Genomic DNA, 115343 nt, shown 5'->3' with positions numbered 1-115343 from the left:
AGTTATCCACAGATTAATTTAACTTTTTCTTGATACTTTGAATTTCGAGTCGTAGATTATCATCTGTGTCGACCATACTTTTAATTTTTTCATAGGCATGAATGACAGTCGTGTGGTCTTTTCCACCGAATTCTTTTCCGATTCGAGGAAGTGAGTTGTCCGTCATCTCTCTTGAAAGATACATGGCCACTTGTCGTGCTAGGACAATATTCTGAACTCTTCGAGAACCTCTGATTTCTTTTACACTGACTCCATAAAAGGCTCCAACTGCTTCCTGAATTTTTTCAATGGGGATGACAATCGTCTTGCTATTATCGTTTTTACGAGCTCGAATAGCTTCAGCTGCAACATCGATCGTAATTTCTTTTAGTTTTTTCACCTTCGCCATTAAAGAAATATCATTTAAGGCACCTTCTAAGTCTCGGACATTTGAATCAAACTGACCAGCTAGATATTCTAGTGTGTCATTAGGAAAAATATAATCTAGATCTTCAATTTTATTTCGTAAGATGGCAATCCGAGTTTCAAAATCAGGTGGTGTTATATTTTGCGTTAGTCCCCATTTGAAACGAGTAACCAGCCGCTCTTCAAGACTATCTAAATGATCCGGACTTCGGTCGCTTGTTAGAACAATCTGTTTGTTGTCGCTATGGAGGGCATTAAAAGTATTAAAGAATTCCTCTTGAGTCGTGACTTTTTTCCCACCGAGTGACTGGATATCATCAATCAGTAAGAGATCAAGACTTCGATAGGTATTCTTGAACGTCTTCATTTCTCCTAATCGAAGGTGTTCTAAAAATTCATTAATAAAGGTTTCTGCTGGAACATACTTAACTCGTGCATTTGGAATATTTTCTAGGATTTGATTTCCAATTGCATTCAGTAGGTGAGTTTTTCCAAGCCCTGGTCCACCATAGATAAAGAGAGGGTTGTAAGTTGTTGCAAGATTTTCAGAAACTGCAAGCGCTGCTGCTTTCGCCCAAATATTTCCATCCCCTTGCACAAAATTATCAAAGGTGTATTTTGATTTCAGACCTGTATCAATTTTAGGCAACGGTTCGGTTGTTAAGCTACCTGAAGATAATCTCCTATTCTCACCGCTATGACTACTAGGAATTTCTTCGGTATCTTCAAAAACGAAATGAAACTTCAAATCTGTATTGTAGACTTCAAAGCTGGCTGTGATCAAAGCATTTTTTAGATTTGTTTCCCAAAATAATTCTTTATAATTTCCATCAAGATAAATGGTAGCCGTCTCTCCATCGATTTTGACTAATTTTGAATCGGCGACAAAAAAATCATAGGCACTATCTTTTAGTTGTAATTGGGCTAATTCTAAAAAACGAGACCAAAATTGCTCTTCTTGTGACACTATCAGACTTCCCTCCTTTTCTTGAATTGTATCAAATCATACGTACTCCTATTCTACCACAAACAAAAATAGTTTTCCACAGGCTAAATTTCATGAAATTAAATTATAGTTTTAAACTTTTCCACAAGTTGTGGATTTTAATTCACATTGTTTTTAAAAGTTATCCACAAAGTGGGGATAACTAGAGAATATCCTTATTTTTCTGGTATTTATAAAAGATTTTTATGGTGGAAAAGCTTGTCAATACAAAAAATAAAAATAACAGCCTTATTTAAGGCTGTTGATAATTCGTTGGTATTCATCAAGACTGGAAAAAGAAATTTGGATAGTTCCTTTATTTTGAGAAGAGGAGTGTATCGTCACATCTGTTCCTAATATTTTTTTCAATCGTTGTTCCTCTTCTAATAGGAAGCTCTCTTTTGCTTTTTGTTTTTTCTGTTTTCTTTTTGAACTGATCTTGCTTTCTAATGTTCGAACATTTAAATGATCCTGTTTGATTCGCTCCAACCAAAAGCGCTGCTCTTCTTCATCAAGAGGAACAAGAACACGCGCGTGAGCCGAAGAAATATCATTTTGAATGACTGCTTCTTGAACAGAGGGAGCTAGATGTAACAAGCGAAGCATATTGCTGATATAGGGTCTAGATTTTCCCATAAATTGAGCGATTTGGTCGTGCTTATAGCCATGATCAACGAGCTTCTGGTAGGAGATAGCTTCTTCAATTGGATTGAGATCTTCTCGTTGAAGATTTTCAATAATGGCTTGTTGCATCATTTCTTGATCTGTTAACTCTTTAATAATCGCAGGAACAAGCTCTAACCCAGCAATTTTTGAAGCTCTAAAACGTCTTTCACCTGCAAGCAATTCAAAACCAATTATTGGAGATTTTCTGACAATAATGGGTTGAATTAAGCCATTTTCTTTGATTGACTGAGCCAGTTCTTCTAATTTTTCTTGATCAAATACTTTTCTTGGTTGGAAAGGATTGGTTCGAATGTCCTTTACCGCTATTTTTTCTAATTTTTCCATCTTACGAATAGAATAACACACCTTTACAAATTCGTAAAGGTGTGTTTACAAGTATGTCAAGAAAGTGAAAGTTAATCGCTCAGATCCTCAGTTGATTTTGTCAACTTGATAGAAGTTGTTTGTTGTTTTCCATCACGATAGAATGTGACCTTTATCGTATCATTGATTTGGTGAGAATAGAGGGCAGATTGTAAATCTGCAGTTGACTCAATATCTGTATCATCGATCTTTGTGATGACATCATAGCGTTGCAATTTATCTGAAGCAGGCATATTTTCAAGTGTTGAACGAACCAGTACCCCTCCAGAGATTTTTTCAGGAAGTTTTAATTGGCTTAAATCAGAAGTTGAAAGGTTGGATAAATCCATCATTTGGATTCCAAGAGCTGGTCGAACTACTTTTCCTTTTTCTTCTAGTTGCTTGATAATATTGACAACATCATTTGCAGGAATTGCAAATCCCATTCCTTCTACTGAAGTTTGTCCGTTATTTGAAATTTTACTTGAGGTAATCCCGATGACTTGTCCTTGAATATTGATTAATGGACCTCCAGAGTTTCCTGGGTTGATGGCTGCGTCTGTTTGTAGGGCGCGTGTAGAGATATTTTGTCCATTATCAGCTTTCAAATTCACATTGCGACCTTGGCTGGAAATGATCCCTTGAGTAACAGAATTCGCATAATCAGTTCCAAGAGGGCTACCAATTGCAATTGCAGTCTCACCGACTGTTAATTGGTTTGAATCTCCGAATTCAGCTACTGTCTTTGCTTTATCCGCACTAATGCGAACGACTGCAATATCAGAATAGACATCTGATCCAACTACTTCTCCAGGGACTTTATTCCCATCTGCTAAAAGAATATCTACTTTTTTAGCACCATTAATCACATGGGTGTTGGTAACAAGGTAGGCATATTTTCCTTCTTTTTTATAAATAACCCCAGAACCTTCACTAGAAATTTGTGAGTCAGAATTATCTTCTTTTTCAAACACTCCTTGATTCGAAGAATCAGAATAAGTAATCACAGAAACTACAGCATTTTTCACCTTATCTACGGCCTCACTAGTTGAGGTTGTATTTTTATAGGCTGTTTTAACAGTGGTTGAATGGACCTGCTTACTTTCAGTATTTGAAGTAGAAGAATGAGAGGTTTGTAAGGTTAAAAAAGTTCCAAGAATCCCACCTAGAAAACCTACAACAAAAATGAGGGCTATGTTTCCAATTTTTTTCAGTAAATTAGATGAAGATTTCATATTTTCCTCCTAAGGATATCAAATTGTCTAGAGTATAGACAAACTTTCTTAATTATATCTTAAATAACTAAAGTTATCCACAATTTGTGGATAACTTATAGAATTTAGTTGAGAAATGGCTTTAAAAAGGACTTTATAGAATAGATTTCCTTTCTATAGCTGTGGATTATTTGTGGAATTGAAGAATTATGCTACAATAAGGGAATGAAAATTAAATTGATAACCGTTGGAAAATTAAAAGAAAAATACTTAAAAGATGGGATCGCGGAGTATATTAAAAGGCTTGGTCGATTTGCAAAAGTGGAACAGGTTGAGTTAGTTGATGAAAAAACTCCAGATCGTGCCAGTCAACTCGAAAATCAACAAATCCTTGAAAAAGAGGGGGAACGAATTCTCTCTAAGATTTCAGATAAGGAATATGTGATTGTATTGGCCATTGAAGGAAAACAATTTCCTTCAGAGAAATTTAGTCAAACGATTGACCAGATTATGACATCTGGTTATTCAAACCTTACTTTTGTTATTGGAGGCAGTCTTGGTCTGTCTCCTGAAGTGAAAAAAAGAGGAAATCTATTAATGAGCTTTGGTCAATTAACTCTTCCTCATCAGTTGATGAAATTAGTGTTGGTGGAACAAATCTATCGTGCTTTCATGATTCAACAGGGGAGTCCTTACCATAAATAACCTTGACGCTCCTTCCTTTTTCTGCTAAAATGAAGTAAGTTCGGTCTCATAGCTCAGCTGGATAGAGCATTCGCCTTCTAAGCGAACGGTCGCAGGTTCGAATCCTGCTGGGATCAAATGAGAGATGTAGCTTTTGCTGCATCTTTTCTTTTATGTAAAAATGTATAAATTTTCATTATCTATTAATTTTTGTATACTTCACTATAGATAAATAGTAATGGAATGATTTATTAGGAGTATTTAAAAAAAGAACTAACAATCCCTATATAGTGCAAAATGTAGATGATATAAATTGTGTAAAATAGTTTTCATTCATGTAACAAAAACATTACAATTTTACCGATTCCCTTTAATTTTAGGCTATTTTATATTATAATTTTTTGTATATAAAATTTTATTTTTTTATAATAATACTAGAGTATAATAAAATAGAAAAAAACAAAGTGGGAGAGTTTGTGTGATTCAGTCATTAATCTTGTCTTTTCTCTTGGGAGGGATCATTGTTCTGACGTTTGCATTAGTGGACGAAAAAATCTATCAGGAACATCAATTTGCATTTATCTTTCTGCTGAGCACCTTTGTTCTTCTTTTTGAAAGTCTCTTAGTATTTTTAGATGTGACTTTATTTTCAAATATTCGACTCTCTGATTTAAATATGCTCTTATGGCCGGTTTATTTATATCCTTATTATCATTATGCCAATCGGACGAATCGCTTGTGCGCCATTTTTTATTCTTTTTTTACTTATTTAGCGGTTGAAGGAACAGCAACTTTTCTGACGATAATTGTCTCTTCAGTGTTGGGAGATGCTTTAGTAGCAGCTTACTCGATTGTCTACAATATATGCATTCGTTTGGTCTCTTTAGGAATCATTTTGAAGTTAATTGACTTATTTGAATTTGATTTCACTCCTTTTTATGAGAAAGAATTTGAAAAATATTTAAAGAGACTCATCTGTGTTTATTTTGCTATATTTGTAGTGATTAATTTTGCTTTATGGATTAGTGAACAACCGCAATTTAAAAATTTTGGGAGTATGTTGGCAACGATTTGTTTTTTCTCTTTTGTAGTCAGCTTATTCCATATGAAAATCGAGCGAGATCAGTATCGTAAAAATTTAGAATTGGAGTATAAAGAATTTTCTGAGCAACAAATGAGTCGGTATATGGCTGAAATTCAAAGTCTCTATTCTATTGTTAGGGGATTTCGTCACGATTTGGGAAATTTAGTTATTTCTATGTCATTAGCCATTGAGGAAGAAAATATTCCAGAAATACAGAGAATACATAGAGAAGTATTGGAAAAAGGTTATAAAGAGATCAATACAGAAGCATTATCAGGATTCAACTTGGTCAATATCAAAGATTCTGCTTTACGAAGTATTTTGATTCGAGGCTGGTTGGATGCAAGAGATGCTGGGGTGGAAATGACCTTTGAAACGAGTGAACCAATCGAGCAACTACCAGTTGATTTATTAGATATCGTGAGAATCGTTGGGATTCTAGTGACAAACGCTTTGGAAGCTTCAAAAGAAGCAGAAGAAAAAAAGGTTCATATTGCTATTTTCTCTATTTCAAAAATTGTTTACTTAGTGATTCATAATACAACAAATGAAATCACTTTCGATATTAGAAAAATATATGAAGAAGGCTATTCGACAAAAGGAGAAAATAGAGGACTAGGATTAAATAATGTGAGAAAAATCTTAGCAAATTATGGAACGATGTTTTTGGAAACGGAATTGCAAGAAAATCGTTTTTTACAAGTTTTGAAGATCGGAGGATACGAACAAGAATGAAGATTTTTTTATTAGAAGATGAGCTCTCTCAACAGATACGGGTAGAAAAACACATTGCAGAAATTGCTAAGGAATTAGAAATTAAACTTGAAGTGATTTCTACTGGTAAAATTTCGGAATTTGAAAATTATATCCAGAATTCGGATATCCACCAATTATATTTTCTAGATATTCATATTCAAGACAATGAGTATTGTGGGCTGGAAATTGCTCAAAAAATACGAGAAGCAAATCCTTATGCTATTATTGTGTTTATTACTACAAAATCAGAATTCGCTTCGATTACCTATCGTTACAAAGTATCTGCCTTAGATTTTATTGATAAAAATTTGAATGAAGATTTATTTAGATTAAAAATCAAGGAGTGTATTGAGTACCTAACGACTATTCAAATTGGAAATGATGATTTGACAGATTATTTTGAGTATGACTTTAAGGATAAAAAGATAAAAATTCCATTTAAGGATATTCTTTATATCGAAACGGTTGGTTCGGCTTATAAATTAAACTTAGTTGGGAAAAATTTTCAAAAAGAAATTGCGGGAAGTTTATCAGATGTCTTGGAGAAAGATGTGGAGGAGAGATATTTCAGTCCCCATCAATCTTTTATCGTGAATAGAAGTATGATCATTGGAATGGATAAGAAAAAGAAACAGCTGCTGTTGAAAGAAGGGTATTCTTGTCCAATCTCAAGAAGCAATATCAAACGTGCCAAAAAATTAATTGAAGAGCAAAATTTAGAATTTAGTGCTTGACAATTAGTTAAATTTTGATATAATGGGATATGTTCTGTTAATGAATATATGGTCCGTTGGTCAAGGGGTTAAGACACCGCCTTTTCACGGCGGTAACACGGGTTCGAATCCCGTACGGACTATATCTCATTCCGCCATAGCTCAGTTGGTAGTAGCGCATGACTGTTAATCATGATGTCGTAGGTTCGAGTCCTACTGGCGGAGCTAGTATAGCACCCATTTGGGTGTTTTTTTGTTTTGAAAAAGCTAGGATAATGACTATCCTAGCCTTTTATTTATAAGTGAACGATAGTTAGATTCCTTAACTTTTTCGTCTTTTTATTTGTCTCCATTCGTAGAGGAAGAAGAGAATGATTCCAACGAAAAAGGCAATGAGTCCTTCAATGAAGCCTTGGGGAACAAATGTTAAGGTGACTGTTCCGGATCCTTTTGAAACACGAACTCCCATCAATCCTTTCTGGATGCGATGAATTTGGATAGGCTTTCCATTTTGTTTAGCTGACCAGCCTTTATCATAAGGGAGTGTAAAAATAAGAGTAGTGTCTCTATTTGCGTTATAGGCTGCTACCAATTTGTTTTTCTTTTTGTGAATAGCAACTTCTTGCTGACGAATGCTAGCGATAGCTTGTGTGTATTGGTCAAGATCCAGAGCAAAAAATTCTGGTGTATCAAAGGAGACTGTCGAATTTTCTGGAAAACTCAAACGAATAGTAACTGTTTTCTCTGTGTCAAAATGGCCAATCGAAAAGAATGGAAAGGCATTATCAATGGTATAGCGTTGGGTCTGTCCATTGTAGCTGATTTCAATATCTTTCCGATCATCGTTTGAAAATTTTAAATTTGGAACATTGACATATAGTTGGCTATGGGCAGGAACCGTTACTTCATATTGAATACTTGCGTAGGATAGATGACTATCTTCTTCAATTTTTGCAGTTTGCAACGAAGATGTAGTATTTTGTGAAGTAGGCGAGAGAATATTTAATTTCTTATAAAATTTATATTTTTCATCTGTGATTTGATGGATGAATCGTGTCTGATTATCCAGTGTCAAATTCGTAAAGGAAGTATTTTTATAAGGTTTTGCTGACAGAAAGGCGATTGGTAAGGCATATTCGTTTTCTGAAAGTGAGACTCCATTTTTGATTGCAATCTCTTTAAATCCAAATTTTTGAACAGGTTGTTGGCTTAAATTATAGCGAACACCAAATAGACTATCCATTAAAATAGAATTGTTTTGGTATCGAAGATTGAGGTTGGTTCCTTCAGATTTAAATCCAAGTTTGTCCAATGTCGAGCTAGCATCCGTATTTCGTACAGATGAAAATTGAGAAATTCCATTATAACCATACTTCATGCTATCATTGCCCGTTTGTGGCTGTAGAATCTCAGTCCGATAATTAGAGTCTGTCTTCTCTCTTACTAAGGATTGGATGGCTTTTAAGTCTCGTTCGTAGGATGATCGAGAAGCAAATACCCATTCATTCGCAATTCCTTCCATTTGATAATAACTATTTACCGATAATTCAAAGATGGAGAAAAACAGGATCGAAAGATAGAAAAGTCTAGGCGGTATCTTTTTTAGGATAAATCCTAAACAGACCAAATAGAAAGCAATTAAAAATTCAAAAGTAACAATGAAATTGACAGCATCTAAAAATTTATAGTGACTGCTGTAAAGGACAGTTGCTCCAAATCCTAGAATAAGGAGGAAATTAGCAAGACTAAAACGAATCCAAGTGATCTCCTCTATTCTATTTAGTAATTCCCCTGCCATCAGAATAATCGTCAAAGAAAAGATCCAAGAGTATCGATGAAGAAACATATTTGGCGCGTGCATACCTTGCCAAAGGAGATCTAAAAATTGAAAACGAAAACTCAAAATAAGAATGGTCAAGAGTATAAAGTAAGAAAGTTTCACGTGAAACTTGATCGACTTGACAAAGAAAAAGGTAATCGCTAAAAGAAGTGGAAATAATCCCACGTAGATCATTGGAATTGATCCATATTTAGTAGTGTCAAAACTTCCAATGAAATTTTTTGCAAATACGTCAAGATACCAACTTTTTTCTGTAAAGATACTGTCAACCTTTGAAAAACTTTCTCCATGAGTGCGTAAATCTAAGAAGGTTGGATATAACATTACAAGACTTGTTATAACTGATAAAAGTGATACAATTACAAAACGGAAGAAGCGTTTTCCAATTCCTTTGATGTCCCATGACAGTTGTGTCAAGTACCATAAAATGAGAAAAATAGACATCATAAAACCAAAATAATAATTTTGGATAAACAAGCTGGTTAAGCTGATAAAGTAGAGAACCTCTCCCTCATTGTAAATGAGTTTCTTGAATCCATAAAGAATTAATGGTGCCAAGATAAAAACGTCTAGCCAAGTTTTGATTTCAATTTGACTGATAGCAAAGCTCATAAGAGCAAATGAGGTTGAAAGGGTAAGAACCAGGGATCTAGGAATTTTAGAAAACATTCCATGTAAACTAATATAAGTGCTTAACCCAATAGCTCCAAATTTAAGAAGAGTGATGAGGTAAACAGCATCTGGCATGGATTGTGCATTAAAGAAGTAGACAAGAGGAGAAAAGAAACTTCCTAGATAATAACTACTGAGTGCATAGAAATTAATGCCTAATCCACTTTGAAAACTGTAAAATAGGCTATCTGTCCCGTGTAAAATATTTCGAAGTGTGGTATCAAAAATGACATACTGATGATAACCATCTCCTAATAAGGGGGATGTATCACTGTTCCAGTAGATTCCTTGTGAGAGGTAAATAAAGAACATCATGATAGCTGGAATCAGGAAAGAAGATACTATAAAAAGGGATGTTTTTAGCTTTATTTTATTCATATATTTCTACTGAAAGAGCCTGAAATAATGATTTCAGGGCTCTTTATTTTTATGATTGACTCCAAAGTTCTTTCACTTTTGCTTGAACTTCTTCATTTTCAAGAAACTCATCATAGGTTTCATCAATACGATCGATTACGCCGTTTTTTGAAAGAACGATAATATGGTTGGCGAGTGTTTGAATGAATTCGTGGTCATGGCTAGCAAAGATAATCGATTCTTTAAAATTCTTCAATCCATCATTCAAACTTGAGATAGACTCCAAATCTAAGTGATTGGTTGGATCATCTAGTACAAGAACATTTGACTTGAGAAGCATCAATTTAGACAACATGACACGAACTTTTTCTCCCCCTGACAATACGTTGACAGACTTGTTAACTTCGTCACCCGAAAAGAGCATACGTCCTAAGAAACCACGAAGGAAAGTATTGTCATCTTCTTCTTTACTTGCAAATTGACGAAGCCAATCAAGAATACTTTCACCACCTGCAAAATCCCGACTGTTGTCTTTTGGTAGATATGATCGACTAGTTGTAACTCCCCACTTGACAGTTCCTTCATATTCAATATCATCCATCAATGCACGGATTAAAGCGGTTGTTTGAATATCGTTCTGTCCGATAAGCGCGGTTTTGTCACCAGGACGTAAGATGAAGCTGATATTGTCAAGGATGGTTTCTCCATCAATCTTGACAGAAAGATTTTCAACTGTCAAGAGATCGTTACCAATTTCTCGTTCTGCCTTAAAGTTGATAAATGGGTACTTCCGACTAGATGGAACAATTTCTTCAAGTTCAATCTTGTCAAGCATTTTTTTACGCGAAGTTGCTTGTTTTGATTTTGAAGCGTTGGCTGAGAAACGTGCGACAAACTCTTGTAATTGTTTAATTTTTTCTTCAGCTTTTGCGTTTCTATCTGCTTGTAATTTTGCTGCAAGTTCAGAAGATTCTTTCCAGAAATCATAGTTTCCGACGTAAAGTTTAATTTTTCCAAAGTCAAGATCCGCCATATGGGTGCAGACTTTGTTCAAAAAGTGGCGGTCGTGGGATACAACGATAACCGTATTTTCAAAATCAATCAGAAAATCTTCTAACCAGGTAATGGATTGAATATCCAATCCATTGGTCGGCTCGTCCAAAAGAAGGACATCTGGTTTACCAAAAAGGGCTTTAGCTAAGAGAACTTTCACTTTATCCCCATTGGCTAACTCGCTCATAGTTTGATAATGAAGGTCTTCTGAAATATTTAGATTTTGAAGTAATTGAGATGCTTCACTCTCTGCTTCCCATCCACCGAGTTCGGCAAATTCACCTTCAAGTTCAGCTGCACGGACGCCGTCTTCATCAGAGAAATCTTCTTTCATGTAGATAGCATCTTTTTCTTTCATAATGTTGTAGAGCTTTTCATTTCCCATAATGACAACATCGATGACCCGCTCGTCTTCGTAGTCAAAGTGATTTTGACGCAAAACAGACAAACGTTCATCAGGGCCAAGAGAAATATGACCAGTTGTTGGTTCAATATCTCCAGCTAAAATTTTTAAAAAGGTTGATTTTCCAGCACCGTTGGCACCGATGAGACCGTATGTATTTCCTTCTGTAAAGTTGATATTGACATCGTCAAACAATTTTCGATCACTAAAACGTAGTGAGACGTCTGATACTGTAAGCAATGATTTTCTCCTCTTTCTATAATGTCTTCATTTTACTAGAAAATAGGGGAAAATTCAACTTTTTTACTGTCAATTTGTTTTTACAATGATGTAAATGAAATTGACAGTTTAGTAAAGTGTTAATTCCTTACAAACATAGAGGATAGACTAACATTTTCAACTAGAAAGTGCTATAATGATAGGGATAACGATTAAGGAGAAGAGTATGACAAAACCCATCATTCTGACAGGAGATAGACCGACAGGAAAACTCCATATCGGCCACTATGTTGGTTCTTTAAAAAATCGCGTCTTGTTGCAAAATAAAGACGAGTATAATATGTTTGTTTTCCTAGCAGACCAGCAAGCTTTGACAGACCATGCAAAAGATCCAAAAACGATTGTAGAATCTATTGGTAATGTTGCTTTGGATTATCTGGCAGCTGGACTAGATCCTGAAAAAGTTACGATTTTCATTCAAAGTCAGATTCCTGAATTAGCGGAATTGACCATGTATTACATGAATCTTGTATCTTTGGCGCGACTTGAAAGAAACCCAACTGTAAAAACCGAGATTTCTCAAAAAGGTTTTGGTGAGAGTATTCCAACAGGATTTTTGGTATACCCTATTTCACAGGCAGCCGATATCACAGCATTTAAAGCGAATTTTGTTCCAGTAGGAAATGATCAAAAGCCAATGATTGAGCAAACTCGTGAGATTGTGCGTTCCTTTAATCATGCTTACAACACAGATACTTTGGTGGAACCGGAAGGGATTTATCCTGAAAATGAAGCAGCAGGGCGCTTACCTGGTTTAGACGGAAATGCTAAAATGTCTAAATCGTTGAATAATGGCATTTACCTAGCTGATGATGCGGATACTTTAAAGAAAAAAGTGATGAGTATGTATACTGATCCTGATCATATTAAAGTAGAGGATCCAGGAAAAATCGAAGGCAATATGGTATTTCATTACCTGGATGTATTTGGCCGTCCAGAAGATGTAGCTGAAATTGCAGAAATGAAAGAACATTATCAACGTGGTGGACTTGGTGATGTAAAGACCAAACGATATCTTTTAGAAATTTTAGATCGTGAATTAAGACCAATTCGTGAAAGACGACTTGAGTTTGCAAAGGATATGGGTGAGGTCTACTCTATTCTTGAAAAAGGAAGTGAGCGCGCTCGAAATGTAGCAGCTCAAACACTGGATGAAGTAAAATCTGCGATGGGAATTACCTATTTTAAAAAATAAAACGACTTCATTAAAAGCGAACATTTCTTACTGTTCATTGATAATTTACCAATAAATGATTGACAAATTGCCATAGAATGGTATGATATTAACAATAAAAATTCGAGCCTTGCTCAAATAAAAAGAAAAGAGGATCCAGCTAATGTCTAATTGGGACACAAAGTTTTTAAAAAAAGGGTTTACATTCGATGACGTGCTTTTGATTCCAGCAGAAAGTCACGTATTGCCTAATGATGCAGATTTAAGTACACAATTAGCAAGTAATTTACGCTTGAATATCCCAATCATTACTGCTGCTATGGATACGGTGACTGAAAGTCAAATGGCAATTGCTATGGCACGTGCTGGTGGACTTGGTGTGATCCATAAAAACATGTCAATTGAGCAACAGGCAGATGAAGTACGCAAAGTAAAACGCTCTGAAAATGGGGTTATCATTGATCCGTTCTATTTGACTCCGTCTCATACAATTGCAGAAGCAGATGAGTTGATGGGACGATACCGAATCAGTGGTGTTCCTGTTGTTGAAACACTTGAAAATCGTAAATTAGTTGGTATCCTTACAAACCGGGATTTGCGTTTTATTTCTGATTACAATCAACCCATTTCAAATCATATGACGAGTGAAAATTTGGTGACTGCACCGGTTGGAACTGATTTGGAAACAGCTGAACGCATTTTACAAGAGCACCGTATTGAAAAATTACCATTGGTAGATGAAAATGGTCGTCTTTCTGGCTTGATTACAATCAAAGATATTGAAAAAGTTATTGAGTTCCCAAATGCGGCTAAGGATGAATTTGGTCGTTTGCTTGTGGCTGGTGCCGTAGGGGTTACTTCAGATACTTTTGAACGTGCAGAAGCTCTTTTTGAAGCTGGTGCAGACGCAATTGTCATCGATACTGCTCATGGACATTCTGCGGGTGTTCTTCGTAAGATTGCAGAAATTCGTGCCCACTTCCCAGATCGTACCTTGATTGCAGGAAATATTGCAACCGCTGAAGGTGCTCGTGCATTATTTGATGCAGGGGTAGACGTAGTTAAGGTCGGAATTGGTCCAGGATCAATCTGTACAACTCGTGTTGTTGCAGGGGTTGGTGTTCCTCAAGTGACTGCTATTTATGACGCAGCCGCTGTAGCTCGTGAATATGGAAAAACGATCATTGCTGATGGTGGTATCAAGTATTCAGGAGATATTGTCAAAGCACTAGCAGCTGGTGGAAACGCGGTTATGCTTGGCTCAATGCTTGCAGGTACAGATGAAGCACCAGGTGAAACAGAAATCTTCCAAGGTCGTAAATTTAAAACATACCGTGGTATGGGATCTATTGCAGCAATGAAGAAAGGTTCTAGCGACCGTTACTTCCAAGGATCTGTCAATGAAGCCAATAAATTGGTCCCTGAAGGAATTGAAGGACGCGTTGCTTATAAAGGTTCTGTAGCAGATATGGTCTTCCAAATGATCGGTGGTATTCGTTCAGGTATGGGTTATGTTGGTGCAGCAACCATTCAAGATTTACATGATCATGCACAATTTGTCGAAATGAGCGGTGCCGGATTGAAAGAAAGCCATCCTCATGATGTGCAAATTACAAACGAGGCTCCTAACTACTCGGCACAATAAATTTACACATTTGTAAACAAAAATAACAGCATCTTGACAGTATTGTCAAGATGCTGTTTTGATATGACCGGCTTGAACAGTGAAAATTTTCAACTCTTCAGGTAGTTCTTTTAAATGATCGAGAGTGGTCGTTGTAATAAATGTTTGAATATTATTAGAGATGGTTTCAAGTAGTTGAAGTTGACGATAATTGTCAAGTTCGCTCATGACATCGTCAAGTAATAAAATAGGCTTTTCTCTTGTGATTTCTTCCATTAATTCAATTTCTGCTAATTTTAGAGAGAGAACAACACTTCGATGCTGGCCTTGACTACCAAAGGTAGCATTCATATTATTGATAAAAAATGCCAAATCATCCCTGTGAGGCCCAATACTTGTTGTTTTCCTAAAAATATCCTTCTGACGGTTTTTTTCCAACATAGAGAGAAACTGCTCTTCTATATCATTTCCTTCTTCAGAAAAAACAGTTGACTGATATTGAATAGATAGGTCTTCTTTGTTGTCAGAAAGTCGAGTGTGTTTTTCTTTTGCTTTAGCTTCTAATTTTTTAATAAACTCAAGCCGATGATGGATGACGCGACTTCCAAAACTAGCTAGTTGTGAATCTAAGACCTCCAAAAATGTAGCATCAATTTTTTCTGAATTTTTTAGATAACTATTTCTTTGTTTCAGTACATGGTTGTATTGAGATAAGTCGGATAAATAGAGAGGTTTCATCTGACCTAATTCAATGTCAATAAACTTTCGACGTCCTGCAGGTGATCCTTTGATCAGTTGCAAATCTTCGGGTGCGAAAAGGACAACATTCATATGGCCAATATAGTTCGATAATTTGGCTTGTTTCAAATGATTTACCTTAGTTATCCGACCTTTTGGTGTCAAGGAAATTTCTAATGGAAGGGGACCAGTTTCTCTTTGTAATTGACCAGACACTTTAAAATCGGTGGATTCAAAATAGATGAGATCTCTATCATTTCGTGTTCGATGACTTCTGGTTAAAGCTAGAAAATAAATTGATTCGAGAATATTGGTCTTTCCCTGAGCATTTTGACCTAGGAAAATATTTAATCCAGGATGAAACTCGACTTCTAGTTCTTGATAATTACGAAAATGTTGAATGGATAAGTGTTTTAACCACATTACGAGATACCAGGAAAGCGAATCGCTTTTTCTTTTTTGTTAGACTTTTTCGGTTGTTTCTTTTGTTGTTGATTGAGTTGCTTGACAAGTTTAGCAACACGTTCCTTTTCTTCCTTGTCTTTAAGATGCTCTTCTATTTCTTCTTGAGAAGGTTCAAGAATGGTGATAGTAACGCTCAGTTCAGGAATGTCAATTTGATCATTGACACGAAGTTTACGGCCTCTCCGTTGTTCTAATTCACCATTAACAAAGACTTCTTTTTCTTGAAGAAAGGCTTTGATTGCACCACCACTCTGTATAATACCGAGTTCTTTTAAGATTGCTTGTAATGTAATAAAGTCATCAAATAATTTGTAATTCATAGTTCACCTCTTTGCGTGTTATTATACCATATTTTTAGTTTTTCTAGGGTAGAGAATGTTGAGTGATTTGAGGAGCTTTTTCACAGTTTGAATTAGGATTTTAGTGTGATTTCGTGTTATAATGAAAGTTACTATTGAGTAGAACGAGGATGAAAATGGAATTAGTAAAGGGCGTGAATCTTCACTTTCTTCAATCAAAAAAATTTAAAACCAATAAAATTAAAGTCCGTTTTTCATCGCCATTAGATGAAAATACCGTGGCTGCGCGTGTTTTAGTAGCCTGTATGATGGAAACTGCAAATCAAAAATATCCAACTTCACAATTATTCCGTGAAAAATTAGCGAGTCTATACGGGGTAGAATTGTCCACCTCAGTCTCTAAGAGGGGTCGTGTTCATTATGTTGATTTGAATATTTCCTTTGTGCGCGATGACTTTTTGAGCAAGAAAAATGTTCTTACTGATGAGGTTTTGGACATTATAGAAGCTATCTTCTTTTCACCTTTGGTAGTAGAAGATCACTTTGACAGTGATACATTTGACGTTGAAAAGAAAAATACGATTTCCGATTTGGAGTCAGAAATTGAAGAGCCTTATTATTATGCACATGGGCAATTGAATCAACTTTTTTTTGAAGACGAAACAATCGGGATGTCAAGATTGGGGAAAGTTGATTTAGTGAGACAAGAGACAGCTCAAAGTTCTCTTGAACAGTTTCATCAGATGCTCCAATTAGATAACATTGACTTCTTTTTCATAGGCGATTTTAATGAGGTCGCTATTGTGGATCGAGTGAACCAGTTTGAATTCAAGCCACGTGATAACAATTTGTCTGTCACCTATCAACAACCTTTTACAAATGTTGTAAGAGAAAAGTTAGAGCAAAAACAAAACCAACAATCTATTTTAGAATTAGGTTACCATTTTTCTACCCAGTATGGAGAATCTCTCCATATCCCCCTAGTTGTATTAAATGGGATGCTGGGAGCTTTCTCGCATTCAAGACTTTTTCAAGTAATTCGTGAGAAAGATGGCCTTGCTTATACCATCTCTAGCCATTTTGATATTTTTACAGGCTTTATGAGAGTTTTTGCAGGCATTGATAAGGAATCTCGCACGAAAGTAATGACCTTGATTATGCGACAGTTGAATGATTTAAAACGAGGCAAGTTTACAGAGTCAGAGCTTCAATTGACAAAAGAAATGTTGGTGAATACGACCTTATTAGCACAGGATCGGCAAAATACCTTGATTGAAAGGGAATATCTGAAAACGATCCTAGGAAAGAAAGTCCTTTCTTTAGAAGAGTGGTTAGAGTCCATCGATAAGGTTAGTAGAGAAGAAATTATTGAAGTAGCAAAAACAATTAATTTACAGTCTGTTTATTTTATGGAAGGAAAGTAGTGTAAAGATTGAAAATTAAAGAAAAATATTATGAATCAGTTGGTGAGCAAGTTTACTTTACACGCTTGTCAAATGGGTTGACTATTCATTTAATTCCCAAAGAAGATTATTATGAAACCTATGGAATCATCACAACTAAGTTTGGCTCAGTGGATACACGAATTCTGGTGAATGGTGATGAACGGCAATATCCTGCAGGAATTGCTCATTTCCTAGAACACAAAGTATTTGAAGATGAAAATGGTCAAGATTATTTAAAAAAATTCGTTCATTTAGGATCGGAAAGTAATGCCTTTACAAGCTTTACAAAGACAAGTTATCTTTTCTCAACAACTTCAAAAGTCCCTGAGAATATTCAATTGTTATTAGAGATGGTTTCAAAGGCTTCCTTTACAGAAAAATCTATATCTAAGGAAAGAGAAATCATTCAACAAGAAATTGGAATGTACCAAGATAGTCCAGACTATCGATTATTTTTTGGTGCTTTAGAAAATTTATATCCTGGAACGCCGTTAGCAGATGATATTGCTGGGACTAGGGAGTCTATCTCTGACATTACAATAGATAATCTCCGTGAAAACTTTGATCTATTCTATCATCCCTCTCAAATGCATTTATTAGTGATCGGAAACTTTGATGTTGATGAAGTATTGCAAGTAGTAAAGAAATATGATCTGACTTCTCCTCGTCCTTCTGTGGAGTTAGAACGTTTTCCTGTAGAAAAAAATGAAGTAAGATTGAATCAATCTTGTAGAATGGAAGTTGCTACTCCGAAGTTGGCAATTGGAATTCGAGGAAATGATATCATTAAGGAAGAGGAAAAATTTCGTTATAAATTGATGTTGAAATTACTATTTTCGATGATGTTTGGTTGGACTTCGCAACGGTTTCAAAGTTTATATGAAGCTGGGAAAATTGACAACTCATTGACACTTGAAGTCGAGGTTGAGGAATTATTTCATTTCGTTATTTTGACAATGGATACTCAAGAACCGGTGTCCTTATCTCATCAATTTAGGTCAGCCATCAAACAATTTGAGAAGGATCCAGATGTGAATCAAGAACATTTGGATACGATTAAAAGCGAAATGTTTGGTGATTTCTTACAAGGTTTAAATTCGCTTGAGTATAGTGCCACTCAGTTTGAATATTTTTCAGACGGTAGCACTTCTTATGATCTTCCAAAGATTTTACAAGGTATTAGTTTACAAGATATCATCAAATTAGGGCGTCAGTTCATCGACCAGACTGAGATGGTTGATTATATGATTTTTCAAAAGTAGTAAACAATGTATCAAGAAGGGAAAACATGAAGAAGAGAACAATTGGTCAAGTGTTAAGACTGTCAAGAGTAAATTTACACTTGAGTTTACAAGATGTGTCAAGTAAGACAGCCATTGAAATTCCTTATATAGAAGCGTTGGAAAATGATGAGTTTGATCTATTACCGAGTCCCTTTTACGCTCAGATCTATCTTAAAAAGTTAGCATGGGCTTTGGGATTAGATGAGTCCATCCTATTGACAGCTTTTCGTGAAGGGAAAGAATTGTTATTTGATGAAGAGATACTTGTAGATGACGAAGAGCTTCATTCAAGAAAATTAAGACAGAAAGCGAGCTGGTTACCAATCCTGTATTATCTACTAGTTAGTTTTGCCATTCTTGGCTTTGTGATTTATATCGTATATTTTTATGAGTTTACAGCATCTGTAAAATAGATGTAAGGATAGTTTGTTTTTTGGAGGAAGTATGAAAAAAGAAAATATTCCTAATGCATTGACATTAATTCGGGTTGTGATGATTCCTATTTTTATTGCCATTTTAAGTTTAAGTCACTCTTACTTAGGACATATTGTAGCGGCAGTTATTTTTGCAATTGCTAGTATTACAGATTATTTAGATGGCTTTCTTGCACGAAAATGGAATGTAGTTAGTAATTTTGGTAAATTTGCCGATCCAATGGCAGATAAATTATTGGTCATGTCAGCCTTTATCATGATGATTGAATTAAAAATGGTTCCTGCTTGGATTGCAGCCGTTATCATTTGTCGTGAGTTAGCTGTTACTGGTTTGCGTCTTCTACTTGTTGAGACAGGTGGTACAGTTCTTGCTGCAGCCATGCCAGGAAAAATTAAAACCTTTAGCCAAATGTTTGCCATTATCTTTTTGCTTTGCCATTGGACACTTCCGGGGCAAGTGTTGCTTTATATTGCATTGATTTTCACAATTTATTCTGGTTACGACTACTTTAAGGGAAGTAGCTATCTCTTTAAAGACACATTTAAATAAATGAAACAGATGATTGAGCTAAAAAATGTATCCTTTCGATACGATAAAACAGTAGAAGAGTATCAAATTGACACGGTTTCGTTTCACGTGAAACAAGGAGAGTGGCTTTCGATTGTTGGACACAATGGTAGTGGGAAATCTACAGTTGTACGCCTGATTGATGGCCTTTTGGAAGCTGAGTCTGGTGAGATTTACGTTGATGGAAAACAACTGACTCGTGAAACCATATGGGAAATCCGTAGTAAAATTGGGATTGTATTTCAGAATCCTGACAACCAATTTGTTGGTGCGACAGTAGAAGATGATGTTGCCTTTGGTTTAGAAAATCAAGGAATTCCACGGGAAGAAATGCTTCAACGTGTGGAGAAGGCTATTGAGCAAGTCGGTATGCTGGAGTTTAAAGATCGCGAACCATCTCGTTTGTCAGGTGGTCAAAAGCAACGGGTGGCCATAGCAGGTATTATCGCCTTGAGACCAACTATTATTATCCTTGATGAAGCAACTAGTATGTTAGATCCAGAAGGTAGAGAGGATCTAATGGCGGTAATGAGAGAACTTCAGAAAAAGTTTCAATTAACAATTATTTCTATTACCCATGATTTAACCGAAATTGCCTTAAGTGATCGAACACTCGTCTTTCAAAAAGGAAAACTAGAGTCTTCTATGACACCGCGGGAATTGTTTTCAAGAAATGATCTGAATGAGATTGGATTAGATAAGCCTTTTAGTAAGCAGGTTCAAGAATCTCTCAGCTCACATTTTCCGCTAAAACAGGATTATCTAACAGAAAGTGAGTTATTAGACCAACTATGGGAATCTCTTTAAAGAATGTCTATTATACTTATCAAGAGGGAAGTCCTTTTGAAGGGCAGGCGCTTTCTGATATTAGTTTGGAAATAAAAAATGGATCTTATACAGCCATCATCGGGCATACTGGTAGTGGCAAGTCTACTTTGTTGCAATTACTAAATGGTTTACTGCGTCCGACTACAGGAACGATTCAATTTGAAGATTTTGTTTTAGATAATCATTCTGAGCCAAAAGAAATGAAGTACCTGAGAAAAAAAGTCGGTTTGGTTTTTCAATTTCCAGAAAGTCAGCTATTTGCGGAAACCGTTCTAGCTGATGTAGCCTTTGGACCACAGAATTTTGGGGTACCTAAGGACAAAGCGGAGGAAATAGCCAAAGAAAAATTAGCGATCGTTGGTTTAGAAGAGTCTATCTATGATAAAAGTCCATTTGAACTATCTGGTGGACAAATGAGGCGAGTTGCGATCGCGGGTATTTTAGCTATCGAACCAGAGATTTTAGTATTGGACGAGCCGACAGCAGGGCTAGATCCTGCTGGAAGAAAGGAATTGATGGCACTGTTTGAGACATTACATAAAAATGGGATGACCCTAGTCCTGGTAACTCATACGATGGATGATGTAGCAAATTTTGCTGATACCGTATTTGCTTTAGAAGCGGGAAAACTTGTCCTAAACGGATCCCCCAGGGAAGTATTTCAACAGGTTGAGTATTTACAAAAACTTCAATTAGGAGTCCCACAAATTACGAATTTTGCTCTTCAATTGAAACGAAGAGGACTTTCCCTGGACAGACTACCAATCAAAATTGAGGAACTAAAGGAGCTGTTACTTCATGAATAATATGATTTTGGGAAGATATATTCCTGGAAACTCCATTATCCACCAACTAGATCCTCGTGGGAAGTTGCTCTCAATGTTTTTATTCATATTTCTTCTGTTTTGGGCAAATAATATCCAGACAAATGTTCTTCTCTTTGCTTTTATTTTTGTTTTAATGTATCTAACGAGGATTTCGGTTAGTTTTTATATTAAAGGCTTAAAATCAATGATTTTTATCATTGCCTTTACAACTATTTTTCAATTATTTGCGACCTCTCAAGGAACTATTTTATATCAATGGTGGTTTTTTAAATTAACCGACCAAGGATTGATGCAAGCCGCCATCATATTTTGTAGATTTATTTTAATCATTTTTTATTCGACGATTTTAACCGTGACGACGACACCATTGAGTTTAGCAGATGCTGTTGAAAAGCTCCTTACACCACTAAAAATTATTAAGGTTCCGGCTCATGAGATTGGGTTAATGCTATCTATGAGTTTGCGCTTTGTTCCAACCTTAGTAGATGATACGAATCGAATCATGAATGCGCAAAGGGCACGTGGTGTTGATTTTGGTGAGGGAAATCTATTAAAAAGGATCCGTTCCTTTATTCCGATCCTCATTCCTCTATTTGCTTCTAGTTTTAAACGCGCAGATGCATTAGCAATTGCGATGGAAGCGAGAGGGTACAAAGGCGGTGAGGGACGAACACGCTATCGGACTCTGCAGTGGAGAGTAAAAGATACCCTAGCATTGCTCGTTATTCTGTGCCTCATGTTGATAGTTTTTTATCTAAAAAATGGATAGAGCTAGTTGTATTGGTTCAAAAATAAGGAAAAAGCGCTATACAAAGCGCTTTTTACATTAAATTCACATATTCTTGTAACATTTGTAATATATTCTACAATAAACTGTAACATTTTGTGTGTATGATAGAATTATGTTCGAAAGGAGAATAGAATTCATGAACAGTAAAAAGTTCCAATGGACAGTCACTTCCCTACTTTCAGCAGCATCACTTTTCATTTCTGGTATTGCTACAGTGAATGCTGAAACTTACGAAGTGAAGTCTGGAGATACTCTATCAAAAATTGCACTAGAAAATAACACTTCAGTAGAAAATATTATTGCATCTAACAATCTGACCAATGAAGATTTGATCTATGCAGGACAAATTATTGAGTTAGGTGAGCGTTCAAAATCTATGATTGATAAAGTTGCTCCACAAGAGCAAGCAAAACCTGCTGAAAGTGCACCTACAGCAACTGCAACAGCACAAACTGCTCAAAAACAAACAACTTATGCAGCAAATGCTGCAGTGACTTCTGCACAATCAACAAATGGTGGAATTGTTCTACCAAATGGGAATACTGCTGGAGAACAAGGATCTTATGCAGCTGCTCGTATGGCTGAAATGACTGGCGTACCTGCTTCTACTTGGGAAGCAATTATTGCCCGTGAATCAAATGGTCAAGTAAATGCAGCAAATGCTTCTGGTGCCAGTGGTTTGTTCCAAACAATGCCAGGTTGGGGTTCAACTGCAACAGTTGATGATCAAATCCAGTCTGCATACAATGCATATAGCTCACAAGGTTTATCAGCTTGGGGTTATTAAAAAATAGGTTTACAATTTGTAAACCTATTTTTTTAATGTCTCAAGAATATCAAGTGGAGAGTGACAAATAAAATCTGGTGAGTAAAGAAGTAGCTCTTCAAGATCTCCAAATCCCCAAGTGACTGCCATGGTTTTTATACCAACTGCTTGACCTCCAATGAGGTCAAATTTTGTGTCCCCAATAATCACTGTCTCCTCTTTTGGAAGGTCATTGCTTGACAAGGCGTATCGAATGACATCGGCTTTGTTGATACGATCTGAATTTGATCCATAAATTCCTTTAAAGTATTTAGCGATACCTAAATCTTGACACATCTGTAAAGCAACCGGTTCATGTTTTGAAGTAGTTACATAAAGAGGAATGTTTTCGTCTTGTAATGCTTTCAAAGCTTCTACTATCTGAGGAAACAGAGTTGATTTGTATTGACCTTTTTCATGATAATACTGGCGATAGATAGTTACGGCTTGATCTACCAAAGTTTCAGGAAGGGTAGCTTCAAAACTAGAAATCAAAGGTGGTCCCATAAAACTACGGATGGTTTTGAGATCGGGTTGAGGAACCTTCAAAGTATCGAATGTATGTTGAAAGCTCTCTGTAATTCCCTTGGAACTGTCAACTAATGTTCCATCTAAATCAAAAAATAAGGCTTGCATGTTATTCTCCAAATATCTCTTTTTGTAATCTACGTCCGGTTGGTGTTGCTGCCAATCCTCCTTCAGCTGTTTCTCTAAAGGCAGTCGGAAGACTAGAACCAACTTGGTACATGGCGTCAATAACTTCATCAACAGGTATTTTTGATTCAATACCTGCTAAGGCCATATCAGCAGCAATGAAGGCATAGCTGGCTCCCATTGCGTTTCGTTTGACACATGGAACTTCCACGAGTCCTGCTACTGGATCACAAATGAGCCCAAGCATGTTTTTGATGACAAAACAGACTGCTTGACTCGCTTGATAAGGAGTTCCTCCAGCAGCAAGTGTCAATGCAGCCGCACTCATAGCTGAAGCAGAACCAACTTCTGCTTGACAACCACCTTCTGCACCTGAAATAGAAGCATTATTGGCGATGACTAAACCAAAAGCTCCAGCTGTCAGTAGAAAATCTAGTTGTTGCTGACGGTTTAACCCTAATTTTTGAGTTGCTGCAGTGAGAACTGCGGGAAGGCAGCCAGCAGATCCTGCAGTGGGTGTTGCGCAGACCAGTCCCATCTTAGCATTGTGTTCGTTGACAGCAATAGCATTCTTCGCTGCGGTTAGGACGGTCAAGTCAGATAACGTTTTTCCTGATTTGATATAGCGATCTAATTTTGCGGCATCCCCACCGGTTAACCCACTACGAGAGTGGTTTTCATTTAACCCTAACCTTACAGAATCAATCATCACTTCTAAATTACGGGTCATTAATCGTAGGACTTCTTCTCGTTCACGACCAGTTAGTTCAAATTCAGTCGCAATCATTAACTCTGCGACGTTTCCTTCGTATTGCGCGCTTGCTTGTTCTACGAGGTCTACAATTGAATAAAACATATGAACTCCTTATTTGAAAAAGTTGACATTATGAAGATGAGGAATTTTACGGATATCGTCGATAGCTGCTTCACAACTCCTTGAGTCAACTTCTATAATCATAATCGCTTTTTCTCCAGCTTTTTCCCGTGTTACATTCATTTGTGCAATGTTAATATCATAGCGAGAAAGAGCTTCTGTCACATGGGCGATCATTCCAGGGACGTCCTGGTGAACAATGATAATGGTTGGAGTATTCATATTTAGCGAGATAGCAAAGCCATTTAACTCAGTAACCTGTATGTTCCCACCACCAATTGAGATTCCAGTGACAGAAATCGTTTTATGATCATTTTTAACAGTAATAGTCGTTGTGTTTGGGTGAGGAGCATTGCTTTCTTTTTGAATAGACCAAACAATCCTAATGCCTCGTTCATGTGCAATTTTTAGACTATCTGGGATTCTAGGATCATCTGTGTCCATTCCTAAGATGCCCGCTACTAAGGCTAAATCTGTTCCATGACCACGATAGGTTTTGGCGAAGGAATTAAATAATTGGAACTCAACTTCTTTTGGCTCCTCTCCAAAGATAGAAGAAACAATTTTACCAATTCGAACAGCACCTGCAGTGTGACTACTGGATGGGCCGATCATCACAGGTCCAATAATATCAAAAACTGATTGGAATTTTAAAGAGTTCATGCTCTGCTCCTTTGTGATCACTTTACTTCATTATATCAGATATGGCTGATGATTTCTTCTATTTTTCCCGAAATATCTGAGAAATCTTAAAGGGGGCTTAAAGCATTTATATTATCCTGGAATTTTAGTATTTCTAACATCTGACTGAAATATTTGACACATTATTTCAATAAATATGAAATATTTCTTGTGTAGTATAGAGGTATACCAATAAAGGAGTACATAATAATGAATAAAAAACAAATGATGAAACGAATTATTGGACTTAGTTTACTTGCAGGACTTTTCCTTCCAATTGTAGCGAATGCAGATTCTTATACTGTAAAATCAGGTGATACTTTATCAGCTATTGCTAAAGAGAAGAACACAACGGTTGATGCAATTGCTAAGAAAAATAAGATTAGTAACGTGAATCTTATCTCAGTTGGTCAAGTTCTTGAGATTGAAGATGCAAATACAACGCAGAAAACTACGGAGCAAGCTCCTGCTAGTAAAACTGATACTACACAAGCAACAACTACTGTCTCTGCTTCAGATGGTTTGAATGCGGAAGATGCAGCTGCTAAGGAATGGATTGCCCAAAAAGAGTCAAGTGGTAGTTATACAGCACAAAATGGCCAATATTATGGTCGTTACCAATTGACTATCACTTATTTGAATGGTGATTTATCACCTGCAAACCAAGAAAAAGTGGCCAATCAATATGTTGTCAACCGTTATGGATCATGGTCAGCAGCTAAAAATTTCTGGTTGGCAAATGGCTGGTATTAAATTCGTATGAAAAGAGTTCTTGAATAGGACTCTTTTTTAATTTACAGACCTGTAAACCCATCGATCCTGATCAACAAAAAGAATAGTAAGATGCTTGTTTTCTACTATAAAGCGTGTTAAAATGGTAACTGCTCAAAACGACCTTCAATCGTTGAAGCAAACCACGACCTTCAATCGTGAGAAACGAAAAGATGGGAGAAATCTATGAGTGATAACTCGAAAACACGTGTTGTTGTTGGTATGAGTGGTGGAGTGGATTCATCTGTAACAGCTTTATTATTAAAGCAACAAGGTTACGATGTCATCGGCATCTTCATGAAAAACTGGGACGACACAGACGAAAATGGCGTCTGTACAGCTACAGAAGATTACAAAGATGTAGCAGCGGTTGCAGACCAAATTGGCATTCCTTACTATTCTGTCAACTTTGAGAAAGAATACTGGTATCGTGTCTTTGAATATTTCCTTGCCGAATACCGAGCTGGTCGAACACCAAATCCGGATGTCATGTGTAATAAGGAAATCAAATTTAAGGCCTTTTTAGATTATGCTATGACACTCGGTGCAAATTATGTAGCGACAGGGCACTATGCGCGTGTGGCGCGTGATGAAGATGGCATTGTTCATATGTTACGCGGCGTTGACAACGGGAAGGACCAAACTTATTTCTTAAGCCAGCTGTCACAAGAACAACTTCAAAAAACCATGTTCCCATTGGGACATTTGGAAAAGCCAGAGGTTCGTCGTCTAGCTGAAGAAGCTGGATTAGCAACAGCTAAAAAGAAAGACTCAACTGGGATTTGCTTTATCGGAGAAAAGAATTTCAAAGAATTTCTAGGGAACTATCTTCCTGCCCAACCAGGTCGAATGATGACCATCGATGGACGAGATATGGGTGAACATGCAGGTTTGATGTATTACACAATCGGTCAACGGGGTGGGCTTGGAATTGGTGGCCAACAAGGTGGAGACAATGCGCCATGGTTTGTAGTTGGGAAAGACCTCAGTCAAAATATTCTTTATGTCGGTCAAGGCTTCTACCATGAAGCATTGATGTCAACAAGTTTACAGGCTAGTCAAGTTCACTTTACACGAAATATGCCAGAAGAGTTTACATTAGAGTGTACAGCTAAGTTCCGCTATCGTCAGCCTGACTCCAAGGTGACTGTACACGTTAAAGGTGACAAGGCAGAAGTGATTTTCGCAGAACCTCAACGAGCCATTACACCAGGACAAGCTGTTGTTTTTTACGACGGTGAAGAGTGTCTAGGCGGTGGCTTGATTGACAATGCTTATCGGGATGGAAAAGTTTGTCAGTATATTTAGAATTTTCTAGGAGGAACGAAAGTGTTTCAGTTCTTTAAGAAAAAAATAGAGAATACAAAGACTATCTCTGATTATAAGAAACAGTATTTGAGGGAAAAAACGACGGAGTCAATTGAAGCTTTGTTCAAGGAATTGAAGCAATCTAAAGTTTGGGTTCCCTTTAATGCTTCTTTAATGGATGGGAGTGATGAACAAGAAGGTGTTCGTCTAAAACCGGATATTCTACGAAAGGGAGACGACTACTTTTATCCTTGTTTCTTGACGGAACAGGATATTCCTAAAGATTATTACGATCGTTTTTCTTGGCTGCAAATACCTTTTACGGACTGTTTATTTACTGCAGAAAGGATAGGAAAGTTTCCAGTGAGAGGGATTGTTCTAGATGCATTCTCTGATCCAGTTGAGATTGACAAAGGAGTTTTTGAAGCAATCCGTCAGTCTTAGCATATTTAAATTGACAAATTTTCTCAATTTGCTACAATAATAAAAGCAATAGAAATGATGGTCAAAGCTCATGGATGTTGCAGGCTTTTTTGTCCTGCACTTCTCAGAGTTTTGACTATTTTTGTGTGATTTCGAAAGGAAGTAAAATGAGGCAACAGGATTTTCGAATGAAAATAGGTTCTACTGTTTTTGGTGTGAGGGCGACTGCTTTGATTGTAAAAGATAATCGCTTGTTCGTCATAGAAGATGAGGACGGCTGTTATACAATCGGAGGTGCTATTCAAGTCAATGAAACTACAGAGGATGCTGTAGTTCGGGAAGTCAAAGAGGAACTTGGTGTCACATCTACAGCAGGTCCGTTAGCTTTCGTGGTTGAAAATCACTTTGAACAAGCTGGAATCCACTACCATAACATTGAATTTCATTATTTGGTGGACTTGCTAGAAGATGCACCTTTGCTCATGCAGGAAGATACCAAGCAATTACCTTGCCGTTGGATTGCTTTAGATGATTTACACACTGTTGACCTGAAACCAGCCTTTTTAAAATCAGCCCTACCAGAATGGGACGGAAAATTACGACACATCCATCTTGAGAAATAGGAGAAAAAATGACTTATAATTTTATTGAAGAATACGATATCATTGTAATCGGTGCGGGGCATGCGGGAGTAGAAGCCTCTCTAGCTGCTAGCCGTATGGGTTGTAAGGTCTTACTTGCGACTATTAACATTGAAATGCTGGCTTTTATGCCTTGTAATCCCTCTATTGGTGGTTCTGCTAAGGGGATTGTCGTGCGTGAAGTCGATGCCCTCGGTGGAGAAATGGCGAAGAACATCGACAAGACCTACATCCAAATGAAAATGCTCAATACTGGTAAAGGTCCTGCGGTTCGTGCACTTCGGGCTCAAGCAGACAAAGAACTTTACTCAAAAGAAATGCGGAAAACGGTTGAAAATCAAGAAAATTTAACTCTTCGCCAAACTATGATTGATGAGATTTTGGTGGAGAATGGTAAGGTTGTTGGTGTAAGGACTGCAACTCACCAAGAATATGGAGCAAAGGCTGTTATTGTCACTACTGGGACAGCTTTACGCGGAGAAATTATCATTGGAGATCTCAAGTATTCGTCAGGACCTAATCATAGTCTAGCTTCTATCAATTTGGCCGATAATCTCAAACAGCTAGGATTAGAAATTGGACGTTTCAAAACAGGGACGCCACCTCGTGTAAAGGCGTCGTCAATTAATTATGACGAAACGGAAATTCAACCCGGAGATGAAGCTCCTAATCATTTTTCTTATACATCGCGTGATGAAGATTATGTAAAGGATCAGGTTCCTTGTTGGTTAACTTATACGAATGGGCATAGCCATGAGATTATCCAAAATAATTTACACCGGGCACCTATGTTTACAGGGGTTGTAAAGGGAGTAGGTCCTCGCTATTGTCCGTCCATTGAGGATAAAATTGTCCGTTTTGCTGACAAAGAGCGTCATCAACTATTCTTAGAACCTGAGGGACGAAACACAGAAGAAGTCTATGTTCAAGGGCTGTCAACGAGTTTACCGGAGGATGTTCAGCGGGATCTCGTCCATTCTATTAAGGGACTTGAGAAGGCAGAAATGATGCGAACGGGTTATGCGATTGAGTATGATATGGTTTTGCCTCATCAATTGCGCGCAACTTTGGAAACTAAGAAAATTTCAGGTCTCTTTACAGCTGGCCAAACCAATGGAACGTCTGGCTATGAGGAGGCTGCTGGTCAAGGGATTATTGCAGGGATCAATGCGGCTCTAAAAATCCAAGGAAAACCAGAACTCATTTTGAAACGCAGTGATGGTTATATTGGGGTCATGATCGATGACTTGGTAACAAAGGGAACGATCGAACCGTATCGTTTGTTAACAAGCCGTGCAGAATACCGTCTGATTTTGCGTCATGATAATGCCGATATGCGCTTGACAGAAATGGGACGAGCAATTGGATTGGTAGATGATGAACGTTGGCAACGTTTCGAAACCAAGAAGTATCAGTTTGAAAACGAGATGAAGCGTTTGGATAGCATTAAGTTAAAGCCTGTAAAGGAAACCAATGAGAAGGTTGCTGCAATGGGCTTTAAACCATTGACAGATGCTGTCACTGCTAAAGAATTCTTGCGAAGACCAGAAGTCTCTTACCAAGATGTGGTAGAATTTATCGGTCCTGCAGCTGAAGAACTGGATGATAAAATCATTGAATTGATTGAAACTGAAATTAAATACGAAGGATATATCTCAAAAGCAATGGACCAAGTCGAAAAAATGAAGCGTATGGAAGAAAAACGAATTCCTGCGAATATTGACTGGGATGATATTGACTCTATTGCAACCGAAGCGCGTCAAAAATTTAAATTAATTAATCCAGAAACGATTGGTCAAGCAAGTCGTATCTCAGGTGTCAATCCAGCGGATATCTCTATTTTAATGGTTTACTTAGAAGGTAAATCTCGGAGTATCTCCAAAAACAAAGCAAACCACTAATAAAATGGGGCTGAGATGATGTTTCAGCCTCAATTTTATGGATTGAAATCTGTTGTTACTATTTACACAGTTGTAAACCTTGTTTACAAAGTAGTGAAGCGGAGGAAGAGCCTTTTAGTGGTCTTTCTTCTCTGTAATATAGAGAGAAACCTCGCTTTTTACCTCTATTTATGGTATAATTCCGAGAAGAGGTTTATGATGAAAAAATTTCGTTTATCGTTCATCCATTATGTGTTAATTGGTTTTATTTCATTTGCAATTTTAGCAATTTTTTTAAGAATCTTTGGCAAAGGCTATGTAACTCTCATTGCAATTTTTTTAGTCTTAGCTGGATTGATTGCTTTATTTGAATACCAGTTACAAATTTCAGAGTTAGATGAATTAGAACAAATACAATACGTTAACCATCAGGCAGAAAGCGGATTAGCATCCCTCCTTGATAAAATGCCTGTTGGAGTTATCAAAATTAATGAAGAGACAAATGAAGTAGAGTGGTTCAACCCTTATGCTGAATTGATTTTTTCAACAGATGATGGGGACTTTGATGTTGAATCATTGAAAAAGTTACTCAATACTCTGTTTGAGGATAAAGGTCATTATGTCACTGTAGCCGATAAGAAATATTCTGTTTACTTTGATCAGACGTCTAGTGTTGTTTACTTTTTTGATGTTTCAAGTGAGTATGAAGCAACTGTAGGATTGGTGACAACTCGTCCCGTTATCGGTATTATTTCTGTTGATAACTATGATGATCTAGAAGATGTCATTTCAGACTCTGATATTAGCAATATCAATAGTTTTATTGCCAACTTTGTAGAAGAGTTTACAGCTCGTTACCATATGTTTTACAGACGTGTGGGGATGGATCGTTTCTATTTGTTTACAGACTACACGGTCTTAGAACAGTTGATGGAATCAAAATTTTCTGTCATCGATCAATTCCGTGAAGAAGCTAAAAATCGTGAGCTACCTATTACCTTAAGTATGGGATTCTCGTATGGTGACGGGGAGCATGATGAGATTGGTAAAGTGGCTCTCTTGAACCTAAACCTTGCGGAAGTTCGTGGTGGGGATCAAGCGGTTGTCAAAGAAAATGATGAACAGAAAAACCCTATTTTCTTTGGTGGTGGAACAGCTTCGGCTGTGAAGCGGACTCGGACTCGCACACGCGCTATGATGACAGCTATTTCGGATAAGATTAAATCCGTTGATCAAGTTTTCATTGTTGGGCATAGAAACTTGGATATGGACGCTTTAGGAGCGTCTGTGGGAATGCAGTTTTTCTCTAGCAATATTTTGGCTTCCTCTTATGTGGTCTATGACCCACATGCAATGGCTAGTGATATTTCAAGAGCAATTGCGAAACTAGAAGAAGAGCAGGTGACGAAAATCCTTCCCCTAGAGGAAGCCATGCAAATGGTGACGGATCGCTCTTTGTTAATTATGGTTGACCATTCTAAGACAGCCTTGACTCTTTCAAAAGAGTTTTATCAGGAATTTCAACAGATTATTGTCATTGACCATCACCGTCGGGATGATGATTTCCCTGAAAATGTTCTGATCACCTATATTGAAAGTGGAGCAAGTAGCGCGAGCGAATTGGTTAGTGAGCTGATTCAGTTCCAGAAGTCGAAGAAAAATCGGTTGACGAAGATTCAAGCTAGTGTCTTGATGGCTGGGATCATGCTGGATACTAAGAACTTCTCCGCACGTGTTACAAGTAGGACCTTTGATGTGGCGAGTTACCTTCGCTCAAGAGGTAGTGATAGTGTAGCCATCCAGGAGATCTCTGCGATTCAGTTTGATGAGTATCGTGAAGTGAACGAACTGATCTTGACTGGTGAAAAGATTTTGCCACATATCATCGTAGCTTGTGCCAATACGACTAAAGCCTATGATTCAGTAACCATTAGTAAAGCTGCTGATAGTATGCTAGCCATGTCTGAGGTGGAAGCAACCTTTGTCATTGCTTGTAATCAAAGTGGAACTGTCTCGATTTCTGCACGAAGTCGAAGTAAAGTTAATGTACAGCGTATCATGGAACAGCTTGGCGGAGGAGGTCATTTCAATTCGGCAGCCTCTCAAATTGAGGGTCAAGATTTGATGAGTATTCGTCAACAACTGATTGAGACTATTGAAAACGAAGTAACTATTGAAAAGGAGAATGTAGAATGAAAGTTATTTTCTTAGCGGATGTAAAAGGTAAAGGTAAAAAAGGCGAAATTAAAGAAGTGCCTACTGGTTATGCACAAAACTTTTTGATCAAGAAAAATCTTGCGAAAGAAGCCAATGCCCAAGCAATCGGTGAACTTCGTGGAAAGCAAAAGTCAGAAGAAAAAGCGCATGCTGAATTGTTAGCAGAAGCGCAAAAGATTAAAGCGAAATTAGAAGAAGAAGCAACTGTTGTTCAATTCACTGAAAAAATTGGGCCAGATGGCCGTACTTTCGGCTCTATTACCAATAAAAAGATTGCAGAAGAGCTTGAGAAACAATTTGGCATTAAAATTGATAAACGTCATATCCAAGTTTCCTCTCCAATTCGTTCAACAGGATTGATTGACGTCCCTGTAAAAATTTATCAAGATGTTACAGGTTTGATTAATATTCGTGTAAACGAAGGGTAAACACGATCGATAGAAAGGTTTTTTTATGGCTGAGATAGAGGAATTACGAACACAACCTCAGGATATCCAAGCGGAGCAATCAGTGTTGGGAGCCATCTTTATTGATGAGGGGAAATTGGTCTTTGTTCGTGAATATATCGAGCCTGGCGATTTCTTTAAGTACTCGCACCGTTTGATTTTTAAAGCCATGATCGATCTAGCTGACCGCGGGGATGCGATTGATGCGACGACTGTTCGAAATATTTTAGATAGTCAGGGGGATCTCCAAAATATTGGCGGTCTCTCCTATTTGGTAGAAGTCATTAATTCGGTACCAACTTCAGCTAACGCAGAGTATTACGCGAAGATTGTTGCCGAAAAAGCTGTCTTACGTCGATTGATCTCTCGATTAACGGAAAGTATTAATCAAGCTTATGATGGTGCAAGTCCTTCAGATGAAATCATTGCGGGTGCTGAAAAAGCTCTGATTGATGTTAGTGAAAACGCAAATCGTAGTGGATTTAAAAATATTCGAGACATCTTGAATATAAATTTTGGTAGCTTGGAAGCCCGCTCGCTTCAAACCTCTGATATTACGGGTATTGCGACAGGCTATCGCGATTTGGACCATATGACGACGGGGCTACATGAGGAAGAGTTGATTATTTTAGCGGCTCGTCCTGCAGTAGGGAAAACAGCCTTTGCTCTAAATATTGCTCAAAATATCGGGACAAAGTTGGATAAGACAGTGGCTATTTTCTCATTAGAAATGGGTGCTGAAAGTTTGGTTGACCGGATGTTAGCAGCTGAAGGTTTGATTGAATCCCATTCGATTCGTACAGGTCAATTGACGGATGAAGAGTGGCGGAAATATGCCATTGCTCAAGGAAATTTGGCCAATGCGAGTATTTACATCGATGATACTCCGGGAATTCGGATCACTGAGATTCGTTCGAGAGCAAGAAAATTAGCGCAGGAAACAGGGAATCTCGGTCTTATTCTGATTGACTACCTGCAGCTGATTACAGGGACTGGAAGAGAAAACCGTCAACAGGAAGTTTCAGAAATTTCTCGTCAGTTAAAGATTTTGGCTAAGGAACTAAAAGTTCCCGTTATTGCTTTGAGTCAGCTATCACGTGGTGTGGAACAGCGCCAAGACAAACGTCCTGTTCTTTCTGATATTCGTGAATCTGGATCGATTGAACAGGATGCGGATATTGTTGCTTTCTTGTACCGTGATGATTATTATGATCGAGCTGGTGAAGAGGAAGAAGATGGAATGCCTAATAATACGGTTGAAGTGATTATCGAGAAAAACCGTTCAGGTGCGCGTGGGACAGTCGAATTAATATTCCAAAAGGAATACAATAAATTCTCAAGTATTTCAAAGAGAGAGGATCAATAAGATGAGTGATGCATTTACAGATGTTGCAAAAATGAAAAAAATTAAAGAAGAAATCAAGGCCCATGAAGGACAAGTGGTTGAAATGACGCTTGAAAATGGACGGAAACGTCAAAAAAATAAATTTGGACGCTTGATTGAGGTCTATCCTTCTTTATTTATTATCGAGTATACGAACGACAATAGCTTGCCAGGTGAACCAGCTAATACATACGTGGAGTCTTACACCTATTCAGATATTTTAACAGAGAAGAATTTAATTCGTTATTTGGATTAATTTCTTGATTTTATCGTCTAAATCAGTTATTATAATAAATACATATGGGAGTCTGTGTACAGTCTGAGAGGAAGTGTAAGCTTCGACCGCACCTGATCTGGGTAATGCCAGCGTAGGAAACAAATGAAATGTATTTTTCGTTATGAGTGACCTTGTGCAATCCGTCTCCTATTTTGGAGGCGTTTTTTATTTGTGAGAAAGGAGGTTCCGATGTCTCTTGTAAAAAGATATTCAAAACAATTGATAGGATTTGCAGGTTTTAGCAGTCTTCTTGTCTTATGGCAGTTAGCAGGATTTTTAAATATCCTCCCCAAATTTGTATTACCAACGCCACTTGAAATTGGGAATGCCTTTGTACGAGATCGATCTCTCCTGATTCATCACAGTTTGTCTACCCTTCAAGTGGCCTTGATCGGACTTGTTATAGGCGTTCTTCTTGCTGCTGGCTTTGCGATTCTCATGGATAGTTTTCAATGGGTGAATGATCTGGTCTATCCTTTTATGGTTGTTATTCAAACCATTCCGACGATTGCCTTGGCCCCTATCCTGGTTCTTTGGTTTGGTTATGGTATGCTTCCAAAACTGGTTTTGATCATTATTACGGTGGTATTTCCCATCGTAGTCAGTCTGTTAGATGGTTTTCGGCATTGCGATCAAGACATTCTGAGATTGTTTCAGATTATGCAAGCCAATCGCTTTCAGACTTTAGTCCATTATAAAATTCCTGCAGCGCTTCCTTATTTTTTCGCAGGTTTACGTGTGAGTGTTTCCTATGCTTTTATCAGTACGGTCGTTTCAGAATGGTTAGGAGGTTTTGATGGATTGGGGGTCTATATGATCCAATCGAAGAAGTTATTTCAGTATGATACGATGTTTGCGATCATTGTATTGATTTCTGCTATTAGTTTACTCGGTATGTTTCTCGTTGACCAATTAGAACGAACCATTCTAAAATGGAAAAAGGATTGACAAACTTGTAAATGGTGTAAAAATTAAATTGACAAAAATGTAAAAGAGGTATAGCTAATGAAAAAGTCAATAGGTTTATTTTTCTCAATAATATTGGGATTTGTTTTCTTGAGTGCTTGTCAAAATTCTGTCAAGCAATCGTCAAGTGGTTTGAAAAAGATTGATTTTATTCTAGATTGGACCCCGAATACTAATCACACGGGTCTCTATGTAGCAAAGGAAAAAGGGTACTTTAAAGAAGCAGGACTGGATGTAGATATAAAACTTCCTCCGGAAGACAGTAGTTCTGATTTGATTATCAATGGGAAAGCTCCATTTGGTATTTATTTCCAAGATTCTATGGCTAAGAAATTAGATAAAGGTGCGGGTATTACCGCTGTTGCAGCTATCGTCGAACACAATACGTCAGGGATTATTTCAAGAAAAGATGCAGCGATCACAAGTCCAAAAGATTTGGTGGGTAAGAAGTATGGTACCTGGAATGATCCGATTGAGTTGGAAATGATCAAATCGATGATGAAAAAAGAAGGAGCTGATTTTAATCAAGTAAAATTGGTTCCAAATAGTGATTCAAATTCCATTACTCCGATTGAAAATAAGGTCTTTGATGCTGCTTGGATTTATCACGGTTGGGATGGAATTTTGGCTGAGCAAAAGGGAATGAAGACCAATTTCTTCTATATGAAAGATTTTGTTCCTGCATTTGACTACTATTCGCCTGTTATTATTGCTAACAATGACTATTTGAAGTCTCATAAAGAGGAAGCAAAAAAATTCATTCAAGCGGTGAAAAAAGGCTACCAATATGCTATAGAGCATCCAGAAGAAGCTGCGGATATCTTGATCAAACAGGCCCCTGCCTTAGCTAACCAGCGTGATTTTGTACTAGCTTCTCAAAAATATCTTTCCAGTCAATATGCTTCAGACAAGGATAAATGGGGGCAGTTTGACTCCAAGCGTTGGAATGCTTTTTATGCTTGGGCAAAAGAGCAAGGATTGGTTTCAAATGACTTAGAAGACAAAGGTTTTACAAATGAATTGGTAGGTGACTGATATTTTAACCGTAAAAGATGTAAGTTTCTCTTTTGGAGATAAAGCAGTTTTAAACAATGTATCACTAGAAGTGCAAAAAGGAGAAATCGTCTCTATTCTAGGTCCAAGTGGGGTAGGGAAATCAACCTTGTTTAATTTAATTGCTGGGATCTTTCCCTTACAAAAGGGCGCTATAGAAGTAGATGATGCCCCGATCTCCTTTGGAAAAGTCAGCTATATGCTACAAAAGGATCTTTTGTTAGAACATAAGACAGTATTGGGAAATATTATTCTTCCCCTTCAATTAAAAAAGATTCCTAAGGAAGAGGCAACATCTACAGCTCTAAAATTGTTAGATGAATTTAAATTGGGAAGTATTGCCAACCTTTATCCCAATGCCCTGAGTGGGGGGATGCGGCAACGGGTGGCGCTATTGAGAACCTATCTTCTGGGTCATTCTGTCTTCCTATTAGATGAAGCTTTTAGTGCCTTAGATGAATTGACAAGGCAGGATCTTTATCACTGGTATCTAGACAGTAAGGAACGTCTTGGTCTCACCACTCTAGTGATCACTCATAGTATCGAAGAAGCTTTGACATTGAGTGACCGGATCTATATCTTAAATCATAATCCCGGTGAAATTATTGCAGATCTTCCTTTAAAATGGGATCCAGCAACGGATAGAGACTGGCAACAATTGCAATATAAAAAACGAATCATAGAATTATTGTCTGAATTTCATTGAAATTGTTTTGAAGGACTTTACAAAGTTTCTATTCCGTGATAGAATAGAATTTGTGCGAAATGACAGCAGGACAAAATGAAGCTCGTCAACAGGAAGTCAGCTAGAAAAGTAACCTTTGCTGTTTGGGCGAAGGCTTTCTGAACGAATCAGGTTTGTCTAAAACGTTATTTCCTACAAAAATTATTTTTATAGGAGGACATTTTAAATGTCACGTTATACAGGACCATCTTGGAAACAATCTCGCCGTCTTGGCTTGTCACTTACAGGTACAGGTAAAGAATTGGCACGTCGTAACTACGTACCAGGTCAACACGGACCAAACAACCGTTCAAAATTGTCAGAATACGGTTTGCAATTAGCTGAAAAACAAAAACTTCGTTTCTCTTACGGACTTGGTGAAAAACAATTCCGTAACTTGTTCGTACAAGCTACTAAAGTTAAAGAAGGAACTGTCGGTTTCAACTTCATGCTTCTTTTAGAACGTCGTTTGGATAACGTTGTTTACCGTCTTGGACTTGCGACTACTCGTCGTCAAGCTCGTCAATTCGTTAACCACGGTCACATCCTTGTTGACGGAAAACGCGTTGATATCCCTTCATACCGCGTAACTCCAGGTCAAGTGATCTCAGTTCGCGAAAAATCAGCTAAGGTTCCAGCTATCCTTGAAGCTGTTGAAGCTACAGTTGGACGTCCAGCATTCGTATCATTCGATGCTGACAAACTTGAAGGTTCATTGACTCGCCTTCCAGAACGCGATGAAATCAACCCAGAAATCAACGAAGCACTTGTCGTTGAATTCTACAACAAAATGCTTTAATTTTAAGATATACTTTGCAGAAAGCCTACTACAGTGGGCTTTTTATTTTGTCTTAAAGGGTTGATTTCTGGCTTTGCTCCCCTTTTTGTTTTCTTAAAACCTAAACCTGCTAATAAAAAAACTCCTGATCTAGATCGATCAGGAGAGACTGTTACCGTAACATTTTCATTAAAAATTCAGCCATTTGTTGAGGACTTTCTTTTTTTCCGCGCGAAACCCACATCTGACAGACTCCGAAGAAGGCATTGGTCAGATAGACAGAACTGTAGACTCTTTCAATATCTGTTAATGATTTATGACTATAGCGCTCTTGCAAACTATCAACCAGAAGAATCTGTAATTTATGTCGTAAGAAGGTTTGGATCTCTTTGGTTCCATTCTCTGTCAGAAGAACTGCAAAGAGTGGCTCCTTGGTTAGGAATTCGAACACTTCTGTAATCGCTTGGCGCTTGTCGTCTTGGTGTTTGTCAAAGATATATTCAAGCTTGTGAAAGAGTGCTTGTTGGTAGCGCTCGATCATATCGTACTTGTCTCGATAGTGGGTATAAAAGCTAGAGCGACTAATGCCGGATTCTTGTGCTAACTCAACCGTTGTGATTTGGTCGAATGATTCCTTTTCTAGTAGTCGAACCATCGCCTCCTCGATATTTCGTTTTGTTTTTAATCGTTTATTGCTCTCAGTCATCTGTTAATCCTTTTTGCACAAAATTATACACAGTGTCTAAAAATAAAGATTTCCTACTTGTGAAAATTTCTAGAAACTGTATAATCTATTATATCAGAAATTTAGACAATGTGTATAAAAAGGAGACAAAAAATATGATGAAAGAATGGAAGGCTATTCTTAAAAAGCCAACATTTATCATTGTCATGATTGGAGTTGCTTTGATTCCAGCTCTTTATAATATTATTTTTCTATCTTCCATGTGGGATCCATATGGCCAAGTTTCGGATCTTCCTGTAGCGGTTGTCAATAAGGATCAATCTGCTACATATAATGGACAAAAGATGGAAATAGGAAAAGACATGGTGTCCAATTTGAAGGACAATGACTCACTTGATTTTCATTTTGTAGATGAGAAAGCTGCGAAAGATGGTCTTAAAAATGGCGATTATTATATGATTGTAACCCTGCCTGAGGATCTTTCAAAGAAAGCTAGCTCCATCTTAACCAATCATCCGGAACAGATGACCATTGATTACCAAACATCCAGTGGTCATAGTTTTATCGCAGGGAAAATGAGCGACACTGCGATGACAAAGATGAAGCAGTCAGTGGCCGAAAAAGTGACCAATACGTATACAACAGCTTTATTTTCCAAAATGGGATCGCTTAAATCTGGTATGGGGACAGCGGCAGATGGAAGTGCTAAATTAGCAGATGGTGCAAGTAAATTGGAAGATGGTGGTCAAACACTGTCTACTAATTTGAATACATTGGCTCGTTCAAGCTTAGCATTTTCAGATGGTGCGACTACTCTTCGTACGGGTCTAGCAGCCTATACAGATGGTGTTGGTCAATTAGGAAATGGTCTCAATCAAATGGCTGGTCAACTTCCAAACTTGGTATCTGGCGTCAATCAATTAAATAATGGGTTTGGTACTTTTAATACAGGCTTGATGGCTTACGCTACCGGAGTGGATCGATTAGGAAATGGTCTCAATCAAATGGCGAGTCAAACCCCTCAGTTGGCCTCAGGAGTTGGTCAGTTAACCAGCGGTATGGGGACCCTCAATGATGGTCTTGGGAATTATACCAATGGTGTGCGTCAATTGAATTCAGGCCTGTCAAACTTTTCAAATGGTTTAGCAACCTATACAAATGGAGTCGCTACTTTATCAGAGGGAGCGGGTCAATTAAGTAGTCAATCTGCTACCCTTCGAAATGGGGTTTCACAATTAGAATCAGGTATTCAAACATTATCAAGCCAGCTACAAGCTTCTACAAGTCAATCCGCTCAGATTGATCAATTGGCAGCAGGTTTAAACCAATTAAATGCAGCGATTCAAAATGCTTCAGTAGATACCAGTCAACTGTCAGCTGGATTGACCAGTATAGCGAATTCAGCTCAATCAATCCTTGCTTCAGCCCAAGCGGATCGTGCAAATGCCCTTGCAAGTGTACAAGGGACAGCAGCCTATCAAGCAATGACAGCTGACCAACAAGCGGAAATCAATGCGGCGATCTCATCGAGTCCAAGCTCGAGTGAAACGGCGGCTCAAGGAATCTTGACTACGATTCAAACGATCCAAGGTAGTTTGAATACAGGAAATAGCTTGACACAACTGCAAACGGCAGCCAATCAAGTTTTACCGACAGCTTCTTCTACCTTGACAGACTTGTCAAGTGGCTTGTCTAAGATCCAATCCGCAGTTAGTGGACAATTGTTGCCAGCTAGCCAAACCATCAGTCAAGGGATCGGCGCTTATACAGCTGGTGTCGATAAAATCGCTAATGGAGCAACCCAACTTCAGACGAATAGCAGTACTTTAACAAATGGGGCTAGTCAGTTAGCAGCAGGAGTTGGTCAACTAGATAGTAAATCATCAGAATTACTTGCAGGAAGCAATCAATTAGCTTCTGGTCTAGGTGAGTTAAATGGAAAGATGCCTGCCTTGACATCAGGCATGAATCAACTGGCTTCAGGAGCGACACAATTAACAGGGAAGTCTAGTGAGTTGGTTGCTGGAGCTGGAAAATTAGCTGACGGTGTAGGACAATTGAACAGTAAAACTCCAGAATTGGCAGGTGGTGTCAATAAACTTGTCACGGGTGTCAACCAGTTGACAGAAAAATCAAGTCAATTGGTGACTGGGGCTGATAAACTAGCCGACGGTGCAAATCAAATCTCAGATGGGTCTAGCAAATTAGCAGCGGGTGGCCAAACATTGACAAATGGTTTGGGTGAATTAGCAACAGGAAGCCAAACCTTGAGTCAAGGATTAAATGATGCTAAGGGACAATTGAATGCTGCGACAACTGAAAAAGAAAACGCTAAAACCTTAGCAGATCCTGTCACTTTGTCTAAAACAGACCATGACAATACCCCTGTGAATGGTGTTGGAATGGCTCCTTATATGATCTCGGTAGCTCTCTTTGTTTGTGCCTTGTCAACCAACATGATCTTTGCAAAATTACCATCCGGTCGTCATCCTGAAAGTCGCTGGGCATGGTTTAAATCTCGCTTTGAGGTCAACGGAACGATTGCGGTGATTGCAGGAGTCTTGGTCTATGGTGCCGTTCACTTGATTGGTTTATCAGCTAATCATGAGATGGCTACTCTCTTCCTTTGTGTGATTGGTAGTGTAGCCTTCATGTCTATCGTAACAGCTTTAACGACATGGCAAAGAAAAGTCGGTGCTTTCCTTTCCTTGATCCTCTTGCTCTTGCAATTGGCTTCTAGTGCAGGAACTTATCCTCTTGCTTTGACAAATGGATTTTTCCAAGCTGTTCATCCATTCTTGCCAATGAGTTATACCGTTTCTGGTCTTCGTCAAACGATTTCGATGACAGGAGAAATTGGAAATCAAGTGGCCTTCCTTCTGATGACTATTGTTCTTTTTGCAGGCCTCGGAATGTGGTTCTATAATCCAAAAAAATATGAAGAGGACTAATCCTAAAAAACTTCCAACAATGAGAGTGTTGGAAGTTTTTTGTTTCATGTGAAACGAAAATTCTCGCTTGTTTAAGCGAGACTCAGATTGAAGATAAAGTCATATTAAAAACTTTCCTTAGGTGAGTACGGACGTCAGCGAACTTCTTCGAAGTTCCATGACTAATTATTGAGCCTAAGGTCTCAATAATTCCGAGTGCCTGAAACAACATTTCAGGCACTTTTCTCACAGTGGAAAGTTTCGGTATTCTCTTGAATTGATTTAAAAATTGGAACTCATTTTTATTTTTTTGGAGAATCATTTAACTTATTTTACTTTAAAATAGTTTGTTTAGATTCTAATTCTCGCTTGTCTATGCGAGAATGTAAATTATTTAAAGAAGACGACATCAGGATTTGGAGTAATATAGAGAAGTTGATCGTTTTCAAAGACCAGTTGGATGGTGTTGTTTTTATAGGTGTAAATGGTGTAGTTTACTCCGAATTTAGACGCTTGTTTGAGATCAACAGCTCCCATCAAAAAGGCATGAGCTTGTTCCTCTGTGATTTTCCCCTCGTGGTAGAGCCCTTTAATATTTTCTAATTCGGTATTTTCAAAAGATTCGGCAATATAAGCAGGGTCTGTTAGTTGTTTCTCTGGATTTCCAAGAATTGTTTGGACAAGAGCGGTGGTATATCCTTCATAATCCGGCGTCTGTGCAAAAATTTTATCGTCATTTCTAGAGTAGGCTACTTTTAAGTTCCCTGTCGCATAAATTTTATCTTTGGGTGCTTCTTGAGCATTTCTAGGGAGTCCTTCGGTTGTGACGATATCAGAAGTGGTTTCCGTAGTAGTTGAGGGAGAGCTAGAGGAGTTGCTTGAGCTATTTGAACTGGTTGAGCGACTCGGGAGGCTAGAACGACTCGAGCTACTTTTTTTAAAGGTTTTCTTTTTTGAGCTGGTAGTTGTTGGTTCTTTTTTAAAGTTGATCTTAAGATCCGGCACACAGGCTGATAGCAAAAGAAGAGACAGCAAGAGTGTGAAGAAAAGAGGGAGCGTTTGTTTTTTCATCATGTTCCTTTCGATAAGCTGATTGATTTTCTATTCTATCATAAAAAGGGTAACAAAAAAAGGTCAGGAAGAAATCCTGCCTTTATTTGTTATTATGGATGCCCACCTCCAGGTCCACCGCCTTGAGGTCCGCCACCGCCTGGAGCCCCACCGCCTCCAGGCATGGAGTTGACAATTTCTGTTTGTTTTTCACCGTTGATATAGATGTCTCCGCCAGTGTAGGTAGCAGTACCATCAAAGTCGAATCCAGATTGTCCCGTTAATTTAATGGTTCCTCCGGTAACAGTGATATTTCCATTCGAATCAATTGGATCGGTATCGCCTTGGCCAACTTCAACGTTAAGTGTTCCGCCATTCATGGTGAAGAAAATTTCATCTTGGTTGGCATTAGCATTGGCTGCATTGACACCATCATCGGTTGCGTAGATGGTGATATCACCACCGTTGATGGTGATCGATTTTCCTTCGAGACCTTCGACAGACTCTGTTACCTTGTAGGTTCCGCTATCGATGACCAGATCACCAGAAGCATGGATGCCGTCGTCTCCTGCGGTGATGGTCATTTTGTTATCTGAAAGGTACATGGTTCCGACCGAAGTATCGTCATCATTATCCACCTTGACGGCATCTTCATCTGCATCGATGGTCATGGTCGTGCCAGTGATATTGAGTTCGTCATTGACGTTGAAGGCATCTCCTACAGCCGTGATCTTATAGGTTCCACCTGTGATATGGAGAGTGTCATTGGCCTTGATCCCGTTGTTCTTCTTGGCGTCAATGTTGAGCGTACCTGAACCATTGATGGTGAGGTCGCCCTTAGAGAAGATCACTGCGTCGGCATCTTCATCATTGTTTGAACTTGAATCAGACAAGGTATTGGTCGTGCCATCCGCTAGAGTCAGGTAGACATGCCCTGCTTTCGTAGCAGAAATTGGGGCGTTGGTGTTGGTCATGGTAACGCCTTTCAAGACGATGTGAACATCATCTGAGTCACCTGCTTCGACCTTGATTTGAACCCCATCGGATTCACCAGAGATGACATAGGTTCCAGCCTTTGAGATGGTCACAGTTGATCCAGATACAGCTACGCCGTCACCTGATACACTTGCAGAAGATCCAGACAGTTTTACAGTAGAGGCTTTGCTTTCATCATAAGAGCTGTCCTTGTCCTTATCTGTAAAATAGTTGGAATTGTTTGTTTTATTTTTTGAAGTAGAAGTAGCGGTTGTTTGTGCAGTATTGCTTTTTGTAGCTGATTGTGATGACGCCTGGGTGCAAGCTGTCAGTAAGGTGAGGGTTGCGGCCCCCGTTAATAAAAATTTCCATTTGTTTGATTGCATGAGCTTTTCCTCTCGTTCCATTGATATGCTTCTAGTCTAAAGTTGCTAGCTGAAAGTTTCCTAAAGTTTTTCTGAAAGGAACCTTAACTTTAGTTTTCTTTAAGTTTGGCTTAATGACCAGTTAAGAAAGTCCCATTAAACTAGAAAGCACGTAAGTCGTATTCATACTTACTGAAGGTTAGAAACAATAGATCCCCCTTAAAGGAGAAGAAACATGAAAAAAACAATTGAGACAAGTTTCAAACGAATCGAAACAAAATATATCGTCGCAAAAGATGACGTGAAGGACTTGATCAAAGACTTAAAAGAATACGTCGTAGAAGATGATTACCCAACCTCAACCATTTCAAACATTTATTTTGATACGGAAAATTTTGATGTCATTCAAGATGCTCTTGCCAAACAACACCGCCGTGAAAAAATTCGGATGCGGACTTATATAGAAACACCTCAAGCAGACAGTCCAGTGTTTCTAGAGGTGAAGTCAAAAGATGAAGAAGGAATTGGCCATAAATTCCGTCTAGTCGCCACTTCGCAAGCCATTATCAACTTGATGACAGATGGGAAAGTAGATCATCAGATACAAGATCCAGACTTAGTGCAGGAGATTCAGAGATTGCGCAAACGTTATGGTCATCGATTGGAACCACGGATGTTTATTTACTATGATCGCTTGTCTCTCAAAGAAAAGAAATCCATTCAGGGTTATCCTTATCAGAAGATTCGCGTGACAATCGATCAAAACCTAGTCTTTCGAGATCAGGCTGTTAGCCTTTTTGATGGGAAGAAAGGAGAACCTCTACTAGAGGATGACTTCGTAATCATGGAAATTAAGGCTCCTGGGCAAGAACCTCAATGGCTAAAGGATATTTTAGAGAAGTATGGTTTGGTGAAGCAGAAATTTTCAAAATATAGCTGTGCTTATCATAAATCACAAGGCTTGGATTATGCCCCAAGACCAGTTCAAGAAACGGTAGGTGCTGCCTATGTCTAATCTATTTGATTCTATTTTTAATAATGCCACAGCAACAGTGGATCCGGTGCGCTTACTGCTGGCCCTTTTGGTCAGCCTCTTTCTAGGGCTGGCCCTATCTTGGACCTATAAATACCGAACACTTTACACTCGAGAGTTTGTCATTAGTTTGACCTTGCTTCCTTCTATGATGACCTTAGTGATCTTTTTGGTCAATGGAAGTTTGGGAACCTCGATTGCAGTGGCAGGGACCTTTAGTTTGATCCGTTTTCGTTCGGCTACGAGTGGTTCGAGAGAGTTGATTGCCATTTTCTTAGCCATGATTATAGGACTGGCAGCAGGTTCGGGCTATCTTTTATTGGCAATTTTATCAACCCTTTCTTTACTAGGGGTGTGGCTGGTATTAGAGAACAAACAGAGTAAGGCAGACCATCAACGGCGCCGTCATTTGACCATTACCGTCTTAAAACAAGATTCTGTTGCAGAACAAATCAGCCAGTTGTTAGACCAAAGTTGTTCAGAAATTGACTTTATTTCTGTCACAACGGCCCAAGCTGGAGAACAACTGACCTTGAACTACGAGGTAAATATGAAATCGAACATCGATGATTTTGGCCTTGCCAATCTATTGATTAGCAAGATTGAAAATTGTGATGTCGCTCTGACAAAGAAAGCGAAGAAAAGAAAGAATCTATAACGGCTATCCTACTTTAGGATAGTTTTTTAGGGTTTTAAGAACTTTTTAAGAAAAAGTGGTATACTGTTTCTAAAAAATGGAAGGAATCCTTTATGAAAAAGACTGCTATTTTTGAAGATGTCGTCTCTATTATGACCCATGATTCATCTACCAGCAAGGATCGAAAAGGATGCGATCCAGAGCCTTTTCGAGAAAACATTACAGATGATATGACAGATGATGCCTTTCTCTATCAAGTTAAGGCTTACCTAGCTAGTTTTGGGGTGATCGGGCATGTTTCTTTTCGAGATAAAAAGGCCAGTCAAAAAGGGTTCCTTTTGAGAATAAATGGACAGAAACTGTATGTTGAGGAAGCTAATGAAGATACGGGTCTTCAAGTAGGAGATCAGATCCTAGCTCTGGATGGAAGTGACTTGGATCAGATAGCTTCTCTTCATAAAGCCTATTTTATCAGCAAGACCCCAGAAAGACATTATAGAGAATGGGCAGATTTGGTCTCTCAGTCAACGAGTGTCACCCTGCTTCGAGAAGGGATAGAAAAGACCATTAAAGTAGTACCCAGTCGAGAACCGATCCAGGATCAGATTTTTTGGAAACGATTAGACGATGAGATTCTTTATCTTCGTCTGGATAACTTTATGGATGAAGGATCTTTGGGTCGTTTATACCAAGAGTGTTTACCGATGATGACGGAAGTCAAGTTTCTTATCATTGATGTCCGACGCAACAGTGGAGGGACGGATTCTCTATATCTTCCTCTGTTACATCTAGGCTTAGAGAAGGATCAGGGCTATGATTCGCTTGACTGGGATGATGATGGCATGGAAATTCTCTACACAGAGCGCAATGTTGACCTGCGCTTGAAAGACTTTGAGGACTGGATGCAACAGGAAGAAATTAGTCCCGAAACAGTTAAGCTACTTGAAGATATGAAAGAGAATTTGATACACTATCGGGGAAAAGGCTATGTAGCATATAAGGAAGAAAGCGAGGAATTCTTCCCAGAGGTCAGAGGGGGCCACTATCCTGAACAGATCTTTATCTTGTCGGATATCTACTGCGCTTCTTCTGGGGATAATTTTGTTCAGATGATGAGGCAGTTTAAGAAGGTAACGGTGGTGGGTCGACCAACTCTCGGGATTCTAGACTACTCTAATTGTTGTACAGTTGATTATGGCGATTTTTGTTTAATGTTTCCCACTTCTCGCTGTTTAAGCGTGGATCAAGGGAAAGGGATGACGGATCAGGGTGTTCTACCCGATATAGAGATTCCTTGGACACCTAGCCATTTCGAGAGAGATGTGGATCTGGACAAGTGTCTGGAGTTGATTTATCAGGGGACTGTGAAATAGAATAGGATTTCAACCAGAAAACTGATTAAAGAAAAATGCTATCGTTAAACGGCTTGAATGATCTGAAATGATAACGTTTTCTACGACATTCTCACTATGTTTAAAATTGCTTACTTGGTATAAAAAATGGTAAAATAGTGAGTAACAATCAAAATGAAGAGTGAAACTTATGAAACATAAAACACTTTATAAATTTATCGGGCAGACGGTCTTGTATTTCGCCATTTTCCTAGCCCTACTTTATTTCTTTAGTTACCTTGGTCAAGGTCAGGGTGGCTTTATCTACAACGAATTTTAGAAAAGGAGACTCCTAGCCGTGTCAAACCAACCAATTACTGATATGATCGAGACAATTGAACGTTATGCGCAACTACAACCAGACTATCCGGTTTACAATGTCCTTGGTGAGGAGCATACCTATGGCCAATTGAAGGCTGATTCAGATAGCTTGGCTGCCCACATCGACCAAATGGGACTTCCTGAAAAGTCACCTGTAGTGGTCTTTGGTGGTCAAGAATATGAAATGTTAGCAACCTTTGTGGCCTTGACAAAATCTGGCCATGCCTATATCCCAATTGATAGCCACTCTGCCTTGGAGCGCGTGTCTGCCATTGTTGAAGTAGCAGAGCCAAGCTTGATTATTGCCATCAATGAATTTCCATTGGAAAACCCAGCTGCTCCAATCATGTCCTTGGAGCAAGTGCGTGAAGCTTATGCGGCTCAGCATGCCTATGACTTGAAACATCCGGTCAAAGGGGATGATAACTACTACATCATCTTTACCTCAGGGACAACTGGGAAACCAAAAGGGGTGCAAATTTCGCACGATAACTTGCTCAGTTTTACCAACTGGATGATTACGGACAAGGAATTTGCAACGCCAGAGCGTCCGCAAATGTTGGCACAACCGCCTTATTCCTTTGACTTGTCTGTCATGTACTGGGCACCGACCTTGGCTCTTGGAGGAACCCTTTTTGCTCTTCCATCAGCCATCACTCAAGACTTCAAACAACTCTTTGCGACCATCTTTTCTCTTCCGATTGCTATCTGGACTTCGACACCATCTTTTGCAGATATGGCCATGTTGTCTGAAGATTTCAATGCTGAAAAGATGCCAGGAATCACCCATTTCTACTTTGATGGGGAAGAGTTGACCGTTAAAACTGCCCAGAAATTGCGTGAGCGTTTCCCAAATGCACGCATCATCAATGCCTACGGCCCAACGGAAGCAACTGTTGCTTTGTCGGCTGTAGCCGTAACAGATGAGATGTTGGCTACTTTGAAACGTCTGCCAATTGGCTACACCAAAGAAGATTCTCCAACCTTCATCATTGATGAGGCAGGAAACAAATTGCCAAATGGTGAGCAAGGGGAAATCATCGTGTCTGGACCAGCCGTTTCAAAAGGTTATATGAATAATCCAGAGAAAACAGCAGAAGCCTTCTTCGAATTTGAAGGCCTTCCAGCCTACCATACGGGAGATGTCGGAACCATGACGGATGAAGGTCTCCTTCTCTATGGTGGACGGATGGACTTCCAAATCAAGTTTAACGGTTATCGTATCGAGCTAGAGGATGTCTCTCAAAACTTGAACAAATCGAAGTATATTGACTCAGCAGTCGCAGTACCGCGTTATAATAAAGATCACAAGGTCCAAAATCTCTTGGCCTATGTCATCTTAAAAGAGGGTGTCAAAGAACAATTTGAACGCGAAATTGATATCACGAAAGCCATTAAGGAAGATTTAGAAAACATCATGATGTCTTATATGATGCCTTCAAAATTCCTTTACCGTGACAGCCTGCCATTAACACCAAACGGGAAAATCGACATCAAAGGGTTGATTAGCGAGGTTAACAACCGATGATCGAGTTTTTGAAACAGCTCCCTCATTTAGAACACTATGGAACACCGATCTATTTTATCTACCTCATTCTAGCTTTTTTGCCGATCTTTGTGGGTCTCTTTTTCAAAAAGAGATTTCCGGTCTATGAAGGACTGGTGAGTCTGATCTTTATCATTTTGATGCTGACAGGTTCGAATCTCAAGCAAATTTATGCCCTGCTCTTTTACGTTGTCTGGCAAATCTTGATTGTGTATTCCTACAAGATTTATCGTCAAAAAGCGGACAACAAGTGGATTTTCTATCTTCATTCCTTCTTGTCTGTCTTGCCCCTGATCTTTGTTAAGGTAGAGCCAGCGATCAAGAATGGGCACCAATCCTTGTTTGGATTTTTAGGGATTTCGTATTTAACCTTCCGGGCTGTCGGAATGATCATCGAAATGCGAGATGGTGTCTTGAAAGAATTCACACTCTGGGAATTCTTACGCTTTATGCTCTTTATGCCGACCTTCTCAAGTGGGCCGATTGATCGTTTCAAGCGTTTTAATGAGGATTATAACGCTATTCCTGAGCGTGAAGAATTATTGGATATGTTGGAGCAAGCTGTTAAGTATATCATGTATGGCTTCCTTTATAAATTTATCCTAGCTCATATTTTTGGCCACTTATTGTTAGGTCATGTGCAGACCTATGCTTTGTCTCAAGGTGGATTCTTCAATATCGGAACGCTGGGAGTCATGTATGTTTATGGTTTTGATCTCTTCTTTGACTTCGCGGGCTATTCGATGTTTGCTTTAGCAGCTTCCAATCTGATGGGGATTAAAAGTCCAATCAACTTTGATCGTCCCTTTAAATCACGTGACTTAAAGGAATTCTGGAATCGTTGGCATATGAGTTTATCTTTCTGGTTCCGTGATTTTGTCTTTATGCGTCTCGTGATGGTATTGATGCGCAATAAAGTATTCAAGAGCCGGATTACCACCTCAAATGTTGCCTATATTATCAATATGTTGGTCATGGGCTTCTGGCACGGGGTGACCTGGTACTACATCGCTTATGGGCTCTTCCATGGGCTTGGACTGGTTATCAATGATGCTTGGATTCGTAAGAAAAAGACCATCAATAAAGAAAGAAAAGCAAAAGGATTGGATCCTATACCGGACAATCGTTGGACCAAAGCTTTGGGGATCTTTATCACCTTTAACACAGTGATGCTGTCCTTCCTGATTTTCTCAGGATTCTTGGATCAACAATGGTTTCCAAAATTGAAATAAAAGGAGAATAGAAAAATGGATGTAAAATCACAAGTAATTGAAATTATTGACGAATTGTTTATGGAAGATGTCTCAGACATGATGGATGAGGATCTCTTTGATGCGGGTGTCCTTGATAGTATGGGAACAGTCGAATTGATTGTGGAATTGGAAAATCGCTTTGGCATCCGTGTTCCTGTATCTGAATTTGGACGCGATGATTGGAATACTGCTAACAAGATCGTAGAAGGTGTAACGGAGCTTCAGAATGCTTAAGCGTTTGTGGCTGATTTTAGGGCCCGTATTTTGCGCGCTCCTCATGGTAACAGCTTTATTATTCTTTTATCCAATCAATCATAAGCACAACTATACCGAAGAGAAAAAAGCTGCGGTTAGTCTGAATGCAGAAGGATTCAAGAGTCGTACAAAGAAACAAGAAGCACTTTCTGATCCACAGCATCGCTTTGTCCCTTATTTCGGTTCAAGTGAATGGTTGCGCTTTGATGTGGTGCATCCAGCAGTTTTGGCTGAAAAATATGACCGCAATTACAGACCCTACTTTTTAGGAGAACGTGGTGCGGCTTCTTTGAACCAGTATTTTGGGATGCAACAGATTTTGCCAGAACTCAAGGACAATACAGCTGTTTATGTAGTTTCTCCGCAATGGTTTACCAAAAAGGGCTATGATTCCTCTGCCTTTCAACAATTCTTTAATAGCGATCAGTTGAATAGCTTTATTACCAATCACAAACAGGATGTTGCATCCCAGTATGCTGCAAAGCGCCTGTTACAACAGTATCCAAATGTCGCCTTTCAAAGTGTTGTAACGAAAATTTCTCAAGGAAAGAAAATTTCCGGATTTGATCAGTCTTTGAACCAGTTTGTTTCCCACCTTGTCCAACGCGAAGATGCTTTGTTTAGTAATCTTGCAACGCGTACAAACGGGAATTACGATAAGAAGGTCAAAAAACGTCTACAAGATTTACCAGATCAATTCTCATATGAGAAATTGGAAGAAATTGCAACGGCTGAAGCAAAAGTCAAAACCAATAACAACGACCTTGGAATCAGCAATCATTTTTACAATACTCGTTTAAAAATGAAGTTGAAGAAACTAAAAGGTTTCCAAAAAAACGAATCCTATGTTCAATCTCCTGAGTACAATGACTTGCAATTGGTTCTAGACCAGTTTGCTAAATCTCGGACCAATGTTATCTTTGTCATTCCTCCAGTTAATGCCAAATGGATGAAATACACAGGCTTGAGCCAAGAAAAGTATGAACAGGCTGTTCAAAAGATTCGTTACCAATTGGAAAGTCAAGGATTCACCAATATTGCAGACTTTTCTAAAGATGGTGATCAGCCCTACTTTATGGAAGATACGATTCATATGGGATGGAATGGTTGGCTAGCCTTTGATAAAGCGGTCAATCCCTTTGTCACAAAGGCTGAAAAAGCACCAACTTACCATCTAAATGATCGCTTCTTCAGTAAAGACTGGGCCCAATATAAAGGGACACCAGACGAATTTAAATAATGCTTGATCAAAGGGGGCAGGATCGAATCCTGGCTCCTTGATTTGTGAGGAAAGTGACGAGAAAGTCACAAATAAGCAAGAGAGTTATCCACAGGTTGTGGGAAACTTGCTTGTAAATGGATGAAAACAAGTCCTGATGCTGATGACACTTCCTCTTTTGAGGGGGTAAAAGGTGAAAGTTATCCACATTTTTGTGGATAAGTGATAAAAAACAGTGGATAAGTCAGCTGGTTTGTGAAAAGGAGAATAGTGTGAAAAAAATTTGGTTTTACGCAATCGTTCAGGGAATTGTGATCTTTTTTATTGTGGGTGGCATGACCTATGTGCTTAGGGGAGATTTCTTTTTCCGCTACCTATCCCCTATTTTTGGACTAGCAGCAGCTGTCTTGCGATTTGGGACGGCGACTTTAATGAAGGTGCTAGCACCCACTCTCTACGATGATCCCAAAAAGAAAGAAGAGAGCCACGATAACTAAAGAAGTTGGTGACTGAAAAAGTTGAGCTAAAGGCCACTTTCTGCTGGTCTTTATGGTAAAATAGAAGGAAGAATATTAGTTTGGAGATTAATTAGAAATGAAACGTTCAATGTATGCTGGACGTGTTCGTGAAGAACACATTGGAACTCATATCACCTTGAAAGGATGGGTTAGCCGTCGTCGTGACTTGGGTGGTTTGATCTTTATCGATCTACGCGACCGCGAAGGAATCATGCAATTGGTAATCAATCCAGAAACAGTTAGTGCAGAAGTGATGGCTACAGCTGAAAGCATCCGTAGTGAATATGTTGTAGAAGTGACAGGTCTTGTGGAAGCTCGTGAACAAGCTAATCCGAACTTGCCAACTGGAGCAGTAGAACTCAAGGTAGAAGCTATTACGGTTCTTAATACTGCCAAAACAACACCATTTGAAATCAAGGACGGAATTGAAGCCAATGATGATACCCGTCTTCGTTACCGCTACTTAGACCTTCGTCGCCCTGAGATGTTGGAAAATCTCAAACTCCGTGCAAAAGTAACCCATTCAATCCGCAATTACTTGGATGAATTAGAATTTATTGATGTGGAAACACCCTTTCTTTCTAAGTCAACTCCAGAAGGAGCACGTGACTACTTGGTTCCTTCCCGTGTCAATAAGGGTCATTTCTATGCCCTTCCACAAAGTCCTCAGATTACAAAACAATTGTTGATGAATGCTGGATTTGATCGCTATTATCAAATCGTGAAGTGTTTCCGTGATGAGGATTTACGGGGAGACCGTCAACCTGAGTTTACACAGGTCGACTTGGAAACTTCTTTCTTGAGTGATCAAGGAATCCAGGATATCACAGAAGGCTTGATTGCCCGTGTCATGAAAGAAACTAAAGGAATTGAAGTAACACTCCCATTCCCACGTATGAATTATGATGATGCTATGGCCTTGTATGGTTCAGATAAACCAGATACACGTTTTGAAATGTTGCTCCAAGACTTGACAGAGCTTGTCAAGGGTGTAGACTTCAAAGTCTTCTCAGAAGCTCCGGCAGTTAAGGCGCTTGTCGTCAAAGGTGCAGCAGATCATTACTCTCGTAAAGACATCGATAAATTGACAGAAGTTGCGAAGCAATACGGTGCAAAAGGTCTTGCTTGGGTGAAATATGCTGAAGGTGCTTTGAACGGTCCTGTTGCGAAGTTCTTGACAGACTTGACAAGTGGCTTGACAGCTGCTTTACAGTTAGAAGACAAGGATCTAGTTCTCTTTGTAGCAGATACTCTTGAAGTAGCCAATGCAACGCTTGGTGCTTTGCGTGTTCGTCTTGCGAAAGAGCTTGACTTGATTGACAACAATCAATACAACTTCCTTTGGGTAGTGGATTGGCCAATGTTTGAATGGTCTGAAGAAGAAGGCCGTTATATGTCTGCTCACCATCCATTTACACTTCCACAAGCTGAAACAGAGCATGAATTGGAAGGTGATCTTTCAAAAGTTCGAGCAATTGCCTATGATATCGTCTTAAATGGCTATGAATTAGGTGGAGGAAGCCTACGGATTAATCATAAAGATTTACAAGAACGGATGTTCAAGGCGCTTGGATTTACAAAAGAAGCTGCTAATGAACAATTTGGTTTCTTGTTAGAAGCAATGGATTATGGTTTCCCACCACATGGAGGATTGGCGATTGGATTAGACCGCTTCGTGATGCTTCTTGCAGGTGAAGATAATATTCGGGAAGTCATTGCCTTTCCTAAGAATAACAAGGCGACAGATCCAATGACACAAGCTCCTTCTGTCGTTTCTGAAAAGCAATTGGATGAGTTAAATCTTCAAGTAGAAGTAGCAGAGCAAGAATAGGACAAGATAGAAAAGAGAAAGTCTAGGAATCAGTTGCTCTAAGATTTTCCTTTTCTTCTAATCGATGGATTGAAAATGAAAAAAACTCGCTTTCATATGCTATTTCGCTATCATGTGCGGCGACTAGCTTATAACATTAAATTATTGCGCGTGTTGAAGAGCATCTCCCGTGAGAAATACGATGAAAAAGTGTCAGCTTCCTTGCTGTATGGTTTTCTATCAGCGATTGCCGTCAACTTCTTCTTTCAACCAGGACATGTATACTCCAGCGGTGCAACAGGTCTAGCTCAGATTTTATCTGTTCTGAGCCAACGCTTTATTGGCTTTACGATTCCCGTTTCCTTAACCTTTTATGCCATCAATATCCCATTGATGATTGTGGCTTGGTATCAAATTGGCCATAAATTTACCATCTTTACCTTTATTACGGTTTCGATGAGTTCTCTCTTTATTCAGTTCGTGCCAGTGATTACGTTGACCAACGATCCGATCATGAATGCCCTATTTGGTGGGGTTGTCATGGGGACAGGGATTGGTTTTGCCCTTCGGAACAACATTTCCAGTGGGGGAACGGATATTGTCAGTTTGACGATTCGAAAACGAACAGGAAAGAATGTCGGCAGTATCTCCTTTTTGGTCAATGGGACTATAATGTTGATCGCTGGTCTGACTTTTGGTTGGAAGTATGCTCTTTATTCTATGATTACCATCTTTGTATCGAGTCGAGTAACGGATGCTGTCTTTACCAAGCAAAAACGGATGCAGGCAATGATCGTAACGAGCCAGCCGGATGCCATTATTGAAAAGATTCATAAAAAATTGCATCGTGGAGCAACCATTATCCACAATGCGGAAGGAACCTATAACCATCAGGAAAAAGCAGTTCTGCTGACAGTTATTACGCGTGCAGAGTTTAATGAATTCAAATATATTATGAAAAAAGCTGATCCTCAGGCTTTTATCACCATTTCAGAAAACGTTCATATCATTGGACGCTTTGTAGAAACAGAAGAATAAAAATAAAGGTCACCACATTGTGGTGACCTTTATTTTTATTCTTCTGTTTCATGGAGAAGGAGCCAACTATGGGCAGGAATAGAAAGTTCCTTTCCTTTAGGAATAGGCGCTTGGAGGTTGGCATGAGGATAGGCAAATAACAGCTGACTATCACTCGGATGTTGATAGGTCTGTTCTTGATCACCGATATTGACAAGAATCGTTATTTTTTCACGATCTTTCTCAATCGTGTAGATCAAATGATGATCAGACAACCATTTGACATCACAGTAGTCGCGAATCTCTTGCCCTTTTTTCAAACGAAGGAGTGGCTGTGATTTCCGATAAGCAATCAATTCTTCAAGAAAAGCAATTTCTTCTTGGCATTTTGGAAGGGATGTCCAGTCCAATTGATTGAGACTATCTGGCAAGTTATAGGTGTTGTCTTCGAGCCCTTTTGTGCGGTAAAATTCTTGACCAGCATGGATAAAAGGTACTCCTTGAGATAATAGTACCAAATGAAGTGCGAGGCGTGAGAGAGCTTTTCGATCTTCTAGACGAATCTCTTCCTTTTCAAGTTGGAAATAATCAAAAACAGTTGCATTGTCGTGGCATTCGACGTACTGAATGGCTTGTTGCGGTTGGGTGAAATGAGCAGGCCCTAGCTTTCCGACATTCGCTGTTAGAATGTTAGCGAAATCATTCGCAGAATGTTGACTCTCACGACGGTGACCGGCTACAAGTGTTCTCTTGATCGTATCCCGGAAGTTATCACTGAAAAAGCCAAAGGCTGGTAATCGTTTCGCGTTATACTGGTGAGCGAGCTGATCTTCAGAGAGGCCTGTATCCATCTTCCACCCTTCCCCATAGAGATAGATGTTAGGATAGATTTCACGGAGTTCTTCTGCAATCTCTGTCATGGTTGGAATGTCTAGGATTCCCATCAAATCAAAGCGAAAACCATCAAAGCCGTAGAGGGAAACCCATTGTTTGAGGGATTGCTTGATATAGTGTCTCACCATGGAGCGTTCACTTGCTACGTCATTTCCACAGAAGGTTCCATTGGTCCGCTCTCCCTCTGCATTATAACGGTAGAAATAACCAGGAACGATCTGTTCAAAAGCATACTCATCTGCCTGGTAGACGTGATTGTAGACTACATCCATGATAACACTCAGATTGGCCCGGTGATAGGTGTCAATGGTGTCTTGGAGCTCTAGGATTCGTGCATAAGGCTCGTTATGATCACTCGCATAGCTGCCTTCTGGAACATTGTATTGAACAGGATCATAGCCCCAGTTGTAGGCTTTCCATTGATCCTCTTCATCGACACTACCGAAATCGTAAACTGGAAGTAACTGTACATGGGTAATGCCCAGTTTTTGAAGGTAATCAAATCCAAGGATCTGGCCATTTAGTTGGGGCGATTCTGTCAAGCCTTTAAACTTACCAGGATGCTTAAAGCCAGCCTCTTTTTGGACAGAGAAATCCCGAACGCTCATCTCGTAAATGATTGCTTCTGTTGGGTCTAATTGACGAGTGGCACGCGTGATAGGACGTGTGATCTTCTTCCGGTCGATGACCAAGCTATCTCCAGAGTTCGCTAAAGAGGATAGAGCATAGGGATCATGAATCCGACGTTCTAGGCCATTGACACGAAACTCATAGTGGTAGGCAGCTCCTTCCCAATCCCCTTTGAGCACGAGTTCCCAGACACCGTTTTCTGTACGATTCATCGGATAGACCTGATCTTCGATATGGAGGGTCACATCTTGCGAAATCGGTGCCCAGAATTTAAATTGCGTCTGACGTGGTGTGTAGAAACTTCCTAGATCTTCTCCACTATAGGTGAAGGTTTGATCAAAAATGGGTTTGCGAACAATGTTTCGATAGTGGAGTATAGAAGAATTTCCAGCAGCATCGTAGATGATGTACTCTTCTCCGAGTTCAAGCGGAATAGGGCTTAAGAAATAGTCTCCTGTATCAGTCACCCCACTTGACGTTTTGACAGGGATTAAGGCAAGACGACCTTGGTTTGTTTCCAAATAAAAAGGAAGGATCTGCTCCTCTCCTTTTTGGATACGAATCAGGTCTTGGTCATCTAAATAAGCAGTAAATGTAGACATAGAGACTCCTAAAGTTTCGTAATGGTATGGTCAATCAATTGACGGTAGCAAACAGTTTTTCCTTCTTTGTGATCCTTGATAATTTGTAGAATTGTCCGAACTGATTCACGTCCGAGTTCCACCGCATTGATGTCAATATAGGCTTCAATATCGAGTCGTGGTTTGATCGAATCAAAGGAAATAATCGGGATTGTCAGCTGGTGTTCTAATAAGTATTGGCGCACCCCTTCAGCAACGAGAATATCGGTTGTCATGATGGCATCTAACTCTGCTAGGGGAAGGCTCTCCATCATTTGATAAGAATTGTCTTCTAACATAAAACCAAATGAAAAATGAACCAGTTTTTCATCGAGAGGAATCCCTGCTTTTTGAAGGGCTTCTTTATAACCTTCGTAGCGGTCTTGAGATACGAACAGTTCTTTGTTTCCCCCGATAAAAGCAATTTTTCGGTAGTTTTGTTGAATGAAATAATCCGTCGCATCAAATGCAGCCTTGATATTATCATTATCCACTAGCGATACAAAAGGTGAAGCTGCCTTTCCGAGAATGAGGAAGGGGAACTTGTCTTTGATCGCAAATTCAACGAGGGGATCATTCGGGTTGGAATAAAGGAAAATCAAACCATCTACACGATTTCCGTAGATGAGTTGTTTGAGGTTGTCGAGCCGCCGTTCTTCATTTTGCCCCGTACAGATTTGGATGGCATAATCATTGTCTGACGCGATCTGGGTAATCCCTCTTAAAACAGTTGGGAAGAAAGGATTCTGGTAGAAGACGTCACTGTCGATTGGTAGGACCAAAGCAATGACTTGACTAGATTGGCTGACAAGGCTGCGAGCATTAAGATTGGGATGGTAGTCCAATTCGACCATGGCCTCACGGACACGTTTTTTTGTTTCATCACTAATCGTGGATTTGTTTTGGATGACGCGCGTGACAGTTGAAGGCGCGACGCCAGCGAGTTTCGCCACATCTTTGATGGTAACACGCATGAGAAAACCTCCTAGCGGTGATAGTCTGGATCACGGAAGTGGGTCTTATAAAATACCATAGCAAGATAGAGTACAAATAAGACATTTTGGATCATGATCGTCGTAGTAAATACTTGATGGAATAGTAAACTGATGAAGACACTCAGTAAAATAGGGAGTCCCAAGCAATTCAGAATACAATTGAAACATTCCTTGAAAGTTTGTAGTGAAAAGAGTCGAGATTTTCGTGTCAAGTAGAGGAAGAAAGATGCCCCTACGATGAGAATCAAATAATTGACTGTCGATAAGAAGCCAGAGAAAATCACGAGAAAGAGACTGACAGGGAGTCGATTGTCGCGAAACCAATCGCTAGAGATAGCTTGAGTGAAGCTTTTTTTATCCCGAAGGCTCTCTTGATTAATAGCCTGGTATGAGACTGTAGCGAGTTCTTTATTCTCTTTTGAGATAATCAATTGTTTGCGATCAAAATGGAGTGTTAACTCCTTGCCTTCACTAGCCTTTGCCTCTTGGCCTAAGATAACCTGTCCTTTTGAAGTCTTGTGTACAGGGTTAGTCCCTGTATAGGTGAGCTCTTGGTCTTTGATCACGACGTGTTCTTGGATATCTTTCATAACGTCTGTTGATAAAGGATCAAACACATCGCTGACAAAGGTTGTCAAAGGATAGGTTTTGAGTTGAGCATTTTGCAGAGCCACAGGTAATAGTGTGATAGAGATTAGAAAGAAAGAAGTAAAAATCATTTGGAACCAGCTCAGTTTTTTGCGGTTTGCAAAAGAAGAGCGGAAATTGAAGATACTTGCGAAATAATTAAAAGGATAGGGCATAAGATGACCTTTCTAAATATAAGAGTATCAGAAATGCAAAGAGAAATCTCTTTGCATTGATTTTATTCTTAACGAAGGGTAGTAAAGCATCCACCATACTACCCTCAACTTAAAAATAAAATGTGCTTGAAATAAGATTCTATTTTATCCTTTATCTCCACCAGCTGTCAAGCCTGAAACAAAGTTCTTTTGTAGGAAGAAGAATAAGATACAGATTGGAACCGCGATCAAAATAGCACCGGCTGCAAAGAAGGCGATTTTTTGATTTTTTTGGTCACTGATAAAGGTTTGAAGACCAACGGCTACCGTATAGTTCACTTCGTCACGAAGCAAGAATTTAGACAAGATATAGTCTCCGAAAGGCCCCATGAAAGCCCAAAGTGCTTGAACGGCAATCATTGGACGAACAAGAGGAAGGACGATTTGCCAGAAGCGACGGAAGTGTCCAGCTCCATCCAATTTCGCAGATTCATCGAGGGAAATTGGAACAGTATCAAAGTATCCCTTCATCAACCAGGCATTCATTGGAATACCACCACCAACATAAAGGAAGATCAAGAACCAAGGTTGGTTCAAGGCATTCAGCATCAAAGCCATAACGAAGAAGGCTGTGAGGGCTGCCATGGTTGGGACCATTTGAATAATCAAGAAGAAGACCAAACTTTGTTTACGCGCCAAGAAATTGTAACGGCTGTATGCGTAACCTGCGAAGGTAACGATACTTGTTTGTACAATCATGGTGATAATGGCGATAACCAAGGTGTTCATATACCAAGTGCCATAATGGGTTTCAGAGAAAAGTTTTGAGAAGTTATCAAAACTAAGATTGCCACTAAAATCAAGTGTAAAGGCACTGACATTCCCTGATTTGAAGGCTGATAGAACCGTAATCAACAATGGATAAATGATAACGATTGAAAGAACCACCATGTACAGGTAAGTCAAGAAATGATTGAGGCGGCGTTTAAATTGAACTGAATTTTTCATTTTATACATCCTCCATATCAAATGCATGTAGTTTCTTGAAGGCAACCATAGAGATTGAGATCACAATCACAGAGATAATCAAGGTTACCGCTGCAGCCATTGAATATTGAGGAGAAGAATTGGTTGTCAACTTGTAGATCCATGAGATCAAGATATCTGTAGATCCGGCGTTTCCTCCGACAGAACCAGGTCCCCCATCGTTAAACAAGTAAATGATGGAGAAGTTATTAAAGTTGAAGGTATATTGACTGATCAAAGTTGGAGCTGCAACAGCCATAATCATTGGGAAAGTGATGCTGCGGAATTTTTGCCAACCGTTGGCACCATCAATATAAGCAGCTTCGTAAAGATCGTTTGGAATAGATTGAAGAATCCCTAAAGTCAAGACGTAGATGTAAGGGAAGCCGAGCCAACCTTGCATCATAATCAAAGCAATTTTTGTCCAGGTAGGATCTGTTTTCCAAGGAATCAAAACGCCATCTAAGAATGGGAAGATCTTCGCAAACAATGGGATAACTTGTGCATTGATAGCACCGACACTATCGTTAAACATATTTGAGAAAGTTAGGATAGTGATGAAGGCTGGAACAGCCCAAGGAAGCAAGAAGATAACCCCAAAGATTCGTTTTCCTTTTACGAATGGTTGGTTTGCAACAATAGCGGTCAAGATACCGAGTACGATTTGAAGAGTAGAAGCTGCGAGGGCCCAAATCAAGGTCCAGCCAAGAACCGATGTAAAGGCTGAGCGGAAGGTACTCAAGGTCCACATATTAGTGAAGTTTTGGAACCCGATCCAATCAAGCAAGGTTGTTGGAGCGGTATGTTTGAAGTCGTAGTTGGTAAAGGCGATCATCAAAGTTACTAAAACTGGGAAGATAATCGCAAATGTCATAGCAATGTATGAAGGAATAATCAATAAATATGGGAAGCCATTTTCATAGATGGCTTGAACCATTTCTTTCAAGGTTTTTGGAACGGCAATCCCGTTGTTGATGCGTTTAGCAACTGTTCCAGCATCCTTAATATTTAAGGCATAAAATAGGAAGTAAACAACAGTGATGATCAAGTGGAAGGCGCCACGAATCAAGATAAAGAGAGAATTATCTTGTCCACGGACGGTTCCAAGTGTAACCAATTTCGCTAATTCTCCAGCTCCAATTCCTAGGAAATAGGCGAGAAAGAGAATGGTTACGGCAAGAAAAATATAGCCTTTGGTTTTTTGTTTGTTATAAATTTGCCCAAGACCCGGGATCAAAGAGAGCCATATAGCCTTTTTAGGGTTTTGTTCTGTAGTCATTCAAATCTCCTTATAATGTCCTTGCTAGAGAGCAAGAAGACAAGTCAGACAGTAAGTTGTGCTTGAAAATTGAACATAAGAGGTTGGGACCTTGTCTCCAACCTCTTACTCACACCTAAAAACTGTCTTATTTGCTACCGAATTTTTGTTCGATGGTTTCTTTAATCAATTTCACTGCATCGTCAGCAGATGCTTTTGCAGATTTTTTACCACTTACAGCATCGAAAAGCATAGTAGCAGCTGGATCCCAAACAGCACTCATTTCTGAGATATTTGGCATTGGTTGAGCGTTCTTGAATTGATCAACAACGGCAGTTGTCAATTCATCGTTTTTGCTAACCGCATATTTACGAGCTTCTGTGTTGGCAGGAACTTCATTGGTCTTGTCAAACAAAGCTTTTTGTTGGTCAGTACTTGTCAAGAAGTCAATGAATTTTTGAGCGCCATCAAGGTTTTTCGCACCTGCAGGGATAACCCAAGCTTTACCACCACCAAAGGCAGAGTATTGTTTTCCGTTTGGAAGAGTTGGAATCGTTGCGACACCGTAGTTTACTTTAGCTTCTTTCAATGAAGCAGCTTTCCAAGGACCATCGATGATAGCAGCTGTTTTACCTTCTTGGAATTGTGTTTGGATGAAGTTAGCAGCAGCTTTTGTATCTTGCAAACCTTTTGGCCATTTAGCATACCAAGTTTTTGCATATTCGATACCATCGATAGAACCTTGGTTGTTCAATCCAATATCTTTAGGATCTGTACCGTCTTTACCAAACACATAACCGCCGTTACCTGAAAGTAAACCGTAAGTGTAGTAGAAGTTTGTCCAGTCAGCTAAGAAGGCAGTTGTTTTACCAGGTTCGCTAGCGAAGTCGTACTTGCTATCTTTTGCAAGATTTTCAAGATCACCAAATGTTTTTGGAGCTTCGCTTACAAGATCTTTGTTATAGTAGAGAACCAATGTTTCGATGACAGCAGGTGCACCGTAAACTTTACCACCGTTTGTTACAAGAGCTTCAGTTGTTTTATCTGTATGGCTATCTTTGTTTAATGTCACTTCAGCCAATTGACCATCGCTACCAAGACCACCTACACGGTCGTATGGAGCCATCATTACGTCTGGAGCTTTTTTAGATTGGTTATCAAGAGAAAGGTTATCCAATCCACCAAGAGCATCACCAGTCTTGATGTTAATTTTTACGCCATTTTCTTTTTCAAAAGCTTTTGCAGCTTCTTCAACATAAGATTTGTAGCCTTTGTCTACATAGACGTTGATTTCTTTACTTGCCTCAGAAGAACCTGATGAGTTATTGCTACAAGCAGCAAGTAAGAAGCCGGCAAAACCAACTGTACCAAGTACAGCAGCACTACGTAAAATTGTACGTTTCATGATTTATTCCTCCTAAAGAATAAAAAAAGATAATAATTAGAAACCGTTTTAGACAAACGTTTTCCTAAAACGTCTTAAGTATATCACAAGGCGAAAACGTTTGCAAGTAGTTTTAAACAATTTTTTTAAAAATATTTTAATTCCGAACTTTCTTCTATAAAAACCGCTAATTCATTGACATTGCTAATAATAAATACTAAACTAGAAATACGGGGCTTTTTAAAAAAAAGATAAAAAGTTTTTAAGAAACCCCTTGCAGAAAATATGGAAAAAGTTTATAATGACATGGTACGCAAACGTTTTCGCAAAAATTGCGTAAACTGAGTTGCGCCTGTTCGATTTTAACAAAGAGTAGAGCCGCTTGAGAGCTGGATATGACTCTGCAACGATACCCATACCATGCACCGAATCGCAGGCTTCAAAGAAATAAAAAGAGGTGGTAACCCATGAAAAAACGTCAAAGTGGTGTTTTGATGCACATTTCTTCCCTTCCTGGACAATACGGAATCGGATCATTTGGACAATCAGCATATGATTTTGTTGATTTCCTCGTTCGGACCAAGCAACGTTACTGGCAAATCTTGCCGCTTGGTACAACTAGTTATGGAGATTCTCCATACCAATCTTTCTCAGCTTTTGCTGGGAACACTCATTTTATTGATTTCGATCTTTTGATCGAGCAAGGTTTGTTGACAGAAGCAGACCTTGAAGGAGTGGACTTTGGTCAAGATCCTGCTCAAGTGGATTATGCAAAGGTTTTCGAACAACGTCGTCCTTTGCTTGAAAAAGCAGTTGCGAATTTCTTAAAATCAAGTGATCAAAAAGAATTCCAAGAATTTTGTGAAGCCAATGCTTCTTGGTTGGAGCTCTTCGCAGAATACATGGCTATTAAAGAACACTTTGATTTGAAAGCTTGGACAGAATGGCCAGATGCAGCTATTCGTGCACGTGAGCCAAAAGCTTTGGCTAAATACCGTGAAGAATTGACAGATAAATTGACTTACCATCGTGTGACTCAATTCTTCTTCTTCCAACAATGGTTGGCCTTGAAAGCTTATGCCAACGACCACCACATTGAAATTGTGGGAGATATGCCAATTTATGTAGCGGAAGATTCAAGCGACATGTGGGCTAATCCTCATCTCTTCAAAACAGATGAAAACGGGAAGGCAACTTGCATTGCAGGATGCCCGCCAGATGAGTTCTCAGCAACTGGTCAACTTTGGGGGAATCCAATCTATGACTGGGAAGCAATGGACAAAGACGGCTACCAATGGTGGATTGAACGCTTGCGTGAAAGCTTCAAGATCTACGACATTGTTCGGATCGACCACTTCCGAGGTTTTGAATCATACTGGGAAATCCCAGCTGGTTCCGAAACTGCCGCACCTGGTAAATGGGTCAAAGGTCCTGGCTACAAACTCTTTGCAGCCGTGAAGGAAGAACTCGGTGATTTGAACATCATCGCTGAGGACCTCGGCTTTATGACGAATGAAGTCATTGAGCTTCGCGAACGTACTGGCTTCCCAGGAATGAAGATTCTTCAATTTGCCTTCAATCCTGACGACGAAAGTATCGATAGCCCTCACTTGGCACCAAACAACTCTGTGATGTACACTGGAACACATGATAACAACACAGTTCTTGGATGGTACCGCAATGAAATCGACGATCCAACTCGTGAGTACCTGGCTCGTTATACCAACCGGAAAGAGTACGAATCTGTACCGCATGCTATGCTTCGCACCGTCTTTGCTTCCGTCAGCTTCATGGCGATTGCTACGATGCAAGACTTGCTTGAGTTAGATGGCTCAGCTCGGATGAACTTCCCATCAACTCTTGGTGGTAACTGGTCATGGCGAATGACAGCGGATCAATTGACTCCAGCTGTTGAGCAAGAATTGTTTGATTTCACTACGATCTATCGTCGTGAAAATAAAGACTTGAAAAAAGATGTTAAGAAAGCAGAAAAATAATCTTTCCCTATTAAAATTGTTGAAACAAAGGAGACTTTAAAACATGGAATCATTACAAAAATATGTGATTGATCATCACCAAAAAACAATTGCAGAATGTTCAAATGAAGAATTGTACATTGCTTTGCTTAATTACACCAAGCAAGCAAGCGCTCAAAAGAAATTAAATACTGGTAAGAAAAAAGTTTACTATATCTCAGCTGAGTTCTTGATCGGTAAACTCTTGTCTAACAACTTGATCAACTTGGGTCTTTACGACGATGTCAAACAAGAATTGTCAGATGCTGGTAAAGACTTGATCGAAGTAGAAGAAGTGGAATTGGAACCATCACTTGGTAACGGTGGTTTGGGACGTTTGGCAGCCTGCTTTATCGACTCTATCTCAAGCCTTGGTTTGACAGGGGATGGGGTTGGTTTGAACTACCACTTTGGTTTGTTCCAACAAGTCCTTAAAAACAACCAACAAGAAACGATTCCAAACGCATGGTTGACTGACCAAAGCTGGCTCGTTCGTTCAAGCCGTAGCTACCAAGTGCCATTTGCACACTTCACATTGACTTCTACCCTTTATGATATCGACGTACCTGGTTACAAGATCGATACCAAGAACCGTTTGCGTTTGTTCGACTTGGATTCAGTTGATTCATCTATTATTGAAGATGGTATTAACTTTGACAAGACAGATATCGCTCGCAACTTGACCCTCTTCTTGTACCCAGATGATAGTAACCGTCAAGGGGAATTGCTCCGTATCTTCCAACAATACTTCATGGTATCAAACGGTGCACAATTGATCATCGACGAAGCCATCGAAAAAGGAAGCAACTTGCATGACCTTGCTGACTATGCTGTTGTCCAAATCAACGATACTCACCCATCAATGGTCATCCCTGAATTGATCCGTCTTTTGACAGAACGTGGTATTGGAATGGATGAAGCTATCTCTATCGTACGTAGCATGACAGCTTACACCAACCACACAATCCTTGCAGAAGCCCTTGAAAAATGGCAACTTGAATTCTTGCAAGAAGTGGTTCCTCACTTGGTTCCAATCATTGAAGAATTGGACCGCCGTGTTCGCGCTGAATACAAAGATCCAGCTGTTCAAATCATCGATGAAAATGATCGCGTACACATGGCACACATGGATATCCACTATGGATACAGTGTAAACGGGGTTGCAGCTCTCCATACAGAAATCTTGAAGAATTCGGAGTTGAAGGCCTTCTACGATATTTACCCTGAAAAATTCAACAACAAAACAAACGGGATTACCTTCCGTCGTTGGCTCATGCATGCCAACCCAACCTTGTCACACTACTTGGATGATATCCTCGGACGTGACTGGCACCATGACGCATCTAAATTGGAAGACCTTCTTTCTTATGAAGATAAAGATGCCGTCAAAGCAAAATTGGAAAACATCAAGTCTCACAACAAACGGAAATTGGCTCGTTTCTTGAAAGACCATCAAGGTGTGGAAATCAATCCAAATTCTATCTTTGACACCCAAATCAAACGTCTTCACGAATACAAACGTCAACAAATGAACGCTTTGTACGTGATCCACAAATACTTGGACATCAAAGCCGGAAATATCCCTGCTCGCCCAATCACTGTTCTCTTTGGTGGTAAAGCAGCTCCTGCCTACACTATTGCACAAGATATTATCCACTTGATCCTTTGCTTGTCTGAAGTGATTGCAAACGATCCAGCAGTAGCTCCACACTTGCAAGTTGTTATGGTAGAAAACTACAACGTAACTGCTGCAAGCTACTTGATCCCAGCTAGCGATATTTCTGAGCAAATCTCTCTTGCTTCGAAAGAAGCTTCAGGTACTGGTAACATGAAATTCATGTTGAATGGTGCATTGACACTTGGTACGATGGATGGAGCCAACGTGGAAATCGCTGAATTGGTTGGACGTGACAACATTTACATCTTCGGTGAAGATTCAGAAACAGTTATCGATCTTTATGCCAAATCAGCATACAAATCAGCAGACTTCTATGAACGTGAAGCCATCAAACCATTGGTAGACTTCATCGTCAGCGATGCCGTTCTTGCAGTTGGGAACAAAGAACGCTTGACTCGCCTTCACAATGAATTGATCAACAAAGACTGGTTCATGACTCTTCTTGATTTGGAAGACTACATTGTAACCAAAGAACGCATGTTGGCTGACTACGAAGACCGTGATGCATGGTTGGATCAAGTCATCGTTAACATTGCGAAAGCAGGATTCTTCTCGTCTGACCGTACGATCGCTCAGTACAACGAAGACATCTGGCACTTAAACTAATCAGCTGATATTAGACCATGGTTCTTAGAGCCCTGGTCTTTTTTATAGAATTGGGGGAGGAAATTGGAAAGGACTAGAGATTGGGAGGAGCGTAGCTACAGATGGTGCATGAGTGTGGGAGGAGATTTTCTTTCAATTTGCCCTTGATTTTCATGTTGCTTTCTGAAATAAAGTGAAGGAGACATCGAAAAAGAAAAAACGATGTGCTCGTTTTTCGAAATAAAAGGGAATAACCGCCCCCAAAAAATAGCTCTAACTAAGGTCTAGGTAAGGGGTTTCAAGCAATGGCTGATTCCTTAAAATTTATTGTTTTTTTGAATTTTACGGACCTAAAAAGGGAGAATGTTACATAATTTTTTGTTTTGTAGGTCAAATCTAATCTATTGGTATAAAAAAATACTTCCCCTTAAAAAGCCTTCTGGTGAAATTTATAAAAAGAGGAAGCGGCTTAAAAACCTTTGAAAATAAAGGTTTTTTCAAGCCTGTTTACATATATTTTCAACCAAAAGATGAAGAAGAACTTGAAAGTTTGGCGTTTCAAGTTGTTATATATTTAAAGTAAAATAAAATAAAAAATTAAATCAACACATATTTTATAATGGTTGATTGTGGTACAATAGAGTCAACTGAAAGTAGCATATTTTTGCCTCTACAGTGAGATTTTTTTAAACATAAAAAGGAGAGTTTTGAAAATGAAAAGCTATCGTGAACATGTTTCGAAGCAGGAAAAATTTTCAATTCGTAAGTTATCAGTCGGTGTTGTTTCATTAGCCATCGCTGGATTGGCTACTGTTAATACCTACGGAGCAGAAGTGAAAGCAGATGAGGCAACAGCGCCTGCAACTGAAGCGACTACTACGGATACAGCAACAAGCGATGCAGCTGTTGCAACAAGTTCTAAGTTGACATCTACAACTGTGACAGAAGGAAATAAAACAGTTACGACTACTTATGTAGAATCACCAGAACTTGAAAAAGCAAAAGCTGATGCAGCTACAGAAGGTGTGACCGTTACAGAAGAAGCTGAAAAAGTCCAACCATCTATCGCAGCAGCAGAAGCAGATAATAAAGCTCAAACAGCTGAAATCAACACAGTCGTTGAAAACTACAAAAAGGCCAAAGCTGAGTATGAAGCAAAATCTCAAGAAATCACATTGGTTGAAAAGAGAAATGCAGAAGCAGAAGCGGCTTACAAGAAACAAGTAGAGGACTACAATACCCAACAAGCAGCTTATAAAGCAGCCTTAGCAGCATACAATCAGCAAAAGGCAGCTTATGACGCCAAATTAGCAGAAAAAGCAGCAGCAGATAAGGCCAATGCAGAAGCAAAAGCTAAGTATGAAGCAGAAATGGCTGTTTACAATACAGCTAAAGCGCAATACGATAAAGATTTACAAGAATACCAAACTAAGAAAGCGCAATACGATAAAGATAAAGAAGCTTATGATCAATTGGTAGCGAAGAAAGCAGAAGAAGATGCTGCCAAGGCTCAATACGAAGCTGATCTTAAAAAGTACAATGTTGAAAAAGCACAGTACGAAAATGATTATATTGCTTATCAAAAGAAATTAGCTGAATACGAAATTGCCAAAAAACAATATACGGACGCGAAACAAGCATACGACAAATATATGACAGACAATGCGTATGCTGACCTTAAAAATGTTTCAACTGTTCAAGATTTGACCTTCCAACGTGAAGGTGGTGCAACTCACACCATTGACGGCATCAGCACTTATCTTACTCGTGATGCTCAAGCTCGTTTAAATACAAGCAATGTCCATCAATATGATTCCAATAAATTGGAAGCTTCAGATATTGTAGCGACTAGTCCTTGGGCCAATAATGAAACTGAGTACATTCAAGTGAAGGAAGGCGATAAATTTGTCGTTACTTATGATAACTTGAATCAGTCTAGCATGCGTGAAAATACGGATATGCATCCAATCAAACGTGTGATTTACCGTTATGAGATTTTAAGTCTTCCATCAAATGATGGCAAAGGAATTGCAGCAGTCAACGCAGATCCAACGGTAACCATGACAGTGGGTGCTTCAACAGATAAAGACAAACCTGTTAAAGTTGCTGTTGATGTTGAATTCTATGATGGTGATGGCAATAAGTTTGATTTGACACAGCACAATGCGATTGTCGCTTTGAACTCCCTCAACCACTGGACAGGTGCATCCTATGTAGATAGTGGAGATAAACCTCGTGCCCTTACAGTAGAAGCCAAAGATAAAGATGGCAACACTGTTCGTGGAACTTGGGATCCATATGCAGATGGTTCATCCATGAGCATTGAAAACAATGAAGTGAAGGTTAAAACAGGAAAAGCAGACTTTGGTACTGCAACTGTTTCCATTTCAGCAGACAACCCTCTCAAAATTGTGACTCAGAAATATGGTTATGTTAAAGATGACACAGGTAAATGGGTTCCTGGTACGACACCTGAGAAGGAAGAAGTAACGGATGCGTTAACTGCAAATGCTTCGGGTTCAGGAAGTGTTCATTCTATTGGTACAGAAGAATTTACCTTTGAAGGTAAGGATGATGTTATCGGATCATACAAAGTAGATGCAACTACAGGTCAAATTACGTTCACACCTAAGAAGAAATTTGAAAATGTGGAACACCAAGAGTCTGTAAATGTTGGAAATAATAAATTTATTCCAATTCCAAACTCAAGTGTTTCTTATGATGCTGCTACTAAAGAAGTAACTTCCTTTAAAGATAACCAATATATTGAACATGGATCTGTCTTTAACGGTGAATCTTCAACAACTCTTGAAGGTTGGGATAATCCATCTTCTCCATACCTCTATTATGGTGGAGCAGGCTTGAAGATGTCAGATGGACACTTAGTCTTTACGGCTAATGGTGCCAATGCGGCTGGTCAACCAACGGTTTACTGGTTTGCCATCAACTCAAATGTAAGTCTTCCTAAAGAGCCAGGAGAAGAACCGAAAGAGCCAACAAAACCAACCGAACCAAAGGCTCCAACTCCACCAACCCCAACAGTTGTGGAAGTGCCTGCAGAGCCAAGTAAACCAGAAGAACCTAAATCACCAACTCCGCCAACAGCACCTAAGTACACTGTGATTACGGTTGATGTGAAGGAACCAAAAGCTCCAACTCCACCAACAGAGCCAACCCCACCGACTCCTGAAGTCGTTCCAAATACGAATCCGGTGAAACCGGAAGCTGAAGTGAAATGGCATAAGAATAAAGTGGTAACGGAAACAGACATTCCAACTCCACCGACACCAGTCCCTCCAACCCCACCAACACCATACAACCCACCAACACCAATCGTTCCACCGACTCCAGAGGTTCCAAAAGAACCAACTCCTGAAGTTCCGGAACAGCCTGTACAACCTGCACTTCCAAATACAGGTACAGAAAGCTCAGCTGCAGCTGTTCTTGCAGGTGCGATGGCTGGATTACTTGGATTGAGTCTTGCTCGCAAGAAAAAAGAGGATTAATTCTTATCCCTTTCGTTCATTCATCTAAATAAAGAAAGTCAGAAGGCAAGTCCTTCTGGCTTTTTTGATGGGAGTGATGACCAAATAGTTGTGAAAAAGGACAGAATAGTTTTTGGATAAGGAGGGGAAATGGCTTTTTTAGACCAAATCGTGTCCAAATGAAGCAGAATAGAAATGGATGACACAAGAAGAAAATGAGATATACTGGTGGTGTTCGAATGAAAGTTTACAGGACTCCGTTATATCTCTAATCTTTCCAATGATACATTTGCGATGTCTTTTTCATCTTTTGCACACATTACTTTTCCAAATGAATTTCATTTGAACGTATCAGTGATCAGGCAAGTGCTTCCACGGTTTTGAGGCGCTTGCCTTTCTATCTGTATCGCGATATAATAGGGTGTAAGAAATGAAAAGGAGTTTGTATGAAAAAGAAACCTATCTATCTGTATATCCTGTTATTTTTCTCAACGGTTGGAACCCTGACTTCAGCTGTCTCAACCTTTGGAGCTTCAAAGAGTTTTGAACTAACAGATGACTTTGCAAAACAACTTGGCTTAACGACAGCTCAAGATAAGGCGGACTACTTAGCATATTATGGCAAATCAGTACAAGCCAATCAGTCTCCGCTTGCCTTTTTATTTGTTTCCCTGATTCTTATCGCTTTGCTTGCAACTTTCTATTTCCTCTTTATGAAGGAGGATCTGCTAACAGCCCATTATACTTATTTGGGGCAGATTTTGCTAAACCAAGTATTCTCTTGCTATAATTATCTTGCAGGACGTCCACTATTAGCTAGTTTTTCAAACTCAGCGCTTCGTCAACGATATCTAGCATCTTCATTCCTTGCTTTGTTACTCTTGACCGCTTTGAACCTTCTCTTTTTTGGGATTATTTTATATAAAACCTGGCATCTGAGAAAAGCTCAAGCTACGGCTTAATAGATGATTGTGAATGGAGCTCTCTTAGAGGATAAGAGAGCTTCTTGATTGGAGAAAAAAGATGAAAGTATCCTTTGTTTATATTAGTCTGAGTGGGAACACAGAGAGTTTTGTCCGCCGTTTAAGTGACTTTTTGCTAGAAGCCCATCCCGGACTTGAAATCGAGAAAGTGCATGTGAAAGACCTGGTCAAAGAGGGCCAGCCCTTCTTTGAAATGACCAATCCTTTTATCACTTTTTTGCCAACCTATTTGGAGGGTGGAAATGGTGTTGACAATGGCGATGTGGAAATTTTGACGACAGATGTTGCGGATTTTATTGCTTATGGAGACAACGCCAGCAAGTGCTTAGGAGTGGTTGGATCAGGCAATCGGAATTTTAACAATCAATATTGTTTAACCGCTAAGCAATACAGCCAACGCTTTGGTTTCCCTATGTTAGCTGATTTTGAAATGCGGGGGATGTTGGGAGATATTAAAAAAGTAGTCGCCATTGTAGAAGATTTGTATCATCTTTAAAATAAAGAGAGGCTGGGACAAAAGTCCTAGCCTCTTAATTGTTTTTGGATTGTCGAGCAAGACGCAGTGGTTGAGTGGGCTCTACTACGCTGATTTCATCAGCTTTTACAGCCCTACTCAACTGTTCGGAGGTGGGACGACGAAATCGAATTCTAACGAATTACCGATTTCTGTCCCACTCTCTCTTTTACGCTTTATTTTAATTTTTCTGTGATTTCTTTAGCAAGTAGGAGACCCAATCGATAGTCTTTATTGATGGCATGGATGACATCGTTGATATTGTCGGTCTCTTGGATTTTTTCCTTGATGCTATCTTTGAAAGCTTGATCTTTCAAGAGTTGCTCTTGTAAGAGCCGTTGTAGTTTTTCTCTTTCGTACTTGTTAAATAAAAAGAGGATCACTAAACTGATGAGGATTAAGATGTAAACGGTTTGATTCATAGATTTCTCCTGTATATAAAGGATCTGAAAATGTAGAGAATGAAGGGCATTGGGCATGACAAAAGGAGTGAGAAAGAACTAAATTGAATCGCATTTAGTTTCTCCTCTCACTCCCATAAGAGATGTTCTACTGATCAATCATTAGATAAGAAATTACATTTTCTCAGGTGCTTCGACACCAAGTAAGCGAAGGGCTTCTTTTAAGACTACTGCTGTTGAGTAGCTAAGAGCAAGACGGCTATCGCGTTCTGGACTTTCATCCAAGATACGAGTGTGAGCATAGTACTTGTTGAAGGCTTGAGCCAAGTTAATCGCATATTTAGCGATCAAGGATGGGTCATAGTTTTCAGCGGCACGTTTCACGACACGAGAGAAGTCTTGGAGAAGTTTGATGATTTCCCAGCTTTCTGGGTCGCTCAAGCTGTAAGTTGCATCTGTTGATGGAGTGAAGTTGGCTTTGCGAAGGATGGATTGGATACGAGCGTATGCGTATTGAACGTAAGGTCCAGTTTCTCCTTCGAAGGATACCATGGCTTCAAGGTCAAAGTCATACCCGTTGCGACGGTCTGTCTTCAAATCGTAGAATTTAACCGCACCAACACCGACTGCATGTGCCACTTCTTCTTTGTTTTCAAGTTCAGGATTCTTCTCTTCGATCTGAGCTTTGGCACGAGAGATGGCTTCTTGAAGAGTTGGTTCGAGAAGGATGATATTTCCTTTACGAGTTGACAATTTTTGGCGGTTTTTTGTCACCAAACCAAAGTCAACGTGAACCATATCATCGCTCCAGTCAAATCCCATTTTCTTCAGAACAGCTTTCAACTGACGGAAGTGGTTGGATTGTTCTTGACCTACAGCATAGAAGTTTTTCACAAAGTTGTATGTCCGTGCACGGTAGATAGCGGTTGCGATATCACGCGTGATGTAAAGAGTGGCACCGTCTGATTTTTTTATCATAGCTGGTGGAAGGTTCACATCATCGAGCTCAACGATGCTAGCCCCTTTAGATTCTTTCAACAAGCCTTTGTCTTCAAGGATTTGAACCCCTTCATCCATCTTGTCGTTGTAGAAAGCTTCCCCGTTTAAGCTATCAAACTCAACACCGAGGAGTTTGTAGATACGGTTGAATTCCACCAAGCTTTCGTCACGGAACCATTGCCACAATTCAGTTGCTTCTGGATCCCCATCTTCTAATTTTTTGAACCATTTACGTCCTTCTTCATCAAGCTCAGGATCGTTTTCGATTTCAGCGTTGATTCGAACGTAAAGTTTTAGCAATTCATCGATTGGGTTGGCTTCGACAGCTTCCTTGCTACCCCATTTTTTGTAGGCCACCATCAAGAGACCGAACTGTTTACCCCAGTCTCCCAAGTGGTTGATTTTAATCGTGTTGTAGCCCATTTTGCGGAAGATGTTCGAAAGAGCATCCCCGATAACGGTTGAGCGCAAGTGACCAACTGAGAATGGTTTTGCGATATTTGGACTTGAAAGGTCGATGGTAATGTTTTGACCTTTACCTTCGTCTTGTTGGCCATAGTCTGCACCTGCTTCGATGACAGATTTGATCACTTGATCAGAGATCTTAGATTTGTCCAAGAAGAAGTTTACGTAAGGTCCAGTTGCAACAACTTTTTCGAAGGCACTTTGGTCGATTTTTTCAGCAATGTCTGCAGCGATTGCTTGAGGAGCCTTGCGTTCCACTTTTGCAAGTGAGAAGGCTGGAAAAGCAATGTCGCCAAGATCAGATGATTTTGGTTGTTCAAGCAAATTTAAAATAGCATCTTGGTCAAGAGAGTCAATCACTTTGGCCAATTCACTAGCAATGAGTTCTTTATTGTTCATATTAGCTCCTTAGTCCTTTTAACTATTATTTTAACACAATTCTGAGCGAATTTTCAATTTTTTTGGTATAATTTAAAGTATATTTATTCAAAAGTGGAGGTCCAATGAAAAAGACAGAACGACACCTTTTGATTCAACAAATGATTCGAAATGAAAAACTGTCCACGCAAAAAGAGATTCAGGATCGTTTAGAAGCAAAAGGAATTGCAGTAACGCAAACGACCCTCTCACGTGATTTGCGGGATCTAGGTCTGGTCAAGGTGAAGCGAAAAGATCAATTGTATTATATTTTGCCAAATGAGCCTGAGGTGGCAGAGATTTATATTATGTTGTCTAGCCATGCCAAGTCAGTCTCACGAGCAGAATTCACCTTGGTTTTGCGGACAGAGCTAGGAGAAGCAGCTCTCTTGGCCAATGGTGTAGATGAAATGTCAGATGAGCGTATTTTGGGGACAGTAGCAGGGGCCAATACCCTCTTGATTGTCTGCCGTGACCAAGAGGCAGCCATTGAAATTCAAAATGAAATTTTAGGGATGATGCAGTAATCAAGCCCCGTTGGAGAGAAAGAGAGATGTCAAAAGGAGGAAGATAGTGAGCTATCTACTCCTGTTTTCATCTATGGAGCTTGCGTCAGAAAATGATGCAAGAGTAAGGAATAAAGAAGTATGGCAGTAGAGAAAATATCCCCTGGAATGCAGCAGTATCTAGATATCAAAAAAGACTATCCGGATGCCTTTTTGCTGTTTCGAATGGGAGATTTTTACGAATTATTTTATGAAGATGCAGTGAATGCAGCTCAAATTTTAGAGATTTCCTTAACCTCACGGAATAAAAATGCAGAGAATCCAATTCCTATGGCGGGTGTTCCCTACCACTCGGCCCAGCAGTATATTGATGTTCTTATTGAACAGGGGTATAAGGTCGCGATTGCAGAACAAATGGAAGACCCCAAAGAAGCCAAGGGGGTCGTTAAGCGTGAAGTCGTACAGGTGATTACGCCGGGTACAGTGGTGGATTCGACCAAGCCAGATAGTGAGAATAACTTCCTGGTTGCCTTGGATCGTTCAGGGAATGAGTATGGGCTAGCCTATATGGATCTGGTAACAGGGGAGTTTCAGGTGACGACCCTCAATGACTTCACTATGGTTTGTGGAGAAATCCGCAATTTACGTGCGCGTGAGGTGGTCCTGGGTTATGAGTTGCCAGAACAGGAAGAGCGTGTGTTTATTAGCCAGATGAATCTTTTGCTGTCACATGTAGAGACGGCGCTTGACGATGTTCAACTCTTAGGGGATCAGTTGAGTGAGCTCGAAAAGAAAACGGCTGGAAAACTTCTCCAGTATGTCCACCAGACACAAATGCGGGAATTGAGTCACCTCAAAAAAGCCCATCATTATGAGATTTGCGATTTCTTGCAGATGGACTTTGCGACCAAGGCTAGTCTGGATTTGACAGAGAATGCACGGACTGGGAAGAAACATGGTAGCTTGTATTGGTATTTGGATGAAACCAAGACGGCCATGGGCGGTCGTTTGTTGCGGTCCTGGATTCAGAAACCCTTAGTCGATTTGAAACGGATTCGAGAGCGCCAGGACATCATTCAGGTCTTTATGGATCATTTCTTTGAACGGAGCGATTTGACCGACAGCCTCAAAGGGGTCTATGACATTGAACGCTTAGCGAGTCGGGTTTCCTTTGGTAAGATCAATCCTAAGGATCTCTTGCAGCTAGGAGATACTCTGGGGCATGTGCCGACGATCAAGTCGATTCTACTGGGAATTGGTGATCCGGTCTTAGATGTCTTGATTGCACGCTTGGATGAACTTCCTGAGTTGCACCGCTTGATTACCTCAGCTATTGCTCCGGAAGCGTCTGCTGTTATTACGGAGGGAAATATCATCCGAACTGGGTTTGACGAGCAATTGGACCAGTACCGTGTCGTTCTTCGAGATGGTACTGGTTGGATTGCTGAGATTGAAGCCAAGGAGCGCGAAGCCAGTGGCATTACAGGTCTAAAGATTGATTACAACAAGAAGGATGGCTACTATTTCCATGTCACCAATTCTCAATTGAGTCACGTTCCTGCTCACTTTTTCCGCAAGGCGACCTTGAAAAATTCAGAACGCTTTGGTACGGAGGAATTGGCACGTATCGAAGGAGATATGCTAGAGGCGCGTGAGAAGTCTGCTAATCTGGAATATACGATTTTTATGCGGATTCGTGAAGAAGTTGGCAAGTATATCCAACGTCTGCAACAGTTAGCTCAGGCGATTGCGACGGTTGATGTTTTACAAAGTCTAGCCAGTGTCGCTGAGTCGCAACAGTTGAATCGTCCCCTTTTTCATGAAGAACGACGAATCGCGATCGACAAAGGCCGCCATCCGGTTGTTGAGAAAGTGATGGGAGCCCAGTCCTATATTCCTAATAGCATCTTTATGGATGAAGAACGGGATATTCAGCTGATTACTGGGCCAAATATGAGCGGGAAGTCTACCTATATGCGCCAATTGGCGATCATTGTGATTCTTGCCCAGATTGGCTCCTATGTTCCAGCGCAAAAGGCCGAGTTGCCAATTTTTGATGCGATTTATACTCGAATCGGAGCTGCTGATGACCTGGTATCGGGGCAGTCTACCTTCATGGTGGAAATGATGGAAGCCAATCACGCCATTCGCAAGGCGACGCCCCAGTCCTTGATTTTATTTGATGAGTTGGGACGGGGAACGGCGACCTATGATGGGATGGCCCTCGCCCAGTCCATCATCGAATATATCCATGATCGGACCGGAGCCAAAACCTTGTTTGCGACCCATTACCATGAGTTGACGGCTCTCTCAGAGACCTTGTCCCGTTTGGAAAATGTCCATGTTGCGACCTTGGAGCGAGATGGTCAGGTTACCTTCTTGCACAAGATTGAACCTGGCCCAGCAGATAAGTCCTATGGGATTCACGTGGCCAAGATCGCTGGTTTGCCAGAAGAATTGCTGAAGCGGGCGGATGCGATTTTGACCAAGCTCGAAGGACAAGCCCAGCAAGTACCGCTTGTGGATGCAACTCCTAAAAAGGAAGTACCTTCGCAGGTTGCTGAACAAATGTCCCTCTTTGAGGAGGAGGCAGAAAATACGGTGATCACAGAATTGAAGAATCTGGATCTCTACAATATGACTCCGATGGAAGTCATGATGGCAGTCGCCGAATTGAAAAAGAAATTATAAAAAGGGAGTGGGAAAGAACTCCAATATAAAAAAGGTTGAAAAGGTTCCCCAAACCTTTTCAATCTTCCCACCCCCGCATAGCTCCAACAATCTGGGAGACTGTTGGAGGTTGCAGATAAAGGAAACATTGTTTCCGTCCACATAGGTCATCTTTGGAGCTTAATAAGCGAACAAAGATACCAATCAACCACTGCGTCATACAGGTATGCCTATTAAACATCGAAGACTGGACAGTTTTTGCCCAGTCTTTTTTCTTTTATTAGTGGTTAGCAATGCTTTGATTGATTTCTTGAACTTGTTTTTTATAAAAATGATGAGAGACCAACCAGATGATCACGTAAACGAGGGTGAATTCGACAATGAGTGAGAGGTAAAATCCGAGTCGTGCTGGAAACCAGCCGGCCAAGGTAGCTAGGGGAATAAACCCAAGTAACATGAGTAGGTAATGGCTCAGAGTAGCCCGTAAGAGGCTCCAGTCTTTTTGAAAGAGGAGACTTCCGAAGCTAAAGAGGACCCCAATCGCACCCCAAACGAGGGCACAATAGAGCATGACCAGTGAGCCGTGAACATGATGCAAGAACATCCAGCGGCCGACTGCAGAGTTGGGACTTAAGGGAAGGTACAACTCAGGTGAGAAGAGATAGGAAAAGAAGATGGATAGGATGAGCCCGATGAGAATCCCTTTCAGGGCGTCAGAAAAAGATTGTTTTAGCATGATAATTTCTCCTTAATGGCTTTCAAGTAACGACGGGAGGAGTAGGTCAGACTCCCGTTTTTAAGATAGATTTGAACGGATCCTCCACTGGTAAAGTGTAGGTGATCGATTTCTTTTGTGTTGATAATTTCAGATTGGGAAATTTTGAGAAAGCAGGTCGGCAAGTCTTCAGATAGCTGATAGAGTGGTCCAGTCAGAATAAATTGATCTGTCATAGTCTCACCAATTACTTGCCGATTTTCAATGTAAAAACGTTGGAATAGATGGCTTTCGATCAGGTAAGCCTCCCCATCCTTTTTGGCACGTAAGCGCCCTTTTTGATCCAATTCTTCCACAAAGTCACGGATTTTCTCTACACGCGCAGACAGTGCAGGTGCTGTGATCATCACCGCTTCTTCTTGGAAGTGGGAATCAATTTGTACTTCAACTTTCATAAGATCGTACTCCCTCCTTTGGGTAAAGTCGGTTGGCCTGCTAGCCCGGCTCCTTCTTTACACTACTATTAAACACTTTTTCCAAAGGGAAGACAAGGGGATTTGTTCATGTGGTCGTTTTCTTTGCCTATGCGGTTTTTAAAGAAGAAGATGGGGCCGGCCTCCATTTTTTAAGAAAGGGAGTCTTGTGGATCTGTGGTATAATAGAGCTACATGTATCGGTGAAAAAATAGGTAAAGGAGCAGACATGTCACAGATTATTGAATTGCCAGAAGTCCTAGCCAATCAGATTGCGGCAGGTGAAGTGATTGAACGACCTGCTAGTGTGGTCAAGGAATTGGTTGAAAACTCGATCGATGCTGGGGCTAGCCAGATCGTTGTTGAAATCGAAGAAGCAGGATTGAAGTCGATTCGGATTACAGACAATGGGGAAGGAATTGCGCACGATGAGGTCGCTTTGGCCCTCCGTCGACATGCGACCAGTAAGATCAAGAGTCAAGCGGATCTTTTTCGTATTCGAACGCTTGGTTTTCGTGGTGAGGCCATGCCTTCCATTGCTTCTGTTAGTATTCTAACCCTTCTAACGGCGCAAGAAGGAGCTGCCCACGGGACCAAATTGGTCGCAAAGGGTGGCGAAATTGAGGAGTTGGAGCCAGCGACAAGCCCTGTTGGGACCAAGATCACAGTGGAAGATCTCTTTTTTAATACACCTGCTCGTCTCAAGTATTTAAAGAGCCAGCAGGCAGAGCTATCCCATATCGTGGATATTCTCAACCGCTTGAGCTTGGCCCATCCTGAGATTGCCTTTACCTTGATCAATGATAGAAAAGAAATGACCAAAACAGCGGGGACGGGTAATCTCCGGCAAGCGATTGCGGGTGTCTATGGCCTGGCGTCTGCCAAGAAGATGGTGGCCATTGAAAATCGCGATCTAGATTTTGAAGTGACGGGCTTTGTGTCTTTGCCTGAATTGACTCGTGCCAATCGCAATTACATCAGCCTCTTTATCAACGGCCGTTACATCAAGAATTTCTTGCTCAATCGGGCTATTTTAGATGGCTACGGTAGTAAACTCATGGTGGGCCGCTTCCCGCTCGCGATCATTAATATCCAGATCGATCCTTACTTAGCGGATGTCAATGTTCACCCGACCAAGCAAGAGGTTCGTATCTCCAAAGAACGGGAACTGATGGCCTTGATCTCCCAGGCTATTGCGAATGCTTTGAAAGAGCAGGATCTGATTCCGGATGCTCTAGAAAATCTAGCCAAGTCGACCATTCGTCGAACAGAAAAACCGGTACAGACGACCCTGCCTTTAAAGGAAAACCGTCTCTATTATGACCGAGAGAGTCAAGATTTCAAACTTCGACCAGAAGTGGCAGATCCTCAACGGCCTCTGACAGATGAGGTAACTGCTGATTCTACAAGTCAAGAAAACCCAGCAGAAAAACCAACAAGCGCGATCAAGTTTGCAGAAAGAAAGACTGCGGTTTATGATGAACTGGACCACCCAGAGTTGGATCTGGCCAGTCTAGACAAGGCCTATGATAAGTTGAATGGGGAAGAACATTCGACCTTCCCAGAGTTGGAATATTTTGGTCAGATGCATGGAACCTATCTCTTTGCCCAAGGCAATGGAGGCCTTTATATCATTGACCAGCACGCGGCCCAAGAGCGGGTCAAATACGAAGAATACCGGGAGAGCATCGGGAACGTAGACGGCAGTCAGCAACAACTGCTAGTGCCTTATATCTTTGAGTTCCCTACAGACGATCTGATCCGCCTGCAACAGCGCAAGCACCTCTTAGAAGAAGTGGGCGTCTACTTAGAAGAATATGGAGCTAACCAGTTGATCTTACGGGAGCATCCGATCTGGATGAAGGAAGAAGAGATCGAGTCGGGCATCTATGAAATGTGTGATATGCTCCTTTTGACCAAGGAAGTGTCCATCAAGAAATACCGGGCTGAGTTGGCCATCATGATGTCCTGCAAACGCTCCATCAAGGCCAATCACACACTGGACGATTACTCTGCACGCGATCTCATCTACCAACTGTCCCAATGTGACAACCCTTATAACTGCCCTCATGGCCGTCCGGTCTTGGTCAACTTCACCAAGTCCGACATGGAAAAGATGTTCCGACGTATTCAAGAAAATCACACCAGTCTACGGGAATTGGGCAAGTATTAAACAAACAATAAAGGAAGATTATGTACGAATACATTAAAGGAATTTTAACGAAAATCACCGCTAAATACATTGTGGTAGAAACAGCTGGGATCGGCTATCTCTTGCATGTGGCCAATCCCTATGCCTACTCTGGCAAAATGAACCAAGAGGTGCAAGTCTACCTGCACCAAGTGGTCCGGGAAGACGCCCACCTTCTTTATGGTTTTGCAACCGAAGAAGAGAAAAAGCTCTTTTTAAACTTGATCTCAGTCTCTGGGATTGGACCTGTCTCAGCTCTGGCTATTATCGCTGCAGATGACAATGCAGGCCTTGTCCAAGCCATCGAAAGCAAGAACATCACCTACTTGACCAAGTTTCCAAAGATCGGCAAGAAAACAGCCCAACAGATGGTGCTGGACTTGGAAGGTAAGATCAATCTTGATCTAGAAGATGCACCGGCTCAGTCCAAAGCCAAAGTTGCAGAAGAAAACCAAGCCCTTGAAGAAGCTATGGAAGCCATGTTAGCATTGGGCTACAAGGCAACGGAACTTAAGAAAATCAAGAAGTTCTTTGAAGGAACGACCGATACAGCAGAGAACTATATCAAGTCAGCCCTTAAGATGTTGGTCAAATAGGAGAAGAAGATGCCAAAACGTTGTGGTTGGGTCAAAATGAATAACCCTCTCTATGTAGCCTACCATGATGAAGAATGGGGTCGGCCTCTGCATGATGATCAGGCACTTTTTGAGTTACTCTGTATGGAGACCTATCAGGCCGGTCTATCTTGGGAAACGGTGCTCAATAAACGGCAGGCTTTCCGAGAATCTTTTCATGGTTACCAAATTCAACGCGTCGCAGAGATGACCGACTCTGAACTGGAAATTTTGTTAGACAATCCAGCCATCATCCGCAATCGTGCCAAGATCTTTGCGACACGGGCCAATGCTCAAGCCTTTTTAAAAGTCCAGGAAGAATTTGGATCGTTTGATGCTTATCTTTGGTCTTTTGTCGATGGGAAAACCATCGTCAATGATGTTCCAGATTACCGACAGGCTCCAGTGAAGACAGCTCTTTCTGAGAAGCTAGCCAAGGACCTCAAAAAGCGTGGTTTTAAGTTTACAGGTCCCGTTGCGGTCCTGTCCTACCTACAAGCAGTAGGCCTGGTCAATGATCATGAGAATGCTTGTGAATGGAAAAACGGTGATTAGTGAATATAGGTAACTAGAGTATCTGAGAATATAGAAAAAAAGCTGAGAAATTCCTCTCAGCTTTATTTGTTATAGTCAAAGTGGATGACTTGCTCCGTTGCATCTACATGGGCGTGTACTCCGAAGGGGACAATTGCTCTTGGAGTTGCGTGTCCGACATTCAGATTATAGACAATCGGGATATTGCTATCAATGATATCCAATAGTGCTTCTTTATAGTCGTCATAGAAAGTCTCATCCATAGGTTTTCCGACCAAGAGTCCACTGATGACCGCGAATATGCCCGTGTCCTTTAAAGTCCGCAACATCTTTTTGAAGTCGTCAGGTTCAGGCTTTTCTTCGCTTGTTTCTAGCAAGAGAATTTTTCCTTCCCAGTCTGACAAGTCAGGGAAAAGTTTGTATTTTTGGCAGAGGTCTGTGCTATCTGCGTGTAGAGAGTTGTCAAAAATATCATAGAGAGACTCAAGACAACCACCGAGGATTTCTCCCTCAAATTGAGCATTGCCTTGTAACAAGTCAAAACCTGTATTTGCATGGCTGACACGAGGTGTTCCCAGAGCCTTGGGACTATAATCAGTCCGTTCCTCATACCAAACGTTACTAGGGCGGATTTCTGAGATTCTACCAGTCTCAATTAATTCTTTAAAGTAGTGGCAGCTATATGGCAACATTTCTTTGTCTAACTCACAAATGTCTGCAAAGAAGGAGTGCCCATAAAAAGTCTTGATTCCTAGTTTATGCAACATGAGATGGTTCATGGTCGTATCCGAGAAGCCAAGAAAAATCTTTTGTTTGATAACTTTTTGTAATTGGTCATATTCAAAAAGATAAGGTAGCAAGCGATAGGTATCGTTTCCACCGATGGCGCATAGGATCATGTCGATACTATCATCAGAAAATGCCTGAATCAAATCCTCCGCGTGAGCTTCGGGATGTTCTTTGATAAAGTCTAAGCCTTTTAGTGAATGAGGTAAAAAGATAGGATTGAGTCCCAGGTCTTTGAGTCGTTGGACCCCCAAGTCCACTTCGTGCTTGACAAAGTCCTCTCCGATAATCCCACTAGATAAACTTATAATACCAATAGTAGAAACCATATCTCATCCTCCTAGAAAAAATTGATGCTATTGTATCACAAAAAATGAGGGGAAACAACAAGAATTAGAGCCAGAAGAAGGCTTTTAGATCAAGAAAGTAGTAAAAAAGCAACTACTAGATATGGTTGCTTCAGAATATGGATAAGCTCTATCAACAATAGAAAATAGCCCTTTAGAAGTTGATTGCCACATAGTTAAAATTCTTAGGAATGCTGATGTAATGGTATTTCTAAGAGTTTTTACTTTATACACTAAAAGAAAAGGATTGAAGAAAGTTGTCCAAAATGGACTTTATCTTCAATCTGTTTTTTTAATAATTTAGGAAATTGTGTTAAAATGAAATGAAAATTACGAATAGTATAAGTAGGAGGCACCATGAAGGCGGAAATTATTGCAGTTGGAACAGAAATTCTAACAGGACAAATTGTCAACACCAATGCTCAATTCTTGTCTGAAAAATTGGCTAGTTTAGGGATTGATGTCTATTATCATGTGGCGGTAGGAGACAATGAAGGTCGCCTCTTCTCGACCATTGAGACAGCTTCAAAACGCAGTGATTTGGTGATTTTATGTGGTGGACTTGGGCCAACAGAGGATGATTTGACCAAGCAAACCCTTGCTAAGTTTTTAGGGAAAGAACTGGTTTTTGATCCAACAGCGCTTGCCAAACTCGACACCTTCTTTGCCAGTCGCCCTGATTATGTCCGGACGCCCAATAATGAGCGACAAGCACAATTGATTGCCGGTTCAATCCCCCTTCAAAACCGTACAGGTCTCGCGGTTGGAGGTTTGATTGAAGTCGATGGTGTGACCTATGTCGTTCTACCTGGTCCACCAAGTGAGTTAAAACCCATGGTCAATGAACAATTGGTGCCTCATTTGACAACAGGGGAACAGCTCTTTTCAAGAGTCTTGCGCTTCTTTGGGATTGGGGAAAGCCAGCTGGTTACGATCCTAGCAGATATCATTGAAGAGCAGAGTGATCCGACGGTGGCTCCTTATGCCAAGACGGGAGAAGTGACCTTGCGTCTGTCTACAAAGGCAAAGGATCAAGCCTCAGCGAATGATAAGCTCGATGTCTTAGAAAAGGAAATCTTATCACGCCACACGCTGGATCATCAACCCTTGCATGAACTGTTTTACGGTTATGGGGATGATAATTCGATGGCCAAGGTGGCCTTTGATCTCTTGAAAGGGACTGGCAAGACCATTACAGCTGCAGAAAGCCTGACGGCTGGCCTTTTCCAAGCGACTTTGGCAGATTTTTCAGGTGCGTCCAGCATCTTCGCTGGTGGTTTTGTCACCTATAGTCTGGAAGAAAAAAGCAAGATGTTGTCTATTCCAGCTCAAGAGTTAGAGCAACATGGAGTGGTGTCTCACTTTACAGCTCAAGCCATGGCTTCACAGGCCCGTAAGTTAACAGGATCCGATTATGGTGTTAGCCTGACCGGAGTTGCGGGGCCAGATAGTCTAGAAGGGCACCCAGCAGGGACTGTCTTTATCGGACTTGCGACTCCAAATGGAGTGGATAGTGTCCAAGTCAATATCGCTGGACGTAGCCGGGCGGATGTCCGCAAAATTGCAGTCCTTCATGCCTTTAATTTGGTGCGCTTGGCTGTATTAAATGGTGAAAATTTGGTATAATGAAGTTTATGCCAAATGAAGAATAATTCTAAAAATGGATAGGAAATGTGCCTTTCAAATGACGGAAAGCGTCAGTGAGTTGCATACATTTCCTGTATAGTAAAAAATAGGAGAAAAGAATGGCGAAAAAACAGAAAAAATTAGATGATATCTCTAAGAAATTTGGAGATGAGCGTGAAAAAGCGCTCAATGATGCCCTGAAGTTGATCGAAAAAGACTTTGGTAAGGGATCGATCATGCGTCTGGGCGAACGTGCAGAGCAAAAAGTACAAGTCATGAGCTCTGGTTCCTTGGCGCTTGATATTGCCTTGGGTGCTGGTGGTTATCCAAAAGGTCGGATCATCGAAATCTATGGTCCAGAATCATCTGGTAAAACAACCGTTGCCCTCCATGCAGTAGCGCAAGCACAGAAAGAGGGAGGCATTGCTGCCTTTATTGATGCCGAGCATGCTTTGGATCCATCTTATGCAGCAGCTCTTGGGGTCAATATCGACGAACTTCTCTTGTCTCAACCAGACTCAGGGGAACAGGGGCTTGAAATTGCTGGTAAATTGATCGACTCTGGTGCGGTTGATTTGGTGGTTGTCGACTCTGTTGCGGCCTTGGTACCACGTGCGGAAATCGATGGAGATATCGGGGATAGCCACGTTGGTTTGCAAGCGCGGATGATGAGCCAAGCGATGCGTAAGCTTGGAGCTTCGATCAATAAGACGAAGACCATTGCCATCTTTATCAACCAATTGCGTGAAAAAGTTGGGGTCATGTTTGGGAACCCTGAAACCACACCTGGTGGTCGTGCCCTGAAATTCTACGCTTCTGTCCGTTTAGATGTTCGTGGAAACACTCAAATCAAGGGGACTGGGGACCAAAAAGATACCAACGTTGGTAAGGAAACTAAGATCAAGGTTGTGAAGAACAAGGTAGCTCCACCGTTCAAAGAAGCCATGGTCGAAATCATGTACGGGGAAGGAATTTCACGTACAGGTGAATTGGTTAAAATTGCAACAGATTTGGATATCATCCAAAAAGCGGGTGCGTGGTACTCCTATAATGGCGAAAAAATTGGTCAAGGATCTGAAAATGCTAAGAAATTCTTGGCTGACCACCCAGAAATTTTTGACGAAATCGACCACAAGGTTCGGGTTCATTTTGGTTTGATCGAAGAAGACGAAGCAGTGAAAGCCCTTGATAAAACTGAAGAAGCAGCTCCTGTCGTAGAAGAAGTAACTCTAGATTTAGATGACGTGATTGAAATTGAAGATTAATTTTTTTCAAAATAGGTCGCTAGACTGATGGTTTTTGTGTTATAATTTAATACGATAGTATTATCGTGTAGCGAAAGGAGTGCATGCATGATTAAAATTTATACAGTGTCAAGTTGCACCAGCTGTAAAAAAGCAAAGACTTGGCTCAACGCTCACCAGCTAACTTATAAAGAACAAAACCTCGGTAAGGAAGGGATCACCAAAGAAGAATTATTGGATATCCTTACAAAGACTGAAAATGGAGTGGCAAGTATTGTCTCTTCAAAAAATCGATACGCTAAAAATCTAGGAGTGGACATCGAAGACTTGAGTGTCAATGAAGTCATTGACATCATCATGGAAACACCTCGTATTCTTAAAAGTCCGATCTTGGTAGATGACAAACGTCTCCAAGTGGGCTACAAAGAAGACGATATTCGTGCCTTCTTGCCACGATCAGTTCGAAATGTAGAAAATGCAGAAGCGCGGATGCGTGCAGCTCTTTAAAGCGATTGAAAATCAGAAACAATTTGTTTCTGATTTTTTCTTTTTAAAAATCGGAATGAAAAGCAGTTTACTGCGCCATTTTACGAAATCTATGATACAATATTTTAGAAAACAATAACTAGTAAGGAATGGAAAATGAAAAGGAAAATCTTCTTATTGGGTGCACTTGCCTTGTGTTTGACTGGATGCGGTCAAAAAAAACAAGCGAAAACGCCAAATTCAAGTGAACAAAAGGCAATCCAAGCAAAAGCAGAGCAGCTGCAAAAGGATAATAAGAGTATTCTGCAAAAAGCTGAAGAAAATAAAGTCATCACTAGAACCTTTGTCTTTCCAAAAGATGACAAGGGGACACAACAGACGCAAATCGTCACCTATGTGGGGAATACCTTTAAAAAATTGGAGACCATCAATGTGACGGCAACCGATGAGGAGTTGAAAAAAGGGATCCAACAGGTTGGAGTAGAGGAAGCGCAAAAGCAGTTGAGAGAATCCTTTAACAAGGATGATGCCTTTAAGGAAGCCTTGACAGTGCCAGGTTTCACAGCTGATTTGACCTTGGAAAATGAGAATGAATACAAGGTGACGATCACCTATGACTTTGAAGCGATGGATGTGAAGAAGGCCGAAGGCATGACTTACTTCAAAAACAATCACTTACCAGAGTTGTTGAAGCTGACACCGAGTCAATTTGCGGATAATCTTATCAATGCTGGAGCAAGTGAGCAAAAATAAAAAAACAGTTTAGCTAAAATAGCTCAAAAATGCTTGAAAAAGCCGTAAAATCAAGGGCTTGGCCGTTGTGGAAAACTCTTAATTATGGTATAATAGTAATATTCTAAGGAAAGAGGGTGTTCTTGTGGGATTTACAGATGAAACAGTACGTTTTAATCTTGATGATTCAAATCGTAAGGAAATTAGCGAGACCTTGAAAGATGTGTACTTGTCACTGGATGAAAAAGGCTACAATCCAATTAATCAAATCGTAGGATACGTACTCAGTGGTGATCCTGCCTATGTACCTCGTTATAATAATGCACGGAACCAAATTCGTAAATATGAACGAGATGAAATCGTTGAAGAATTGGTACGTTATTATTTGAAAGGGCAAGGAATAGACCTCTAATGAGAATTATGGGATTGGATGTTGGCTCAAAGACCGTCGGGGTTGCTGTGAGTGATCCTCTCGGTTTTACAGCTCAGGGTCTTGAAATCATCCAAATCGATGAAGACAAAAAAGAATTCGGTTTGGAGCGCTTAGCCGAATTAGTAGCTCAATACAAGGTAGACCGTTTTGTTGTAGGCTTGCCAAAAAACATGAACAACACCAGCGGACCGCGTGTGGAAGCCAGTCAGGCTTACGGCACGATGATTGCTGAAAAGTTTGGGTTGCCAGTCGACTACCAAGACGAACGGTTGACGACAGTTGCTGCAGAGCGGATGTTGATTGAGCAAGCAGATATTAGCCGTAGCAAACGCAAAAAAGTTATTGATAAGTTAGCAGCGCAGCTTATTTTACAAAATTATTTAGATCGCAATTTTTAGAAAGAAAACGAGGAAGAATAGTATGGCACATGATCATAACCACGACCATGAAGAACGTGAATTAATCACATTGGTGGATGAACAAGGAAATGAAACCTTGTTTGAAATTCTTTTGACCATTGATGGCAAAGAAGAATTTGGAAAGAACTATGTCCTTTTGATCCCTGCAAATGCAGAAGAAGATGAAAACGGCGAAGTTGAAATCCAAGCTTATTCATTTACAGAAAACGAAGACGGAACAGAAGGCGACCTTCAACCAATCCCAGAAGACTCAGATGCAGAATGGGATATGATCGAAGAAGTCTTCAACAGCTTTATGGAGGAGTAAAAACATCCAGTGGATGTTTTTACCCCAACTCCTAGGAACTAGAAAGAGTTGGTAAGTCCGGGGGACGTTTTTAGCCCTGCTTCAAAAAACAAGAAAAAGCAGGAAGTCCGATAGACTTGCTGTAAAAATGAGAAAGAAATAACTACAAAAGAAAGGAGCGCAAACGTCAGAAGAGGCTTTGTCGCTTTTTTCTTTTAGGAGGAAGATGTGAATAAGATTGAGCAATGGATGAATAGTCGGATCGGTCTGAATTTTCGATCGGGCCTGGATCGTATGGAGCAGGCAGTGAGCCTTTTAGGGAGGCCGGATAAGGCTTATCCGATCCTTCATGTGACAGGAACCAATGGGAAGGGATCCACAATCGCCTTTCTGCGTCAATTGTTGATGGCTCATGGGAAGAAGGTTGGAACCTTTACTTCTCCTCATATGATCAGTATTCATGACCGGATTTGTATCGGGGATCAGCCAATTTCAGATGAAGATTTTACTCGGATCGGCCAGCAGGTACAACAAATGGAGCAGACCTTGCTTCAAACCCAGGACCAACTCTCTTATTTTGAGATTATCTGCCTCATGGCCCTCTTGTATTTTAAGGAACAAGCTGTGGATGTGGTCTTGCTGGAAGTTGGTATCGGAGGACTTCTGGATACGACCAACGTAGTGACGGGAGAGATCGCAGTTATCACTTCGGTTGGCCTGGATCACCAAGAAACACTGGGAGGGACGATTGCGGAAATCGCCCAGCAAAAGGCAGGAATCTTTAAGAAGGGCAAGAAAGCTGTGGTGGGTCCCTTGTCGGATGATGCTATATCTGTTTGTCAAGAAAAAGCGAAGCAATTGGATGTGGATCTCCATGCCTTCCAGAACGATTTTGGCTTAGAGCAGGATCGTTTTTGGAATGAAAACGTGGAACTTGTCTTGCCGTCTCTGGGTTTGAAGGGTGATTACCAACGGGAAAATGCTGCAGTAGCTTTGGAGGCCTTTTTCCTCTATATGGAGGGCCTAGATCAAGAAGTGGATATGGATCAGGTCCAGCACGCCTTGCAAGAGACGCGGTGGCCGGGCCGTCTAGAGTTGTTTGGCGACCAGGTGTATCTGGATGGCGCTCATAATCCTCATGCTATGTTGCGCTTGATCGAGTTTGCCAATAGCTTAGCAGGAAAGCGCGTGAAGATTTTATTTGGAGCCCTCAAGCGAAAAGATTATAGCGGGATGCTCCAAACGCTTCAAGCGGGATTGCCAGAAGCTGAATTGATTTTGACGACCTTCCATTACGGAGAAGTGGTGGCACAAGGCGACCGACAAGACTTGCCCTATGTAGCGGACTATAAGGCATATATCAAAGAATTTATGGATCAGAGTCGTCCAGATGAAGTCTTATTTGTGACAGGATCCTTGTATTTTATTGCGGAAGTAAGGGCATTTTTATTAGAGGGGTAAACAATTGACCTAAAGACTTTCTTGGCGTATACTGGTGGTAGATGGTATATGGTTATGGCGAAAGGAGTCGATCTTAATGAAAAAAATCATGTCTATACTGACCTTGGCAATAGCCCTTTTCCTGACTGCTTGTAGCCAGCAAGAAAAAGCGACACAGACTTCGAGCAAACAGACATCTGCTTCATCACAGACTGTGACTTCAGCGAGTGAAGAACAGAAAGAAGGAGTGTCCATAGATGGCAGTTATCGAGGACAGGACGAGGAAAATACAATTCTGTTGGTGGTGACGGGGCGAAAAGGCACGTTTACGGTGCAAGATGCTGATGGCGAAGAAGAGACCAAAGAGGTCAGTATTGATCCGGTCAATCAATCCATGCGTATCGGAGATGAGCCTTATCGCTATCGGATCGAAGGAAATCAGTTGTCGCTAGAAGATCTGGAGCAAGCAGAGGATGATCAAGGGATTATTGTCCTGACCAAGCAATAAGGGACGAGACAAGAGAGAGTGGGACGGAAATCGGTAATTCGTTAGAATTCGATTTCGTCGTCCCACCTCCGCACAGTTGAGTAGGGCTGTAAAAGCTGATGAAATCAGCGTAGTAGGGCCCACTCAACCACTGCGTCTTGCTCGACAATCCAAAAACAATTTTGAGGCTAGGACTTTTGTCCCAGCCTCTTTTTGTTTGTCAAGAAGGGGCTTGGTTGGTCGTTGCATCGGGTAAAAAGAATTGGTATACTAGTAGAAAGAAAAAAGGAGGATGCTGTGACCTTTCGAAAATTACGTCTATTAATGTCCAAATATGGATTTAGTATTTTGTTTATGGGCTTTGAACTTTGGGCATCCTTTGCGGCCTTCTTCTGGCTTAATAGATGGTTCCCGCATTGGCTATCTGTTTCGGTCATTGGGCTCTTATATGTGTCGACAATCTTGGCTATTGTTAATCGAAATACCCCGCCTGAAAATAAGGTGACCTGGCTCTTGATTGCCGTCATTCCTGTCTTTGGATCGCTTTTATACCTCATGTTTGGCGAGCGGCGTTTGTCCAAAAAGGAAATGATCCAGCTGAAAAATATGGAGTCCATGAAGTTTAGGGAGGATAACAGCCAGCAACTGCGTAAGGAACTCAAGCAAGAAAGCAAGGCTGTCTATGGCTTGGTTAAGTCGATTTTATCCATGGACCACAATGCGGATCTCTACAATGGGACGGCATCGACCTTTTACCCTCTAGGGGAGGAGATGTATGCGCAACTACTAGAGGATCTGCGAGCAGCGAAAAAATTTATCTTCATCGAGTTTTACATCATTGATGAAGGCTTGATGTGGAACAGCATTCTGGAGATTTTAGAGCAGAAAGTAAAAGAGGGGGTTGAAGTCAAACTCCTTTATGACGATATCGGCTGTATGGCGACCTTGGCCGGGAACTATACTAAACGATTGCGAAAGATGGGGATTGATGCCCATAAGTTTAACAAGGTGATCCCCCGTCTAACAGTGGCTTATAACAACCGAGACCACCGCAAGATTCTGGTCATTGATGGGCAGATCGGCTATACAGGTGGTGTCAATTTGGCAGACGAGTACATCAACCACATTGAGCGGTTTGGTCACTGGAAGGACAGTGCCATCCGTTTAGATGGACGGGCTGTTAAGGCCTTAACGCGACTTTTCCTCATGAACTGGTACATCAACCGTGGGGAAATCGAGGATTTTGACCGCTACCATATTGAAAACAAGGCTGTCGAAGGCGAAGGGCTCTACATTCCCTATGGGAGTGGACCAAAGCCGATTTACAAGTCGCAGGTCGGAAAGACGGTCTATCAAAATATGATCAACCTGGCGACGGATTACGTCTATATCACGACTCCTTACTTGATCATCGATTATGATTTGACAGAGGATATCCGCAATGCTGCCCTTCGTGGGGTGGATGTTCGCATCGTGACCCCGCATATTCCAGATAAAAAATTGATCCAAATCGTAACTCGTGGGGCTTACTTGGATCTGATGGATGCAGGAGTAAAGATTTATGAGTATACACCTGGTTTTGTCCATAGCAAGCAAGTCCTGGCAGATGACGAAATGGCGGTTGTAGGGTCGATTAACTTTGACTACCGCAGTTTGGTCCATCACTATGAAAATGCCGTCTGGATGTATCGGACGCCTGCCTTGAAAAAGATTCGGGAGGACTTTGACCATATCTTTGAAGTGTCTCAAGAAATTACAGAAGATACCTTCCGCTTTACTTGGCACCAAAGCTTAATCAAGGAAATTATGCAATTGTTCGCACCGATGTTGTAAATGTATAAAAACGAAAATCAGAGTCAGGAATCGAGATGCCTGACTCTTTTTACATATGACTATGTGATAAGAGGCTGACAGGGTCAGCAGAATTTGGTATACTAGAAAAGATAATGGGCTTTTTTCTAAAAGGAAAGAGCAAAGATCTAGAAAAAGGAAAAAGAATGAGCGAAAAAGAGCAAGAAATGACTTCGAAAAAATTAGGGATTCACGTGGGAGATAGTTTTCAGGATACACGTGAGATTCGCGAAGTGCTAGATAAATCAGTCTTTCGTGAAGAAGAGCCGACTCATAGCCAGCAGGCAGAAGTCTTGGAGGAGCCGGTTGCAATGGAGGCATCAGAGGAAATTAGTGATGCCAAGCCAGAAGCAGTAGCAGAACCTACACAAGAATCAGAACAGGAACCGGAGCAACCGCTCAGTCGGATGAGTCGTCGTTCGCGTAAGGCGGGAGTTGAAACGACAAAAGCGGAAGCATCTAAGGTAGAAGAGAATACGGAAGAGCAAGAGGCAGATGTGACAGTTGATCCGATCCGTCGTCACTCCAAGCGTCCAGTGCCCCTAGCGATTCCTTTTGTGTTGAGTCTCTTGATTAGTTTGCTGCATGTCGGGGTGCCATTTTTAACTCGTTTTGCAACCAATCAACAATCGCAAAACTTGTATGCTGGCTGGGCGATGACCAAGGGACAAGTACCGTTTGGTGATTTTTACGGAACCAATGGTCTCCTCTATTATGCAATCAACTGGTTGGGAAGTTTGGCTGGTGGACATTGGATCTTGATGATTCTCCAAGCGATTGCTCTCTTCTTTGCGGGTACCTATCTCTATCGGGTTGTGCGTCTACTGGTGTCTGATAAAGATACAGCGAAGAATGTCCAGTTACTCTTTTATTTCTTGGTGCTAGGACTTGGTTTTGGCGGGACTTATGTAACTTTCTTTAGTTTTCCAATCCTATTTGCTAGCATGAATTTTATTTTGGCTTATCTGATTGGGCATCGTAAGGACGAAGGGTTTATCCTTTACGGTGCGATTGCAGCTGTGGCTTTCTTGATTGATCCGATGACCAGTGCCCTGTTTTATTTGTTGGCCTTCCTTGGATTAACAGCCTTTAATATCAAGCAGAAGAGATGGGCGCGTGGCTTTTATCAACTGCTAGCAGCTCTCCTTGGTTTTTCACTCGTCTTTTATCCAATTGGCTATATCACCGTTTTGAATCAGACTTTTGGCTATGCCATTAACCAAGTAACCTATGTCTTTAATGCCTTGAATTTTAGCAATGGACAGACCTTCAGTAATGTTATTTATTATGGACTGTTGGCGCTCGCCTTTGGCCTGGTCTCTGCCTTTTTGATGTCCTTTACGAAGCAAAATAGCAGTGCTCGCCGGATCTTCCGCTTTATGGGATGGGTAGGTAGCCTGGTAGTCCTCATCGTGTCTATTGGTCTTCCTGAACAAGGCGCTTACCAATTATTGCCAATGTTACCATTTATTCTTCCTTTGTTTGCGATCTGGTTCTCACGAGATGGGGAAGAAAATGATGGGATCGAACGTCGTGGTCGGAAGAAGAAAAACAAGGAAGTTTGGGCCGCTTACTTTACGAGCCAAGTTTTCTTACCGCTAGTAGCCCTTGTCTATCTGTTGGCGAATCCGGTGGTTCAAGATGTTGTGCTTCAGTCTGGTCAATCGAGTGAACGGAGCGCTATTGCCAGCTACATTAAAAATCACACCAAGTCGAAAGATACCATTTATGCTTGGGATGCGACAGCTACTCTCTATCAAGAAAGCGATCGTTTGGCAGCTTCTGCCTTATTGACCCCGACGTCTTATCTGGGAATTAATGAAAACCGGACTAATGTGATCCAACAAATCGATCGGTCTGAACCCAAGTATATTGTGGTCAACAATCAGGTGGAGTTGACCTCCAAAATGAAAGACTTGCTCAAAGAAAATTATCGTCTGGTTGAGAAGAAATACCGTCATTTCAAACTCTATCAACGCTCTTAAGAAAATCAATATCTTGTGTTTTAGAAAGTTTTTTAGAATTTTCACCACAAGATATTGATTTTTATTTTTGGAGTGGTATAATACAACTTGTATGTAAATAAATGAAGAGAGGCATGTTTGGTATGATCACCTTGAGAGAAGAAAAACTGAGAATGGCCCCGGATATTTTTGTTGAAAAACGAGATGGCCGTCGAGTTCAATTCGATGTTGAAAAAATTTATAAAGCCTTGTTGAAGGCGACAGAAGAAGTGACTTCTCTCACTCCAGTGATGGAAGCCAAACTAGAAGCTGTTGTCGATCGTGTGATCGCAGAGATCTTGGAACGTTTTCCAAATGGCGTGAAGATCTATGAGATCCAAAATGTCGTCGAACATGAATTGCTTCAAGCCAACGAATATGCGATTGCTGAGAGTTACATTACTTATCGGACGCAGCGGGATTTTGAGCGCTCAAAAGCGACGGATATCAACTTTACGATTGGAAAACTCCTCAACAAGGACCAAGCGGTTGTCAATGAAAATGCCAATAAGGACAGCGATGTCTTTAATACGCAACGGGACTTGACGGCAGGGATCGTTGGTAAGTCTATTGGTCTTAAAATGTTGCCTAAACACGTAGCCAATGCCCATCAAAAAGGGGATATCCACTACCATGATTTGGACTATAGCCCTTATACACCGATGACCAACTGCTGTTTGATCGATTTTGAAGGCATGCTCAGAAATGGCTTTAAGATTGGGAATGCAGAAGTAGAAAGTCCTAAGTCCATCCAAACTGCAACGGCTCAAATCTCGCAGATTATTGCCAATGTAGCTTCTAGTCAGTACGGGGGTTGCTCGGCTGACCGGATCGATGAAGTCTTGGCCCCTTATGCAGAAAAGAACTACCAAAAGCACTTGGCAGATGCCAAAGAGTGGGTACTTCCTGAAAAGCAAGAGGACTATGCTTGGAGCAAGACTCAAAAAGATATCTATGATGCCATGCAATCGCTGGAATATGAGATCAATACGCTCTTTACCTCGAACGGACAAACTCCCTTTACTTCGCTTGGTTTTGGTCTTGGGACCAATCGCTTCGAGCGGGAAATCCAAAAGGCGATTTTGGAAATCAGAATCAAGGGACTTGGATCGGAACATCGGACCGCTATCTTTCCAAAGCTGATCTTTACCCTTAAGCGGGGGCTCAACCTAGAACCTGGAACTCCTAACTATGATATCAAGCAATTGGCCTTGGAATGTGCGACGAAGCGTATGTACCCAGACGTTTTGTCTTATGACAAGATTGTCGAGTTGACAGGCTCCTTCAAGGTGCCAATGGGATGTCGCTCTTTCCTTCAAGGTTGGAAGGACGAGAATGGTGTGGAAGTCAATTCTGGCCGGATGAATCTAGGGGTTGTGACAGTCAATTTACCTCGGATTGCCTTGGAATCAGGTGGAGACAAGGAGAAGTTCTGGCAAATCTTTAATGAACGGATGAACATCGCTGAAGATGCCTTGGTTTACCGGGTGGAACGCACCAAAGAAGCGACACCAGCTAATGCGCCGATTCTCTACCAATATGGGGCTTTCGGGAAACGCTTGGGTAAATATGACCAGGTAGATCAGCTCTTCCGTCATCGCAGAGCAACTGTTTCTCTGGGCTATATCGGACTCTATGAAGTTGCAACCGTCTTTTATGGTCCAAATTGGGAACACAATCCAGAAGCCAAACAATTCACGATCGATATCATCAAGGATATGAAAGCGCGCGTGGAAGAATGGTCTGACCAGTATGATTACCACTTCTCCATCTATTCGACACCGTCAGAAAGCTTGACAGACCGCTTCTGTCGCCTAGATACGGAGAAATTTGGTAAGGTTCCGGATATTACAGACAAGGAATACTACACCAATAGTTTCCACTACGATGTTCGTAAGAACCCAACGCCATTTGAGAAGTTAGATTTTGAAAAAGTTTATCCTGAAGCTGGGGCGTCTGGTGGCTTTATCCACTATTGTGAATACCCTGTGCTCCAACAAAATCCAAAAGCCCTTGAAGCGGTTTGGGATTATGCCTATGACCGGGTCGGTTATCTCGGAACCAATACGCCGATTGACCGTTGTTACAAGTGTGATTTTGAAGGAGATTTCACGCCGACTGAGCGCGGATTTGCTTGTCCAAACTGTGGCAATAGCGATCCGAAAACGGTTGATGTGGTCAAACGGACCTGTGGTTATCTAGGAAACCCGCAAGCTCGTCCGATGGTCAATGGCCGTCATAAGGAAATCGCTGCGCGGGTCAAACACATGAATGGATCCACTATCAAATCAGCTGGATACCAAGTGACAGATTAGAAAAGGACATTATGGGAAAATACCAATTAGATGATAAAGGAAAGGCTCAGGTTCAACGATTCCACGAAAAGCATTCAAAGGGTGGAGTCAATAAAAAAGACCGAGTAGCCAGCCTGAGAGAACAATTTTTAAAGAAAAATAAGAAAAAGTGAGAGTCCGCTCTCGCTTTTCTCGTATGGGGGAGGTAAAGATGGAATTACGCAGACCAACATTAGCAGATAAAGAAACCATTCTAAACATGATGGCAGAGTTTGAAGAGACCCAGTCGGCCCACGACGGCGGCTTTTGGGATGCTGAGAACTTTGATTATGAGGAGTGGCTAGAAACTAACCTTAATAAAGAAATGGGAATAAACTTGCCTGAAAATCGCGTTCCATCAATTCAGTTCGTATTGTTTGATGAATCAGGTCATGCTTTAGGTTTTTTGAATCTACGGCTGAGACTAAATGAGGGATTGCTGAATTATGCTGGTCATATCGGTTATTCCATCCGCCCTTCTGAAAGGGGCAAAGGATATGCCAAGGAAGCTCTCCGTCAAGGTCTGCGAGTAGCAAAAGAAAAGAACATTCATCGTGCTCTGGTGACATGTAGCACGGAAAATCCGGCCAGTCGAGCTGTTATCTTAGCTAATGGTGGAGAATTGGAGGATGTTCGAAATGGAACGGAGCGCTATTGAATAGAAGTGGAGTAGAAAGCATGACATGGAATACACCAAAACCAGGCGAGTGGAAGAGTGAGGAGCTCAGCCAAGGGCGCATCATTGACTATAAGGCTTTTAACTTTGTCGATGGCGAAGGGGTGCGCAACTCCCTTTATGTGGCCGGTTGCATGTTTCACTGTGAGGGTTGTTACAATGTAGCAACTTGGTCTTTCAATGCAGGCATTCCCTACACTAAAGAGTTAGAAGAGCAAATCATGGCCGATTTGGCTCACCCCTATGTCCAGGGCCTGACCCTGCTTGGGGGGGAACCCTTTCTTAACACCGGCATCCTTCTGCCCTTGGCCAAGCGCGTGAGAAAAGAATTGCCCGACAAAGACATCTGGTCATGGACAGGCTACACTTGGGAAGAAATGATGTTGGAGACCCCTGACAAACTAGAACTTTTATCTCTGATTGATATACTAGTCGATGGGCGCTATGATAAGAGCAAGCGCAACCTCATGTTGCAGTTCCGTGGCTCTTCTAACCAGCGGATCATTGATGTTCAAAAATCCCTCAAAGAAGGAAAAGTCGTCATCTGGGACAAGCTCAATGACGGCAAAGAAAGTTTTGAGCAGGTCAAACGAGATGATCTTTTGTAGGATCTTCAAAAAAACCGGGTTTTTCGCCCGGTTTTTTAGATTCTCTGCATAAGTATACAAGGGATTTTGCTTATTTCAGAAAACGCTTACTTTTCAAATGCCCATAATGGACAAAAAAGTGATAATTAATGCATTTTTTGCTAAAAATATGTTACAATAAATATGATTAGGACTAATTGGAGGTATTTATGTCACAAAGGAGACGGAGTCGTCGTTCAGAATATAAGTGGGGGCAATTGCGAATCATTAATTCCGTATTGCTTATTTTTTTGCTTATGACTGCAAGTTGGGCGACCTATACCATGTTGGCCAATAACATCTTGGCTTTTCGCTATGTCAATGTTCTCGTGATGGCACTATTAGCTGTTCTCTCGCTCTTGTCAGCTTGTTTTGTGATTAAAAATCAGGCCAAAAAGACAACTTTGGTCCTGCTTCTTGTCGGCTTATTGGCTAGTTCAGGAGTTTTGTTTGCTAGTCAACAGTTGCTGAATCTGACCAGTAATGTCAACGGCCACTCTAACTATACAGAGTTTGAGATGGCTGTCTATGTCAAGAAAGACAGTGACATCAAAGATATCAAAGAAATCAAGGAAGTGGTGGCACCAAAGGGCAACAATAACGAAGCCAATCTCACGGCCCTCTTGGACAACATCAAAAAGACCAAGGGTCAGGAAATTTCTGTAGTGGATGCACCAACTTATCTAGATGCCTATAAGAGCCTGCAAGAAGGGAATTCTTCTGCTATGGTCCTCAACAGTACCTTTGAAGATACCATCGCTGCAGAAGATGCGGACTATGCGAAGAAGTTGAAGAAAATCTATTCCTACAAGATCCGAAAAGAAGTGGCAGCGACGAGCAAGGTGTCTGCCGATGCGGATGTCTTTAACATCTATGTCAGCGGGATCGATACTTATGGCCCAGTAACCTCGGTTTCTCGATCAGATGTCAATATCATCATGACTGTCAATCGGAAGACCAAGCAAGTCCTATTGACAACGACACCACGGGATGCCTATGTGCCAATCGCAGATGGTGGCAACAACCAAAATGATAAGTTGACCCATGCAGGGATCTACGGAGTGGATGCTTCGATCCATACCCTTGAGAATCTCTATGATATCAAGCTCAACTATTATGTTCGTCTCAATTTCACCTCTTTCCTCAAGTTGATTGACCTTCTAGGGGGAATCGATGTGGAAAATGACCAAGAATTCACGAGCCTTCATGGCAAGTTCCATTTCCCAGTTGGAAAGGTTCATTTGAATTCAGAGCAAGCCCTCGGTTTTGTCCGAGAACGCTACTCACTCCAAGGCGGCGACAATGATCGTGGGAAAAACCAAGAAAAAGTCATTGCGGCCATTATCAAAAAGTTGACCTCTACCAAGGTCTTAAGCAACTACAATGAGATTATCGGAAACCTCCAAGATTCTGTCCAAACCAACATGCAGTTGCCGACCATGATGAACTTGATCAATACCCAATTAGAAACGGGTGGTTCTTATGAGGTGACTTCTCAAGCGATCACTGGTCAAGGACGAAATGACTTGCCGTCTTATGCTATGCCTGGTTACAACCTCTATGTCATGGAGTTGGATCAAGCCAGCTTGACCAAGGCTAAGGAAACCATTCAAAAAGTAATGGAAGGAAAAGAAAAATGATTGATATCCATTCGCACATCGTCTTTGATGTGGATGATGGACCAAAGACAAGAGAAGATACGCGTGCCTTATTGGAAGAAAGCTATCGCCAAGGGGTACGGACCATTATCTCCACTTCTCATCGTCGCAAGGGGATGTTTGAAACTCCCGAAGAAAAGATTTCTGAAAATTTTCAAGAAGTGAAAAAAATTGCGGCAGAGGTCGCGCCAGATTTATCGATTCATTACGGGGCAGAGATCTACTTTACTAATGATGTCTTGAAAAAACTGGAAGAAAAGATCATTCCACGTTTGGCAGAGACGCGCTTTGCGCTGATTGAATTCAGTATGGGAACGCCTTACAAGGAGATCCATACGGCCTTGGACCGTTTGCTCCATCTAGGTGTGACACCGGTGGTGGCCCATATTGAGCGCTATAAGTGCTTGGAGAAAAATGAGGAGCGCGTGCAAGAGATGATTGACATGGGTTGCTACATGCAGATCAATAGTTCCAGTGTTCTCAAGCCTCGCCTCTTTGGGGATGAGCAAAAACAACTGAAAAAACGAGCTCGGTACTTCTTAGAAAAAGACTTGGTGCACTTTGTGGCCAGTGATATGCACAATGTGGACAAACGACCGCCTTATATGGCAGAAGCCTATCGCTTGATCAAGGAAGAATACGGAGAACAACGAGCACAAGCTCTCTTTGTCAGCAATCAAGAACTCTTGTTAGCGGATGAATTAATCTAACCAGGAAACAGGTGGAGAGATCCACATGAAGGAGTAATTAGGAAATGAACAATCAAGAAAATCAAGCAGTGGAAATTGATGTTTTCGCTATGCTGAAGACCCTATGGAAACGCAAGTTTTCGATCGTTTTGGTCGCTCTTGTCTTTGCCATTGCAGCATTTGGCTACAGTGCCTTTTTAGCCAAGAAAGAATACCAAAGTACTAGCCGGATCTATGTGGTCAGCCGTCAAAACCAAGACAACAATGCCTTGACAAACTCTGATTTGCAGGCGGGTTCTTACTTGGTTAAGGACTACCGTGAGATCATTCTTTCTCAGAATGTCTTGAGCCAAGCTATCGAAGAATTGAAACTCGATATGACACCTGCTGAATTGTTGAAAAAGATCAGTGTGTCCGTTCCAACAGATACTCGTATCCTTTCGATCACGGCTAAGGACGGAGATCCAAAAGAAGCGGCTCGTATTGCTAATGGTCTTCGGAATGTAGCAGCTGAAAAGATCATTTCTGTGACCAAGGTGTCAGATGTTACGACCTTGGATGAAGCCGAAGTGCCTCAATCACCTTCTTCACCAAATATCAAGCGCAATGTCCTTCTTGGCTTTATTGCTGGAGCTGGTTTGATGGTGGTTCTCATGGTCGTAGTAGAAGTCTTGGACGATCGTGTCAAGAGACCAGAAGACGTTGAAGAGCTGATGGGTCTGACCTTACTTGGTGTTGTACCAGATATTAAGAAACTATAGACTGGAGATCGCATGAATACGTTAGAAATTTCAAAAAACAAATTGCAAGAAATTCGAAAAGTGGAAGAGTACTTCAATGCTCTTGCGACCAATATCCAATTGAGTGGAGTGGATCTAAAAGTCATCGCTGTCTCATCTGTTCAAGAAAATGAAGGAAAATCAACCACTTCAACCAACTTGGCCGTTGCTTTTGCGCGTGCGGGTTACAAGACCCTCTTGGTCGACTGTGATATCCGGAACTCTGTCATGACAGGGATTTTCCGTAGTCGTACTAAGATTCAAGGGTTAACAGATTTCTTATCTGGTCGTAGCCAATTGGACCAAATTTTGTATGCGACTGATTTTCCAAACTTGGATATCATCGAGTCTGGACAGGTCGCACCAAACCCAACAGGTCTCTTGCAAAGCAAGAACTTCACTGTGATGATGGATGCCCTGCGTGAGCATTTTGACTACATCATTGTCGATACGCCTCCAATCGGGGTCGTGATCGATGCAGCCATTATCGCCCAACGCTGTGATGGAACTGTCTTGATCACAGAATCTGGTGCCAATGGACGCAAGGCTGTCCAAAAGGCCAAGGACCAATTAGAACAAACAGGCACACCTTTCTTAGGAGTAGTGCTCAATAAATTTAACATTAAAGCTGCTGAGTATGGTTCGTATGGTGGATACGGATCTTACGGAGAGTACGGGAAAAAGTAAAGAATAGGATTGAGGGAAAATGGGAGAAGAAAGAATCGAACTGGAAAAATTAAATATTGTTCTCTTTCAAAGTTTGGCTGTCCTATTTTCAGCTTACATTGTGAGTCTTTTTAAGGATGCAGAATACACATCGCAGACGATCGCCATTCTCTATCTCTTGCATTTTGTAGCCTTCTACATTAGCAATGTCTCCTATCGTTTTTACAGCAGAGGCTATCTGGATGAGCTCTTTCAGGTCTTGAAATACAATGTATTTTTCGCTGTTGGGATCACCTTTACCTCTTTTATGCTCGACGGGGTCTTTTCCATTTCTCGTCGGGGGATGATCTACTTCTTTCTTTTCAATACGTTTTCCGTCTACATCATGGATCTCTTGCTCAAGAGATACCGGAAGTCTGTTTCACCACGGCGGAAAAGTTCGCGAAAGATTTTCTTGATCACAGCGACCAGTCGGATGGAAAGGGTATTTGATATTCTGCATTCGCCCAGCCTCTATCATGGGGAATTGATCGGTGTCACTGTCATGGATGATACGGATTTTACCCATTCGGGTGTACGGGTGGTGCAGCCGGATCAAATGATGAACTTTGTGACCAAGGAAGTGGTGGATGAAGTGTTTATCAATCTGCCAAGTGAGGACTACAATATTAGTGACTTCGTCTCGGAGTTTGAGAGTATGGGGATCGATGTATCGGTCAATCTCAATGCCTTTAACTTCGCTTCTTTGGGCAATAAACGGGTTCGAGAAGTCGGGGGACTAAGTGTCGTCACTTTCTCAACCAATTTCTACAAACCGAGCCACGTATTGGCCAAACGTCTCTTGGATATTGCGGGAGCCCTCTTTGGTCTCTTGATTTGTGGACTAGTAAGTATTGTCTTAGTCCCTCTGATCCGTAAAGATGGCGGCCCTGCCTTCTTTGTACAGAAGCGGGTCGGAAAGAACGGACGGTATTTTAACTTCTATAAATTCCGCTCCATGCGCGTGGATGCCGAAGAGATTAAAAAAGATCTGATGGCGCAAAACACCATGACAGGTGGGATGTTTAAGATGGAAAACGATCCGCGGGTAACATCAATCGGACGCTTTATCCGTAAGACCAGTCTGGATGAATTGCCACAATTTTACAATGTTCTGATCGGTGACATGAGTCTAGTCGGAACTCGTCCTCCAACGGTAGACGAATACCAAGACTATACGCCAGCCCAAAAACGCCGACTCAGTTTCAAGCCAGGGATTACAGGCCTTTGGCAAGTGAGCGGACGCAGTAAGATTACAGATTTTGACGAGGTAGTCAAACTCGACGTTGCATACATGGATGGTTGGACGATCTGGAAAGATATTCAGATCCTGCTCAAGACCGTGAAGGTTGTACTTAGAAAAGAAGGAGCGAAGTAGGAAAATACCTACTTCGTCCTTTCCATGTTAGGAGAAAAATGACACAATCAATTTATATCGTTGGTTCCAAAGGTATTCCAGCAAAATATGGTGGTTTTGAGACCTTTGTTGAAAAGTTGACAGAATTCCAACAAGACAAGGATATCCAGTATTATGTAGCTTGTATGAGGGAGAATTCAGCAAAATCAGGGATTACTGCAGATACTTTCGAGCATAACGGTGCAATTTGCTACAACATTGATGTCCCTAATATTGGTCCTGCACGTGCTATTGCTTATGATATCGCAGCACTTAATAAGGCGATTGAAATGGCTAAGGAAAATCAGGATCAGGCACCGATCTTCTATGTCTTAGCTTGCCGGATTGGTCCCTTTATTTCAGGTATTAAAAAGAAAATCAAGGCTATCGGAGGAACTCTGATGGTCAATCCGGATGGTCATGAGTGGCTTCGTGCCAAGTGGAGCCTTCCAGTCCGCAAGTATTGGAAGTTTTCTGAGCAACTCATGGTCAAACATGCTGATCTTTTAATCTGTGATAGCAAGAATATCGAAGCCTATATTCAGAAGGACTATGCTAAGTATCAGCCACAGACGACCTATATCGCCTATGGAACAGATACAAGCAAGTCTATCCTGAACAAAGAGGATGAGAAAGTCCGGACTTGGTTTGCGAATAAGCAAGTTGCTGAAGGAAACTACTATCTTGTCGTAGGTCGCTTTGTCCCGGAAAACAACTATGAGGCCATGATTCGTGGCTTTATGCAGTCCAATTCACAAAAAGATTTTGTCCTGATTACCAATGTAGAACAAAACAAGTTCTATGAACAGTTGCGTAAGGATACAGGATTTGATCAAGATCCTCGAGTGAAGTTTGTCGGGACGGTCTATGATCAAGAGTTGCTCAAATACATTCGTGAGAATGCCTTTGCTTATTTCCATGGTCATGAGGTAGGTGGTACCAATCCGTCACTTCTTGAGGCACTAGAGTCTACTAAGCTTAATCTATTGTTGGATGTTGGTTTTAACCGTGAAGTCGGTGAAGATGGGGCGCTCTATTGGAAGAAAGATCAATTGGCACATGTCATTTATCAGGCTGAACAAATGGATGCTCAAGCAATCGAAGATCTTAATCAAAAATCAAGTCAACGGATTTCAGAAGCTTTTACTTGGGAAAAGATTGTCACAGACTACGAGAAAGTATTTAAAGGTTAGAAATGCAGAAAATATTATATCTTCATGCTGGTGCCGAAATGTATGGTGCTGACAAGGTTTTGTTAGAGCTTATTAAAGGATTGGATAAAGATGCTTTTGAAGCACACGTTATTTTACCCAACGACGGTGTCTTAGTGGGTGCTTTAGAAGAGGTCGGTGCCAAGGTTAAAGTCATTGACTACCCAATCTTGCGTCGTAAATATTTTAATCCAAAAGGGATTCTTGAGTACTTTGGCTCTTATAACCGTTATTCCAAACAAATTGCAAAGTATGCTAAGGAGAATGGCATTAGCCTTATTCACAACAATACAACAGCAGTTCTTGAAGGAATTTACCTCAAGCGGAAGTTGAAACTTCCTTTGATTTGGCATGTGCATGAAATTATCGTCAAACCAAAAGCCATTTCAGATTTTATCAACTTTTTGATGGGGCGCTATGCGGATACGATTGTGACAGTTTCAAATGCTGTAGCCAACCATGTCAAGCAGTCTCGCTATGTGAAAGACGAGCAGGTTCAAGTTATCTATAATGGTGTTGACAATGCTGTTTACCAGGTGATGGATGCCAGCGCGGTCCGTGACCAGTTTGGTATCGCACAGGATGCCTTGGTTATTGGAATGGTTGGTCGAGTAAATGCCTGGAAAGGGCAAGGAGACTTCCTAGAAGCTGTGACGCCAATCTTACAGGCTAATCCAAAAGCAGTAGCCTTTTTAGCAGGTAGTGCATTTGATGGGGAAGAGTGGCGCGTGGATGAGTTGGAAAAGGCTATATCAGACTCACCGGTAGCTAGCCAAATCAAGCGAATTGACTATTATAGCAAGACGACAGAACTCTATAATATGTTTGATATCTTTGTCTTGCCAAGTACAAATCCAGATCCACTACCAACAGTCGTCCTCGAAGCCATGGCTTGTGGCAAACCTGTAGTCGGCTACCGACATGGTGGTGTCTGTGAGATGGTCAGGGAAGGTGAAAACGGTCTTCTTGCTATACCGAATCAGCCTGAAGAATTATCTAAGGCTATTCAAGAATTGGCTAACAATACCGAGAAGAGAGAGCAATTCGGTAAGGCCTCTGTCCAACGCCAAAAAGAACTCTTCTCATTACAAAGTTATATTCGGAATTTTTTGGAGTTGTATAAGAAATATTAAATAATCAAATTTGCTGAAAAAAGGATTATATCCGAGCTGATTTAAAGATTTACCATATATCATTGAATGTTGTAAGTCAATTAGATCAGAGAGGAGAAGAATTAGAGTAGAATAAAAAATTAGGTAAATAATCTATGAAACCACTATTAACTGTCGCCATTCCAGTATATAATGTTGAAAGATATTTAAAACGTTGCATTGAAAGTGTTCTTGCCCAAGAATGGAAGGACTATGAGATTCTACTTGTTGATGACGGGAGTACTGATCATTCTCCTCAAATCTGTGATGACTATGTTAAGGATTATGACTTTATCTCAGTTATTCATAAAGAAAATGGTGGACTTTCTGAAGCACGGAATACAGGTATTTCTCATGCCAAAGGAGAATATGTTTATTTTCCTGATTCAGATGATTGGATTGAACCAGATACCTTTATAGTGTTAGCAGAAGCGCTAGAATCTCAAGAGTTTGATATTATTTCTTTTAATCGTGATTTTGTGAAGGGTGAAGAAGATGCTATAGTTTCAGAACCAGAAGTGACTCAAGTATTTGAAGGTAAAGATGCTTTTGTTCAAATGCTGAAGCATCGTTATATTACTGGGTTTGCTAATGACAAAATCTATAGAAAGTCGTTATTTGTAGATAACAACATTTTATTTCCTAGCAGAAAATATTATGAAGATTTGGGAACAAATTACAAATTATTTCTTTCAGCTAAGAAAGTCTATGCGACAAATCAAAAGTACTATCACTACTTAATCGATAACCCAGATTCTATTACACAGTCTTGGAATGAGAAAAAGTTTAGAGATATGTTTGGGTTCTACAAAGAAGTTTTTTATTCTGATTTTGTTCGTTCTCAATTAAATCAAGAAGAGTTGCATATTTCACAACTTTATTATGTAAATGGATTGATTCACATACTAGCAAGTTTGTATAAATCTAAATTAGACAGAGAATATATAGACATTACTGATGAAGTGAAACAAGAATTGCTTAAGAATAGTGTTTCTCTTTCTCAAATGAAAGACCAACCAAATAAGTTAAAATATGTACTGTATAGACTTAAAGTGTTAAAACTAGCCTTCAGTATACAAAACGTTTTTTGATGTTGTTTTAAGAAATCATTCTGAGATTTTTAGACAAGGGTTTGGCAAATGAAGTTTGGACTATTTTATTTGATAAAGAAAAGTAACATAATATTTTTGGTCTTTCTTCTTTTTTATTGTATCGGAATAATGGACTTTTAACAAAAAAATTATATAGTTAGACCGGCCAAACAATTATTTTATAGGTGATTTAGCATGGAAGAAAAAATTGATTTTGTTGTACTTTGGGTTGATGGAAATGATCCTGACTTCATTAGAGAAAAAAATAAATATACGTCTAATAGTTTGCAGGTTGATAATGATGGAGATAATCTGCACCGTTATAGAGATTATGGAACATTCAATTATTGGTTTCGGATGGTAGAGAAGCATGCACCGTGGGTAAATAATATTTATCTTATAACTAATGGTCAAAAACCGGAATGGTTAAATTTAAATCATCCTAAACTAAAATGGGTTAGGCATAGTGATTTTATGCCTGAGGAATATTTACCAACATTTAATTCTGCTGCAATTGAGTTGAATTTACACCGCATTGAAGGTTTATCAGAGAACTTTGTTTTTTTTAACGATGACATGTATTTGATTCAAGATGTTAAGCCTGATGATTTTTTTGTCAACGGACAACCGAGGCTATTGGCTGTTTATGAAGCCTTGGTTCCGTGGTCATCTTTTTCCAAAGTTTATTTTAATAATGTAGAAGTTTTATATAGACATTTTTCAAATAAAAAAGCCTTGAAACAGTCGCCGTTTAAGTTTTTCAATTTTAAATATGGTCAATTGGTTTTAAAAAATATTTTGTTATTTCCATGGAAGATAACTGGATACTATAATCAGCATACACCAGTTCCAATAAAAAAGAGTACACTAATTCATTTATGGAATGTAGAAGAAGACATTTTTGTTCAAACATCTAAACATAAATTTAGAGACTATAATACGGATATAAATCATTATTTATTATGTTATTGGCAAATTGAAAGTAATGATTTTCAACCATCTACTAAAAATTTTGGAAAATCAATTTCAATTACCGCTGTTGATCAGCTTCCTAAATTATTATCGAAAAAAAAGACAAAATTACTTTGTGTCAATGATGATATGGCGATGACAGAAAATGACTTGGAGAAATTTTCTAAGATATTGTCTAATCGTTATCCTGACAAGTCTCAATTTGAATTGTGATTCAATGTATTAGTTACTGGAGTAAATAGATGAAAACTAAAATTTTACAAATGGGGGCAGACAATTTCGGAGCAGGAGGTAGGTCTGTAATAGCCTATAACTTGACTCGTCCCTTAACAGACGACTTTCAAGTTGACTTTTTGGCTATTGGAAAATTGAAGAACCCTAGTTTTCATCGAATAATTGAAGAAAACGGGGGACAGGTTCAACATGTTAAGGAAGCATCAAGTAAAATAAAAAGGCTAAGAAATATCTACTCTATTTTAAAAAAAGAAAAGTACGATATTGTTCATATTAACGCAGATGATGCTATCGAGGGGTTATTTAATATTATTCTGTCAAAGCTTGTAGGTGCAAAAATAGTACTTCATGCTCACACTACTTCATCTAGTCGTGGTAAGGGTTTTGTTGGCAGATTAAAAATGTTAACGGCAAGAAAAATAATTAAGTTTCTTGTTGATTATAAGTTGGCCTGTTCACTTGAAGCAGCGAATTATTTGTATGGCGATACTGATTTGTCTGATGTGGCGATACTGAAAAATGGTATTGTAATCAATGACTTTTTATATAATGAAGAGTTAAGGCAAAAGGTACGAGAGAATCTAAATATTCCAGTGGAGGCTATCGTTTTAGGTACTGTCGGGAGAATGTCATATGAAAAAAATCCTGAATTTATAGTTGACCTAATACATACTTTTTTTCTAAAGGCACCTAATTTTTATTTTATATGGATTGGTGATGGTGAAGAACGAGCTAATATAGAAACGCTGCTAGACGAAGAAATAAAATTAGGAAGGGTTTTATTGCTTGGAAAACAAGAACAACCAGCACAATATTTACAAGCAATGGATGTTTTTTTGTTACCTTCTTTCTATGAAGGATTTGGAATCGTGAATATTGAAGCACAAGCATCTGGACTACCTTGTGTGGTAAGTTCTGCTGTTCCAGAGTCAGCATCGGTTAATTCAAACTTTTATAGATTATCATTATCTGATGGTGTTGAAAAGTGGTCAGATTTTATCACCTCTATGAGTTATGAACGCCTTCCATATGGTTCTAGAGAAAAAATAAAAGAAGCTGGATTTGATATAGAGGATAGCGCTAGAAAATTACGAATAATCTATCAGGAATTAGCGAAGTAAAACAAAAGGAGATTCTATGTACTCATTAATTATTACTGATTACAAATCAATGAGTGATACAGTAGATTATATAAAAAAGTTTATTGATATATATGTTGGGAATGATGTACATTACATTATCGTAGATAATAGTGCGGAAGAATTGGGGAAACAATTCTTACAAGATTCTAAAGTTGAATTTACTTCCTCTGCTTTTAATGGGAAAAAAGTTTATTCTTTTGAAATTTCACAAAGGAAAATTTATATAATTGATTCCAATGAAAATGGTGGATACTCTAAAGGCAATAATTTAGGTGCAAAATTTGCAATTCAGAACTTTGATACACGCTATCTAGTTTTTTCAAACAATGATTTAGAGTTTCCTAATGGTTTACAGTTGAATGAATGTAAAACTATCATTGAAACGAGCGATCATCCAATAGGTATAGTTGGTCCTAAGATTCTTACTCCTCAAGGAGATATTCAAAGTCCTCGTAAGCGGATGAATTTTGTAGAAGAGATGATCCTTCAGGATTATAATAGGCAGTGGTTTAATAGTAAGATACATAAATGGATTGATATTGACTATACTGCTCCTGAGGGTGAGACTGGATGGGTTAGTGGTAGCTTTATGTTTGTTTCTAGAAATGCTTTTGAAGCAGTATCAGGATTTGATGAAAATATTTTTCTCTATTGTGAAGAAATGATTTTAAGTGAAAGAATGAGGAATAAGGGATATATGACTTATTTCTATCCTGAATGGACAATTTATCATTATCATAGAGGAGCGCATAATCCTGAGTCAGAGAAAATTGGCCGTGTATCAAAAAAATACTATTACAGAGAATATAGAGGGGCATCTAAACTTTCTTTGAAAATATCTGATATGTCCTACTTCTTGTGTAAAAAGATATATCGATTGAAAAAAATATTGGATGGTACGTATTTCAAGGAGAAAAAACATTGAAATTTAATAAATATCTTTTTCTATTTTTACTATTTTTCTTGATTGAATTCAGAGGTTTTTATCTAGTAAGTTGGCCGAATTTACTGGGAGGAGCGGCCAGTAATAAATTAGGAGTTGCATTCTATTCTTTAATATTATTTTTGGCATACTTTATCTATAATAAAGGGAAACTTAAACTAGGTATTTTTGGAAATTATATCCTAATCTTTTTTCTAATTCTGTTTTTTAATTCGCTTGTGTCAATGTATTTATTTGATTACTCGATTACGCAAGTATTGTGGGATGTTCTTCCTTATTCAATTTTACTCCTTTATTTTCCTCTTTGCGAGATATTTAAGACAGAAAGAAACTATAAGCTTTTTGTTAAAATCGGTCAGATAACTATTTCAATAGTATCAATATTATTTGTTATGCAAGTATACAGATATCATGGCTTGCAAACATTGTTTTTGAAAATTGAAGAGATTATTCCTATAAGTTATATTTATAATTTAACAGTACCTTTACGTATTTATAGTGTTTTTGAGGGACTTGTTCGGGTATTTGTTATATTGGTGGCATGGAAAATTATTGCAAATCATTTTAAAAAATCATTTTTTGATATAGTTAGTTTATTATTGATGTTAGTTGCTATTTTTTATGTTGATCAGTCGAGATACTATTTGGTGACTGTACTAATAGTCATTCTTTCAATGTATTTCATATACAATAAGCGTAGACTAACTCTATCCTCATTATTATGGACTCTTATTTTAGGGACGGCGGGTTTATTCATTATTTCAAATAAATTTGGTTCAATATCTGATAGTATTTCGGATAACACCGGCTCCTCTTTTGCTCGAACAGGTGCAATAGAATATTATTTTAATAAAATTTTTACTTATCCATTTGGTTTAGGATTGCATACTCCGGAAAAGGGCACTTCTTTATATTATTTTATAAAAGGGCCTGATGGATTTTTTAATTATGATGATATCGGGATATTTGGAACATTAGGTTCTTTGGGGGTGCCAGGGTTTGTATGGTATATCCTTTTGACTATAAATTTAATTATGACGTGGGTAAAGAAACTTAGTTCCAACGTATTAATAACAGGCCTACTGATTAGTTTTCTGATGAGCCTTCCAATCATGTCATATATTGATAGACCTCGGATTATTGCGTTAACGTTGACACTAGTTATTATCAATAATGAATCTGCAAAATTAAACAGAGATGGAGAGTTAATAGATGACTAAAAAAATGGGAGTGAATGCGGCTTTAAATTTATTTAAAACAGCACTTTCAATTATATTCCCTTTAATCACTTATCCCTATATCAGTAGAATATTAGGTGTGGAGAACCTAGGAAAAATTAATTATACAGCTTCTATTGTAGGTTACTTTTCTTTAGTTGCTGCACTTGGGATCTCTACTTATGCTATTAGGGAAGGGGGGCGTATTAGATCTGATTCTAAGAAATTAAGTCATTTAGGTAATCAAATTTTTACTATAAATATTTTATCGACGATAGTATCCTATCTGTTGTTAGTATTAGTTGTATGCTTATTTATTCCGAATAGAGAATATCAAATTCTGATTTTTATTCAAAGTTTGACAATTGTTTTTACAACACTCGGAGTGGACTGGATAAACGTTCTTTTTGAGGATTTCCTTTATATTACGATTAGAAGTATCATTATACAAATTTTATCGTTGATATTGATGTTTGTTCTTGTTAAAACAGCTAGTGATTTATATCTATATACATTTATCTCAGTAATTGGTTCAGGGATATCTTGTATTTTAAATTTAATCTATTGTAGAAAGTATTTAAAACTCTCTCTTGTTTGGAGACTTGATCTAGTAAAGCATTTTAAGCCAATTATTGTCTTGTTTTCTGGTGGTCTAGTAATTAGTATCTATGCTAATTCTGATATGCTAATATTAGAGTGGTTTAAAGGAGCATATTACGTTGGATTGTATGCTGTTGCAGCCAGAGTATATACAATATTAAAAAATTTATTAGCTTCAATCTATTCTGTTACAATACCTAGGTTGTCACATTTGTTTGGAGAACAGAAAATTGACGAATTTAAAAAAAGTTATACTCAAATACTTTCAGTGGTAACTCTAATCTTAATTCCAATGAGTGCAGGTCTTATTGTCCTATCTAGGGAAATTATTTTATTTTTAGGTGGAATAAAATTTATCGATGCCACTTTAACATTACAGTTACTAGCAATTAGTTTAATTGGAGCCATATTTGGTGGGATATTAACTTATGGGCTTAATATACCTATCGGACGTGAAACTGTAAACTTAACAGGAGCTCTATATGGAATTGTTGTAAATATCGGAATTAGTCTTCTTTTAATTCCAGTATTTTATCAGAATGGTGCTGCAGTAGCAACGATTGCATCAGAATTTTTTATTGTTTTATATAACTTTCTGGTTGTAAGAGAAAGCGGGAAGTACATTAATTTTGTACTATGGAGACAGAACTTAGTTCAAGCTTTACTAGGTTTCTTTTCAATAATAGTCATTGGTTTTGGGTTTAAGTTATTCGTAACTAATTCACTTCTTTTAATTTTTAGCATTACTTTAGTAAGCTTAATCATCTATTTATTAGAGCTCAAACTTTTAAAAAATCCATTGTTAGATCATATTTTAGATATAGCTAAACATAAATTTAGGAGGGGTTAGTTTGAAGATTGTAATTCCAAGAATTATTCATAACAAAGAACAATTGACCTGGGATTGGTCTGGTACAATAACTAATATTAAAAAGTATTTAGGAAAATACGAGATTGTTGAGGAACAGAATATTTTTTATACTTTTAGAATGAATGTGCACAAAGTGCTTGTTCGTTTAGGTATTAGAAAATCTGATATGAACATGACGTATATAAAATATGCTGAAAATCAAGTTCATCTCTCTCCAAAGGATGTTTGTCTTACATTTGATGAGTTTCCTTTATCTTTTCCTGATAATCCAGTGTATATCTATCAAGACTTGAATCTTCATTATTTGATAGAGAGTTCTCGAAACAATAGTCAATCATTCAAATATAGTGGTTTTCAAAACGTCTCGGCAGATATTCTAGATAGTCGAATGAGAAAACAGGAAACATTTTATAATCAAGCCACTGGAATATTTACTATGAGTAAATGGTTTTCAGATTACCTAATAGCTCAACAAGGGCTTCCAGTTGAAAAAGTTCATTACGTGGGAGCGGGAACAAATATGGACAACCTATTACTTGAGCACTCACATAAGGGACGAAATAAATTTTTATTTATTGGCAAAGATTTTTTGCGTAAAGGTGGAGATCTTGTTTATAATGCTTTTGTTTATTTGCAAAATAATCTCATGCCAGAGGCAGAGTTGTACATTATAGGTCCCTCAGATGCACCGATGGAATTTAACAATCCGAATGTTTATTTTTTAGGGAATCTACCAGCTGATAAGGTGCAATATTATTATAATCTTTGTGATGTATTTGTTTTACCTTCTCGATTTGAAGCATTTGGAATTGTGTTTGTTGAAGCTCTTTGCTATGGTTTACCATGTATTGGACGTAATTTAATGGAAATGCCAAATCTAATTCAAAATAATGAAACAGGATTATTAATACCTGCTGAAGAGGAAAACCCACGGGTTTTAGCTGATAAAATGTATAATCTAATAAAAGATGAAAGCTTCTTTAGAAATGTTCAGATGAAACAAGATTATTATAAAGCAGAATATTCGTGGGACACAGTTGCAAAAAGAATGATTTCAGTGATGAAACAGGATTTAGATCAGGTATAATTCTTTTTCTAATTAAATTTTTGACAACTACCGATTGTAGTAAATAATTTATTTGGGATATGAAAAATAGTTTAATAGCAAAAGAAGTCAGATAGACTTCTTTTTTTAGTTTTTCAAAAAATATCACTAATTTTAAAAATTTGCCTTATAAAACTTTTCATCGCTGAAACCGTGTGGTAAAATGATTAACGTATAAAATTTGTATAAAGGGAAGTTTATATGAAAAAGAAAGATCTTATTTTTTATGCCGGAGCGGCAGTCTTGATGGCTGTATCTGCTCAGGGAGTCAGTGCAGATGAGCTGGTTTCAAATGAGGCCGCTACTACTGAAGGCAACCAAGTCCAAGCTGAAAAAGCGCCAGAAGTAGCCGTTGCCGAAAAGTCGGTAGCACCTGTCGCAAGCAACTATGCAGCACCAGCAAATGTGACCGAGCAACCTGTGGCACCTGTGAACAAGGCCGCGGCTTCAGAAAGTGGAACCCCATCTGTAGAGAAAGCTACAGAAGCATCGACTACTGAGAAAGAAGAAACTCCTCTTCCGTCTAATACAGGAAGCACGACCTTCTTTAACACAGGCGCTCACGCTCCAGCTGGTCGTTCAACAGATGTGGCGGTTCAGCCAAAATCATTCGTTGACGTGAGTAGCCACAACGGAGACATTAGTATTGGAGACTACCGTACCCTAGCTAATAAGGGCGTGGGCGGTGTCGTTGTCAAATTGACAGAAGACACTTGGTACAAGAACCCGAATGCGGAGAATCAAATTCGTAATGCACAAGCTGCGGGTCTGCAAGTATCGACCTACCACTTCTCACGCTATACTTCTGAGGAAGCAGCGCGTGCAGAAGCACGATTCTACATTGCAGAGGCGCAACGCTTGAATCTTCCAAAGAACACCCTCATGGTCAATGACTTTGAGGATGCCAAGATGCAGCCAAACATTAACCGCAACACCCAAGCCTGGGCGGACGAAATGCGTAAAAATGGCTACACCAACTTGATGTTCTACACCAGTGCTAGCTGGTTGGATGAAAACAACCTTCGCAAGAAAGGTCCTGTCAACACCGCTCAATTTGGGCTTCAGAATTTCTGGGTTGCCCAATACCCTTCTCCAAAACTATCTGTAAATGATGCGAAAAGCTTGCGTTACAATGGGAAAGCTGGCGCCTGGCAGTTCACTTCTCAAGCGGAATTGCTTCCAGGAAAACACCTCTTTGACCACAGTGTGGACTATACCGGTCGCTTCACAGCGAACGCAAAACCTGCAGCGGATCCAACAGAAGGCAGCTTAAGTGGGAAGATTGACATTGTCAATAACGATACTATGACGGGCCGCTTTGACGTTGTCATCTCAAATGTCAAGGCACCAAATGGAGTTCGAACCGTTTCTGTACCGATCTGGTCAGAAACAGGCGGTCAAGATGACCTTGTTTGGTATACAGCCAATCGTCAAGCAAATGGGACCTATACCGTCAATGTAAAAGCAGCGGACCATAAAAACTCAACCGGTCTTTACAATGTTCACCTTTACTATGTTCAGAATAATGGACAAATGACGGGTGTGGGTGGAACAACGACAAATGTTTATATTGGAAAACGTCCAGAGGATTTAAAACCAAGTGGCACGTTAACGATTGAAAATAATAATGTCGAAACAGGCACGTTTGATGCAGTAATTCGCAATGTAGTAGCTCCAAATGGCTTGAAAGAAGTCTTGGTTCCAACTTGGTCCGACAAGAACTGGCAAGATGATTTAGTCTGGCATAAAGCAGTTCGTCAAAGCGATGGTAGTTACCGTGCGACCATCAAAGCCTCAGATCATAAAAATGATGATGGTAAGTACAATGTCCATGTTTATTATGTAGATCAAGCTGACAAACGAAACTACATCACAGAGACTACGACAGAAGTACACCACGTAAAACCAAGTGGTACTGTAACGATAGAGAACAATAATTCCGAGTCAGGCACGTTTGATGCAGTAATTCGCAATGTAGTAGCTCCAAATGGCTTGAAAGAAGTCTTGGTTCCAACTTGGTCCGACAAGAACTGGCAAGATGATCTAGTATGGCACAAAGCAGTCCGTCAAAGTGATGGCAGCTACCGTGCAACCATTAAAGCCTCAGATCATAAAAATGAGGATGGTAAGTACC

General features: G+C 40.0%; 102 protein-coding genes and 3 tRNA genes. 81 read left to right on the top strand and 24 right to left on the bottom strand.

Annotated elements, in window-relative coordinates; all coding sequences use genetic code 11:
• Nucleotides 1-13 precede the first annotated feature (13 nt).
• The 3 genes from dnaA to htrA all read right to left on the bottom strand — a co-directional run bounded on the left by dnaA (nucleotide 14) and on the right by htrA (nucleotide 3654).
• A complete protein-coding gene (gene dnaA, locus O3605_RS05835; RefSeq protein WP_371585505.1) occupies nucleotides 14-1372 on the bottom strand; it encodes a chromosomal replication initiator protein DnaA in 1359 nt (452 codons plus the stop codon).
• A 267-nt stretch (nucleotides 1373-1639) separates the two neighbouring features.
• Nucleotides 1640-2401 carry a ParB/RepB/Spo0J family partition protein gene (locus tag O3605_RS05830; RefSeq protein ID WP_371585503.1) on the bottom strand — a complete coding sequence of 254 codons (762 nt, stop codon included), beginning with the start codon at nucleotides 2399-2401 and terminating at the stop codon, nucleotides 1640-1642.
• 71 nt (nucleotides 2402-2472) lie between these two features.
• Nucleotides 2473-3654, bottom strand: coding sequence for a serine protease HtrA (gene htrA / locus O3605_RS05825; RefSeq protein WP_371585501.1), 1182 nt, complete (start codon nucleotides 3652-3654; stop codon nucleotides 2473-2475).
• Between the two features lie 204 nt (nucleotides 3655-3858).
• Here htrA and rlmH point away from each other — a divergent pair, with 204 nt between their 5' ends.
• From rlmH to O3605_RS05795, 6 genes are all read left to right on the top strand, one after another.
• A complete protein-coding gene (gene rlmH / locus O3605_RS05820) occupies nucleotides 3859-4338 on the top strand; it encodes a 23S rRNA (pseudouridine(1915)-N(3))-methyltransferase RlmH (RefSeq protein WP_003009233.1) in 480 nt (159 codons plus the stop codon).
• A gap of 42 nt (nucleotides 4339-4380) precedes the next feature.
• Nucleotides 4381-4454, top strand: a tRNA-Arg gene (locus tag O3605_RS05815).
• A gap of 341 nt (nucleotides 4455-4795) precedes the next feature.
• Nucleotides 4796-6136 carry a sensor histidine kinase gene (locus O3605_RS05810; RefSeq protein ID WP_371585498.1) on the top strand — a complete coding sequence of 447 codons (1341 nt, stop codon included), beginning with the start codon at nucleotides 4796-4798 and terminating at the stop codon, nucleotides 6134-6136.
• Nucleotides 6133-6891 (top strand): response regulator transcription factor, encoded by a 759-nt coding sequence (locus O3605_RS05805; protein ID WP_049495803.1) that lies wholly within the window; start codon nucleotides 6133-6135, stop codon nucleotides 6889-6891. Before O3605_RS05810 ends, O3605_RS05805 begins: the two co-directional genes overlap by 4 nt.
• A 50-nt stretch (nucleotides 6892-6941) precedes the next feature.
• Nucleotides 6942-7013 (top strand) — tRNA-Glu (locus tag O3605_RS05800).
• An 8-nt stretch (nucleotides 7014-7021) separates the two neighbouring features.
• Nucleotides 7022-7095: transfer RNA gene (locus O3605_RS05795), tRNA-Asn, on the top strand.
• Between the two features lie 97 nt (nucleotides 7096-7192).
• On the opposite strand, the gene O3605_RS05790 is transcribed toward O3605_RS05795, so the two are convergent.
• Together O3605_RS05790 and O3605_RS05785 are read right to left on the bottom strand one after the other, a co-directional pair.
• Complete coding sequence (locus O3605_RS05790; protein ID WP_371585496.1) at nucleotides 7193-9760, bottom strand: YfhO family protein; 2568 nt, start codon at nucleotides 9758-9760, stop codon at nucleotides 7193-7195.
• 49 nt (nucleotides 9761-9809) lie between these two features.
• The gene (locus O3605_RS05785) at nucleotides 9810-11435 is read right to left on the bottom strand and encodes an ATP-binding cassette domain-containing protein (RefSeq protein WP_049486042.1); all 1626 of its coding nucleotides are present in this window, start codon (nucleotides 11433-11435) and stop codon (nucleotides 9810-9812) included.
• Between the two features lie 205 nt (nucleotides 11436-11640).
• Here O3605_RS05785 and trpS point away from each other — a divergent pair, with 205 nt between their 5' ends.
• The gene (gene trpS / locus O3605_RS05780; protein WP_049486041.1) at nucleotides 11641-12669 is read left to right on the top strand and encodes a tryptophan--tRNA ligase; all 1029 of its coding nucleotides are present in this window, start codon (nucleotides 11641-11643) and stop codon (nucleotides 12667-12669) included.
• Between the two features lie 142 nt (nucleotides 12670-12811).
• Nucleotides 12812-14293 (top strand): IMP dehydrogenase, encoded by a 1482-nt coding sequence (gene guaB / locus O3605_RS05775; protein WP_003009220.1) that lies wholly within the window; start codon nucleotides 12812-12814, stop codon nucleotides 14291-14293.
• A gap of 45 nt (nucleotides 14294-14338) precedes the next feature.
• On the opposite strand, the gene recF is transcribed toward guaB, so the two are convergent.
• Both recF and yaaA read right to left on the bottom strand, forming a co-directional pair.
• Nucleotides 14339-15433 carry a DNA replication/repair protein RecF gene (gene recF / locus O3605_RS05770; protein ID WP_049495794.1) on the bottom strand — a complete coding sequence of 365 codons (1095 nt, stop codon included), beginning with the start codon at nucleotides 15431-15433 and terminating at the stop codon, nucleotides 14339-14341.
• On the bottom strand, nucleotides 15433-15795 hold the full coding sequence (yaaA, locus tag O3605_RS05765; RefSeq protein WP_049475062.1) for a S4 domain-containing protein YaaA: 363 nt from the start codon (nucleotides 15793-15795) through the stop codon (nucleotides 15433-15435). The genes recF and yaaA overlap by 1 nt, the downstream gene beginning before the upstream one ends.
• A 155-nt stretch (nucleotides 15796-15950) precedes the next feature.
• Here yaaA and yfmF point away from each other — a divergent pair, with 155 nt between their 5' ends.
• The 8 genes from yfmF (at nucleotide 15951) to O3605_RS05725 (ending at nucleotide 22736) form a co-directional block, all read left to right on the top strand.
• Nucleotides 15951-17198 carry an EF-P 5-aminopentanol modification-associated protein YfmF gene (gene yfmF, locus O3605_RS05760; RefSeq protein ID WP_049475081.1) on the top strand — a complete coding sequence of 416 codons (1248 nt, stop codon included), beginning with the start codon at nucleotides 15951-15953 and terminating at the stop codon, nucleotides 17196-17198.
• Nucleotides 17199-17206: 8 nt separating this feature from the next.
• Nucleotides 17207-18481, top strand: a complete 1275-nt coding sequence (gene yfmH / locus O3605_RS05755; protein WP_049495790.1) for an EF-P 5-aminopentanol modification-associated protein YfmH — start codon at nucleotides 17207-17209, stop codon at nucleotides 18479-18481.
• A gap of 26 nt (nucleotides 18482-18507) precedes the next feature.
• Nucleotides 18508-18915, top strand: coding sequence for a helix-turn-helix domain-containing protein (locus tag O3605_RS05750; protein WP_049495786.1), 408 nt, complete (start codon nucleotides 18508-18510; stop codon nucleotides 18913-18915).
• Nucleotides 18916-18946: 31 nt separating this feature from the next.
• The gene (gene pgsA / locus O3605_RS05745) at nucleotides 18947-19486 is read left to right on the top strand and encodes a CDP-diacylglycerol--glycerol-3-phosphate 3-phosphatidyltransferase (RefSeq protein ID WP_003009208.1); all 540 of its coding nucleotides are present in this window, start codon (nucleotides 18947-18949) and stop codon (nucleotides 19484-19486) included.
• Nucleotides 19487-20311 carry an energy-coupling factor ABC transporter ATP-binding protein gene (locus O3605_RS05740; RefSeq protein WP_003010767.1) on the top strand — a complete coding sequence of 275 codons (825 nt, stop codon included), beginning with the start codon at nucleotides 19487-19489 and terminating at the stop codon, nucleotides 20309-20311.
• Nucleotides 20296-21138 carry an energy-coupling factor transporter ATPase gene (locus O3605_RS05735; RefSeq protein WP_049495781.1) on the top strand — a complete coding sequence of 281 codons (843 nt, stop codon included), beginning with the start codon at nucleotides 20296-20298 and terminating at the stop codon, nucleotides 21136-21138. The genes O3605_RS05740 and O3605_RS05735 overlap by 16 nt, the downstream gene beginning before the upstream one ends.
• The gene (locus O3605_RS05730) at nucleotides 21131-21928 is read left to right on the top strand and encodes an energy-coupling factor transporter transmembrane component T family protein (RefSeq protein ID WP_049495779.1); all 798 of its coding nucleotides are present in this window, start codon (nucleotides 21131-21133) and stop codon (nucleotides 21926-21928) included. Before O3605_RS05735 ends, O3605_RS05730 begins: the two co-directional genes overlap by 8 nt.
• A gap of 157 nt (nucleotides 21929-22085) precedes the next feature.
• A complete protein-coding gene (locus tag O3605_RS05725) occupies nucleotides 22086-22736 on the top strand; it encodes a LysM peptidoglycan-binding domain-containing protein (protein ID WP_049495775.1) in 651 nt (216 codons plus the stop codon).
• Nucleotides 22737-22760: 24 nt separating this feature from the next.
• Here O3605_RS05725 and O3605_RS05720 read toward each other — a convergent pair whose 3' ends face one another.
• From O3605_RS05720 to sdaAB, 3 genes are read right to left on the bottom strand one after another with little or no spacing between them, the layout of a single operon-like run.
• Nucleotides 22761-23390, bottom strand: coding sequence for an HAD hydrolase-like protein (locus tag O3605_RS05720; protein ID WP_049495773.1), 630 nt, complete (start codon nucleotides 23388-23390; stop codon nucleotides 22761-22763).
• Between the two features lies 1 nt (nucleotide 23391).
• Nucleotides 23392-24264, bottom strand: a complete 873-nt coding sequence (gene sdaAA / locus O3605_RS05715; protein ID WP_049495772.1) for an L-serine ammonia-lyase, iron-sulfur-dependent, subunit alpha — start codon at nucleotides 24262-24264, stop codon at nucleotides 23392-23394.
• Nucleotides 24265-24273: 9 nt separating this feature from the next.
• Nucleotides 24274-24945 carry an L-serine ammonia-lyase, iron-sulfur-dependent subunit beta gene (gene sdaAB, locus O3605_RS05710; RefSeq protein ID WP_023919982.1) on the bottom strand — a complete coding sequence of 224 codons (672 nt, stop codon included), beginning with the start codon at nucleotides 24943-24945 and terminating at the stop codon, nucleotides 24274-24276.
• A 228-nt stretch (nucleotides 24946-25173) separates the two neighbouring features.
• On the opposite strand from sdaAB, the gene apf reads away from it, so the two are divergent.
• The 13 genes from apf to rpsD all read left to right on the top strand — a co-directional run bounded on the left by apf (nucleotide 25174) and on the right by rpsD (nucleotide 37852).
• Nucleotides 25174-25716, top strand: a complete 543-nt coding sequence (gene apf, locus O3605_RS05705) for an aggregation-promoting factor (RefSeq protein ID WP_371585489.1) — start codon at nucleotides 25174-25176, stop codon at nucleotides 25714-25716.
• A 204-nt stretch (nucleotides 25717-25920) separates the two neighbouring features.
• Nucleotides 25921-27042: a tRNA 2-thiouridine(34) synthase MnmA gene (mnmA, locus tag O3605_RS05700; RefSeq protein ID WP_371585487.1), complete on the top strand. Its 1122-nt coding sequence runs from the start codon at nucleotides 25921-25923 to the stop codon at nucleotides 27040-27042.
• Between the two features lie 21 nt (nucleotides 27043-27063).
• Nucleotides 27064-27486: an SseB family protein gene (locus O3605_RS05695; RefSeq protein ID WP_049471774.1), complete on the top strand. Its 423-nt coding sequence runs from the start codon at nucleotides 27064-27066 to the stop codon at nucleotides 27484-27486.
• Between the two features lie 146 nt (nucleotides 27487-27632).
• Nucleotides 27633-28088 carry an NUDIX hydrolase gene (locus tag O3605_RS05690; protein ID WP_371585485.1) on the top strand — a complete coding sequence of 152 codons (456 nt, stop codon included), beginning with the start codon at nucleotides 27633-27635 and terminating at the stop codon, nucleotides 28086-28088.
• Nucleotides 28089-28096: 8 nt separating this feature from the next.
• The gene (gene mnmG / locus O3605_RS05685; protein ID WP_061455868.1) at nucleotides 28097-30007 is read left to right on the top strand and encodes a tRNA uridine-5-carboxymethylaminomethyl(34) synthesis enzyme MnmG; all 1911 of its coding nucleotides are present in this window, start codon (nucleotides 28097-28099) and stop codon (nucleotides 30005-30007) included.
• Nucleotides 30008-30205: 198 nt separating this feature from the next.
• A complete protein-coding gene (locus tag O3605_RS05680; protein WP_524539368.1) occupies nucleotides 30206-32182 on the top strand; it encodes a GGDEF domain-containing protein in 1977 nt (658 codons plus the stop codon).
• On the top strand, nucleotides 32179-32631 hold the full coding sequence (gene rplI / locus O3605_RS05675) for a 50S ribosomal protein L9 (RefSeq protein ID WP_049495754.1): 453 nt from the start codon (nucleotides 32179-32181) through the stop codon (nucleotides 32629-32631). The genes O3605_RS05680 and rplI overlap by 4 nt, the downstream gene beginning before the upstream one ends.
• Nucleotides 32632-32656: 25 nt before the next feature.
• Complete coding sequence (dnaB, locus tag O3605_RS05670; RefSeq protein WP_014714093.1) at nucleotides 32657-34015, top strand: replicative DNA helicase; 1359 nt, start codon at nucleotides 32657-32659, stop codon at nucleotides 34013-34015.
• A gap of 1 nt (nucleotide 34016) precedes the next feature.
• A complete protein-coding gene (locus O3605_RS05665; protein ID WP_003009183.1) occupies nucleotides 34017-34289 on the top strand; it encodes a Veg family protein in 273 nt (90 codons plus the stop codon).
• Nucleotides 34290-34499: 210 nt separating this feature from the next.
• Nucleotides 34500-35258 (top strand): ABC transporter permease, encoded by a 759-nt coding sequence (locus O3605_RS05660; RefSeq protein ID WP_049495750.1) that lies wholly within the window; start codon nucleotides 34500-34502, stop codon nucleotides 35256-35258.
• A gap of 57 nt (nucleotides 35259-35315) precedes the next feature.
• Nucleotides 35316-36311, top strand: a complete 996-nt coding sequence (locus tag O3605_RS05655) for an ABC transporter substrate-binding protein (RefSeq protein ID WP_049495747.1) — start codon at nucleotides 35316-35318, stop codon at nucleotides 36309-36311.
• Nucleotides 36304-37035: an ABC transporter ATP-binding protein gene (locus O3605_RS05650; protein WP_070505976.1), complete on the top strand. Its 732-nt coding sequence runs from the start codon at nucleotides 36304-36306 to the stop codon at nucleotides 37033-37035. The genes O3605_RS05655 and O3605_RS05650 overlap by 8 nt, the downstream gene beginning before the upstream one ends.
• A 205-nt stretch (nucleotides 37036-37240) precedes the next feature.
• Nucleotides 37241-37852, top strand: coding sequence for a 30S ribosomal protein S4 (gene rpsD, locus O3605_RS05645; protein ID WP_003002210.1), 612 nt, complete (start codon nucleotides 37241-37243; stop codon nucleotides 37850-37852).
• 151 nt (nucleotides 37853-38003) lie between these two features.
• Here the strand turns inward: rpsD and O3605_RS05640 are convergent, their stop codons facing one another.
• Nucleotides 38004-38537 (bottom strand): TetR/AcrR family transcriptional regulator, encoded by a 534-nt coding sequence (locus O3605_RS05640; RefSeq protein ID WP_003001962.1) that lies wholly within the window; start codon nucleotides 38535-38537, stop codon nucleotides 38004-38006.
• 134 nt (nucleotides 38538-38671) lie between these two features.
• Between O3605_RS05640 and O3605_RS05635 the strand changes: the two genes are divergently transcribed.
• Nucleotides 38672-41467 carry a YhgE/Pip domain-containing protein gene (locus tag O3605_RS05635; RefSeq protein WP_070505978.1) on the top strand — a complete coding sequence of 932 codons (2796 nt, stop codon included), beginning with the start codon at nucleotides 38672-38674 and terminating at the stop codon, nucleotides 41465-41467.
• 369 nt (nucleotides 41468-41836) lie between these two features.
• Here O3605_RS05635 and O3605_RS05630 read toward each other — a convergent pair whose 3' ends face one another.
• Together O3605_RS05630 and O3605_RS05625 are read right to left on the bottom strand one after the other, a co-directional pair.
• Nucleotides 41837-42520: a DUF4947 domain-containing protein gene (locus O3605_RS05630; RefSeq protein WP_083306324.1), complete on the bottom strand. Its 684-nt coding sequence runs from the start codon at nucleotides 42518-42520 to the stop codon at nucleotides 41837-41839.
• Nucleotides 42521-42609: 89 nt separating this feature from the next.
• Nucleotides 42610-43857 (bottom strand): carbohydrate-binding domain-containing protein, encoded by a 1248-nt coding sequence (locus tag O3605_RS05625; protein ID WP_186823068.1) that lies wholly within the window; start codon nucleotides 43855-43857, stop codon nucleotides 42610-42612.
• A gap of 214 nt (nucleotides 43858-44071) precedes the next feature.
• Between O3605_RS05625 and O3605_RS05620 the strand changes: the two genes are divergently transcribed.
• From O3605_RS05620 to O3605_RS05570, 11 genes are all read left to right on the top strand, one after another.
• Entirely contained in the window at nucleotides 44072-44851 is a 780-nt protein-coding gene (locus tag O3605_RS05620) for a polyphosphate polymerase domain-containing protein (protein WP_070505983.1), read from the top strand.
• Nucleotides 44844-45527: a DUF4956 domain-containing protein gene (locus tag O3605_RS05615; protein ID WP_070505985.1), complete on the top strand. Its 684-nt coding sequence runs from the start codon at nucleotides 44844-44846 to the stop codon at nucleotides 45525-45527. The genes O3605_RS05620 and O3605_RS05615 overlap by 8 nt, the downstream gene beginning before the upstream one ends.
• Nucleotides 45528-45619: 92 nt before the next feature.
• Nucleotides 45620-46879 carry a S41 family peptidase gene (locus O3605_RS05610; RefSeq protein WP_070505987.1) on the top strand — a complete coding sequence of 420 codons (1260 nt, stop codon included), beginning with the start codon at nucleotides 45620-45622 and terminating at the stop codon, nucleotides 46877-46879.
• A 169-nt stretch (nucleotides 46880-47048) separates the two neighbouring features.
• Nucleotides 47049-47177, top strand: a complete 129-nt coding sequence (gene dltX / locus O3605_RS05605) for a teichoic acid D-Ala incorporation-associated protein DltX (RefSeq protein WP_003002102.1) — start codon at nucleotides 47049-47051, stop codon at nucleotides 47175-47177.
• Nucleotides 47178-47195: 18 nt separating this feature from the next.
• A complete protein-coding gene (gene dltA, locus O3605_RS05600) occupies nucleotides 47196-48746 on the top strand; it encodes a D-alanine--poly(phosphoribitol) ligase subunit DltA (protein ID WP_021154127.1) in 1551 nt (516 codons plus the stop codon).
• The gene (dltB, locus tag O3605_RS05595; protein ID WP_049492700.1) at nucleotides 48743-49996 is read left to right on the top strand and encodes a D-alanyl-lipoteichoic acid biosynthesis protein DltB; all 1254 of its coding nucleotides are present in this window, start codon (nucleotides 48743-48745) and stop codon (nucleotides 49994-49996) included. The genes dltA and dltB overlap by 4 nt, the downstream gene beginning before the upstream one ends.
• 15 nt (nucleotides 49997-50011) lie before the next feature.
• Complete coding sequence (dltC, locus tag O3605_RS05590; RefSeq protein WP_003002265.1) at nucleotides 50012-50251, top strand: D-alanine--poly(phosphoribitol) ligase subunit DltC; 240 nt, start codon at nucleotides 50012-50014, stop codon at nucleotides 50249-50251.
• Nucleotides 50244-51512, top strand: coding sequence for a D-alanyl-lipoteichoic acid biosynthesis protein DltD (gene dltD, locus O3605_RS05585; protein WP_371585475.1), 1269 nt, complete (start codon nucleotides 50244-50246; stop codon nucleotides 51510-51512). Before dltC ends, dltD begins: the two co-directional genes overlap by 8 nt.
• Before the next feature lie 251 nt (nucleotides 51513-51763).
• Nucleotides 51764-51988 (top strand): hypothetical protein, encoded by a 225-nt coding sequence (locus tag O3605_RS05580; RefSeq protein ID WP_021154124.1) that lies wholly within the window; start codon nucleotides 51764-51766, stop codon nucleotides 51986-51988.
• Between the two features lie 97 nt (nucleotides 51989-52085).
• On the top strand, nucleotides 52086-53840 hold the full coding sequence (gene aspS, locus O3605_RS05575; protein ID WP_371585474.1) for an aspartate--tRNA ligase: 1755 nt from the start codon (nucleotides 52086-52088) through the stop codon (nucleotides 53838-53840).
• A 75-nt stretch (nucleotides 53841-53915) separates the two neighbouring features.
• Nucleotides 53916-54857 carry a YitT family protein gene (locus O3605_RS05570; RefSeq protein WP_070505993.1) on the top strand — a complete coding sequence of 314 codons (942 nt, stop codon included), beginning with the start codon at nucleotides 53916-53918 and terminating at the stop codon, nucleotides 54855-54857.
• Between the two features lie 35 nt (nucleotides 54858-54892).
• Here the strand turns inward: O3605_RS05570 and pulA are convergent, their stop codons facing one another.
• The 6 genes from pulA to O3605_RS05540 all read right to left on the bottom strand — a co-directional run bounded on the left by pulA (nucleotide 54893) and on the right by O3605_RS05540 (nucleotide 62446).
• Nucleotides 54893-56962 (bottom strand): type I pullulanase, encoded by a 2070-nt coding sequence (pulA, locus tag O3605_RS05565; protein ID WP_371585472.1) that lies wholly within the window; start codon nucleotides 56960-56962, stop codon nucleotides 54893-54895.
• An 8-nt stretch (nucleotides 56963-56970) separates the two neighbouring features.
• The gene (locus tag O3605_RS05560; RefSeq protein ID WP_013904333.1) at nucleotides 56971-57954 is read right to left on the bottom strand and encodes a LacI family DNA-binding transcriptional regulator; all 984 of its coding nucleotides are present in this window, start codon (nucleotides 57952-57954) and stop codon (nucleotides 56971-56973) included.
• 11 nt (nucleotides 57955-57965) lie between these two features.
• Nucleotides 57966-58778 (bottom strand): DUF1189 family protein, encoded by an 813-nt coding sequence (locus tag O3605_RS05555; RefSeq protein ID WP_021154118.1) that lies wholly within the window; start codon nucleotides 58776-58778, stop codon nucleotides 57966-57968.
• A gap of 144 nt (nucleotides 58779-58922) precedes the next feature.
• A complete protein-coding gene (locus O3605_RS05550) occupies nucleotides 58923-59765 on the bottom strand; it encodes a sugar ABC transporter permease (protein WP_021154117.1) in 843 nt (280 codons plus the stop codon).
• A 1-nt stretch (nucleotide 59766) separates the two neighbouring features.
• The gene (locus O3605_RS05545; RefSeq protein WP_070505995.1) at nucleotides 59767-61062 is read right to left on the bottom strand and encodes a sugar ABC transporter permease; all 1296 of its coding nucleotides are present in this window, start codon (nucleotides 61060-61062) and stop codon (nucleotides 59767-59769) included.
• Nucleotides 61063-61189: 127 nt separating this feature from the next.
• Complete coding sequence (locus tag O3605_RS05540) at nucleotides 61190-62446, bottom strand: extracellular solute-binding protein (RefSeq protein WP_023919928.1); 1257 nt, start codon at nucleotides 62444-62446, stop codon at nucleotides 61190-61192.
• A 446-nt stretch (nucleotides 62447-62892) separates the two neighbouring features.
• Between O3605_RS05540 and malQ the strand changes: the two genes are divergently transcribed.
• From malQ to nrdI, 5 genes are all read left to right on the top strand, one after another.
• Entirely contained in the window at nucleotides 62893-64422 is a 1530-nt protein-coding gene (gene malQ / locus O3605_RS05535; protein ID WP_070505999.1) for a 4-alpha-glucanotransferase, read from the top strand.
• Between the two features lie 43 nt (nucleotides 64423-64465).
• Entirely contained in the window at nucleotides 64466-66724 is a 2259-nt protein-coding gene (gene glgP, locus O3605_RS05530) for a glycogen/starch/alpha-glucan family phosphorylase (RefSeq protein WP_371585470.1), read from the top strand.
• Nucleotides 66725-67416: 692 nt separating this feature from the next.
• A complete protein-coding gene (locus tag O3605_RS05525) occupies nucleotides 67417-70209 on the top strand; it encodes a GbpC/Spa domain-containing protein (RefSeq protein WP_049495690.1) in 2793 nt (930 codons plus the stop codon).
• A 425-nt stretch (nucleotides 70210-70634) separates the two neighbouring features.
• Nucleotides 70635-71150 carry an ABC transporter permease gene (locus tag O3605_RS05520; RefSeq protein ID WP_049495688.1) on the top strand — a complete coding sequence of 172 codons (516 nt, stop codon included), beginning with the start codon at nucleotides 70635-70637 and terminating at the stop codon, nucleotides 71148-71150.
• A gap of 61 nt (nucleotides 71151-71211) precedes the next feature.
• Nucleotides 71212-71667 (top strand): class Ib ribonucleoside-diphosphate reductase assembly flavoprotein NrdI, encoded by a 456-nt coding sequence (nrdI, locus tag O3605_RS05515; protein WP_049495685.1) that lies wholly within the window; start codon nucleotides 71212-71214, stop codon nucleotides 71665-71667.
• A 194-nt stretch (nucleotides 71668-71861) separates the two neighbouring features.
• Here the strand turns inward: nrdI and O3605_RS05510 are convergent, their stop codons facing one another.
• Nucleotides 71862-72107 carry a MarR family transcriptional regulator gene (locus O3605_RS05510; protein ID WP_070664989.1) on the bottom strand — a complete coding sequence of 82 codons (246 nt, stop codon included), beginning with the start codon at nucleotides 72105-72107 and terminating at the stop codon, nucleotides 71862-71864.
• Between the two features lie 153 nt (nucleotides 72108-72260).
• A complete protein-coding gene (gene argS / locus O3605_RS05505) occupies nucleotides 72261-73949 on the bottom strand; it encodes an arginine--tRNA ligase (protein WP_371585468.1) in 1689 nt (562 codons plus the stop codon).
• Between the two features lie 104 nt (nucleotides 73950-74053).
• On the opposite strand from argS, the gene argR reads away from it, so the two are divergent.
• Together argR and mutS are read left to right on the top strand one after the other, a co-directional pair.
• The gene (argR, locus tag O3605_RS05500; protein WP_023919910.1) at nucleotides 74054-74494 is read left to right on the top strand and encodes an arginine repressor; all 441 of its coding nucleotides are present in this window, start codon (nucleotides 74054-74056) and stop codon (nucleotides 74492-74494) included.
• 120 nt (nucleotides 74495-74614) lie between these two features.
• Nucleotides 74615-77164, top strand: a complete 2550-nt coding sequence (gene mutS / locus O3605_RS05495; RefSeq protein ID WP_049496497.1) for a DNA mismatch repair protein MutS — start codon at nucleotides 74615-74617, stop codon at nucleotides 77162-77164.
• Nucleotides 77165-77423: 259 nt separating this feature from the next.
• On the opposite strand, the gene O3605_RS05490 is transcribed toward mutS, so the two are convergent.
• Nucleotides 77424-77879, bottom strand: coding sequence for a DUF3021 domain-containing protein (locus O3605_RS05490; RefSeq protein ID WP_049496494.1), 456 nt, complete (start codon nucleotides 77877-77879; stop codon nucleotides 77424-77426).
• Nucleotides 77873-78313: a LytTR family DNA-binding domain-containing protein gene (locus O3605_RS05485; protein ID WP_049496490.1), complete on the bottom strand. Its 441-nt coding sequence runs from the start codon at nucleotides 78311-78313 to the stop codon at nucleotides 77873-77875. Before O3605_RS05485 ends, O3605_RS05490 begins: the two co-directional genes overlap by 7 nt.
• A gap of 247 nt (nucleotides 78314-78560) precedes the next feature.
• On the opposite strand from O3605_RS05485, the gene mutL reads away from it, so the two are divergent.
• The 3 genes from mutL to O3605_RS05470 are packed head-to-tail and all read left to right on the top strand — an operon-like array spanning nucleotide 78561 to nucleotide 81691.
• A complete protein-coding gene (gene mutL / locus O3605_RS05480; RefSeq protein WP_049496485.1) occupies nucleotides 78561-80504 on the top strand; it encodes a DNA mismatch repair endonuclease MutL in 1944 nt (647 codons plus the stop codon).
• Nucleotides 80505-80524: 20 nt separating this feature from the next.
• Nucleotides 80525-81118 carry a Holliday junction branch migration protein RuvA gene (ruvA, locus tag O3605_RS05475; protein WP_049496482.1) on the top strand — a complete coding sequence of 198 codons (594 nt, stop codon included), beginning with the start codon at nucleotides 80525-80527 and terminating at the stop codon, nucleotides 81116-81118.
• 9 nt (nucleotides 81119-81127) lie between these two features.
• Complete coding sequence (locus O3605_RS05470; protein WP_049496478.1) at nucleotides 81128-81691, top strand: DNA-3-methyladenine glycosylase I; 564 nt, start codon at nucleotides 81128-81130, stop codon at nucleotides 81689-81691.
• A 62-nt stretch (nucleotides 81692-81753) separates the two neighbouring features.
• Here the strand turns inward: O3605_RS05470 and O3605_RS05465 are convergent, their stop codons facing one another.
• Nucleotides 81754-82785, bottom strand: coding sequence for a S66 family peptidase (locus O3605_RS05465; RefSeq protein ID WP_371585463.1), 1032 nt, complete (start codon nucleotides 82783-82785; stop codon nucleotides 81754-81756).
• 375 nt (nucleotides 82786-83160) lie between these two features.
• Here O3605_RS05465 and O3605_RS05460 point away from each other — a divergent pair, with 375 nt between their 5' ends.
• The 30 genes from O3605_RS05460 to O3605_RS05315 all read left to right on the top strand — a co-directional run.
• Nucleotides 83161-84429 (top strand): competence/damage-inducible protein A, encoded by a 1269-nt coding sequence (locus O3605_RS05460; RefSeq protein ID WP_371585462.1) that lies wholly within the window; start codon nucleotides 83161-83163, stop codon nucleotides 84427-84429.
• A 119-nt stretch (nucleotides 84430-84548) separates the two neighbouring features.
• The gene (gene recA, locus O3605_RS05455; RefSeq protein WP_371585460.1) at nucleotides 84549-85694 is read left to right on the top strand and encodes a recombinase RecA; all 1146 of its coding nucleotides are present in this window, start codon (nucleotides 84549-84551) and stop codon (nucleotides 85692-85694) included.
• 87 nt (nucleotides 85695-85781) lie between these two features.
• On the top strand, nucleotides 85782-86180 hold the full coding sequence (spx, locus tag O3605_RS05450) for a transcriptional regulator Spx (RefSeq protein ID WP_003009108.1): 399 nt from the start codon (nucleotides 85782-85784) through the stop codon (nucleotides 86178-86180).
• Nucleotides 86181-86315: 135 nt separating this feature from the next.
• The gene (locus tag O3605_RS05445; protein ID WP_031576799.1) at nucleotides 86316-86912 is read left to right on the top strand and encodes an SP0191 family lipoprotein; all 597 of its coding nucleotides are present in this window, start codon (nucleotides 86316-86318) and stop codon (nucleotides 86910-86912) included.
• Nucleotides 86913-87036: 124 nt separating this feature from the next.
• On the top strand, nucleotides 87037-87303 hold the full coding sequence (locus tag O3605_RS05440) for an IreB family regulatory phosphoprotein (RefSeq protein ID WP_003002070.1): 267 nt from the start codon (nucleotides 87037-87039) through the stop codon (nucleotides 87301-87303).
• Nucleotides 87303-87722: a Holliday junction resolvase RuvX gene (gene ruvX, locus O3605_RS05435; protein ID WP_003014525.1), complete on the top strand. Its 420-nt coding sequence runs from the start codon at nucleotides 87303-87305 to the stop codon at nucleotides 87720-87722. The genes O3605_RS05440 and ruvX overlap by 1 nt, the downstream gene beginning before the upstream one ends.
• A gap of 22 nt (nucleotides 87723-87744) precedes the next feature.
• Nucleotides 87745-88050: a DUF1292 domain-containing protein gene (locus O3605_RS05430; RefSeq protein WP_003001941.1), complete on the top strand. Its 306-nt coding sequence runs from the start codon at nucleotides 87745-87747 to the stop codon at nucleotides 88048-88050.
• 207 nt (nucleotides 88051-88257) lie between these two features.
• A complete protein-coding gene (locus O3605_RS05425) occupies nucleotides 88258-89490 on the top strand; it encodes a bifunctional folylpolyglutamate synthase/dihydrofolate synthase (protein ID WP_371585457.1) in 1233 nt (410 codons plus the stop codon).
• A 76-nt stretch (nucleotides 89491-89566) separates the two neighbouring features.
• Nucleotides 89567-89977 (top strand): SP_0198 family lipoprotein, encoded by a 411-nt coding sequence (locus O3605_RS05420; RefSeq protein WP_371585456.1) that lies wholly within the window; start codon nucleotides 89567-89569, stop codon nucleotides 89975-89977.
• A gap of 276 nt (nucleotides 89978-90253) precedes the next feature.
• Nucleotides 90254-91789: a cardiolipin synthase gene (cls, locus tag O3605_RS05415; RefSeq protein WP_061455844.1), complete on the top strand. Its 1536-nt coding sequence runs from the start codon at nucleotides 90254-90256 to the stop codon at nucleotides 91787-91789.
• Nucleotides 91790-91953: 164 nt separating this feature from the next.
• Complete coding sequence (locus tag O3605_RS05410; protein WP_371585454.1) at nucleotides 91954-93792, top strand: glycosyltransferase family protein; 1839 nt, start codon at nucleotides 91954-91956, stop codon at nucleotides 93790-93792.
• Nucleotides 93793-93914: 122 nt separating this feature from the next.
• Complete coding sequence (nrdD, locus tag O3605_RS05405) at nucleotides 93915-96125, top strand: anaerobic ribonucleoside-triphosphate reductase (protein ID WP_371585517.1); 2211 nt, start codon at nucleotides 93915-93917, stop codon at nucleotides 96123-96125.
• Between the two features lie 11 nt (nucleotides 96126-96136).
• On the top strand, nucleotides 96137-96277 hold the full coding sequence (locus O3605_RS05400) for a hypothetical protein (RefSeq protein WP_371585452.1): 141 nt from the start codon (nucleotides 96137-96139) through the stop codon (nucleotides 96275-96277).
• 38 nt (nucleotides 96278-96315) lie between these two features.
• Nucleotides 96316-96801, top strand: a complete 486-nt coding sequence (locus O3605_RS05395) for a GNAT family N-acetyltransferase (RefSeq protein WP_371585450.1) — start codon at nucleotides 96316-96318, stop codon at nucleotides 96799-96801.
• Nucleotides 96802-96821: 20 nt separating this feature from the next.
• Nucleotides 96822-97427, top strand: a complete 606-nt coding sequence (nrdG, locus tag O3605_RS05390; protein WP_061455841.1) for an anaerobic ribonucleoside-triphosphate reductase activating protein — start codon at nucleotides 96822-96824, stop codon at nucleotides 97425-97427.
• 188 nt (nucleotides 97428-97615) lie between these two features.
• Nucleotides 97616-99085 (top strand): LCP family glycopolymer transferase CpsA, encoded by a 1470-nt coding sequence (gene cpsA, locus O3605_RS05385; protein ID WP_061455840.1) that lies wholly within the window; start codon nucleotides 97616-97618, stop codon nucleotides 99083-99085.
• On the top strand, nucleotides 99082-99813 hold the full coding sequence (gene cps4B / locus O3605_RS05380; protein WP_061455839.1) for a capsular polysaccharide biosynthesis protein Cps4B: 732 nt from the start codon (nucleotides 99082-99084) through the stop codon (nucleotides 99811-99813). The genes cpsA and cps4B overlap by 4 nt, the downstream gene beginning before the upstream one ends.
• A 44-nt stretch (nucleotides 99814-99857) precedes the next feature.
• A complete protein-coding gene (locus O3605_RS05375; RefSeq protein ID WP_049496430.1) occupies nucleotides 99858-100553 on the top strand; it encodes a Wzz/FepE/Etk N-terminal domain-containing protein in 696 nt (231 codons plus the stop codon).
• Nucleotides 100554-100565: 12 nt separating this feature from the next.
• Entirely contained in the window at nucleotides 100566-101258 is a 693-nt protein-coding gene (locus O3605_RS05370) for a tyrosine-protein kinase (RefSeq protein WP_049496427.1), read from the top strand.
• 19 nt (nucleotides 101259-101277) lie between these two features.
• Complete coding sequence (locus O3605_RS05365; RefSeq protein WP_371585448.1) at nucleotides 101278-102654, top strand: sugar transferase; 1377 nt, start codon at nucleotides 101278-101280, stop codon at nucleotides 102652-102654.
• Between the two features lie 38 nt (nucleotides 102655-102692).
• Entirely contained in the window at nucleotides 102693-103865 is a 1173-nt protein-coding gene (cps2T, locus tag O3605_RS05360) for a beta 1-4 rhamnosyltransferase Cps2T (protein WP_371585446.1), read from the top strand.
• A gap of 2 nt (nucleotides 103866-103867) precedes the next feature.
• Nucleotides 103868-105016, top strand: a complete 1149-nt coding sequence (locus O3605_RS05355; protein WP_371585445.1) for a glycosyltransferase family 4 protein — start codon at nucleotides 103868-103870, stop codon at nucleotides 105014-105016.
• Between the two features lie 134 nt (nucleotides 105017-105150).
• Nucleotides 105151-106125, top strand: coding sequence for a glycosyltransferase family 2 protein (locus tag O3605_RS05350; RefSeq protein WP_371585443.1), 975 nt, complete (start codon nucleotides 105151-105153; stop codon nucleotides 106123-106125).
• 195 nt (nucleotides 106126-106320) lie between these two features.
• Nucleotides 106321-107310, top strand: a complete 990-nt coding sequence (locus O3605_RS05345) for a stealth family protein (RefSeq protein ID WP_061455834.1) — start codon at nucleotides 106321-106323, stop codon at nucleotides 107308-107310.
• Nucleotides 107311-107339: 29 nt separating this feature from the next.
• Nucleotides 107340-108452: a glycosyltransferase gene (locus tag O3605_RS05340; protein ID WP_003014554.1), complete on the top strand. Its 1113-nt coding sequence runs from the start codon at nucleotides 107340-107342 to the stop codon at nucleotides 108450-108452.
• A 16-nt stretch (nucleotides 108453-108468) separates the two neighbouring features.
• On the top strand, nucleotides 108469-109398 hold the full coding sequence (locus O3605_RS05335; protein WP_003014514.1) for a glycosyltransferase family protein: 930 nt from the start codon (nucleotides 108469-108471) through the stop codon (nucleotides 109396-109398).
• Nucleotides 109395-110636, top strand: a complete 1242-nt coding sequence (locus O3605_RS05330) for an O-antigen ligase family protein (protein ID WP_003014546.1) — start codon at nucleotides 109395-109397, stop codon at nucleotides 110634-110636. Before O3605_RS05335 ends, O3605_RS05330 begins: the two co-directional genes overlap by 4 nt.
• Nucleotides 110629-112083 carry a flippase gene (locus O3605_RS05325; protein ID WP_021154071.1) on the top strand — a complete coding sequence of 485 codons (1455 nt, stop codon included), beginning with the start codon at nucleotides 110629-110631 and terminating at the stop codon, nucleotides 112081-112083. The genes O3605_RS05330 and O3605_RS05325 overlap by 8 nt, the downstream gene beginning before the upstream one ends.
• A gap of 1 nt (nucleotide 112084) precedes the next feature.
• Nucleotides 112085-113191 (top strand): glycosyltransferase family 4 protein, encoded by a 1107-nt coding sequence (locus tag O3605_RS05320; protein ID WP_371585441.1) that lies wholly within the window; start codon nucleotides 112085-112087, stop codon nucleotides 113189-113191.
• A 219-nt stretch (nucleotides 113192-113410) separates the two neighbouring features.
• A partial coding sequence (locus O3605_RS05315; protein WP_371585440.1) for a GBS Bsp-like repeat-containing protein occupies nucleotides 113411-115343 on the top strand: 1933 nt, incomplete at its 3' end.

Source organism: Streptococcus sp. 27098_8_99 (assembly GCF_041431935.1).
GTDB lineage: Bacteria > Bacillota > Bacilli > Lactobacillales > Streptococcaceae > Streptococcus > Streptococcus parasanguinis_D.
Note: the sequence above shows the minus strand (reverse complement) of the source record. Positions and strands in the feature narration are given on the sequence as shown.

Coding starts and splice junctions, on each gene's coding strand:
- O3605_RS05830 (WP_371585503.1), bottom strand. CDS start 2,401: ATGGAAAAATTAGAAAAAATAGCGGTAAAGGACATTCGAACCAATCCT.
- htrA (WP_371585501.1), bottom strand. CDS start 3,654: ATGAAATCTTCATCTAATTTACTGAAAAAAATTGGAAACATAGCCCTC.
- rlmH (WP_003009233.1), top strand. CDS start 3,859: ATGAAAATTAAATTGATAACCGTTGGAAAATTAAAAGAAAAATACTTA.
- O3605_RS05805 (WP_049495803.1), top strand. CDS start 6,133: ATGAAGATTTTTTTATTAGAAGATGAGCTCTCTCAACAGATACGGGTA.
- O3605_RS05790 (WP_371585496.1), bottom strand. CDS start 9,760: ATGAATAAAATAAAGCTAAAAACATCCCTTTTTATAGTATCTTCTTTC.
- trpS (WP_049486041.1), top strand. CDS start 11,641: ATGACAAAACCCATCATTCTGACAGGAGATAGACCGACAGGAAAACTC.
- guaB (WP_003009220.1), top strand. CDS start 12,812: ATGTCTAATTGGGACACAAAGTTTTTAAAAAAAGGGTTTACATTCGAT.
- recF (WP_049495794.1), bottom strand. CDS start 15,433: ATGTGGTTAAAACACTTATCCATTCAACATTTTCGTAATTATCAAGAA.
- yaaA (WP_049475062.1), bottom strand. CDS start 15,795: ATGAATTACAAATTATTTGATGACTTTATTACATTACAAGCAATCTTA.
- yfmF (WP_049475081.1), top strand. CDS start 15,951: ATGGAATTAGTAAAGGGCGTGAATCTTCACTTTCTTCAATCAAAAAAA.
- O3605_RS05750 (WP_049495786.1), top strand. CDS start 18,508: ATGAAGAAGAGAACAATTGGTCAAGTGTTAAGACTGTCAAGAGTAAAT.
- pgsA (WP_003009208.1), top strand. CDS start 18,947: ATGAAAAAAGAAAATATTCCTAATGCATTGACATTAATTCGGGTTGTG.
- O3605_RS05740 (WP_003010767.1), top strand. CDS start 19,487: ATGAAACAGATGATTGAGCTAAAAAATGTATCCTTTCGATACGATAAA.
- O3605_RS05735 (WP_049495781.1), top strand. CDS start 20,296: ATGGGAATCTCTTTAAAGAATGTCTATTATACTTATCAAGAGGGAAGT.
- O3605_RS05730 (WP_049495779.1), top strand. CDS start 21,131: ATGAATAATATGATTTTGGGAAGATATATTCCTGGAAACTCCATTATC.
- O3605_RS05725 (WP_049495775.1), top strand. CDS start 22,086: ATGAACAGTAAAAAGTTCCAATGGACAGTCACTTCCCTACTTTCAGCA.
- O3605_RS05720 (WP_049495773.1), bottom strand. CDS start 23,390: ATGCAAGCCTTATTTTTTGATTTAGATGGAACATTAGTTGACAGTTCC.
- sdaAA (WP_049495772.1), bottom strand. CDS start 24,264: ATGTTTTATTCAATTGTAGACCTCGTAGAACAAGCAAGCGCGCAATAC.
- sdaAB (WP_023919982.1), bottom strand. CDS start 24,945: ATGAACTCTTTAAAATTCCAATCAGTTTTTGATATTATTGGACCTGTG.
- apf (WP_371585489.1), top strand. CDS start 25,174: ATGAATAAAAAACAAATGATGAAACGAATTATTGGACTTAGTTTACTT.
- mnmA (WP_371585487.1), top strand. CDS start 25,921: ATGAGTGATAACTCGAAAACACGTGTTGTTGTTGGTATGAGTGGTGGA.
- O3605_RS05690 (WP_371585485.1), top strand. CDS start 27,633: ATGAGGCAACAGGATTTTCGAATGAAAATAGGTTCTACTGTTTTTGGT.
- mnmG (WP_061455868.1), top strand. CDS start 28,097: ATGACTTATAATTTTATTGAAGAATACGATATCATTGTAATCGGTGCG.
- O3605_RS05680 (WP_524539368.1), top strand. CDS start 30,206: ATGAAAAAATTTCGTTTATCGTTCATCCATTATGTGTTAATTGGTTTT.
- rplI (WP_049495754.1), top strand. CDS start 32,179: ATGAAAGTTATTTTCTTAGCGGATGTAAAAGGTAAAGGTAAAAAAGGC.
- dnaB (WP_014714093.1), top strand. CDS start 32,657: ATGGCTGAGATAGAGGAATTACGAACACAACCTCAGGATATCCAAGCG.
- O3605_RS05665 (WP_003009183.1), top strand. CDS start 34,017: ATGAGTGATGCATTTACAGATGTTGCAAAAATGAAAAAAATTAAAGAA.
- O3605_RS05660 (WP_049495750.1), top strand. CDS start 34,500: ATGTCTCTTGTAAAAAGATATTCAAAACAATTGATAGGATTTGCAGGT.
- O3605_RS05655 (WP_049495747.1), top strand. CDS start 35,316: ATGAAAAAGTCAATAGGTTTATTTTTCTCAATAATATTGGGATTTGTT.
- rpsD (WP_003002210.1), top strand. CDS start 37,241: ATGTCACGTTATACAGGACCATCTTGGAAACAATCTCGCCGTCTTGGC.
- O3605_RS05640 (WP_003001962.1), bottom strand. CDS start 38,537: ATGACTGAGAGCAATAAACGATTAAAAACAAAACGAAATATCGAGGAG.
- O3605_RS05635 (WP_070505978.1), top strand. CDS start 38,672: ATGATGAAAGAATGGAAGGCTATTCTTAAAAAGCCAACATTTATCATT.
- O3605_RS05630 (WP_083306324.1), bottom strand. CDS start 42,520: ATGATGAAAAAACAAACGCTCCCTCTTTTCTTCACACTCTTGCTGTCT.
- O3605_RS05625 (WP_186823068.1), bottom strand. CDS start 43,857: ATGCAATCAAACAAATGGAAATTTTTATTAACGGGGGCCGCAACCCTC.
- O3605_RS05620 (WP_070505983.1), top strand. CDS start 44,072: ATGAAAAAAACAATTGAGACAAGTTTCAAACGAATCGAAACAAAATAT.
- O3605_RS05615 (WP_070505985.1), top strand. CDS start 44,844: ATGTCTAATCTATTTGATTCTATTTTTAATAATGCCACAGCAACAGTG.
- O3605_RS05610 (WP_070505987.1), top strand. CDS start 45,620: ATGAAAAAGACTGCTATTTTTGAAGATGTCGTCTCTATTATGACCCAT.
- dltX (WP_003002102.1), top strand. CDS start 47,049: ATGAAACATAAAACACTTTATAAATTTATCGGGCAGACGGTCTTGTAT.
- dltB (WP_049492700.1), top strand. CDS start 48,743: ATGATCGAGTTTTTGAAACAGCTCCCTCATTTAGAACACTATGGAACA.
- dltC (WP_003002265.1), top strand. CDS start 50,012: ATGGATGTAAAATCACAAGTAATTGAAATTATTGACGAATTGTTTATG.
- dltD (WP_371585475.1), top strand. CDS start 50,244: ATGCTTAAGCGTTTGTGGCTGATTTTAGGGCCCGTATTTTGCGCGCTC.
- aspS (WP_371585474.1), top strand. CDS start 52,086: ATGAAACGTTCAATGTATGCTGGACGTGTTCGTGAAGAACACATTGGA.
- O3605_RS05570 (WP_070505993.1), top strand. CDS start 53,916: ATGAAAAAAACTCGCTTTCATATGCTATTTCGCTATCATGTGCGGCGA.
- pulA (WP_371585472.1), bottom strand. CDS start 56,962: ATGTCTACATTTACTGCTTATTTAGATGACCAAGACCTGATTCGTATC.
- O3605_RS05560 (WP_013904333.1), bottom strand. CDS start 57,954: ATGCGTGTTACCATCAAAGATGTGGCGAAACTCGCTGGCGTCGCGCCT.
- O3605_RS05555 (WP_021154118.1), bottom strand. CDS start 58,778: ATGCCCTATCCTTTTAATTATTTCGCAAGTATCTTCAATTTCCGCTCT.
- O3605_RS05550 (WP_021154117.1), bottom strand. CDS start 59,765: ATGAAAAATTCAGTTCAATTTAAACGCCGCCTCAATCATTTCTTGACT.
- O3605_RS05545 (WP_070505995.1), bottom strand. CDS start 61,062: ATGACTACAGAACAAAACCCTAAAAAGGCTATATGGCTCTCTTTGATC.
- O3605_RS05540 (WP_023919928.1), bottom strand. CDS start 62,446: ATGAAACGTACAATTTTACGTAGTGCTGCTGTACTTGGTACAGTTGGT.
- malQ (WP_070505999.1), top strand. CDS start 62,893: ATGAAAAAACGTCAAAGTGGTGTTTTGATGCACATTTCTTCCCTTCCT.
- glgP (WP_371585470.1), top strand. CDS start 64,466: ATGGAATCATTACAAAAATATGTGATTGATCATCACCAAAAAACAATT.
- O3605_RS05525 (WP_049495690.1), top strand. CDS start 67,417: ATGAAAAGCTATCGTGAACATGTTTCGAAGCAGGAAAAATTTTCAATT.
- O3605_RS05520 (WP_049495688.1), top strand. CDS start 70,635: ATGAAAAAGAAACCTATCTATCTGTATATCCTGTTATTTTTCTCAACG.
- nrdI (WP_049495685.1), top strand. CDS start 71,212: ATGAAAGTATCCTTTGTTTATATTAGTCTGAGTGGGAACACAGAGAGT.
- O3605_RS05510 (WP_070664989.1), bottom strand. CDS start 72,107: ATGAATCAAACCGTTTACATCTTAATCCTCATCAGTTTAGTGATCCTC.
- argS (WP_371585468.1), bottom strand. CDS start 73,949: ATGAACAATAAAGAACTCATTGCTAGTGAATTGGCCAAAGTGATTGAC.
- argR (WP_023919910.1), top strand. CDS start 74,054: ATGAAAAAGACAGAACGACACCTTTTGATTCAACAAATGATTCGAAAT.
- mutS (WP_049496497.1), top strand. CDS start 74,615: ATGGCAGTAGAGAAAATATCCCCTGGAATGCAGCAGTATCTAGATATC.
- O3605_RS05490 (WP_049496494.1), bottom strand. CDS start 77,879: ATGCTAAAACAATCTTTTTCTGACGCCCTGAAAGGGATTCTCATCGGG.
- O3605_RS05485 (WP_049496490.1), bottom strand. CDS start 78,313: ATGAAAGTTGAAGTACAAATTGATTCCCACTTCCAAGAAGAAGCGGTG.
- mutL (WP_049496485.1), top strand. CDS start 78,561: ATGTCACAGATTATTGAATTGCCAGAAGTCCTAGCCAATCAGATTGCG.
- ruvA (WP_049496482.1), top strand. CDS start 80,525: ATGTACGAATACATTAAAGGAATTTTAACGAAAATCACCGCTAAATAC.
- O3605_RS05470 (WP_049496478.1), top strand. CDS start 81,128: ATGCCAAAACGTTGTGGTTGGGTCAAAATGAATAACCCTCTCTATGTA.
- O3605_RS05465 (WP_371585463.1), bottom strand. CDS start 82,785: ATGGTTTCTACTATTGGTATTATAAGTTTATCTAGTGGGATTATCGGA.
- O3605_RS05460 (WP_371585462.1), top strand. CDS start 83,161: ATGAAGGCGGAAATTATTGCAGTTGGAACAGAAATTCTAACAGGACAA.
- recA (WP_371585460.1), top strand. CDS start 84,549: ATGGCGAAAAAACAGAAAAAATTAGATGATATCTCTAAGAAATTTGGA.
- spx (WP_003009108.1), top strand. CDS start 85,782: ATGATTAAAATTTATACAGTGTCAAGTTGCACCAGCTGTAAAAAAGCA.
- O3605_RS05445 (WP_031576799.1), top strand. CDS start 86,316: ATGAAAAGGAAAATCTTCTTATTGGGTGCACTTGCCTTGTGTTTGACT.
- ruvX (WP_003014525.1), top strand. CDS start 87,303: ATGAGAATTATGGGATTGGATGTTGGCTCAAAGACCGTCGGGGTTGCT.
- O3605_RS05430 (WP_003001941.1), top strand. CDS start 87,745: ATGGCACATGATCATAACCACGACCATGAAGAACGTGAATTAATCACA.
- O3605_RS05420 (WP_371585456.1), top strand. CDS start 89,567: ATGAAAAAAATCATGTCTATACTGACCTTGGCAATAGCCCTTTTCCTG.
- O3605_RS05410 (WP_371585454.1), top strand. CDS start 91,954: ATGAGCGAAAAAGAGCAAGAAATGACTTCGAAAAAATTAGGGATTCAC.
- nrdD (WP_371585517.1), top strand. CDS start 93,915: ATGATCACCTTGAGAGAAGAAAAACTGAGAATGGCCCCGGATATTTTT.
- O3605_RS05400 (WP_371585452.1), top strand. CDS start 96,137: ATGGGAAAATACCAATTAGATGATAAAGGAAAGGCTCAGGTTCAACGA.
- O3605_RS05395 (WP_371585450.1), top strand. CDS start 96,316: ATGGAATTACGCAGACCAACATTAGCAGATAAAGAAACCATTCTAAAC.
- nrdG (WP_061455841.1), top strand. CDS start 96,822: ATGACATGGAATACACCAAAACCAGGCGAGTGGAAGAGTGAGGAGCTC.
- cpsA (WP_061455840.1), top strand. CDS start 97,616: ATGTCACAAAGGAGACGGAGTCGTCGTTCAGAATATAAGTGGGGGCAA.
- cps4B (WP_061455839.1), top strand. CDS start 99,082: ATGATTGATATCCATTCGCACATCGTCTTTGATGTGGATGATGGACCA.
- O3605_RS05375 (WP_049496430.1), top strand. CDS start 99,858: ATGAACAATCAAGAAAATCAAGCAGTGGAAATTGATGTTTTCGCTATG.
- O3605_RS05370 (WP_049496427.1), top strand. CDS start 100,566: ATGAATACGTTAGAAATTTCAAAAAACAAATTGCAAGAAATTCGAAAA.
- O3605_RS05365 (WP_371585448.1), top strand. CDS start 101,278: ATGGGAGAAGAAAGAATCGAACTGGAAAAATTAAATATTGTTCTCTTT.
- cps2T (WP_371585446.1), top strand. CDS start 102,693: ATGACACAATCAATTTATATCGTTGGTTCCAAAGGTATTCCAGCAAAA.
- O3605_RS05355 (WP_371585445.1), top strand. CDS start 103,868: ATGCAGAAAATATTATATCTTCATGCTGGTGCCGAAATGTATGGTGCT.
- O3605_RS05350 (WP_371585443.1), top strand. CDS start 105,151: ATGAAACCACTATTAACTGTCGCCATTCCAGTATATAATGTTGAAAGA.
- O3605_RS05345 (WP_061455834.1), top strand. CDS start 106,321: ATGGAAGAAAAAATTGATTTTGTTGTACTTTGGGTTGATGGAAATGAT.
- O3605_RS05340 (WP_003014554.1), top strand. CDS start 107,340: ATGAAAACTAAAATTTTACAAATGGGGGCAGACAATTTCGGAGCAGGA.
- O3605_RS05335 (WP_003014514.1), top strand. CDS start 108,469: ATGTACTCATTAATTATTACTGATTACAAATCAATGAGTGATACAGTA.
- O3605_RS05325 (WP_021154071.1), top strand. CDS start 110,629: ATGACTAAAAAAATGGGAGTGAATGCGGCTTTAAATTTATTTAAAACA.